Origin of the sequence: Variovorax sp. H27-G14 (assembly GCF_046156345.1) — a bacterium.
Classification (GTDB): Bacteria; Pseudomonadota; Gammaproteobacteria; order Burkholderiales; family Burkholderiaceae_C; genus Variovorax.
In genome coordinates, this window is the sequence record NZ_JAYLVN010000007.1 from 1 (window position 1) to 113182 (window position 113182).

Here is a 113182-nt window from a genome sequence, read left to right on the forward strand (position 1 = left end):
TCATGGCCATAGTGATCACTCCTGATACCCCACCGCTTAAAAAAGCAGCAGGGTAGGCTGAACACCCGGGTCAAATTTGAAGCGGCACAACCCTCACAGGTGGGTCAAATTTCGGCCGGCGCCAACACCGCTCCCCGCGGATGGTCAGCACTTTCTTGGCGTGAATCAAGAATTCTTTCTGGGACGTCATTTCAATGTCGCCGTCGGAGGGGAGGTGCGGATCTATTAGCGCAGTCATGCAAAAATAATACGCATTGCGTACCAATGCTGCAAGGAAAAAAATGGATGGTACGCACTGAGGACCAATTACTCAGTCCTACCGAGTTCATCGTAGCGTTTTGCGGATGCATGCGGTTTTATTTTGATACCTAATCTGGATTTCAGTATTCGCTGGATGCCAATGTGAGGGGGTTACCCCTATGCGAGAAATGAGTCGAACGGGGTTTTAGGCGCTCGCCTGCTCGCGGAGGCCGTATCGAACAAGGCGCGCCGCCCCGCTGACGCACGTTGACATGACCGCGCCGAAGAGGCAGATCATTGGCAGCAGATATTGACCTCGCGTGGCCAAGTCCTGCCAGTGGCCGTCGTGGCCAACTACCCGATCTGCTTGGCGAACTGCGCCGCGGACAGGGGCGGGTAGCATTGGCATGCAGTACCCAGTAGCTGGCGAGCGCCGCTGAGGGCGTTAGGATAAGGACGGGCAAGTACCCTAACGTGGGTCGTGGGCTATCAGACGAAGACTGGGGAGCAAAGCGGGGAATAAACCAAAGAGCGAGGGACAGATTCCCAATAAGAATAGGCGTTACAAGACATCATTCAGTCGACCCCAGCTAAAAGGCCAGTGATGCAAGTGCCGCTCGCGCGTGATCGCGCGTGAGGTGGCCATAATGCTTCTCGATCATCGCGACGCTAGTGCCAGACAATTGGGCAACGGTAAGGCTGTCGACGCCTGCGTGGATGAGATCGGTGATGACACTATGTCGGACGCTGTAGGTTGATGCCTTGGCAGGCATTTCGGACCCGACTGATGCGCGACTGAACTGATACCCCCAGGTATCTCGGTTCCATAGGCGACCTGCGGAATTCGCAAAAATTTGTGCTGTTGGCAGCTTGTCTTTGCAGTGCGACGCGAAAAATCCAGCGGTGCTGTCGGGCAAGTGGATCTTCCGATCACCGCCGGCCTTGTCCTTGCCTACTGTCAGTACTCCAAGCCTCTCATCGAATTGGGCAACTGTGAGCGACGCCATCGCACCAGGGCGAAGCGGCACCAGTGATAGAGCTCGAAGGAAATCCGCCATGTCTGGCGTGGCCGAAGCGACCAACCTCTTTCGTTGTTCGAGATCTAAGTAAATGTCGCGTCGACGGTCTGCATTTTTTGCGGGTGCCAACTTGGCACGCCAAGCGAAATTCGATGTGACGAGGCCATCATTGAACGCAAGATTAAGGGCGGCGCGGAAAGAGTTTACGTCGCGATTCACCGCGCTTTCCGACCTCTTCATTCCCTTGTTCACTCCCGAAGGGTTTGGCTTCGCGCGCAAGGCCCTGCGCCACGCCTCGATGTGTACTGGAGCAAGCTTAGTCAACTCGATTGCAGAGAACTTGCGGTCACTGAGTACGTGGCGATTGAATCTCGCCTCAGCATCGTCCGCGGGTTTGTCGCCTTTCGTGTCTCGAAGATGCGCGACATAGATCCTGCATACGTCAGCGATTGTGGTTACGTCGGTGCTGCCGCCCTTGCCAAGGTGATCGAACCGCACCTGAGCGGCTTTCACTGCAGCGTCGTAGCGTTGATGGTCGGCGAGAGCAGAGAAATCGCCAAGTGCATGGTAGACCTGCTTGCGTGTACCTTCGTCAAAAGCGCGAGCGATCCAGGTGCCGCCGTCGGAGGCGCCAGTCTTGCGAAATCCGAGATAGTTGCCCTTGCTGACGCGATGCCAGTAGGGTTCACGCCGCGGTTGCAAGCGGCCTCGCGCCGAGACGGTGTCGATCTTTGTAGCCATGGTTAGTACGGAAAAAATACGGAAAACCTCCTCGTATTTTATCGGACAACATCGGAAAGATCGCCGTCCTTCACAGAGGAAAACGCGATCCTATGGCATCCCATGTCGTCCATAAACGCTGCCCAAGAGCGGCAGCGGCAAGGTGATGTGGCGGCTGCTGCAGGAAGACGAGAGCAGCGCGGCCCCGCAAGCCACCTCGTAAGCAGCGCCTACTTGCGCGCCAGCGACTTCAGCAGCGACCCGGCTTCCTTGCGCCCGTCCGCGCTGATGCGCGGCGAAGCCGCAGCCTTGCTCAGGTAGTCGACCACCTTGCGGTGGTTCTGGTTGGGGCCTTCCCACAAAAACAGGCGCCCCAACTCCAGCGCCGCGTCGTCGTCGCCCTGCGCATAGGCCCGCTCGAACCAGAAGCGGGCCCAGCGAAAGTTGCCTTCGTCGCGGTAGCAGATGGCCAGGTTCGCGCAGCCCGCGATGTCGCCAGCCCTGGCGGCCTTGCGGTACCACGCGCGCGCGGCCTCGGCGTTTTGCTTCACGCCGATGCCGTGGTCCAGAAAGTAGCCCACGCTGTTGAGCGCATGGGTTTCGCCCGCGGCGGCCGCTTTCAGGAACAGCGAAAGCGCCTTCTTGTGCGCACCGGCATCCCATGCGTCATTGGCCGCGAGAAACCAGTCGTCGTTGGTCGGTTCTTGCATGGTGCGGTGTCTCCTTCGAAGCGCTGGCGGAAGAAAGAGGGGGAGCAAAGGAAAAGGAAAAGGAAAAAGTCTGTGTACTGCAGCGCCGCGGCACACGGATGACTTAGCCTTGATCCGGCGGCCATTCTCCGGCACCTGCCTATCTCCTGCTCTTTCATGCACTTTCGCGCACTGCTCTCCGTCTTTTCCATTTTTTGCCTCCTGGGCGTTCCGCTTCTCTCCCACGCCGCTCCCCGCACCTGCCTTGTCGTCGGCATCAGCGACGGCGACACGCTTACCGCACGTTGCGGGCGCAGCGGCGCCTATGAGCGTGTGAAGGTGCGCATTGCCGCCATCGATGCGCCCGAAAAATCACAGCCTTACGGCCAGCGCAGCAAGCAGGCGCTGAGCAGCCTCTGCTTCCAGGAAAAGGCGCGCATCACCGAGATTGACACCGACCGCTACGGCCGCACCGTGGCCGACGTGGACTGCAACGGCGAGGACGTCGGCACCCGCATGGTGTCCGACGGCTGGGCCTGGGTGTACGACTACAACCGCATCGCCACCAAGCGCGGCGGCGGGCTGTTCAGGCTGCAGAACAGCGCGCGGGCGCGCCACCTGGGCCTGTGGACCGACGCCAAACCCACGCCACCCTGGGACTGGCGCAAGCGCCAGCGCGCCGAGCAGCCGCATTGGGGCGGCGCGGGTTCGGGCCGGGGCTGGGGCAGCTTCTTCTGAGGCTTTTTCTTTCGGGCGTTGGCGCTCAGGACTCGCTCTTGCCCTGCACGTCCGCCACCACGCGCGCGTGGCGCCTGAAGCTCCAGTACGCGCCGGCCCAGTCCATCATCACGACGATGCGGTTGCGAAAGCCGATCAGGAAGTACGCGTGCGCGAACAGCCAGAACAGCCACGCGAGCCGTCCGCTGAACCGCAGCGGCCCGAACGGCGTGCCCAGGTCGACCACGGCCGAGTTGCGCCCGATGGTGGCCAGGTTGCCGTAGTCCGCATAGCGGAACGGCACCGTCGGCTCGCCCGCGATGCGGCGCAGCACATTGGCCGCGGCCGCGCGCCCCATCTGCTTGGCGCCGGGCGACACGCCGGGCACCGGCTTGGGCGGCTTGCCGGGCGCATGGCTCATGGCGGCCGCCAGGTCGCCGACCACGCTGATTTCGGGGTGGCCCGCCAGGCTCAGGTCGGGCTCGACCTTGATGCGCCCGGCGCGGTCGCATTCCACGCCGGTGGCCGTGCCCAGCATGCGCCCCAGCGGCGAGGCCGCCACGCCGGCCGCCCACACCACGCAGCTGCTACTGATTCGGTAGCTCGTGACAGGTGCGCCGTCTGCACCACCGCCGGTCTGCACCTCGAGCCCGGTGGCGTCGATGGCCGTAACGCGCGCGTTCAGCCGCACCTCGACACCCAGTTTCTCCAGTTGTTCCAGCGCCTTCTGGCTCAGCGATTCAGGCATGGCCTGCAGCACGCGCGGGCCGCCTTCCACCAGCAGCACCTGCGAGCGGCTCGGGTCGATGTGGCGGAACTCGCCGGCCAGCGTGTGCTTGGCAATCTCGGCCAGCGTGCCGGCCATTTCCACGCCCGTGGGGCCGGCGCCGATCACCACGAAGGTGAGCAGGGCGCTGCGGCGCTCGGGGTTGGTGGTGATCTCGGCGTTTTCGAAAGACAGCAGCACGCGGCGGCGGATTTCGAAGGCATCGGCCAGCGTCTTCAGGCCCGGTGCCACGGGCGCCCATTCGTCGTGCCCGAAGTAGCTGTGCGTGGCACCCGCCGCAACGATCAGGTGGTCGTAAGGCACATGGTCGCCGTGGGCCAGGTGCACCGTGCGGGTGGCGGGGTCGATGCCGCTTACCTCGCCCAGCAGTGTGGTGATGTTCGGCTGCTTGCGAAACAGCGAGCGCACCGGCGCCGCGATGGAGGGCGCCGCCAGCCCGGCGGTCGCCACCTGGTAGAGCAGGGGCTGGAACAGGTGGTGGTTGGTCTTGTCGATCACCGTCACATCGACATTGGCGCCTTGCAGCTTGCGCGCGGCTTCCAGTCCGCCGAATCCGCAGCCGACGATGACGACTTGGGGCCTGCCCGAGGGGTTGGTCGTTTGCATCCGACGGATGATACGCAGCCCCCCTGCACGCCCCGGCGTCTTGTGCCACAGTGGCTGCCCGCCGATTTTTCGGCTGCGGGGCTGCGGGCTTTTGTCCTACGCACCGCCGTCACCCGGATGGGCTACAACTTGCGGCTGACCCGACTGGAGACCCCATGACGCTTTCCCGGCCGATCACACCGGCGGCAAGCGCACTGCGCGACAAGTTTCGCGAGGTGCGCGCCATGAGCCTGGCGCTGGCCGCCCCGCTTTCCGCCGAAGACCAGTGCATCCAGTCCATGCCCGATGCAAGCCCCACCAAGTGGCATCTGGCGCACACGACCTGGTTCTTCGAAACCGTGCTGCTGCAACCGCACGCCACGGGCTACACGCCCTTCGACCTGCGTTTTCACTACCTCTTCAACTCGTATTACGAGGCGTTGGGGCCGCGCCATCCGCGCCCGCAACGCGGCCTGCTCACGCGGCCTTCAGTGGACGAGGTGCATGCGTACCGCCGCCATGTCGACGACGCGGTGGTGGCGCTGATGGAAGAGGGCGCGTTCGACTGGGCAACCGTGGAGCCCATCGTCACGCTCGGTCTCAACCATGAGCAGCAGCACCAGGAGCTGCTGCTTACCGACATCCTGCATGCCCTGTCGTGCAACCCGCTGCTGCCGGCCTACAAGCCCGCGAGCGGGCCCGCGCTGCGGCTGGCCACGGTGGCGCCTGCGATGCGCTGGATCGAACAGGCCGGCGGCGTGGTCGAGGTGGGGTTCGCGGAGCACCCGGGGCAGCCGGCGTTCTGCTTCGACAGCGAGACGCCGCGCCACCGCGCGCTGGTACAGCCGCACGCCATGGCCGACCGGCTGGTCAACTGCGGCGACTACGCCCAGTTCATTGCCGACGGCGGCTACCAGCGCCCCGAGCTCTGGCTGTCCGACGGCTGGGCCGCGGTGCAAGCGAACGGCTGGCGTCATCCCGCTTACTGGCTCGCGCCCGACGATCCTCGACTGGGCTTCGGTTTGCAGACGCAGGGCGCCGCCAGCTGGCATGTGTTCGGCCTGCACGGCGTACGGCCGATGGAGGCCGACGCGCCGGTGTCGCAACTGAGTTTTTACGAAGCCGCCGCGTACGCCGAATGGGCCGGTGCGCGCCTGCCAACGGAGTTCGAATGGGAGGCGGCCTGCAACGCGCCCGGCATCATGCAGATGACGGGCCATGTGTGGCAGTGGACGCGTTCGTCGTACGACCCGTACCCGGGCTTTCGCCCCATGCCTGGGATTGCCGCCGAATACAACGGCAAGTTCATGGTGGGGCAGTTGGTGTTGCGAGGTGGCAGCGTGGCCACGCCAGAGGGCCACACGCGGCCCAGCTACCGCAACTTTTTTCCGCCGGCCGCGCGCTGGCAGTTCTCGGGGCTGCGGCTCGCGAAAGACCTTTGATCATGCGCAATCCAACCAACTCGTCTTCGCTGTCTTTCGTGCCTGCCAAGGGCGGTGCATCGTCAAATAAATCGCCTGTTGCCGAGGCTGCCGACGCGGCACCGGTGTCGGAATTCGGGCGCGAAATGCAGGCCGGGCTGGCACGCTCGCCGCGCAGCATTTCGCCCAAGTTCTTCTATGACGTGGCGGGCTCGCAGCTGTTCGACCGCATCTGCGACCTGCCCGAGTACTACCCCACGCGCACCGAGCTGCGCATTCTGGGCGAGTGCGCGGGCGAGATCGCCGAGCAGATCGGGCCGAACGCGGAAATCGTCGAGTTCGGCGCCGGGTCGTTGACGAAGGTGCGGCTTTTGCTCGATGCACTGGAGACGCCGAAGCGCTACCTGCCCATCGACATCTCCGGCGAGCACCTGGAGGCAGCTGCGCAGCGACTGAAGGCCGACTATCCGGCGCTGGTGGTGCAGCCCATTGCGGCCGACTACACCATGCCGCTGGTGCTGCCCGCGCCCATGCCGGGGGCAGGGCGCCGGGTCGGGTTTTTTCCGGGCTCGACGATCGGCAATTTCGAGCCCGAAGAAGCGCTCGCTTTCCTGCAGTTGGCCGCGCGCATGCTGCGCGGCGGGGGCTTGCTGATTGGCGTCGACCTGGTGAAAGACCCGGCGCGGCTGCATGCGGCCTACAACGACGCGCAGGGCGTGACGGGGGAGTTCAACCTCAACCTGCTGCGGCGCGCCAACCTGGAGCTGGACGCCGACTTCGATGTCGACGGCTTCGCGCATGCGGCGTTCTACAACGCGCCCCGGCAACGCATCGAAATGCACCTGGTGAGCCGCCGGGCCCAGAGCGTTTCCTTGAACGGAGAACGCTTCGGCTTCGAGGAGGGCGAGACCATTCACACGGAGTACTCGCACAAGTTCACGGTGGACGGCTTGCGTGCGCTCGCGGTGCGCGCGGGCTTCAAGCCGGGCGCTGTGTGGACCGACCCTGAACGGCTCTTCAGCGTGCACTGGCTGGCAGCCTAGGCCTGCGCGCCTGGCAAATAAACCAGCCGGAACAGGGTCGATAGGGCAACGACGCGGGCGAGCCTTGCGGCAGCGGCACAATAGCGCTGCCCCGTGCGGCATGCGCAACGGCAAGCGCCCGCAACCCCTCCCCCTGGAGACCGAGACCATGAAAGCAACCTGGAACGGCGTCACCATCGCCGAAAGCGACGACACCGTGCTCGTTGAAGGCAACCACTATTTCCCGATGAGTTCGCTCAATCGCGATCACGTGACCTTCAGCAACCACAAGACCACCTGCCCCTGGAAGGGGTCCGCGAGCTATTTCTCGCTGCTGGTCAACGGCGAGCTCAACACCGACGCCGCCTGGTACTACCCCGACCCCAAGCCCGAAGCCGAAGAAATCCGCGACCGCGTGGCGTTCTGGAAGGACGTGAAGGTCAGCGCGCAGTGACCACGGCCGCTTTCGCGCCGCCTTTCATTTCCCCCGCCGAGCTGCCCGCCGCCTTGCGCGAGCAGGGCTACGCGGTGCTGAGCCCGCAGGGTGTCAGCGAATGGCTGGGCACGCCGCTGGCGCAGCTCGACGCGCTGCATGCCGACTGGAACGACCTGCCGCCCGACGAATACCTGAAGGACGGCGGGCGCTACCGCACACGGCGCCATGCCTGCTTCACGGTAGAGGCCGCTGAGTCCGATGGTCACGGCACGCTGGCCCAGGTGCCGCACCGCGCGCACTGGCAGCCGGTGGAATACAACGCGCTGCACGGCGGCATGCAGCGCTGGTTTGCGCCCATGCGTGAAGCCACCGTGGCGCAGCCGGTGTGGCAGCGTCTGCTGCAGCAGCTCGGCCAGGCCAGCAGCAACATGCGCGGCGCGCCGCAGCGCTGGTACGTGGAAGCGCACCAATTCCGCATCGACACGGCCGGCGGCATCGGCCGCCCGACGCCCGAAGGCGCGCACCGCGACGGCGTCGACCTGGTGGCCGTTGCGCTGGTGGGGCGCCACGGCATCAAGGGCGGCGAAACGCGCGTGTTCGAGGCCAACGGCCGGCGCGGCGAACGCTTCACCATGACCGAGCCGTGGAGCCTGCTGGTGCTCGACGACGCGCGCGTGATTCATGAGTCCACGCCCATCCAGCCGCTCGAAGACGGCGCTGAAGGCTGGCGCGACACGCTCGTGATCACCTGCCGGGCCAAGGGTTTCCAAGGGGACTGAGCCCGTGCGACGGCCCCGCGCAGCGTCGAACGCGCGAGCGCAGTGCGTCCTCGCTGGCACGAGTCCTACAGCCCCGCTGCACAACAGCGGTTAAATTCGAGACCCGGTTTCTTGTCACTCCTCAGGAGCCGTGTCTGTCTGTGAACTAAAGCGAGGTCCCGCCATGTTCAATCACATCCTGGTTCCGATCGACGGCTCCGAAACTTCCATGCTCGCCGTCAGCAAGGCCAGTGGCCTGGCGCTGGCTTTCGGCAGCCGCATCACGTTGATTCACGTGATCGACAACTACCCCTTCATCGGCGTGGGCGCGGACTATGCGCTCGGCCAGAACGAATACCTGGCCGCCGCCACGGCCAGCGCCAATGCGGCACTCGCTCGCGGCGTGGCCGCGCTCGCGGCCGAAGGGCTGCACAGCGACCAGCGCGTGATCGACGGCCATGTGGTGCACGAAGGCATCGTCGACACGGCCATCGCCATCGCGGCCGATCTGATCGTGATGGGCTCGCATGGGCGCAGCGGCATCGAGAAGCTGCTGCTGGGCAGCGTCACTCAGCGCGTGCTGCAGGACGCGAACATGCCCGTGCTGGTGGTCAAGGGCGACTTCAACTAAGCGTCAATTCGAGCGGCGGGTGCGAAGTCAGGTGCGTGCCTGAATTCAAGGCGCTCTTGCGTCACCGGGTGCAGCAAGCCCAGCTCGCTCGCATGCAGCAGCAGGCGCGGCGCCCGGGCCTGCACCGCGGCATCGCCATAGAGCGCATCACCCAGAATCGGATGGCCCACCGACAGCAGGTGCACGCGCAGCTGGTGCGACCGGCCGGTCAGCGGCTCCAGCAGCACATGGGTGGACACCGCCCCGCCGTGGGTCGATGAAGACAGCGCCTTCCACCGCGTGACACTCGGCTTGCCGGCGGGGTCGGTTTTCTGCAGCGGGCGGCGCGGCCAGTCGGCCATCAGCGGCGCATCGATCGACGACCAGTCTTCTCGCAGCGGCATCGCGCCATCGACGATGGCCTCGTAGCGCTTGCTCACGCGCCGCTCGGCAAAGGCCGCGCTCAGCGCGCGCTGCATTGCAATGCCGCGCGCCATCACTACCAAACCGCTGGTGCCCATGTCGAGCCGGTGCACGATGAGCGCGTCTGGCCACTGGCGCATGGCGCGCGCACTCAGGCAGTCTTGCTTGTCGTCACCGCGGCCGGGCACGCAGAGCAGGCCGGCGGGCTTGTCGAGCACCAGCAGGTACGGGTCTTCGTGAACGGGGGACAGCAGGGGGGCGCAGGTCATGGGTGCCGCCGAGTGTAGAGAGCGCCTGGTGGGCGCGGCGGGGCCATCGCAGCATGCTCACGACCCGCTCACGAAGCCTCGGCTATCCTCGAACGAATGTCCGGCCCCGCACCTGCCCCCTCTTCTTCTCCTGCTCCCCCTTCTTCTCCTGCCACCGCCGCTCCGGCCGCCGGCTCCGCTTCTCCCCCCAGCTTTTCCGACCTGACGCGCGAACGCCCCTTCATGCAGATGTGGACGGCGCGCCTGTTCGGCACCGCCGCCTCGCAGATGCTGCTGGTGGCCATTGGCTGGCACATGTACGACCTCACCGGCAGCGCCTGGGACCTGGGCCTTGTCGGCCTCTACCAGTTCGTGCCGGCGCTGCTGCTGGCCCTGCTGGCGGGCCATATCGTCGACCGCCACCACCGCGGGCGCATCGTGGCGGCCTGCTTTGCGGTGCAGGGGCTGGTGGCGCTGGTGCTGCTGCTGGCGGTGATGGAGAAGCACGACACGCGCGGCCTGCTGCTGGGCCTGTCGCTGGTGCTGGGCGCCGTGCGGGCGTTCCAGATGCCCGCGCAGCAGGCGCTCACGCCGCTGCTGGTGCCGCCCACCATGCTGGCGCGCGCCATGGCTTTCAGCTCGGCCGGCATGCAGGGCGCGATCATCGGCGGCCCGGCCCTGGGCGGCCTGCTGTTCGTGGCGGGCATGGCGGTGGTCTATGGCGCCAGCGTGGCGTGCTTCGTGATTGCGTGCGCGCTGGTGCTGCGCCTGCGGTACGCCTACACGCCGGCCGCGCGCGAGCCGGTCACGCTGGCCACCGTGTTCGCGGGGGTCGACTTCATCTGGAAGCGCAAGCCCGTGCTCGGCGCGGTCTCGCTCGACCTGTTCGCGGTGCTCCTGGGCGGCGCGGTGGCGCTGCTGCCCATCTACGCCAAGGACATCCTGCACACCGGGCCCTGGGGGCTCGGCCTGCTGCGCGGCGCGCCGGCGGTGGGCGCGCTGGTGATGTCCATCGCGCTCACGCGCCGGCCGGTGGAGCGCAACGTGGGCCGCACGCTGCTGCTGGCCATTGCGCTGTTCGGCGTGTGCATGGTGGTGTTCGGCATATCGAAGAGCTTTGTGGTGTCGCTGATTGCGCTGGCCGTGTCAGGCGGCGCCGACATGGTCAACGTGGTGATTCGCCAGACGCTGGTGCAACTGGAAACGCCGGATGCCATGCGCGGTCGGGTGAGCGCGGTCAATTCGATCTTCATCGGCGCCAGCAACCAGCTGGGCGAGTTCGAGTCGGGCGCCACGGCGGCGCTGCTGGGGCCGGTCGGCTCCGTGGTGGTGGGCGGTGTGGGCACGGTGCTGGTCGCGCTCACCTGGTTCAAGCTGTTCCCCTCGCTGGCGCAGCGCGACCGGCTGGTGGTGGCGGCACCGTCGGTGCGCCCGCAGCCCTGATTCGCGCGGTTCTAGTCGGAAAAAAGCGAACGCGCAGCCGGCGCTTCGAGTGACAGGTCGCCAAGTGCCTGCGCCACGCAGGGCAGGATCCAGCCCTCGGCCTTTTCGTCGGCGCTCAGGCCGGGCCAGTCGATGGTGTGGCGGGTTTCGCCGGACAGCCGCAGGCAGATGCAGGTGCGGCAGGTGCCATTGCGGCACGAACTCGGCAGCTCGATGCCGGCGGCCTCGGCCGCTTTGAGCAGTGTGGTCTGCGCGTCGGTCTCGAAGTCGAGGCCCGAGGGCTCGAGTCGGACCTTCATGGCTGGGCAGGCGGGTCTTGCGGCAGGTCTTGCTGCACGTCTTGCTGCAGGTCGTGCAGCGGCGCTGGCTGCGGTTGTTGTTGCTGCTCGCGGCGCTGCTCGCGCAGCATGAACAGGTACAGGCTCTCGACCTTCTCGCGCGCCCACGGCGTCTTGCGCAAGAACTTCAGGCTGGAGCCCACGCTCGGGTCGATGGCAAAACAACGGATGGGAACCAGCTCGCTCAGGTGCTCCCATCCGTAGTAGTCGGCCAGCGTGGTGACGATGGCCTCCAGCGTCAGCCCGTGCAGCGGGTTGCGCGGCTGGGCCTTCTTGGCCGCGGGGACCGTCGGGGCCGGCGCTGGTGCGTCGTCGGTCACTTGTTCTTGAGCTTGCCGCGGGGAATCACGGCGGTCGTGAGCGTGCGCACGGGCTCGATGCCGCCGGTGCCCACGGGCTTGGGCGGCGAAGTGTCCTTCTTCGGTTTCTTCGTTTCCTTGTTGGCGCGTTGCTGACCTTTGGCCATGTCGATTTCTCCTGTTGTTACGACGGATACAGCAGGCAGTTTAGCGGTGCGGCGACAATAGCCGGTTCCATCCGATTTCCTGCATTCATGTCCGATTACGAAGTTCGCCCCGCCACCCTGCGCGACGCCAAGGCTGTCGCTGAAGTTCATGCCCTGTCCGTCAAGGCCGCCTACCAAGGCATCCTCCCCGAAGAAGAGCTGCCCGTGCTGGCCCCTGCCTCGCGCGAAGCCAAGTGGCGCGAAGCCATCGAGTACAGCGAGCCCCAGGTCCGGGTGGCCGTGCTGGGCAACGAGGTCGTCGGTTTCGTCGGCTACGACCGCTCGCGCGACCCCAAGACCCCACCCACCACGGGTGAAATCTGGGCCATCTACGTCAAGCCCGAGCACTGGAGCAAGGGCGTGGGCGTGGCCCTGTGGGACGCCGCCCGCGACGGCCTCGAAGAAGAGGGCTGCACCAACGTCACCGTGTGGGTGCCCATTCGCAACGACCGCGCCGTGCGTTTTCACGAACTCGCTGGCTTCAAGCGCGAGATGAAGACCGCCAAGACGACCGCCATGGGTTCCGTGCGCGTGGAAGAAATTCGCCTGAAGCGCACTGTGGCCTGACGCATGAGCGCCGACAGCAGCACCCTGAACCACGCCACGCGCGTGCGTGCCCACCAGCGCCGCACCGTCGTCGTGCACTGGATCCGCCGCACCCACGGCTGGTTCGGCTTGTGGGGCGCGGTGCTGGGGCTGTTGTTCGGTTTCAGCGGCATCTGGCTCAACCACCGCAACGTGCTGAAGCTGCCGCAGGCCCAGGAGCGCACCCGTGCGCAACTGGCGCTGCCCGAGCCCGTGCCGGAAACGCCCGAGGCCATGAGCCAATGGCTGCAGGGCGCGCTGCGCATGAGCGGGCCGCCCGACAGCACGCGCATCGAAGCGGCCAAGCCCGTGGCCTGGGCCGACAAGAACGACAAGAGCGCGCCGGTGCTCACGCAGCCGGCGCACTGGGTCTTCAATTTCGGCGGGCCGAACGAGATCGTGCAGGCCGAGTACTGGCAGGGCAACCGGTCAGTGGGCGTGGCCACCACGCACAACGGCTTTTTCGCCACGCTCACCAACATGCACAAGGGCGGCGGCATGCCGCTGGCGTGGATTCTGGTGGTCGACACGCTCGCGGGCAGTCTGATCTTTCTGTCGCTGTCGGGCGTGGCGCTGTGGATGCTCACGCACCGCCGCCGCCGCGTGGGGCTCGTGCTGTTCGGCGCCTCGCTGGTCACGGTGCTCACCCTGGCGCTGAGCGCGCTCTGATTCGCCACGCGAATTGGCTTTCGCGCCACGTGCGTCGTGAATTCCCATCTTCGCCACGTTCGTGGTGAGTTCTCATCTTCGCCACGTTCGTGGTGAGTTCTCATCTTCGCCACGTTCGTGGTGAATTCCCATCTGCGCCACGTTCGTGGCGCGTGCGTACGGTTATTGCAAGGCCCGGTGGCGGCTGCGGATAAGCTCGCCGCTTCTTTTCAGCCCACCCTTTTTGCCCATGGCCACCAGCCTTCTCCTGCTGCTAGACGACATTGCGACCGTGCTCGACGACGTGTCGGTCCTCACCAAGGTGGCCGCCAAGAAAACCGCCGGCGTGCTGGGTGACGACCTTGCGCTGAATGCGCAGCAGGTGTCCGGCGTGAGGGCCGAGCGCGAAATTCCGGTGGTGTGGGCGGTGTGCAAGGGCTCGCTGGTCAACAAGGCCATTCTGGTGCCGGCCGCGCTCGCCATCGGCACCTGGCTGCCGTGGCTGGTTACGCCGCTGCTGATGGTGGGCGGCGCCTTTCTCTGCTTCGAAGGCTTCGAGAAGCTCGCGCACAAGTTCCTGCACAAGAACGAACTCGCGGCCGACACCGAGCGCCACGAGAAGGCCGTGGCCGACACCGCCGTCGACCTGGTCGCCATCGAGAAGGACAAGATCAAGGGCGCCGTGCGCACCGACTTCATTCTTTCTGCCGAAATCATCGCCATCACGCTGGGCACCGTGCAGGGCCAGCCCTTTCTCACGCAGCTGAGCGTGCTGGTCGGCATTGCGCTGATCATGACCATTGGCGTGTACGGCCTGGTGGCCGGCATCGTGAAGCTCGACGACGCGGGCCTCTACCTGAGTCAGCGCGCGAGCGCCGCCTCGCAAGCCTTTGGCCGCGCCATCCTGTGGGCGGCACCGTGGCTCATGAAGGGGCTGTCGGTGGCTGGCACCGCCGCCATGTTCCTGGTGGGTGGCGGCATCCTGGTGCACGGCGTGCCGGCCTTCGGCCATGCCGTGGAAGACTGGTCCAAGGCCACGGGCGGCGTGTTCGGCACGCTGGGCTCGATGGGCGTGAATGCCGCCGTGGGCCTGGTGGCCGGCGCCATCGTGCTGGCCGTGGTGGAGCTGGTCGGCAAGCTGCGCAAGAAGAAGGCTTGAGCAAGGCTCGAGCGGCTGCGGGCAACCGCTTCCCTTGTTGAAAACCCGCCTGCTGGCGGGTTTTTTCTTTACTGACGCGGCCCTTTGCCTTGTTTGCCGCGCTTGATCAGCTCGCCGACCACCAGCACCGCCCCCAGCACCAGCGCGAACCAGCCGACCAGGTACGCGCCCGCGACCATCTCGAACCAGCGTGTGCCTTGCAGAAAGCGGGGCCCCAGCAGAACGGCGGCGCCGATCACGAGGCAGAGAATGCCGCGTTCGAGCGTGCGGAGTTGTCGTTTGGGTTGCGCCATGGCTTCTTTGTTCGGGGACGGAGTGGAATCAGTGCGTCATTGTCCCGCGCATGGCAGCGGGATGCCCCTGCAGCGGAAACGATTTGCCCGTGGGCACCAGCGTGTCGCCATCGAGCCTCAATATCGTGATGTCCTGGTCGATGAAGTTGCCCACGTACAGGTACTTGCCGTCGGCGCTCCACACCGCGCCTTCGGGCAGGCCGCGCACCACCACCTCGTTGGCGCGCGTGACCTTCTTGCCGTCGATCTTCAGCAGCACCACCGAGCCGTTGCGGTTGTAGAAGTAGGCGTTCTTGGCCGAGTTGCTGCCCCGCAGAATCACCGCCACCGCATGCCGCCCGGTCGGGCTCACGGCCAGGCCTTCGGGGCCGTCGCCGACCACCACCTTGTCGACCACGCGCGGCGGCGTGGCCTCCATGTCGATCACGCTCACCGTGTCGACCTGGCCGTCGGACGCACCCGAGTTGCCGTTGTCCGCCGTCAGCGCCAGCTTGCCATCGGGCGTCACGTCGACGTTGTAGGGCCACAGGCCTGCCGCCAGGTCGACCTTGTTGTAGCTGACCTTCTCGCCGTCAACCTCGAGCAGCGCGATCTTGTGGGTGGTGAACTTGGCGGCCAGCGCGCGCTTGCCGTCCGGCGTGAAGCGCACATGCGCCACCGAATCGCCCATGGCCACCGTGTCGATCAGCGTGACCTTCTTGCCCGCGATGCGCAGCACGCTCACCGAGTTGTCGGCGCGGTTGGCCACCAGCGCCAGCGTGCCCGCGCGGTTGATCGACAGGCCCGAGGGCTGCTTGCCGAGTTGCAGCGTGTCCAGCAGCTTGGGCGGCGTGGTGGTCAGGTCGATCACGAAGAGGCGGTTGTCGGGCACCTGCTTGCGCACGCCGTTCTCCTCGACCACGTTGAGCGAATTGGCGACCAGCGCCAGCGTTTCGCCAGGCGTGATCGCCAGGTTGGTCGGTGGACCGGCGATGGTGTTGTCCAGCTGCAGCGTGCCTAGCAGCTTGGGTGCGAGCGGGTCGGTGCCGATGTCGAGCACCTGCACGGTGTCGCGACCCATGGGGCCGAGGATGACGGCGCCGGCGTCGTTCCACGACTGCTTCTCGTCGTTGGCGACCAGCATCAGCTGGCGTTGCGCAACGGTGGGCGTGAGGGGCGCGCAAGCCGAGAGCGTGGCAAGGGCGGCCAATGCAAGCGCCGCGAGCGCGGCGGGGCGGAAAGTCATGGTGTCTGTCTCCGGTGTTGTTGTGTGTGGGGATGGTAGCGGTGCCCGGCACAATCCTTCGACCGACCGACCCCCGGAAATCCCTGGAGACAAGCACCCATGACCATCGAGATTTCGAAGGAAGCGCGCCAGCTGGCCATCGCCTCGATCCAGCGCTACTTTCAGGAGAACATGGAAGAGCCGATCGGCAACATCGGCGCGGGCGCGCTGCTCGGCTTCTTCCTGGAGGAGGTCGGTCCGCTCGTCTACAACCGCGCCGTGGCAGAGGTGCAGGAGCGCCTGCAGCAGCGCATTGCCGAGGTCGACCTCGAGGTGCACGAGGACGAGTTCCAGTACTGGCGCAAGTTCGACAAGCAGAAGAAGGGCAGGTAGGCGTCGCGCCCACGCATCGCCACGCATTCAAAGATGCTTCAAAACGTTGCAAAATCCGTCGCCATGCATCTTCACCGCTCGCCCCTTCGCCCCCCGCTCCCTCCCGTTCTGCGCGCTCTGGCCGCCTTGCCTTTCGTGCTGGCCGCTTCCCTGGCCTGCGCGCAGCAGAACCCGGCCGACTTTCCGCTCGATTCGGTCGGCTACCTCAACGAGGAACTGCCCCGCATGGAGGCCGCCATTGCCGCGAAGGACCGCAGCTTCTTTCAGGGCGCCATGGCGCGCACGGTGCAGTTCTCGGAGCGCTGGGGCTTCAAGGTGACGGCCAACCCCGACCTTGCGGCCTACCCGATGTGCACCGCCGCCGTCATGGACTACGCTGTGGTCGGCATGTGCCGGCTGGTGCCGTCTGATGAGTGCGAACCCGGCCTGGCCTCACGCCTGGACGCCAACGTGAAACGCTGCCGCGAGGTAGCGGTCAAGAAATAAACACCGAGACACCGGAACCCCCATGGACTACACCCGTTACAAGACCCTTGCCATCACGCGCCGCGGCGCCAACGGCGCGGTGCTCGACATCCAGATGCGCGCCGCCAACGGCAAGCTGCCCACGGCGGGCCATGACGGCCACCGCGAGCTCGCGGAAATCTGGCGCGACGTGTCGGCCGACGACACGGTGCGTTGCGCGGTGCTTCGGGGCGAGGGCCTGGGTTTTTCGGGTGGCGGCGACCTGGCCATGGTGCAGGACATGACCACCGACGACGCGGTGCGCCAGCGCGTGTGGCGCGAGGCACGCGACCTGGTCTACAACATCATCAACTGCGACAAACCCATCGTGAGCGCCATGCACGGCCCGGCCGTGGGCGCGGGGCTGGTGGCAGGCTTGCTGGCCGACATTTCCATTGCCGCGAAGAACGCCAAGATCGTCGACGGCCACACCCGCCTGGGCGTGGCGGCGGGCGACCATGCGGCCATCGTCTGGCCGCTGCTGTGCGGCATGGCCAAGGCCAAGTACCACCTGCTGCTGTGCGAGCCGGTGAGCGGCGAGGAGGCCGAGCGCATCGGCCTGGTGTCGCTCGCGGTGGAAGAGGCCGACCTGCTGCCGCGCGCCTACGAAGTGGCCGACCGGCTCGCGGCCGGCAGCCAGAGCGCCATTCGCCTGACCAAGTACGCGCTGAACAACTGGCTGCGCCAGGCCGGCCCGACCTTCGACGCCTCGCTGGCGCTCGAATTCATGGGCTTCGCGGGCGCCGACGTGCGGGAAGGCGTGGCCTCGCTGCGCGAACGGCGCGCGCCGAACTTCGGCTGAAGTCCGGCTCAATTCCGACGCGGTTGGATCAGGCCTTCTTCAGGCCCTGCAGCGTCTGCAGCAGCACCACGCGCGTCTGCCCCAGCACCATGCCCTTCCACTCCTCGTTGTCGCAGTAGAAAGCGTCGCGCAGCTGCGCACGAATTTCGCGTTTCTGCGACTCAGGTGCCTCCGGGTGGCGGCGCAACCAGGTGTCGGCCCGCAGGCGCACCAGCACTTCGAGGTCGGGCAGCGTGCCGAACTCCAGCCCCATCGGCGCCACGCGCGCGTTCGGGCATTCGTCGTACGCGGTGGAAATGACCGGGCCCGACACGTCGGCCGAGGCCGAGTCACCCGCGAACGGCGCGAACACGTCGGCGCCCCACCAGGCATGGGCCAGCGCCAGGTCTTCGGGCGTGTTGCGGCCGGGGTAGATCTTCTCGCCGTGGCCGTAAGGGCCCAGGCCGGTGTGCACGTCGATCCAGCCCAGGTGCGTGGCCGCGGCCGCGTACTTGCGCAGGATGGCGCGGATGGTCTTGTTGCTCCACGACGGCGCGGTGCCGCCGTAGAAGAGGCCGTCGGGCGAGGTGTACTGGCCCTTGGTCACGGCCGCGCGAAAGGCGGTCATGCCGTGCTGGCCGATGTAGGCGGCCACGGCCGCGTCGTCGGCGGGTGTCGGCGGCCAGGTGGCGGGCAGCACCAGCGGCTCGACTTCGGCATACGCCGCGTTCACCGGCAGCGGCGCGTTGAAGTCGATGTGGTTGCGGTTCAGGTCGATGTTGTCTTCGTTCGTGCGGTGCAGGTGCGAAAACCCATGCGGGTTGACCGCATGCACCAGCAGCAGCGCCACGCCGGCCTGCTGCAGCCGTGCGAGCAGGTCGGCGTCGTTCAGCGTGGCCACCTGCGTGCCCGAGCCGCAGAAGCCTTCGGGCCCGTGCGTGCCCGATGTCACCAGCAGCACCTTCTTCGCGTCGATGGCGCCAATGAGCGCAACGTCGGTGGCCAGCTCTTCGCCGAGCGCACCGCGGTGCTCGGGGTGCACGAAAGACTCGACGGCCGCGCCGCGCTGGGCGGCAGCCTCCAGAAACTTGGCGCGGGCTTCGACGTAGGTGCCCGAGAAATACCGTGTGGCGGCGCTGCGTTGGGTTGGCATGAAGTGGGTTCCTGTGCGTTGCTTGTCGTGAGATCAGTGAAAGTGGTCAGCCGTTGACGTGCGCGCCCGCGGCATCGATGTCGCGGCCCGTATGGTCGCGCAACCAGAGCAGGCCCAGCAGCGACACCAGCGTCATCGCCACCAGGTACCAGGCCGGCGCCAGCTTGCTGCCGGTGGCGTTCAGCAGCCAGGTGCTGATGAAGGGCGCGAAGCCGCCGAACAGGGCCACGCCCACGCTGTACACCAGCGACATGCCGCTGGCGCGCACCGCCTTGGGAAACATCTCCGGCAGCATCGTGATGCCGGGCACCGTCTGCACCACCAGGCCAAAGCTGAACACGCCCAGCACGGTGAACAGCACCGCCGGCGTGGGCGAGGCGTTGAGCCACAAGAAGCCCGGGTAGATCAGCACAGCCAGCGCAACGCGGGCCCACAGAATCAGCGGCTTGCGGCCCACCTTGTCCGACAGCTTGCCCACGAAGGGCGCGAAGCCGAACGAGATGAGCCCCGTGAGCGCCGCGCCGAACAGCGCCACCGACGGCGTGAAGCCCAGCTCGCGCACCGCGTAGGTCGGCATGTAGAAGGTGACCACATAGGCGGCCGTGGTGCCGCCCACCAGCGACAGGATGGCCGCCAGCACCGTCTTGCTGTGCTGCGTGCAGACGATCTTCAGGCTGCTCTCGCGCGGCGCGGCGGCTTCTTCGGGCGAGATGTGCAAAGACTCTTCGAGGTGGCGGCGGATGTACATGCCCACCGGCGCAATCAGCATGCCCAGGAAGAACGGCACGCGCCAGCCCCAGCTCAGCATGGCCTCGGGCGAGAGCGTGGACGTCAGCACGCCCACCACCACTGCGCCCAGCAGCACGCCCAGGCCCTGGCTGGCGAACTGCCAGCTGGCCATGTAGCCGCGGTTGGCGGGCGTGGCGTGTTCGACCAGCAGCGTGGTCGATGCACCCACCTCGCCGCCGGCCGAAAAGCCCTGAATGAGCCGCGCCAGCACGATGACGATGGGCGCCGCCACCCCAATGGCCGCGTAGGTGGGCGTGAAGGCGATCAGCGCGCAGCCCAGCGCCATCAGGAAGATGGTCAGCGTCATGGCCTTCTTGCGGCCCGCGCGGTCGGCATACGCGCCAATCACGATGCCGCCCAGCGGCCGCATGATGAAACCCACGCCAAAGCTGGCCACCGTCAGCAGCAGCTGGCCGTACGAGTTGAAGGTCGGAAAGAACAGCTTGCCGATCACCAGCGCCAGAAAGCCGTAGACGGTGAAGTCGAAAAACTCCAGCCCGTTGCCGATCGTGGTGGCCACGATGGTCTGGCGCCTGTGCGCGGGGGATGACGACGCTGACGGCCGGTTGCTTGCGATGCTCATGTCTGTCCAGTGGGTGCTTTGCGGGGAGAGTGTCGGCAGAGGGCATGCATGCGGCATGCAAGCCCTCTGCCGCGCCGGATGCTAGTGACTCGCCGCTGTCATGAAAAGACAATAATCGGGCCGCGACGATAACTTTTGGTTGTCTTGTGGTCTACCCTGAGTACCTGCCTTACCCGACGTACCCCCGTGAAGCGCATCCCATGAAACCCAACCAGCTGCACGCCTTCGTGGCGGTGGTCGAGCAGATGAGCATTCGCGCCGCCGCCCGCGTGCTGGGCATTTCCCAGCCGGCGGTGACCAAGATCGTGCGCGAGCTGGAGCGTGAGGTGGGCGCGCCGCTGGTGGAGCGCAGCGTGAAGGGCGTGCGCCTGACCGAGTTTGGCCAGGTCTTTGCGCCGCGCGCGCGGCTGCTGCTGGCCGACATGCAGCGCGCCCGCGACGAGATTGCGCAGATTCGCGATGGCGCCACCGGCTCGGTTTCGATGGCCGTGAGCGCCTCGTTCGCGCTCACCGTGCTGCCCGCGGCCTTCAAGGACTTTCACACGCGCCTGCCCGCGGTCGACGTGCAGTTCAGCGAGGCGGTGCTGCCGTGGATGCTCGCGCGGCTGCGCGACGGCTACCTCGACTTTGCGGTGGCGCACGTGGTGCCCGGCACGCTCGACGCGCAGTTCGAGGCGCTGGAGCTGTTTCCGGTGCAACTGGTGGTGGGCATGCGCACGCGCCATCCGCTGCGCGGGGCGCGCTCGCTGCTCGACTTGTACGCGGCCGAGTGGATCCTGCCGGGCGACGACCACCGCGGGCGCGAGTCGGTGGCGCCGCTGTTCACGCCGCTGGGGCTGCCGCCGCCGTCGCGCATCATCCAGGGCCAGTCGGTCACGGTGGCGCTGGGGCTGGTGGGGCACATGGACCTGATTGGCCTGTTCGTCGAGCCGCTGGTCAAGCTCACCTTCAAGCGCCACGGCATCCGCCGCGTGGACATCGAGGAGCAACTGCCGATGCTCAACGTGTGCGTGGTGCGCCGGCGCGGGCAACTGACGACACCGGCGGCGCAGCACTTCATCGAGTGCATTCAGCGGGCGTCTGCAGTGGCGATGAAGGCTGAGGGCTGACCCGCTCAGGCCGACATTCAGGCCGGCGGAAAGTCGACGCCGGCTTCGCCGCTCTGCCACGGCGCGTACTTGTGCATGGCGCGCTCGAACAGCGCGCACGCGGTCCAGCCCGCGAGCCATGCGTGCAGCCGCGGCCAGGGCTGGGCGTCGAACCACGCGGCATCGACCATCGCGAACTGGCGCACGAAGGGCATGAGCGCGGCATCGGCAAGCGTGGCGTGGTCTCCCGCCAGATGGGGCGCCGTCGAGAGCCTGGCTTCGAGCCCGTGCAGAAACTGCGCGCCGCGCGCGCGGGCCGGCTCGCCGCCATCGGCATGGCGGGCGGGGTACTTGTAGCGGTCTAGTTGGGGCTTGAATTGCTCGTCGCATGCGGCCACCAGTGCGAGCAGGTCATCGAGCGTGCCGATGTCTGGCTGCAGCCAGCGCTGCGGGTCATTGCGACGCAGGGCCCACAGCATCACGTCGAGGCTTTGTTCGAGCACCGTGCCTTCTTCGGTCAGCAGCACCGGCACCGTGCCCTTGGGCGAGGCCGCGAGCAGCTCGGGCGGCTTGTGCCTCAGCGCCACCTCGCGCAATTCACAAGACTGGCCGCTGGCGACCAGCGCCAGGCGGGCGCGCATGGCGTAGGGGCAGCGGCGGAAGGAGTAGAGAACGGGGGGCATGCGGGCGTGCATTCGTCGGAGCAACGAGGGGAGGGTGCCGATTTTCTGCCATGCCGGCGGGGTGGCGCGCCAATGGCGCCTGCCATGCATCCGGGTCAGCGCGTCCGCAGTCGCTTCAGTCCGTCAGGCCGAGTCGCCGCAAAACCAGCGCCACGCAGGTCTGCGCATCCATCTCCACCGTCGACAGCCGCAGCTCGGGTGCTTCCGGCGCCTGGTACTCGCTGTCGATGCCGGTGAAGTTTTTCAGCTCGCCCCGGCGCGCCTTGGCGTAAAGGCCTTTGGTGTCGCGCCGCTCGCATTCGAGGAGCGGCGCATCGACAAACACTTCCACGAATTCGCCCTCGGCAAACAGCCCGCGGGCGAGGCGGCGTTGTTCCCGGTAGGGCGAAATCACCGCTACCAGCACGATCAGCCCCGCTTCGGCCATCAATTTGGCGACTTCACCCACGCGGCGCACGTTCTCTATGCGGTCAGCCTCGGAAAACCCCAGGTCCGCGTTGAGCCCGGTGCGCAGCCGGTCGCCATCGAGCACACAGCTGGCCAGCCCTTGCGCGCTCAAGCGCTGGTGCAGCTGGCCCGCGATGGTCGACTTGCCTGCGCCTGAAAGACCCGTCAACCAAATGCATCGCACAGAGGACAAATCGCCCGACAAATTGTTGAAAAACATGGACGAATGGTAATACTCTGAAGTAGCCTATAACCTTTACTTACAATCCCTGACGAAACGGCGCTTTGAGGCCCAGGGGAGCAAAACAACAGGTCAAGGCAAGCAGTGTCTGCAGGCTGCAGCACTGCGCAGCGAACGCTGCAGTCAACATGAACAACAAGATCCACTTCATCTCGGGCATGCCGCGCTCGGGCTCCACGTTGCTGTCCGCCATCCTGCGGCAGAATCCCCGGTTCCATGCCGGCATGACGAGCCCGGTCGGCGCGTTCGTGAGCAGCCTGCTCGATCAAGTTGGCGCCGGCTCCGAGTTTGGCCCGGTCGTCACCACCGAGCAACGCCAGCGCCTGCTGCGCGGCCTTTTCTCCAGCTACTACGCGGACAAGCCCGAAGGCGGCGTCGTCTTCGACACCAACCGCCTCTGGTCGGCCAAGCTGCCCGCCGTGCGCGACCTGTTCCCCGACGCCAAGGTGATCGCCTGCGTGCGCAACGTGGCATGGGTCATGGACAGCATCGAGCGGCTGTACCGCGCCAACCCGTACGAGAACACCCGGCTGTTCAACGACGCCACCGAGCGCAACACCGTCTACAGCCGCGTGGAAACGCTGTCGCAGCGCAACCGGCTGGTCGGCTTTGCCTGGACGGCGATCAAGGAAGCCTTCTACAGCGAGCAGGCCGGCTCGCTGCTGGTGGTCGACTACGACCTGCTGGCCAACGCGCCCGACAAGGTGCTGCCGCTGGTCTACCAGTTCATCGGCGAGCCCTGGTTCGAGGGCCACGACTTTCGCAACCTGGCGTTCGACGCGCCCGAGTTCGACACCGCGCTGGGCGTGGCCGGCCTGCACAAGGTGCGCCCCGAGGTCTCGCTGAAGCCGCGCCGCACCGTGCTGCCGCCCGATCTTTTCGCGCAGTACACGAACATGAATTTCTGGCAGGACGGCGCCAACAGCCGCGCCAGCGTGATCACCGCCCGACCCGCCGACGCATCCACCGACGCACCCACCCATGCGCCCACGGGTGCCCAGGCGCCCTCACAGGCCAAGCAGGACAACAACGCATGAACCGCATTTTCAGCACCCTCTGGAACGAGATCACGCAGTCCTTCGTGGCCGTGGGCGAGCACACCGCGCGCAAGGGCAAGCGATCGGGCGGCAGCGCCGACGCCGGCCCCACCACCCATCCCGGCGCCAATCCCAGCGCCATGCCGCGCGCCGGCAAGGTCCACATGATGGCGCTGGAGCCGCGCATCATGTTCGACGGCGCCGCCGTGGCCACCGCGGTGGCCAACGACCCGACGGCCTCGCACGCCGCCGACACGGCACTGGCACCCGCGGCCCACCCTGCCGTGGCCCCGGTCGATGCACCGTCCGCCGTGGCGCCGCGCGAAACGCAACCCTCCGCGCCCGCCCCGGTGGCTCCCACCGTCGCGCCCGTTGTCGCGCCTGTGAAAAGCGCTGCGACCGACACCGCGCCAGCAGCAGCCGCAACCACCGACGCCAGCCGCACCGTGGCGGCCAGCGCCGCCCTGTCGACCCTTGTGGCCACCCCCGCGCACGACGTCGTCTTCATCGACAGCCGCGTGGAAGACAGCGCCGAATTGCTCAAGGGCATTTCGCCCGACGCCGAAGTGGTCTACCTCTCCGCCAACGCCGACGGCGTGAAGCAGATGGCCGACTATCTGAGCGCCCACCCCGGCGCCAGCGCGGTGCACGTGCTGGCGCACGGCTACGAGGGCAACCTCTGGCTGGGCACCACCTTCATCGACAACAGCACGGTGCAGGCGCACAGCGCGGACTTCGCCCGCATCGGCCAAGGCATCGTGGCGGGCGGCGACATCCTGCTGTACAGCTGCAACACCGGCGCCGGCGAAGACGGCGCGCAACTGATGGGCCAACTGGCCGGCCTGACCGGCGCCGACATTGCGGCGTCGAGCAACCGCACCGGCGCGGGCGGCGACTGGGTGCTGGAGGTGACCACCGGCCACATCGAGGCGGCATCGCCGTTTGCACAGGCCTCGCTGCAGGCCTATGACCACAGCCTGGCGCAGCTCACCGTGACGACGGGTCTGGACACGGGTGCCGATGCCACCTTCGGTGTCAACTTTGCCGCCGACAACGCCGACGGCGGAGGCTTGTCGCTGCGCGAGGCGATTCACTGGGCGGCGGCCAACGACACCATCGTGTTCAACGGCGCCACCACCAACGTGACGCTGGCGGCGGGCGAACTGGTGATCGACAAGAGCCTGACCATCGATGGCGCCCCGGGCGGCACCACGCCCCATGTCACGATCGACGCCAACAACCAGTCGCGCGTGTTCAACATCACGACCGGCAATGTCACGCTCAACGCGCTGACGATCACCAACGGTTTCCTGAGCGGCAAGGGCGGGGACCTGGGGAGCGGAGTGGTTGGCGGAGCGGGTGGCGATGCACTCGGTGCCGGCATCTACAACGCCGGCACCTTGTTGATCACCAACAGCAGCATCGCGGGCAACAAGGCGGCCGGCGGCGGCGGTGCCGGCAGCCAGATCGGCGGCGGCGGTGGCGGCGGCGGCGGTGGCGGTGGTTTCGGCACGACCCCGGGCGGCGCCGGTGGAGACAACCCGGGGTTCTATCCCGGCGGCAGCGCGTCGGCAGGCGTGGGGGGCAACGGCGGCGGCTATGTGAAATCTCCCAGCCAGTTCCTGGGCGGAAAAGGTGGCTCGGCTACCGGCGGGAGTGGCGGTACCTACGCGGGCTACACCTCTGGCGGCACCGGCGCCACGGCGAACAACGGGTCAATCAGCATTGGCGGCGGCGGCGGTGGCGCGGGCTATGACTATGGCGGCGGCAAGGGCGGCGTTGCCGTGGCCGGTATCTACAACGCCGGCACCCTGACCATGCTCAACAGCGCGGTCACGGGCAATGTGGCGGCGGGTGGCGGGGGCGGGGGCGGTGCATATACAGGCGCGCAGTCGCACACCGGCAACGGAGGCGATGGCGGTGCAGCCGTCGCCGCCATCTGGAACGTCGGTGGCACCGTGAAGCTCGACGCCTCGACCGCCGGACGCCTGACCACCGGCAACGCCGCCACTGGCGGCACGGGAGGCAAGTCGACCGTGTCCAGCAACGGGGGTGCCGGCGGGGCCACCGTCCAGCTTGTCACCACCGGAGGCGGCGCCACGCAGAACACGACTTACGTCGCCCCCGTGATTGGTAGCGCCACGTACGACGCCACCACGGGCGTCCTGGCAGTGACCGGCACCATGCACGCCGGCGACACCATCGACGTGAGCAAGCTGTCGTTGACGGGCGAGGGCGGCAGCTACACGCTGACCACGGGCAACGTGACCGGCAGTGCCAATGCCTTCTCGGTCACGCTGAACGCCGCCGACAAACTTGCCATCGGCGGCATCCTCAACAAGGCCGGCACCAGTTCGGCTGGCGGCACGCCATTCAACCTGGCGGCGGCCATCAACTGGGACACGACGACCCCGGCCGACTCGGACACCACCGGCAATGCCGTGACCGTCTCCAACGTCGTCGCACCCACGATCACCTCGGCCACCTACGACGCCACCACGCATGTGTTGACCGTCACCGGCACCGGGCTGGTTCAGACGCTGGGCGCGGCCAACGACATCACCGTCGGCAAGCTCACCTTCACCGGTGAGAACGGCAACACCTACACGCTGTCGACCACGTCCAACGTGGAAATCACCAGCGGCACCAGCTTCGCCGTGACGCTGACGGGCGCCGACATCGCTGGCGTGGCCGCGCTGTTCACGAAGAGCGGCACGTCGTCCGGCAGCGGCACGACCTACAACATTGCCGCGGCCGACGACTGGAACAGCACCGTCACCGGTGGCGACATTGCCGACCTCACGCTCAACGCCGTGACGGTGTCCAACGTGCCGCCCAACATCGCCAGCGCCAGCTACGACGCCAGCACCGGCGTGCTGACTGTCGGCGCGCTCAACATGACCACCGGGGACACCATCGATGTGTCCAAGCTCTCGCTGAGCGGCCAGGGCGGCGCCTACACGTTGACCAGCGCCAACGTGACGGCAATCAGCGCCACCGCGTTCTCCGTCACGCTGAACGCGGCCGACCGGCTCGCCATCAACGGCATCCTGAACAGGAATGGCGCATTGGCCGTCGATACCACCACGTTCAACCTGAGCGCGGCCGCCAGCTGGGACGCCAGCCGAACGACGGCTGCCGACCTGACAGGCAATGCAGTGACCGTGTCGAACGTCACCGCGCCCACCATCACCTCGGCCACCTACGACGCCAACACGCATGTGCTGACCGTCAGCGGCACGGGCCTCGTCAGAACCGTGGGTGCCACCAACGACATCACCCTTGGCAAGCTCACCTTCACCGGTGAAGGCGGTGCCAGCTACACGCTGTCGACCACGTCGAACGTGGAAATCACCAGCGGCACCAGCTTCAGCGTGACGCTCAGCGGCGCCGACGTGGCGGGCGTGGCCGCGCTGTTCAACCGCAACGGCGTGGCCTCGACCGGCGGCGCAAGCTACGGCCTGAGCGCCGCCGACGACTGGAACAGCACGGTCACGGGCGGCGACATTGCCGATGCGGGCAACGTGGTCACGGTCAGCAACGTGCCCGTGCCCACCATCACCAGCGCCACCTACGACGCAGGCACCGGCACCGTGGTCGTTACCGGCAGCGGCTTCGCGCACCTGAGCGGCGCGGCCAACGACATCGTGGCCAACAAGTTCACCTTCACCGGCGAAGGCGGCGCTACCTACACGCTGAGCGACACCGCCAATGTGGAGATCACCTCGGCCACGTCGTTCACGCTGGTGCTGAGCGCCACTGACCGCGCGATGCTGAACCAGATCGTCAACAAGGCCGGCACCGCGTCGACCGGCACCACCCCCTACAACCTGGCGGCCGCCGAAGACTGGGCCGCGGGTGCGGACGCGGCCGTGGCGGTGGCCGACCTGACGGGCAACGGCATTGCCGTGGGCAACGTCGCGCTGCCCACCATCACCAGTGCCACCTACGACGCGGGCGCTGGCGTGCTGGTGGTCACGGGCACGGGCTTCACGCATGCGGCGGGCGCCGCCAACGACATCGTGGCCAACAAGCTGACGCTCACCGGTCAGGGCGGCGCCACCTACACGCTGACCGACACCGCCAACGTAGAGATCACCTCGGGCACCAGCTTCACGCTGCAGCTCAGCCTCGCGGACGCCGCGGGCCTGGCCGCGCTGATGAACAAGGCCGGCGCCAGCTCGACCGGCGGCACCGTCTACAACCTGTCGGCCGGGGAAGACTGGGCGCAAGGCGCCGACGTGGCCCTCACCGTCGCCGACACCACCAACGGCGTCACCGTGTCCAACGTGGACACCACGCCGCCGACCGTGAGCTCGGTCACCGCCAGCGCGGCCAACGGCGCGCACAAGGCCGGCGATGTCATCGACATTCAGGTCAACTTCAGCGAGAACGTCTACGTGACGGGCACGCCGCAGATCACGCTGGAAACAGGCAGCACCGATCGGCCCGCCAGCTACCTGAGCGGCAGCGGCACCGGCACGCTGACGTTCCGCTACACGGTGCAAGCCGGCGACACCAGCGCCGACCTCGACTACCTCGCCACCAGCGCACTGGCGCTCAATGGCGGCAGCATCCGCGACCTGACCGGCAACAACGCCACGTTGACCCTGGCGTCGCCCGGCGCGGCCGGCTCGCTTGGCGCCAACCAGGCGATCGTGATCGACACGCAGGCGCCCACGCTGACCATCAGCAGCGACGTCCCGGCGCTGAAGGCCGGCCAGTCCGCCACCATTACCTTCACCTTCAGCGAAGACCCGGGCGCGAGCTTCATCGGCACGGACATCGCGGTGAGCGGCGGCACCCTCGGCACCCTCAGCGGCACGGGCCTGACGCGCACCGCCACGTTCACGCCGACCGCCGGCCTTGCGAGCGGCTCGGTCAGCATCACCGTGGCAGGCGGCAACTACACGGACGCCGCGGGCAACAACGGCGGCGCAGGCGCCACGCCGTCGATCAGCATCGACACCCTCGCCCCCACGCTGGGCATCAGCAGCAACGTGGGTGCGGTGAAGATCGGCGAGACCGCGACCATCACCTTCACCTTCAGCGAAGACCCGGGTGCGAGCTTCATCGGCGCGGACATCGTGGTGAGCGGCGGCACGCTGGGCACCCTCAGCGGCACGGGCCTCACGCGCACGGCCACGTTCACGCCAACGGCTGGCCTGGCAACGGGCACGGCCAGCATCACCGTGGCAGCCGGCAACTACACGGACGCCGCGGGCAACGACGGCGGCGCTGGCACCACGCCCGTGATCAGCATCGACACGCTGGCGCCCACGTTGGCCATCACCAGCAACGTGGGTGCGGTGAAGATCGGCGAGACCGCAACGATCACCTTCACCTTCAGCGAAGACCCGGGCGCGAGCTTCATCGGCACGGACATCGTGGTGAGCGGAGGCACGCTCGGCACCCTCAGCGGCACGGGCCTGACGCGCACGGCCACGTTCACGCCCACGGCAGGCCTGGCGACCGGCGCGGCCAGCATCACGGTGGCGACCGGCAACTACACGGATGCCGCAGGCAACGGCGGCGGCGCAGGCACCACGCCCGCGATCAGCATCGACACGCTGGCGCCCACGTTGGCCATCTCCAGCAACGTGGGTGCCGTGAAGGCGGGCGAGACCGCGACCATCACCTTCACCTTCAGCGAAGACCCGGGTGCGAGCTTCATCGGCACGGACATCGTGGTGAGCGGCGGCACGCTCGGTGCGATCACTGGTACAGGCCTGACGCGCACGGCCACGTTCACGCCGACAGCAGGCCTGGCGACGGGCTCGGCGAGCATCACGGTGGCAGCCGGCAACTACACGGACACCGCGGGCAACAACGGCGGCGCGGGCACCACACCGTCGATCAGCATCGACACTTTGCCCCCAACGCTGGGCATCACCAGCAACGTGGGTGCGGTGAAGATCGGCGAGACCGCAACGATCACCTTCACCTTCAGCGAAGACCCGGGCGCGAGCTTCATCGGCACGGACATCGTGGTGAGCGGCGGCACGCTGGGCACCCTCAGCGGCACTGGCCTCACGCGCACGGCCACGTTCACGCCAACGGCTGGCCTGGCAACGGGCGCGGCCAGCATCACCGTGGCGAGCGGCGTCTACGCCGACGCGGCGGGCAACACCGGCGCGGCCGGCACCACGCCGTCGATCAGCATCGACACGGTGGCGCCCACCTTGACCGTCTCCAGCAACGTGAGCGCCGTCAAGGCGGGCGAGACCGCGACGATCACCTTCACGTTCAGCGAAGACCCGGGCGCCAGCTTCATCGACAGCGACATCGCGGTGAGCGGCGGCACGCTGAGCGCCATCAGCGGCAGCGGCCTGACGCGCACAGCCACCTTCACGCCGACAGCAGGCCTGGCGACGGGCACGGCGAGCATCACCGTGGCGGTTGCCAGCTACACGGACGCGGCGGGCAACACCGGCGCGGCAGGCGCCACGTCGGTCAGCATCGACACGCTGCCGCCCACGCTGGCCATCAGCAGCAACGTGGGTGCCGTGAAGGCGGGCGAGACCGCGACGATCACCTTCACCTTCAGCGAAGACCCGGGCGCGAGCTTTGTCGACACCGACATCGCGGTGAGCGGCGGCACGCTCGGCACCATCAGCGGCACGGGCCTCACACGCACGGCCACGTTCACGCCAACGGCGGGCCTGGCGACGGGCGCGGCCAGCATCACGGTGGCCGCCGGCAGCTACACGGACACCGCGGGCAACAACGGCGGCGCAGGCACCACGCCTGCAATCAGCATCGACACCTTGCCACCGACGCTGGCCATCAGCAGCAACGTGGGCGCAGTGAAGATCGGCGAGAGCGCGACCATCACGTTCACCTTCAGCGAAGACCCGGGCGTGAGCTTCACCGACAGCGACATCGTGGTGAGCGGTGGTGCGCTCGGCACGATCAGCGGCACAGGCCTCACGCGCACGGCCACGTTCACGCCAACAGCAGGCTTGGCGGCGGGCGCGGCCAGCATCACGGTGGCGGTGGGAACCTACACCGACGCCGCAGGCAACGACGGCGGCGCAGGCACCACACCCGCGATCAGCATCGACACGCTGGCCCCGGCGCTGGTCATCACCAGCAACCTGAGCGCCGTCAAGGCGGGCGAGACCGCGACGATCACCTTCACCTTCAGCGAAGACCCGGGCGCCAGCTTCGACGCGGGTGACATCGCGTTCAGCGGCGGCACGCTCGGCGCCCTCAGCGGCACGGGCCTGACGCGCACGGCCACCTTCACTCCCACGGCGGGCCTGGCCTCCGGCACGGCCAGCATCACGGTGGCGAGCGGCGCGTACGCCGATGCGGCGGGCAACGCCGGCGGCGCAGGCGCCACGTCGATCAGCATCGACACGCTGCCGCCGACCCTGGCCATCAGCAGCAACGTTGCCGCCGTGAAGGCGGGAGAAACCGCCACCATCACCTTCACCTTCAGCGAAGACCCGGGCGCGAGCTTCACCGGCGGCGACGTCGTGGTGCGCGGCGGCACGCTGGGCGCGATCAGCGGCACGGGCCTGACCCGCACCGCCACCTTCACGCCAGGCGCCAACCTGAACGCCGGCGCGGCCAGCATCACGGTGGCGGCCGGCAGCTACACGGACGCGGCGGGCAACGACGGCGGCCTGGGCACCACCCCGTCGATCGCCATCGACACGCAGCGCCCCACGGCCACCATCGTGCTGGCCGACCCGGCGCTGGCCGCGGGCGAAACCACGACGGTAACCATCACCTTCTCGGAGGCCGTGAGCGGCTTCGGCAACGCAGACCTCACGGTGGCCAACGGCACGCTGTCGGCGGTGAGCAGCACCGACGGCGGCATCACCTGGACCGCCACCTTCACGCCCACGGCCGGCCTGAACGCCGGCACCAACGCCATCAGCCTGAACCTGGCCGGCGTGAGCGATGCGGCGGGCAATGCCGGCGCGGGCACCTCGCAGTCTGCCAACTACGTGCTCGACGTGACCGCGCCGACGGCCACGGGCCTGGGCTTCGAAGAGGGCAACGACAGCGGCGCGAGCTACCTCGTGCACTTCTCGGAGCCGGTGAGCGGCCTGAGCAGCGCCGACTTTGCGTTGCGCACCACCGGCCAGACGCGCGGCAGCATCACCGGCGTGACCCGTGTCGACGCGCTCACCTGGCGCGTGACCGTCAGCGACATCACCGGCGAAGGCACGCTGCAGCTCGACCTGCGCCCAGGCCGTACCGTGACCGATGCGGCAGGCAACGCGATGACGCAAGGCTTCGACGGCGAAGCGCGCAAGCTCAACGTGTCCACGCTCACACCGGTCATCGACACCGCGCTGGGCGGCTCGCTGTTCGGCGAACGCAAGGCGCACGAGCCAGTGGCGGCGGTGCCGTTCGAGGTGGGCACGCTCACCGTGGGCGGTGCGCTCGACGGTTGGCGCCATGACGAGCGCAGCACCTCGCTGCTGGTGCCGGTGTCGGCCGCGGCGCCGCTCAGCATCGACCACATCCTGCGGCTGGACGCGCTGGGCACGGTCGACTACGACGCTTCGCGGCTGGTGCGCAGCGTGTCGGGCTTCGTGCGCTTCCCCGACAGCGACGCGCAAGGCCTCACGGCCGTGCCCGACTCGGGCTCGCATGTGCTGCGCGTGGGCCGCGGCTTTTCGTTCACCCTGCCGGACGGCACCTTCGTGTCGGGCGACCCGGGCGCCGTCGTGAGCGTCGAGGCGCGCCAGTTCAGCGGTTCGCCGCTGCCGGCGTGGATGCGCTTCGACCCCGTCAGCGGGGTGCTCTCCGGCGAGCCGCCGGCGGGCGCCAAGGGCGTGGTGAAGATCGTGGTGATTGCCACCGACAACCTCGGCCACCGGGTCAGCACCGTGGTCGAATTCAACTTCGATTCAGCGGCCGCCCCGGCACCCGCACCCGCACCCGCACCCGCACCCGCACCCACGCCGGCAGCCGCCGGGCGCCATGCCGCCGGCCGTGCCAGCCTGGACGACCAGTTCGCGCGCTTCGGCAAGCCCGCGCAAGACCTTCACGGCGCAGCGCTGCTGGGCCACCTGAGCCCGGCAGGCACCGAGCGCGACGGCGCGCGGGCACCGGCTGAAATTTCGTGAACCGCGACCACCCCATTCAACAAAAGACTTCCTTCACCATGACCAAACTCGAAGCACCCCGGGCACTCAGCGTGCTGGCCGCCGCGGCGGTTCTGTTGCTCAGCGGCTGCGCAATGCAGACGCGCCCCATCGAGATGGGCGAGCGCCGTGCCGCCATCGTTACCGAGCGCACCGCCATCACCGCCAACCAGGAAGCCCTGAGCGGCCCGGTGACGCTGGACGAGGCCATGGCCCGCGCGCTGAAATACAACCTCGACTACCGCCTGAAGCGCATGGAAGAGGTGCTGGCCCAGCGCCAGCTCGACCTGAGCCAGAACGACCTGCTGCCCCAGCTCACCGTGGCCGCCGGCTACGCCGGGCGCAACAACGAGAACGGGTCGTCGTCGCGCAGCCTGTCCACCGGCGCGCAGTCTTTGGTGCCCTCCACCTCGACCGACCGCGACCGCGTGACCGGCGACCTCGGCCTGACCTGGAACGTGCTCGACTTCGGCGTGAGCTACTTCCAGTCGCAGCAGCAGGCCGACCGCGTGCTGGTGGCCCAGGAGCGCCGCCGCAAGACAGTGCACCAGGTCATGCAGCAGGTGCGCCAGGCCTACTGGCAGGCCGCGGGCGCCGAGAAGCTGGGCAGCAAGATCGACGTGGTGGTGAGCGACGCGCGCCGCGCGCTGGACGACTCCCGCAAGATCGAGCAAGAAAAGCTCATGGCCCCGCTGGAAGTGCTGAACTACCAGCGCCAACTGCTCGACGTGATCCGCCAGCTCGAGGCCATCAACGACGAGCTGTCGCAGGCCAAGCCGCAACTCGCGTCGCTGATGAACCTGGAGCCCGGCACGCGCTTCACCATTGCGCTGCCCACCACGCTGGCCGCGCCTTCTTTCAAGATGCCCGTGGGCAAGATGGAAGAAACCGCGCTGCTGCTGCGCCCCGAGCTGATGGAGGCGCGCTACAACGAGCGCATCAGCGTGCTGGAGACCAAGAAGGCCATCACGCGGCTGCTGCCGGGCCTGGAGTTCGGCATTGGCCAGCACTACGACAGCAACAGCTTTCTGGTGAACAGCAACTGGCGCGACGCCGGCCTGCGCGTGAGCTTCAACCTGTTCAACCTGATCAACGCACAGTCGATCCGCGCCAACGCGCAGGCCCAGGAAGAGCTGGCCAGGCAGCAGCACCTGGCGGTGTCGATGGCCGTGCTCACGCAGACCCATGTCGCGCTGCGCGACTACACCGGCCGCTTGCGCCAGTACGAGCTGAGCAAGGACATGGACGACGTCGACCAGAAGTTCCTGGGCCATGTGCGCAACGCCACGCGCGCCAGCGCCACCGGCAAGCTGCAGGAAGTACGCGCCGCCGCCAGCGCGCTCACCTCCGAGCTGCGCCTGTACCAGAGCTACGGCGCGATGCAGAACGCCTACGGCCAGATGCTCAGCACGCTGGGCCTCGACCCGCTGCCCGCAAGCATCGACAGCCATGACCTGTCGGCGCTGCGCAGTGCTGTCGGCAGCATGGAAGCGCGCTGGGCCGACGAAGTGAGCAAGACGCAATGAGGCTGGCCCGTCACCTTCTGCGCATGGCCGTGCGGGCCACCTGCGGCGGCATGGTGCTGGCCGCCTGCGCCGGCATGGCGCAGGCCGCACCGCCTGCCATGGCCGGTACGCCCGGCATGCCAGCGCCCGCCACAGCGAAGGCCCCGGCCGACGCGCCCGGCGCGTCCGACAACCGCATCCGCACCCAGTTCGCACCGCGCAACGAGGTGGTCATTTCAAGCGAACTGGCCGCGAAGATCTCCAGCCTGCCGCTGCGCGAAGGCGACGCCTTCCGCGCCGGCCAGACGCTTGTGGCCTTCGACTGCTCGCTGTTCCAGGCGCAGCTGGGCAAGGCCCGCGCCACGCTGGACACCGCGAAGCAGACGCTGGTGGTGCAAACGCGCTTGGCCGAGCTCAACTCGACCGGCGCACTGGAGCTGCAACAGGCCCAGGGCCGCGTGAACGAGGGCACGGCCGAGGTCGCGTACTCGCAGGCCACGGTCAGCCGCTGCACGATTCGCGCGCCCTTCAATGGCCGCGTTGCCAAGCGGCAGGCCGCAACCTACCAATACGTCACGCCGGGCACGCCGCTGATGGGCCTGATCGACACCAGCGAGCTGGAGCTGCAGCTGATCGTGCCGTCGCAGTGGCTCTCGCGGCTGAAGGTCGGCAGCAAGTTCCAGGTGCAGGTCGACGAACTGGGCACCCAGGTGAGCGCGCGCATTGCACGGCTGGGCGCGCGCATCGATCCGGTCAGCCAGACCATCGGCGTGACCGGCGTGGTCGAAGGCAACCCCGCGGGCCTGCTGCCCGGCATGGGCGGTTGGGCCACGTTCGCGCCTGCATCGCCATCCGCGCCTGCACGTTGAGCACCTCGCCCGAACCACCCGGCGGCACGGTCAGCGAGCCGGTCGCCCAACTGCTCGGGCTGGTGCAGCTGGCGCGTCGCGCGCGCGACGCGGCCACCCCCCAGGCGCTGGCCTTCGTCATGGTCAACGAAAGCCTGCAGGTGCTGCGCTACCGGCAAGCGGCGTTCTGGCGTGTCGACACCGCGGTGGCCGGCATCAGCCGCGTGGCGGCGGTGTCGGGCTTGCCCGAGCCGAACCCGAACGCGCCCTACATCCACTGGCTGGCGCGGCTCTTTCGTGCGGCCATCGGCAGGCCGGCAAGCGACGCCATCGCGGTGCTGTCACCGGCCGACGTGCCCGAGCTGGCCGCCGAATGGGGCGAGTGGCTGCCCGCCCACGTGCTGTGGCTGCCGCTGAAACGCGGCGACGCCGCGCCCACCGGCTACCTGCTGTTCGCGGCTGACACGCCCTGGACCCCGCACGACTTGGCGCTGGCCGCCGAAATCGGCGGCAGCTATGCCCACGCGCTGGCCGCCTTCGCGCCGCGCCCCACGGCGCTGCACCGGTTGCGCGACGCCCTGCGGCGCAACCGCCGCCGCCGCTGGCTGTGGCTGCTGCCGGTGCTGGTGGCCTGCTTCCCGGTGCAAAAGAGCGTGCTGGCCCCGGCCGAAGTCGTGCCCAAAGACCCGTTCCTGGTGCGCGCGCCGCAGGACGGCGTGGTCGACCGCGTGCTGGTGCAGCCCAACCAGGCGGTGAACGCCGGCACGCCGCTGTTCAACCTCGACCAGGCGGCGCTGCAGGCGCGCCAGGCCGTGGCCAGCAAGGCCTACGACACCGCGCAGGAAGAGTTCCGCCAGTCGGCGCAGATGGCCGTGACCGACGACAAGGGCAAGCTCGACATGTCGCTGCGCCGCGGCGCGCTGCAGGAGAAGAAGGTCGAGCTCGGCTACCTCAACGAGCTGATGGGCCGCGTGCAGGTGCGCGCCGACCGCGACGGCATTGCCGTGATTTCCGACGTCAACGAGTGGCAGGGCAAGACCGTGCAGCTGGGCGAGCGCGTGCTCACGCTGGCCGACCCCGGCAAGGTGGAGCTGTCGATCTGGCTGCCCGTGGGCGAGCGCTTCGACGCCGAGCCCGGCGCGGCCGTGAGCCTGTACCCCAACGCCAGCCCGCTGTCCAGCTACGACGCCGTGGTGACCCAGGTGGCCTACAGCGCCGAGCCCACGCGCGACGGGCAGATCGCCTACCGCTTGAAGGCCGACTTCAAGCCCGGCGAGACGCTCCCGCGCATCGGCCTCATGGGCACCGCCAAGCTGCACGGCAGCCGCGTGCCCTTGCTTTACTACGCGCTGCGCCGCCCGCTGACCACGCTGCGGCAGTGGCTCGGCATCTAGGCCGAGGACGCGCACCGTGCACACCATGGAGATGATGGCAGGCAACGCCATGGCGCCGCCGCCCCTGAGCACGCTGCCCCCGCTGCGCCAGGAGCTGGCCATTCACCCCGGCCCGACGGACGCCGACGGTGTGCCGAGCTGGACGCTGCACGACCCGATCGACAACCGCTTCTTCCAGATCGGCTGGCCGGCGTTCGAGATCTTGTCGCGCTGGTCGCTGCGCGAGGCCGCCAAGGTGCTGGCCGCCATTCGGCAGGACACCACGCTGGCGGTGTCGCAGGCCGACATCGAGGCGGTGTTCGCCTTCCTGCGCCACCACCACCTGCTGGTGGCGCGCAGCGCTGAGGACAACACGCGCTTGGCGCACTACGCCAACGCCACCCGCATGAGCCATGCGATGTGGCTGCTCAAGCACTACCTGTTCTTCCGCATTCCGCTGGTGCGCCCGATGCCCTTTTTGCGCGCCATGCTGCCGCGCATCGGCTGGGTGTTCACGCCGCGGTTCTGGTGGGCCATGCTGGGCGTGGGCGCGCTGGGGCTGTACCTGGTGGCGCAGCAGTGGGACAGCTTCATGCACCAGTTTGCCGGCTACAGCAGCTGGCAGGGGGTGCTGGCCATCGGCCTGGCGCTGAGCGTGGCCAAGGTGGCGCATGAACTCGGCCATGCCTTCACCGCCTACCGCTACGGCTGCCGCGTGCCCAACATGGGCGTGGCCTTCATGGTGATGGTGCCCATGCTCTACACCGACACCAACGAGGCGTGGAAGCTGCCCTCGCGCCGCGCGCGGCTGTTCATCAGCTCGGCGGGCATGGCCGCCGAACTGGCGCTGGCGGCCGTGGCCACGCTGCTGTGGAACTTCCTGCCCGACGGGCCGGTGCGCGCCGGCGTGTTCCTGCTGGCCACCAGCACCTGGCTGGTCACGCTGGCGATCAACCTCAGCCCGTTCATGCGCTTCGACGGCTACTTTCTGATGTGCGACTGGCTGGAAGTGCCCAACCTGCACGAACGCGCATTCGCGCTGGGCCGCTGGCGGCTGCGCGAATGGCTGTTCGGCTGGGGCGAGCCGCCGCCGGAAACCTTTGCGCCGCGGCGTCAGCGCGGGCTGGTGGTGTTCGCGTATGCGGTGTGGGTCTACCGGCTGGTGCTGTTCCTGGGCATCGCCTTCCTGGTCTACAGCCTGTTCTTCAAGGCCCTGGGCGTGTTGCTGCTGGCGGTGGAGCTGGGCTGGTTCATAGCCCGGCCGGTGCAGAAAGAAGTGGCCGTGTGGTGGCAGCAGCGCACGCGCATGCGCCTGAACCGCCAGACGCTGCGCAGTGCTGCGCTGGCGCTGGTCGCGCTGCTGGTTGTGCTGGTGCCATGGCCACGCGGCGTCGAGGCGCCGGCCGTGCTGGGCGCGCAACAGGCCCAGTGGCTCTATGCGCCGGCACCCGCGCAGGTGCAGGGCATGCAGGTGGCGGTGCACCAGAGCGTGAAGGCCGAGCAGGTGCTGCTGACGCTCGACTCTTCCGACCTGCGGCGCCAACTGGGCCTGGCGCAGGCGCGCGAGCAGCAACTGCGCTGGCAGCTGGAACAGCAACCGTTTTCAGAGCGGCTGCAGCAGAACGGCGCGGGTCTTCTGCAACGCCTGGAAGGTGCCAAGGAAGAGGTGGCGGGCCTGGTGGCGCTCAACCAGCAGCTGCAGCTGCGCGCGAGCTTCGACGGCGTGGTGGTCAGCCTCAACAGCGCCTTGCAGCCCGGCGTATGGGTGGCGCGCGGCGAGCGGCTGGTGCAGGTGGCTGCGCCCGAGGGCGTGAAGGTCGATGCCTATGTCGAAGAGGCTTTTCTCCCACGCATCGAGGCCGGCGCGAGCGCGCGCTTCATCGCCGACGAACCCGGCGTGCCGCGCGTGGACTGCCGCGTGCAGAGCGTCGACCGCATCGCCTTGCCCAGCGTGGAACACCTGGCGCTGACCAGCCCGTACGGCGGGCCCATTCCCGCGAAGCTGGACGGCAACGGCGTGGCGCAACCGCACGACGCGCGCTTTCGGGTGCGGCTGCATGAATGCACCGGGCTGCCGGGCACGGGGCGGGAGCGCACCGGCAGTGCGGTGATCGGCAATTCGCATCAGAGCTTTGCGGGGCAGTGGTTGCGGCAGCTGGCGGCGGTGCTGCACCGTGAGGGTGGGTTGTAGCTGCGAGGCGTTGCTGATGCTTCGGGCCACGTTGTCGAAGGTTCGTGCACCGTAGCGAGCGATCCACCTACCGCGGATGCCCCCGGCGACCGGCGGCCGTCTTCGTGGCCGAGCCATGGCCGCGCTGCTGTGCGATCTGCTGCGCAGCGTCGGCAAAATATGCCCGCACGATGTCGAACGCCCGCTCGGCGGCGGGTAGCAGCGTTCGGCCGGCGCGTCTGACGATGCCCAGCGTCATGTCCAGATCGAGCCGCGGCTCGACGTCGAGGGCCACCATCGTTCCGGCGCTCAAGGCCGAGATCACGGCGATGTCGGTGGACGGCGCAATGGCGTCGCTCGACGTGACCAGCGTGTGGATCGTGCCCACGTCGTCGGTGTTCATGGCGAAGTGGTCTTCCAGCGGCATCGAAAGACCATAGGTTTCCGCAATGCGGCGCATGACCGATTGATCCGCGTACCCCGCCATCACCATCGGATAGGCGGAGAGTTCGGGCATGCCGATGCGTTTGCGCCCGGCCAGCGGGTGACCGGCGCGCGCAAACCAGCCGAAGGTGCTCACATACGCGGCCTCTGCCACCAGGTCCGGCTCGCGCGCTGCCATGCGCACATCGCCAACGAAGAAATCGAGCCGCTCCTTGACCAGCGCATCGAACAGCACGTCCGAGCTTTGCACCATCGCGCTGAGCCTGAGGCCGGGCGACTCCGCCACCAGCTGCAGCATCATGGGCCCCAACAGGGAACGGGCGATGGATGAACCCATGCCGAAAGACAACGCTCCCAACTCGCCGGCGCGCATGAGCGACAGCGACCGGGCGCCTTCCTTCTCGTCGAAGACGATGCGGCGAGCACGTTCGACATAGGCATCGGCATAAGCGGTGGGCCGCAGGCGCCGCCCTTGCCGATCGAAGAGGGGAACCCCCAGCGCGTTTTCCAGCGCGCTCAGGCTGCGCGAAATTGCAGGAAGGCTGAGGTGAACGTGCTCCGCCGCCGCACTGAGCGTTCCCAGGTCCATTACCGCCAAAAAATGTTTGAGTTGCCGCGTGTTCATGGCCTCACTTGCGCAATTTGCAAGTTATTACTGAATAAATTGCAATTTACTAAACTTTAATCGATTTCTAGACTGCGACCTGAACTCAACAGATCGCGTCGATGAAACCCAATTCCTCCCGTTCCCCCGCCCTTCGGCCGGTGGTGGTCGTGGCGTCCGATCTCATCGAGTGGCATGGCCATGCAACGCATGCGGCGCTGGACGGCTACGTGCGCGCTGTCGGCAAGGTGTCCAAGGCGCTTGCGCTGGTGCTGCCGGCCGCCGGCGACGCGATCGATGCCGACAGCCTGATCGAAGCGATCGATGGCATCGTGCTCACGGGCAGCCCCTCCAACGTGCATCCCTCGCGCTATGGCGCCGGCGAGCCGCACCCCGACATGCAGATCGACCTCGCGCGCGACGCAACGATCCTGTCGTTGCTGCCCCGGCTGATAGACGCCGGCATTCCGGTGCTTGCCGTGTGCCGCGGTTTCCAGGAACTCAACGTCCTCTACGGCGGCACCCTGGAGCCTGCCGTGCACGCGCAGCCGGGCCGCCTCGACCACCGCGAGGGCGACCATGACCGCCCGGTCCAGCGTTGGTACGACGACAGGCACGAACTGCACATCGTCGAAGGCGGCCTGCTCGCGCAGCTGGCCGGAGGCACACGCGCCGTCGTGAATTCGTTGCATCACCAAGGCATCGAGCGACTTGGCGAGGGCCTGCGCGTGGAAGCGACCGCGCCCGACGGGTTGATCGAATCGTTCTCGATCATGTCGGCACCGCAGTTCGCACTGGCCGTCCAATGGCATCCCGAAATGCGCATCGACGACAGCCCCCTTGCGCGCGCTCTTTTCACTGCCTTCGGGGACGCCTGCCGCCTGCGCCGCCAAGAGCGCCTGGGCATCCCTGAAGCAACTTGAACAACACACGGAGACATTCCCTTTGGACAAGAAACAAATCATCGCGCTCTTCAGCGCCAGCTATTCAGAGGCACGCGGCAAGTTCCTCCAGGCCGCGGCGCGGCGCGGACTTGCCGTCGACTCGCATGAGCTTTCGCTGGCCGGCGCGCAGGGCGAGGTGCTGGCCACCGATGTCGTGCTCGACGGCCCCGCCGATGCATCGAAGGTCCTGGTGGTCATCAGCGGCGTGCACGGGGTGGAGGGCTTCTGCGGATCGGCGATCCAGACCGGCATGCTCGAGCTCGGGGCTTCGGTACAAGAGCAGGCACGGCACGACCTCGCCGTGCTTTACGTTCATGCGGTCAATCCCTACGGCTTCTCGCACCTGCGCCGCGCCACGCAGGAGAACATCGACCTCAACCGCAACTTCGTCGACTTTTCCAAGCCGCTGCCGGTCAATGCCGGCTACGCCGAGATCCATGACCTGCTGCTGCCGCCCGAATGGCCGCCACAGCCGGCAACGGAAGACCTGCTCGATGCCTATCGCGAGCGCCATGGCGCGCGCGGGCTGCAGCGCGCCATCTCGCTCGGCCAGCACGTGCACGCAGACGGCCTTCACTACGGAGGCAGCGAGCCGGCTTGGAGCAACCGGACTTTTCGCCAGATCCTGAAGACCTACACGCCGCGGGCTCGCGAACTCGCTTCGATCGACATCCATACCGGCCTCGGCCCGTACGGCGTGGGAGAGCGAATTTTCGCCAGCTTCGACGAGGCCGTGCTCGAGCGCGCAACGCGCTGGTGGGGCGCGCTCACCTCCGTCACCACCGGCACCTCGACCAGCATTCCGTTGACCGGTCCGATCCAGACCGCGTTGGCCGAGGAATGCCCGCAGGCACGGCATGTGGGCATCTGCCTCGAGTACGGCACCTGGCCCATGTCGCGGGTCTCTGCGGCCATGCGCGCCGAGCACTGGCTGCATCGCCACGGCTGCGCGGACGCAGTGAAGGCCGCTTCGATCCGACAGGAAATGAGGGACGCCTTCTTCCCGGATGCCGACGACTGGAAGCTGGCTGTCTGGGACCAGGGCGCACAAGCCTGCCAGCAAGCCCTGCGCGGGCTCAAGGAAGACGCCGCGGCAACGCTCGCGGCCTGATCTGCTTTTCAAATCACAAAATACCGAGAGACGCTCGATGAACAGCACCACAGTCGATGTCCGCCCGGGCGGCGAGACACGTTCCGGCACCACGGCCGGCGCTTCAGCTGCAGCCGGCACCGGCGCCAGCGCCAGCGACGCCAGCGCCAGCGGCGCGATCAGCCGCAAAGCCGTTGCCGCCGCCGTCGCCGGTAACGCCCTCGAGTTCTACGACTTCGTCATCTACGCTTATTTCGCCGTCTACATCGGCCGCACCTTCTTTCCGGTCGGCGGGGAGTTCGGCAGCCTGATGATCGCGCTGGCAACCTTTGGTGTCGGCTTCTTCACGCGTCCCCTGGGTGGCGTGCTGATCGGCGCGTTCGCGGACAAGGTGGGCCGCAAGCCCGCAATGATCCTCACGGTGGTGCTCATCACCTTCGGCACCTTGGGCCTGGCGGCGACGCCGAGCTACGCGAGCATCGGCATCGCGGCGCCGATCATCGTGGTCTTCTGCCGGCTGCTGCAGGGCCTGGCGCTCGGCGGCGAGGTCGGACCCGCGACCTCGCTGCTCATAGAGGCGGCCCCGCCCGGAAAGCGCGGCTTCTATTCCAGCTGGCAGATCGCGAGCCAGGGCATTGCGGTCGCGGTGGGCGGCGTATTCGGCGTGACACTCTCGCTCATGTTGTCACCCGACCAGCTCGCATCGTGGGGCTGGCGAGTGCCTTTCCTGTTCAGCCTTGTCCTCATCCCGATTGCGATCTACATGCGTCGCAGCCTTCCCGAGACGCACGAGGGCGCGCACGGGCGAACCGGAGCACAGATCGTGGGCTCGGTCTTCAAGGAGCACCGCCGCATTCTTGTGCTTGGCGTCCTGATCACGGCCTCCGTCGCGGTGGCCTCGCAAGTCGGCAACTACATGGTCACGTACGCGGTTCAGGTGCTCAAGCTGGGGCCGGCGGTGGCACAGGGCTCGATCCTGATGGGCGGTGCCATGACCTTCATCTTCGCTTTGCTGGGCGGTTGGTTATGCGACCGCTATGGTCGCAAGGCGGTCAACATGCTGCCGCGCATCGCGCTGACGGTTTTGATCGTGCCGCTGTTTCTGTGGTTGTCCGGTGCACCGAGCGCGGTCACGCTGCTGTGCGTCACGGCAATGCTTGCTGGGCTCACGGCCATCTTCGGCGCCGCTGGCCTCGTGGCCGTACCGGAGCTGTTGCCCATCGCGGTACGCAGCACGGGCCTGTCGCTGGTCTATGCGATCAGCACGTCGATCTTTGGTGGCACGACGCAATTCCTCGTCACCTGGCTGCTCGCTGTGACTCACAACCCGCTGGCTCCGGCCTACTACGTGGTGATCATGAGCGCGATCAGCATCTGGGCGACGTGGATGCTGCCGGAATCGCGAGACGTCGACGTGACGAAGTGAAGCGCGGGTCACGTTGGGCGCCTGAGCTGCAGGCTGGGTTGATGCGGCCTGCTGAGCAGGGGGCCGGCGTAGGACAAATTCGCCCCGCGCAGGCGAATTACACGGACTGCTGTGGTGCGTGAACGGCGATCAACATCGCAGCAACGTACTCGCCCTCCAGGAGGTGCCCTGCCATGCCGTCCCCCACCGAATTCACCGGCCTTGCGTCCGCCAGCCAGCTCGCCAGGTCCAACCCCGTTCGCTTCCCCGGCGAAAGCACCGCCTACCGCAAGGCGCGCACGGAGTTGCTGGCCGAAGAAATCGACCTGCGCCGGCGCATCGAGCGCGTCGCTGAAATGCGCCGCGCGCTGCCTCCGGGCGGCGCCGTGCCGGAGGACTATCTGTTCCAGGGCGTCGAAGGCCCGGTGAAGTTCTCCGAGCTCTTCGGCACGCACGCCACCCTCATCACCTACAACTGGATGTTCGGCCCTCAACGCGAGCGACCCTGCCCCATGTGCACGTCGCTGCTGAGCGCGTACGACGGCCACATGCCCGACATCCTGCAGCGTGTGGCGTTCGCGGTGATCGCCACCTCGCCCGTCGAGCGCATGGTGGCTTTTGCCAAGGAGCGTGGCTGGCGCCATCTGCCGCTTTATTCATCGGCCGGCAACGACTTCAACCACGACTACGCCGGCGAGAAGCCCGGCGGTGGCGACAACCCGGCCTTCAACGTGTTCAAGCGCGACGGCGACGTGATCCGCCATTTCTGGGCCGCCGAAATGAGCCCCGGCACCGCCGACCCGGGGCAGGACCCGCGCGGCGCGCCCGACCCGATGCCGCTGTGGAACCTGCTCGACATGACGCCCGAAGGCCGCGGCAAGGACTGGTATCCGAAGCTGAGCTACTAGCCCTGCGCGGGGCAGCGGGCAGCCGCGAAAGGAGACTGCGATAAAATGCAACCTTGTTGCATATGCTTCCTATAATGCAATTCTGTTGCATATATGGAGCCTGCCCACATGGCCGACCGCCTCCCCGTCACCGTGCTCTCCGGCTTTCTAGGCGCCGGCAAGACCACGCTGCTGAACCACATCCTCCACAACCGCGAGGGCCGCCGCGTGGCGGTCATCGTCAACGACATGAGCGAGGTCAACATCGACGCAGCGCTGGTGCGCGACGGCGGCGCCAAGCTGTCGCGCACCGAAGAAAAGCTGGTCGAAATGAGCAACGGCTGCATCTGCTGCACGCTGCGCGAAGACCTGCTGCTGGAGGTGGGGCGGCTCGCCAAGGAGGGGCGCTTCGACCAGCTGGTGATCGAGTCGACCGGCATCTCCGAACCGCTGCCCGTGGCCGAGACGTTCACCTTTGCCGGCGAAGACGGCAAGAGCCTGGCCGACGTGGCCCGGCTCGACACCATGGTGACGGTGGTCGACGCCTTCAACTTCCTGCGCGACTACGGCTCGGCCGACAGCCTGGGCCAGCGCGGTCAGTCGCTGGGCGACGACGACACGCGCACGGTGGTCGACCTGCTGATCGAGCAGATCGAGTTCTGCGACGTGCTGGTGGTGAACAAGACCGACCTGGTGACGGCCGACGAGCGCAAGCGGCTGATGGCCATCCTGCGCAGCCTGAACCCGCGCGCGCGCATCGAGCTGTCGAGCTTCGGCCGCGTGCCGCTAGACCGCGTGCTGAACACCGGCCTGTTCGACTTCGATCAGGCCGAGCAGGCGCCGGGCTGGCTGGCTGAGCTGCGCGGCGAGCATGTGCCCGAGAGCGAGGCCTACGGCATTCGCAGCTTCGTGTACCGCTCGCGCCTGCCGTTCCACCCGATGCGCTTCTGGAAGCTGGTGCAAAGCGAATGGGAAGGCGTGGTGCGCTCCAAGGGCTTCTTCTGGCTCGCGAGCCGCGCCACGCGCGCCGGCACGTGGTCGCAGGCCGGCGGTGCGTGCCGCTACGGTGCGGCGGGCTTCTGGTGGGCGGCGGTGCCGCGTGAGCATTGGCCCACCGACGCCGACGCGCTGGCGCTCATCGAAAAGAACTGGGACCCGGCCACGGGCGACGCACGCCAGGAGCTGGTGCTGATCGGCATCGGCATGGACGAATCGGCGCTGCGCGCGCGGCTCGATGCCTGCCTGCTCACGGAGAACGAGATGCGCTTCGGCGCCTCGTGGTGGCGGAACTTTCAGGACCCGTTCCCTTCTTGGAACGGGTGAGCAAAGAACGTGTGAGTGAAAACTATCGGGCGCATTCCCCGCACGTGCCGTGCAGGGTGAGGGCGGTGTGGCGCGTGTCGATGCCCTGCTTGCGCAGGGCCCGTCCGAGCCGGCCCATGACCTTGGGCAGTTCCGGGTCGGACGGCAGCGCCAGCACCTTGTGGCAGTGGTCGCATTCGAAGATGTTGCCCGACGCGGCCTCCACATGGCGCGAGAAGCGGTTGACCCGGTCCGCGCCCACGCGGCGGTCGCACAGGCCGGCCTCGACCAGCCGGTCGAGCACGCGGTACACCGTGACGCGGTCGGGCGCCTCGCCGGCAGCGGTGGTGTAGGCCGCGGCCACGTCTTCGTGCGTAAGGGGCTGGGAGGCGTGTTCGAGCAGTTCGAGCACCGTCTGCGCGGCGCGGGTCACGCGCAGGCCGCTGTCGCGCAGCAGCGTTTCGCTGTTGAAAGGGGCGGCGACGAGAGGGGCCTGGGGCTTCGGGTGCGGGGTGGTGGTCTTCATGCGAAACGCCATTGTGTTGCATACAGGGTCTCCGTGTCGCGCCCGGGGCCGGTTGCCGGCACCGCATATGCCCGAATGGACCTAAGCATCTGACAAATGGGTCGTTCGCTTGCGGGCCACGGCACGACAGAATCGCGCGCCCTGTGTCTTGCAATCGAAAGTTCTCCATGCGCGTGCGTTCCCCTTTGAAGCTGGCTCTTGCACTGTGGGCCGGTGTTTCACTCGCCACCGCCGCGCAGGCCCAGGCACCGACCGCTCCCGCTTACCCGTCGAAGGCGGTGCACATCACCGTCGCCAACACACCCGGCAGCTCGCCCGACGTGCTTGCGCGCCTGCTGGGCCAGCGCCTGTCGGAGCAGTGGAAGCAGCCGGTGGTCATCGACAACCGCGCCGGCGCGGCCGGCATTCTGGCCGCCGACGGCCTGGCCAAGGCGCAGCCCGATGGCTACTCGCTGCTGGTGGGCGCGGACGGCCCCATCACCATCCTGCCGAACATCCAGCCCGGGCTCCCCTACGACGCGCGGCGCGACCTGGTGCCGGTGGTGTCGCTCGGGCAAATCGACTTTGTGCTGGTCGCCAACCCGAAGACGGGCTTTCGCACGGTGGCCGACTTCGTGCGCGCGGCCAAGGCCCATCCGGGCCGCATCAACTATGCGTCGGCCGGCAACGGCAGCCCGCAGCAGCTCAGCATGGAGCTGCTCAAGCAGAAGGCGGGCATCTACGTCACCCACATTCCCTACCGTGGCGGCCCGCTGGGCATGCAGGACGTGATTGGCGGGCAGGTGGACGTGATGTTCATCGCCGTGGGCCCCGCGCTGCCGCACATCCGCAGCGGCCGGCTGGTGGCGCTGGGCACCAGCGGCGAAAAGCGCCATGCGCTGCTGCCAGAGGTGCCCACCGTGGGCGACACCTATGCGGGCTACCGCTCGGGCACGTGGTTCGGGCTGTTCGCGCCGGCGCGCACGCCGCAGCCGGTGCTGGACGCCATTGCGGCGGACGCAGGGCGCATCGTGCAATCCACTGCCTTGCGAACCGAACTCGCGGCGCAGGGCATCGAGGCCACGGGCTACCCGCAGCGCCAGTTCCAGGCACGGGTGTCGGCCGAGTACGAGCGCTATGCGCAGATCGTGAAGGCGGTCGGCATCAAGCCTGAATAGGGCGCCGCCGCCTCACTTCGCCGACCGGACCACCGCCTTGGCAAAGGCTTCCACGTCGTCTTCGCGGCACACCTCGGCGGCCAGCGGCGCGTGGCCCTGCGTCATGGCGACCAGCGCCATCGCCTTCTTGGGGCACAGGCCCAGGCAGCTGCACTCCACCACACGCAGGCGCACCGGCATGTGGGCCAGGCCATGCTTCAGTTCCTTGCGTACCTGCCGGGCGGTGAGCCGGGTGGGGCCGTCCTTGCGTTCTTCGCATTCGCCGCAGACCAGCACGGCGCCTGCCAGCTTGGTATCGACCAGGGGAGGGGAATGGCTCACGCGGGGTTCCTTGATGTTGTTTGAACCATGGTGGGCGCGGCGCGGCGATGTGCAAGTCAGCCAACCGGCCGTTTCGGTGTTTCCGTGCCTCTCTGCCTTTGGCCCGGCCTGAATGCGCTAAGGTCTCGCCCATCTGTTTTTGAACACTCTCGAGCGACCATGTCCCGTTCTCCCATCGAAATCGAAACCGCCCCCAACCCCACCGCCACGGTGATCGTCATGCACGGCCTGGGCGCCGACGGCAACGACTTCGTGTCCCTGGCCAACGAGCTCGACCTGTCCGCCGTGGGCCCGGTGCGCTTCGTGTTCCCCAATGCGCCGGTCATTCCCGTCACCATCAACGGCGGCTACCAGATGCCCGCCTGGTACGACATTGCCGTGGCCGACCTGGCCGCGCATGAAGACGAGGCCGGCCTGCGCCGCTCGCAAGCCACCATCGACGCGCTCATCGCCGCCGAGAAGGCGCGCGGCATTGCCGCGCAGCGCATCGTGGTGGCCGGCTTCTCGCAGGGCTGCGCCATGGCGCTCATGACCGGGATGCGCCACGGCGAGCGGCTGGCCGGCATCGTGGGGCTGTCGGGCTACCTGCCGATTGCCGCCACCACGGCGGCCGAACGACATGCGGCCAACCACCAGACCCCCGTGTTCCTCGCCCATGGCCGGCAAGACCCGGTGGTGCCCCTGGCCGCGGCCCTGCGCTCGCGCGACGCGCTCCTGGCGCTGGGCCACACCGTGGAGTGGCATGAATACACGATGGCGCACTCGGTGTGCATGGAAGAAATTGCCGACCTGAACCGCTTTTTGCTGCGCGTGCTCGGCTGATGGCGCGGGGGGCGCAAGGCGCTCCTTCATCGGGCCGCCGCAAGGCCTGAATTCAGCGCGCCGTTCAACCGCAGAGCGGGCGCATTGCCTGGGGCCCGCTATGAAAAACGTAGCGAGCTGAAGGGTGCCGATGCCCGGGATTCCCTGCGCAAGCAGTGCCTGCGCGCCCGTGCTACCTTCCAGCCCCTCAGAAGATAGATGGGTCATAACAATATGAGCAGCAGATTGCAGGAGAGGTTGGGCGCACTTTCAGCCGCACGACTGAAGGGCATGCGACGTGGCATCGAAAAGGAAAGCCTGCGCGCGCTGCCGGACGGCAAACTCGCGCTCACGCCGCACCCCCTGGCGCTGGGCGCCGCGCTCACGCATCCGCACATCACGACCGACTTCAGCGAATCGCAGCTCGAGCTCATCACCGGCGTGCACGCCAGCGTGGAAGCGGCGCTCGAAGAGCTCACCCAGGTGCACCAGTTCACCTACCGCGTGCTCGACACGCTGGGCGACGAGCGCCTGTGGGTGTCCAGCATGCCCTGCGGCCTGCCCACTGACGAGACCATTCCCATCGGCCGCTACGGCGCTTCGAACGTGGGCCGTGCCAAGAGCGTGTACCGCATGGGCCTGAGCCATCGCTACGGCCGCCGCATGCAGACCATCTCCGGCATTCACTACAACTGGTCGCTGCCCGAGGTGTCGAGCGAGCAGTACTTTGCGCTGATCCGCAACTTTCGCCGCCACGCCTTCTTGCTGCTGTACCTGTTCGGCGCCTCGCCGGCGCTGTGTTCGAGCTTTGTGGCGGGCCGCCCGCACGAGCTGCAGCCGCTGGGCGACGGCAGCATGTTCATGCCGCACGGCACCTCGCTGCGCATGGGCCGCCTGGGCTACCAGAGCGACGCGCAGGCCTCGCTGGCGGTGAGCTACAACAGCCTGGACGGCTACGGCGCCTCTCTTCAAGACGCGCTCACGCGCCCCTGGCCGGCCTACGAGGCCATCGGCATCCAGAACCTGGGCGGCGACTACAACCAGCTGGCCACCAGCCTGCTGCAGATCGAGAACGAGTTCTACGGCACCATCCGCCCCAAGCGCGTGATCAACCCCGGCGAGCGCCCGCTGCATGCGCTGCGCGAACGCGGCGTCGAATACGTCGAGGTGCGTCTGATGGACCTCGACCCCTTCGAGACGGTGGGCATCAACGCGCAGACCATGCGCTTCATCGATGTGTTTCTGCTGCACTGCCTGCTCAGCGACAGCCCCGACGACACGCCGCAAGAAATTGCCGACCTCGCCCACAACCAGCACCTGACGGCCGCGCGCGGCCGCGAGCCGGGCCTGACCCTGCGGCGCGACGGGCGCGAGGTGCCCCTGGCCGACTGGGGCACCGAGCTGGTCGAGCAGTGCCTGCCAATGGCCGCCGCGCTGGACGCGGCACAAGGCAGCGGCACCCAGCATGCCGACGCGGTGCACGCCGCGCTGGCCGCGCTGCGCAACCCCGACAGCCTGCCCTCGGCACGCATGCTCGCCGCCATTGAAAACGAGCACGGCAACTCGTTCACCGGCTTTGTGCGCGCCCAGTCAGAGCAGACCCGCGAAGCGTTGCTGGGTCTGGCGTTCTCGCCGGCGCAGCAGAGTGCCTTCGAGCAGATGACGGCCGAGTCCATCGAGGCGCAGAAGCGCATCGAAGCGGCAGACACCATGCCCTTCGAGATCTACCGCGAGCAGTACGTTTCGCCCACGCGCCTTGGCATGGCGCGCGGCCGCATGGCGGTAGCGGCTTAGCACTTTCTTCTGTCTTTGTCTGCCGGGCGCCTTGCCATGACCACACAGGCGCTGGCGGATGGCCTACAGGCATTGGCCCGCATGGACCACCGTGGGCGCCAGATGCAGGGCCACGATGGCGCCATGACATTCAAGGCCTACCTCGTTGAAGACAGCCCGGTCATCCGGGAAAACCTGGTTGGTTTCCTGGAGGACGTGGCGGACGCACACGTGGTGGCCTCGGCCAGCACCGAGGAAGAAGCCGTAACCTGGCTGCTGCTGCATGCGGACGGCTGGGACCTGACCATCGTCGACCTGTTCCTCAAGCGCGGCAACGGCCTTGGGGTGATCCATGCCTGCCGCAACCGCTCGCCCAACCAGAAGGTGGTGGTGCTCAGCAACTACGCCACGGCCGACATGCGCGAGCGTTCGCAGCAGTTGGGCGCCGATGCGTTCTTCGACAAGTCTGCGGAGCTCGACCAGTTGGTCGCTTACTGCGAGCAGGTGCGCGGCTCTCCCCACGGTTGATTCTTTATGCGCCCTGACGCGCCGGTGACTTGTCCCCCTCGCGGAGGACTGCGCGCGCCCGCCTTTCTGGGTTAAAACGCCACGCTGCCGCCTTGGCGGCGACGAAACAACGGCAACTCCCTAGGAAAGCGACAGAGAGACATGAGCAGCAACAGCATCGACTTCAAGGGCCGCGTGGCCATCGTGACCGGCGCGGGCGGCGGCCTGGGCCGCCAGCATGCGCTGGCCCTGGCGGCACGGGGTGCCAAGGTGGTGGTCAACGACCTGGGCGGCGCACGCGATGGCTCCGGCGGCACGGCGGGCTCGGTGAGTGCCGCGCAGGCGGTGGTCGACGAAATCAAGGCGGCCGGTGGCGAGGCCATGGCCAACGGCGCCTCGGTGACCGACTTCGTGGCCGTGCAGGCCATGGTCAAGCAGGCGGTCGATGCTTGGGGCCGCGTGGACATCCTCATCAACAACGCCGGCATCCTGCGCGACAAGAGCTTTGCCAAGATGGAGCTGGACGACTTCAAGCTGGTGGTCGACGTGCACCTGATGGGCGCGGTGAACTGCACCAAGGCCGTCTGGGCGCTCATGAACGAGCAGAAGTACGGCCGCATCGTGATGACCACGTCGTCGTCGGGCCTGTACGGCAACTTCGGCCAGAGCAACTACGGCGCGGCCAAGCTCGCGCTGGTGGGCCTCATGCAGACCCTGAGCCTGGAAGGCGCCAAGAACGACATTCGCGTGAACTGCCTGGCACCCACCGCCGCCACACGCATGACCGAAGGCCTGATGCCGCAGGAAGTGCTGGACGCGCTCAAGCCCGAAGCCGTGGTGCCCGCGATGCTGGTGCTGGCCGCGCAAGACGCGCCCAACCGCACCATTCTTTGTGCCGGTGCCGGCACCTTCGAGGCCGCGCACATCACGATGACGCAGGGTGTTTGGGTAGGCGTGGGTGCCGACGCGCCGGAGCAGCTGGCCGCTCGGCTGGCCGAAGTGACCTCGCGCGATGGCGACTCTGTGCCGCAAAGCGGTGCCGCGCAGGGCACCAATGAGGTGGGCAAGGCGATGGCGAACGCCAAGCGAGCCTGACGCTGCCTTGCACGCAGCAGCACCCCATGCTGCTGCGTGGTTCGAACGAACTACTCGGCGGTAAAGCTCGCGTCCTTGCGGATGGAGTCGCGGTCGCGGTGGTTGTTCAGGCGCCCCAGCGTGCTGTCCAGCACGCGCTTGAGCTTGTCGGCCGCGCCGCGGAACGCGTCGTCCAGGCTGGCCGCATGGTGCGTGACCGCCAGCGGCTGGTGGTGCGCCAGGCGCGCCTCCATCACGCAGCACTTGTCGGCGCCGCCGGTCTTGTCGTGGTTTTCGTCGCTCAGATGCACCTCGACGCGCGTCACGTCTTCCGCGAAGCGGCTCAGGTGCTGCTTGATCTCCGTGTCGGCCCAGCGTTCCAGCGTGTCCTTGTTCTCGATGCCGTTGCTCGTATTGACCTGAATCTGCATGCAATGTCCCTGCTGGATGAATGAACGAAGCCCCACTGTGCGCCCTGAAGCAGGGCACCGCGCGTAGGTCTATTCCCTACCCACGCGCCGGGCAGGGTCCGAAATGCAAGGCGGGGCTCAGCTCTGGATGTACGTGGTGAGCTGCTCGATGGTGGTTTCCTGGTCCGAGATGATGTCGTCCATCAAGTCCTGGATGGAGATCATGCCGACCACCTTGTCGCCGTCGACCACCGGCAGGTGGCGAAACTTGCGCTGGCTCATCAGCGTCATGCAGGCGCGCGTGCGGGTTTGCGGGGTGACGGTCATCACGTCGGGCGTCATGATGTCGCGCACCTTCACCTCCTTGGAGTTCTTGCCCTGCAGCGCCACCTTGCGTGTGTAGTCGCGCTCCGACAGAAAGCCCACCAGCCGCTCGCCTTCCATCACCATCAGCGCGCCCACCTCGAAGTGCGCCAGGGTGGACAGCGCGTCGAACACGCTGGTGTCGGGGGTGGTGCGCCAGGCTGCGGAATCGTGGCGCTTGAGCAGTTCGGAGACGGGTTTCATCGCGGGTCACTCCATCAAAGGGTTGTCGATTCGACCGACGCTCGGGCGCCGCACTCGTTCAAATGATAGGGGTGATACCGGCACCCGCAATGCAAAACTCTCTAGGGGATTGCGTGTGTGTGCAACACGGTTGCAATGCGCGACAACCTCAGGCTGGGCTTGCATGCCCCCCACGGCACCGAGCGCCGGCGGTGCAAAGGCACAATGCCCGCTTGCAGCTATCGAAAACATAGCAACCAGCTTGCGTTCAGGTTCCGGGTCCACAATGCGCACCCGGCCCTGCAAGGCCCCCCATTCCAGACTCCCGACAGCGACAGCGCGAAAAGAAAGAACCCCCACCGATGGCGATCCAGTGGTTCCCCGGTCACATGTATTCGACCCAGAAGGCCATCACCGAGCGGGTGAAGGACATCGACGTGGTCATCGAGCTGCTCGACGCGCGCCTGCCCGGCTCCAGTGCCAACCCGATGCTGGCCGAGCTCACCGCCGGCCGCCCGAGCGTGAAGGTGCTCAACAAGCAGGACTTGGCCGACTCCGAGCGCACCGTGCGCTGGCTCGCCCACTACAACGCGCTGCCCGCCACCCGCGCCATTGGCCTGGACGCCAGCCAGACCATGCCCGCGCAGCAGCTTGTGAAGGCCTGCCATGCGCTGTCGCCCAACCGCGGCGGCATGGCCAAGCCGATGCGCGTGCTGATCTGCGGCATTCCGAACGTGGGCAAGTCCACGCTCATCAACACGCTCATTGGCGGGCGCAAGGCCAAGACGGGTGACGAGGCCGGCATCACCAAGATGGAACAGCGCATCACGCTGGCCGACGACTTCTACCTGTGGGACACGCCCGGCATGCTGTGGCCGCGCATCATCGTGCCCAAGAGCGGCTACAACCTGGCCGCAAGCGGCGCGGTGGGGCGCAACGCCTTCGACGAGGAAGAGGTGGCGCTGGAGCTGCTGAGCTACCTCAAGGTGCACTACGCGGCCGGCGTGGCCACGCGCTTCAAGCTGGTGGAGCTCGACGCCGAGACCATGGCCACCATGAAGGACGAAGACCTGCTCGACACCATCGGGCGCAAGCGCGGCGCGCTGCTGGGCAAGGGCAAGGTCAACCTGCAGAAGTCGGCCGAAATCGTCATGCACGAATTTCGCGCGGGCAATCTCGGGCGCGTGACGCTGGAAACGCCCGAAGAGTTTGCCGAATGGCTGGCCGACGGGCAGCGCGCCGACGCCGAGCGCGCCGCGAAGAAGGCCGCGCGCAGCAAGAAGCGCAAGGGCGGCGGCGAACCCGCACCGGACGCGGACGCCGACACCGCAGCGCAGGCCTGAGGGCACGCAGGCCCCCGCGGTTCAGTCCAGCGCGAACAGTCCTCCCGCAGCCTCGTCCAGCGCCGCCGTGCGGCGTGAATCAGGCCGCGGCCCGGCGGCTGCCAGCGCGCGCTGGTACAGCGCGATGCGCGTGGCCGACACCGGCCGGCACAGCGGCCTGGCCAGCGTCTGCGACAGGCCGCGCTCCGGCACCACGTAGCGCCCCGGGCTGAGCCGCGCGAAGCGAATGTAGGCCTGCAGCGCAAAGAGCATGTCCGTGTGCAGCGCGTCCATGCGTTTTTCGGCGTCCTTGCCGATCTGCGCATGGCCCTTGGCGTCCTTGCTCACCGGCAGGCCGAGGATGTCGGCCATGTCCACCTCATAGTGGGTGAAGTCGCCGTACGGGCGCTTGCAGTCGATCATGAAGGTGCGCCAGTTGGCGTGCTGCAGCAGCCGGATGTGCTCGGCCGTCACGTCGAACGCCGCGCGTTGCGCAAAGGGCGGCAGAAAGCCGTAATGCCCGGGCGCAAAGCTCGCGTGCAAAAAGAAAGCCGAGGTCACGTGCACGAAGCGCTCGAACTCCGGCGACACGGGCGCGCCGCCGTCCAGCGCCTCGCCGAGCTGCTCCAGCGACAGGTCGGGCGGCACGATGGCCGGCGCGCCAGATTCGCAGTCGATCCATTCGGCCCGGCTGCGGCGGAACCAGTCGATGTCTTCCTGCGTAATGGCGATGCTGCCGAGGGCGATGCCGCCGGGAGCGGTGGGCACTGCGGCGGCGGGCGGCTGTGCTTTGGTGGCAGCGTCGGCCGGGCTTTTCTGCCCGCAGCCCGAAGCGGCAAGCAGGGCGCAGGCGGCCGAGAAGGTCAGCGCACCTCGCCGATGGATCCATCTCACTTTTTGTTCTCCCTTGGAATTGCGCACACGGCGTTCGGGCGCCCAACAATGCCATGCGGGCCTGACGCCCAACTGAGGACGCTGCAGGGCGTCTTCACCACAGCAACGCGCGCTCGGGGTTCTTCCACAGCAGCCAGCGCTGTTGCTCCAAGTGCCCGCCGTTGCCGATCTGCCCCGGTGCCTGGCGACCGGTGTCCAGCGCAATCACGCAGACAAAGCCCGCGCAGGTGGTCGCCACCAGCGTCTTGCCGTCGTCCGACACGTCCATCGCGCCCACGGTCGAGCCGATGAAGTGCTGCCAACGTGCCTGCCCGTCTTCACCGAAGGCGCGCAGGTAGCCGCGCGCGTCGCCGACGATGAACTCGTCGCCGCGGTGCACGCCCGCATACACGCGCGCGCCGTCTTCGAGCGTGGGCGTGCGCGGGTCGTCGGCGTAGTACTCGGTGTTGAGGCCGGGCACGTCCTTCAGCTGCACGCCCAGCGTGGCGCCGTCGTAGAAGTGGCAGGCGTTGAGCACCAGGCGATCGCTGCGCCGGTTGAACAGCGCAAAGTGCGGGTACTCGCCGACCGGGCCGATCTGCGCCTGCAGATTCAGCGCCGCGTCGAACACCAGGTGCCGGCCGTCCTGCCCGCCCACGGCAATCCACTGGCCGTCGGGCGACACCGCGCCGTGTTCCATCGACAGGTCGAGCCCGAAGTACTCGGGGTCGAAGTCGTCTTCGGCCAGTTGCTCCGCGAGGTCTTCGCTGCACGGCATCAGCCGGCGCGCGCCCTGCGCCGACAGCACGAAGATGCCCGAGGTGCTGACCAGCAGCACGCGCTGCCCGTCCGGGAACGGAATGAGCTGCGTGGGCCGGGGCGGCGCAGCGAAGCGGGGCGCGGGCACGTTGTCGGGCAAGGTGGGCAGGTCTTCCAGGCCCGTGGGCCAGGGGCACAGCGCCGTGGTCGGGCCTTGCCAGCCGTCGGTCACGCGAATGCCATCGGCCTGCGCCACCGCGAAGAAGCGGCGCGCGGGGCAGCGGCCGAAGAACTCGACGCCTTCGACACGCTCGACGCTGTCGCCGGTGATGTGCACCACATGGCCGTCTTCGTGGCTTGCGCCGATGCGTGCGAGCACCGAGCCGTCGTCCAGCAGGGCCACCGTCGGAATGTTCTGGCCGTGCTGTTCGAGCCGGGGAATCAGCGGCTCGTGCGCCGGTGGCCAGTCTTCGCGGAACGCGGCGCGCGCGGCTTCGTCGGGCTGGGCTGCGTTGTGCGCCTTCAGTGCGGCGAGCAGCGGGTCGAGCAAGTGCGCGGTCTTCAACATCTGCGGCTCTTTGCCGGCGGCGTCCCAGCCGTCGCGCAGGCCCGCGTCAACGTAGCGGTTGACGGCCTGGGCGTAGCTTGTGGTCTTGAGTTTCCATTCCTGTTGCGGCGTCAGATCGGTCATCGGGCCCTTCGTCCAAGTTGCATGGTGGGCGCAAAGTTTCGCATGCACGCGGCTGTCGCCAAGGCAACCGCCGGCGCGGTTTCCGTCGCACGCGCGACGATGAATGCAGGTGCCGCTTCCTAGAGTGGGCGCATTGCTTCAAACCCGGGACACACCATGCTCGACACACTGCAGGCCATCAACCAGACCGCCGGCTTCAACCGCTGGGCCGGCTTCGAAGTCACCAGCGCAACCAAAGGCGAGGCCGAGTTGCGCATGGATTTCCGCAAGGAAGACATGGGCCAGTACGCCGGCTTCCTGCATGCGGGCTTGATCGGCGCGCTGCTGGACACGGTGAGCGGCTTTGCGGCCGCCACGGTGGCCGGCCGCGTGCTGGCGTCGCACTTTTCGGTGAACTGCATTTCGCCCGCCGTGGGCCGGACCTTTGTGGCGCGCGGGCGGGTTGTGAAGGCGGGGCGCAAGCAGGTGTTTGCGACGGCCGAGCTCTATGCGCAGGGGGAGGGTGATGCGCTCAAGCTCGTGGCGACCGGGAATGCCATCCTTGTTCCGGTGGAAGAGCCTGCGGCTAACCCGGCTGCCGAGCCTTCAGCCCGAACTGGCTGATACGGTGCGTCAAAGCGCGTGATGAGCCCTTGTTTGGGTCATTACGCACCATCAAAGCTCTTTCAGGCACCATTTTTGCTTTCTTTGGCCGCCGCTCCGACTGATTCGGGTGCGTTGCACCAATTCAAACCAAAAAACTGCAAGAAGCTCCCATGGACGCACTCAAACAGGGCGCAGATGCGCTGTTCATTCTTCTCGGCGCCATCATGGTGTTTGCCATGCACGCCGGGTTTGCTTTTCTGGAACTGGGCACGGTGCGCAAGAAGAACCAGGTCAATGCGCTGGTGAAGATACTGGTCGACTTCTCGGTGTCGACCATCGTGTACTTTCTGGTGGGCTACGGCGTGGCCTACGGCACGCATTTCTTCGTGAGCGCGACCGAACTGGCGGCAAGAAGCGGCTACGAGCTGGTGAAGTTCTTCTTTCTGCTCACCTTCGCGGCGGCCATTCCGGCCATCATTTCAGGCGGCATTGCCGAGCGCGCCAAGTTCTGGCCGCAGCTCATTGCCACCGCGGTGATCGTCGGGTTCGTCTATCCGCTGTACGAGGGCATTGCGTGGAACAAGCACTTCGGCATTCAGGGCTGGATCGCCTCGCTCACGGGCCACGAGTTTCATGACTTCGCAGGGTCGGTGGTGGTGCACGCCGTGGGCGGCTGGCTGGCGCTGCCGGCCGTGCTGCTGCTGGGCGCGCGCCGCAACCGGTACCGCGGCGACGGCTCGCTCAGCGCGCACCCGCCATCCAACATTCCGTTCCTGGCGCTGGGCGCCTGGGTGCTGTGCGTGGGCTGGTTCGGCTTCAACGTGATGAGTGCGCAGAGCATCGACAAGATATCGGGCCTGGTGGCCGTCAACTCGCTCATGGCGATGGTCGGCGGCACGCTGGTGGCGCTGGCCATGGGCAAGAACGACCCGGGATTTGTGTACAACGGCCCGCTCGCCGGCCTGGTGGCCGTGTGCGCCGGCTCCGACCTGATGCACCCGCTGGGCGCGCTGGTGGTGGGCGGCGTGGCGGGTGCCATCTTCGTCAAGATGTTCACGCTCACGCAGAACAAATGGAAGATCGACGACGTGCTGGGCGTGTGGCCGCTGCACGGCCTGTGCGGCACCTGGGGCGGCATTGCGGCAGGCATCTTCGGCACGCAGGCGTTGGGGGGCATTGGCGGGGTGAACCTGTGGGCGCAGCTGATTGGCACCGTCATGGGCGTGGCATGGGCCGGGCTGGCGGGCTGGGCGGTGTACGGCGCGCTGAAGAAGGCGGTGGGGCTGCGGCTGACGCAGGAGGAGGAATACGACGGAGCCGACCTGTCGATTCATCACATTTCGGCGACGCCGGAGCGGGAGGTGAATTGGTGAATTGGACCTTGCGTGAAGCGTATCGGGGCTGAATACGCTTCATTTTTGAAGCGTATTTGCCTGGATCCGGTTGAACAGATCGTGCAAGGCATGGGCGCCCAGCGGTTATCAGCACAAACGCGCGCCCTGTAGCAAACTCGCCCGACCGTTCCGTTCAACTTCAACCGCCCCATGACCCAATCCCCCCCCGCCCTCGAAGTCCTCCCCCGCGACCTGTCTGCCTACCGCGAGGGCAACGTCGGCATCGACTACGTGCACCGCTTCGAGTCCGGCAAGCCCGGCCCGCACGTGCTGATCAACGCGCTCACGCACGGCAACGAAATCTGCGGCATGACGGCCGCCACGCACCTGCTCGACAACAACGTGCGCCCGCAGATCGGCACGCTCACCGTGGCCTTTGCCAACATCGACGCCTACGAGTCGTTCAAGGAAGAGTCGCCGTACGACAGCCGCCAGATCGTGCACAACCTCAACCGCATCTGGTCGCCCGAGTGGCTGGACGGCACCGAAGACAGCCCCGAGCTGCGCCGCGCGCGCATCCTGCGCCCGGTGGTGGACGCGGCCGATCACATCCTGGACATCCATTCGACCAGCCAGCCCGTGGTGCCCTTCTGGGTGTACCCGGCCTTCGAGCGCAACGCCAAGGTGGCGCTGGCCATTGGGCGCCCGTCGGTGCACCTGGTGATGCCCGATGGCCTGGGCTCGGGCACGCCGCTGATCCAGTACGGCAGCCACGGCGGACCCGACGGCAAGGGCGTGGCCATGGTCGTCGAGTGCGGCCAGCACTTCTTGCGCTCCGCGTCGGAGCTGGCGACCGCCGTCACGTATGACTTTCTGGCGTACTTCGGCCTCGTCGAAAAAGACCCGGCCACGCCGGCGCCCGAACCGCAACGCAGCTTTCAGCTGCTGCAGACATATGTCATCAAGTCGGAAGACTTTGCATTCGTGCGCCCGCTGATCGGCTTCGAGACCTTTGCCAAGGGCGAGCTGATTGCGACCAACGGCGACGAGGAAATTCGCGCGCTGTGCGACGACTGCACCATCTTCATGCCCGCGCAACGCACGATCGTCGGGCGCGAGGCGGTGTACCTCACCAAGCCTTTGTGAGGCCGGTGCTTTGAACAGGGCACCCGCCATGAGCCGCTGGCGCGTGGCGGGGCTGGTGTTCGTGTTTCTGTGGTTCGCCATTGGCGGCGTGGCGCATTTCGCGCTGACCGAGACCGAGATGCGCATCGTGCCGCCGTACATCCCCTGGCCGCGCGCCGCCGTGCTGGTGAGCGGTGTGTTCGAACTGCTGGGCGCAGCGGGCTTGCTGTGGCGGCCGACGCGGCGGGCTGCGGGCGTCGGGCTGTTCCTGCTGACGCTGGCGGTGACGCCGGCGCATTTCTACATGCTGCAAAGGCCGGAGCTGTTCGCGAACGTGCCGTACTGGGCGTTGGTGGTGCGGCTGCCTGTGCAGGTGGGGTTGCTGGCGTTGATTGCTTGGTGCACAGCGCGGCCGAAGGTGCTCAACGGATGAGCAGGTGCTGCGGCGTGTCCGCGGTGCCGCAGCAGGCTTTGGCTTCGCGGCCATCTTGGGTGAACGTCGGTCGATTGCTCATGGCCCGCCTTGCGATCAGGCCGCCTCAGCAGATGCCTTGGACTTTGGAATCGTCCTGCCTCGGCACTTCGGATAGTTGGCGCAGCCCCAGAAGCTGCTTTCATTTTTGGTCGAAGTTCTTTCGACCATCTTGCTGCCGCAGCTTGCGCACGTGGGCCGCCAGTAGTCGCCTTCGTAGGCCACTGCGAGCAAGTCCGCCTGTTGCTCGGGTGTGCGCTGACCGATCACCTTGAGCAGCGCGGCGCCGTCTTGTGCGTGAATGCCGTTCGTCTTGGCAAACGCTGCGGCTTCTGCGGAAAAGGTCGAGCTCGTCACATAGGTGCCGCTCTTCAACTGATGCGAAGCCATGACGCCGAAGAACTCGCGCATTTCCTTCACGCCCACGGGCTTGCTTTGCCAGTGCTTGCATTGGACGATGCGAGGCACGTCGCTGTGCCTGGAGCGCAGCCAGATGTCGACGCCGCCATCGGCGCCGTGCGACTGGCTGCTGGTGGTGAAACCGGCCTGCGCGTAGAGCGCTTCGCACAGTGCTTCGAAGCGGCGCCATTCGATGGCGGCGAGTACAGCGGAGCTCCATTTCTGCTCGCCCGGCTGGGCGGATTCCGGCGGTGGTGGCGCGGATCGAGCAGACGCAGGTGCAAAGGCAGGCTCCGACCGCGCGGCGGCTGGCGCCGATGACGCAGGCCGGGCAGCTTTGGCGGCAGGCCGTTCTTGTGGAACGCGTTCCACAGTGTGGAGCGCAGCTTTGCGGGCGACGAGGTAATGCAGCCCGAGCAACACCGCGCCGCACGCCAGCGCCGCCCAGCCTGCGGGACGAAGCGCCGGGCCGAGTGTGCCGACGATGGAGCCCTGAATGAAGCGTGGCCCCGCCAGCAGCAGGATGCCGACGACGACCACCGTCCACCCCTTGTCTGCCAGTTTTATGCGTGCGCGCTCACGGCGCCGCCCGGCTTTTGTTTGTATTGCCATTCCTCGCCCGCCCTTGTTTGAGTAGCGCGAGTTTAGAAGCGGGGGTGACACATAGAACTCAGGGTGACTACTCAATTCGCATTGCGCAGCGGATCGTTGCGGCTCACACAGGTACAGCCTCGCGAAGCGCGTGTGGCAGAAGCGCGATGAAGCGGCTTGCCTGCTCTCAACCCGCAACAAACAACGCCGGATCCACCATCGCCCGGTTCAGCATCACCCCCCAATGCAGATGCGGCCCCGTTACCCGCCCGGTCGCCCCTACTGCGGCCAACGCTTCCCCGGTCTTCAGCACGTCGCCCACCTTCACGTCGACGCGGCTCAGGTGGCAATACATCGTCAGCAGACCGCCGCCATGGTCGAGCCACACCGTGCCGCCGTTGAAGAAATAGTCGCCCGTGTCGATCACCTTGCCCGGCAGCGGCGCCAGCACCGGCGTGCCCGTGCCCGCCGCAATGTCCATCCCGCTGTGCGGATTGCGCGACTGCCCGTTGAACACGCGGCGCAGGCCGAACGAGCTGGAGCGGCGGCCCGGCACCGGCACGCGCATCTGCAGCGCGGCGTCGGCGCGCAGGTCGGTGAGCGTGGCCATCACGACGGTGAGGTGGTCGCGCTCTTTCACGTAGCGCGCCTCGTCCTCGGGCGACAGGTCGACCGTGCGCGGCGCCACGGTGAGGCGCTGTTCGCGGTACTGCTTGGGCGAGACGGCGTAGGCGACCTGGCGCTCGGGCTTGCCTTCGGCACGCACCGTGATGCGGGCTTCGCCGGGTTCGGCCGCGAGCGGAATGCCGACCAGCGCGGTCCATTCGATCGGGTCGCCGAGCACCAGCACGGGCACGTCGCCGGCGAAGGCCTTGGGGCGCGTGGCGGCCGGGCCGAGCGACAGGCGCGCGACGCCGCCCGGCACCTGCGACGCATGCGGCCACACGTCGGGCACCGCTGCTTTCTTTGTCTTGGCCGAGGTGGCGGCGCTGGCGTGCATGGCCGGCAGCGCAAGCAAGCCGAGGGCGCCGAGCAAGGTGCTGCGGCGGTTCAGCTTGACGAAGGGCAGGTCTGAGAAAGGATGGTTCATGTGGATGAAAAGGATTCGGATGAGGGTTGTGGCGCGGCGGCTCAGCTCGCGCGCTGTTCCAGCCAGGTGCCGGGCGCGAGGCCGTCGAGCGTGTAGGGCCCGATGGCGGCGCGCACCAGGCGCAGCGTGGGCAGCCCCACGGCAGCGGTCATGCGCCGCACCTGGCGGTTGCGGCCTTCGCGGATCGCCAGCTCCAGCCACGCGGTGGGAATGCTCTTGCGCTCGCGGATGGGGGGCTCGCGGCTCCACACCTCGGGCGGCGGGTCGAGCAGGCGGGCGCGGGCCGGGCGCGTGAGGCCGTCGTTGAGCTGCACGCCGCTGCGCAAGGACGCCAGCGCCGCCTCGCTCGGCACGCCCTCCACCTGCACCCAGTACGTTTTTTCCATCTTGAAACGCGGGTCGGAGATGTGCGCCTGCAGCTTGCCGTCGTCGGTGAGCAGCAGCAGGCCTTCGCTGTCGGCGTCGAGCCGGCCGGCGACGTACACGCCGGGCAGGTCGATGAAGTCCTTCAGCCCGCGCCAGCGGCCCTCGGGCGTGAACTGGCTGAGGACGCCGTAGGGTTTGTTGAAGCGGATGAGGCGGGAGGAGGTCGGCAAATTCATGGGCTGGGGGCAGCGCGTGGCGCTTCGGCCAACTGCGGCTGAGAGTCTCTCACCAGTTGCCGCGCGTTTTCCGCTGGCTTCGTAGCAAAGAGAAAAAGCAGCTCGGTTTTCCGTATGAAGGCTGCAAATCCGCTTTCATACGGAAAAACTTTTGAAGTCAACGGTCTTGCAAAACACGCGCGCCGCCGCTGGCGGTTTGGGTTCATAGGTCGGCGGCGGGCCACGAGCGAGAGAGTGGCTGTCCTGCACCGCATATGCGTTTGGCGCGCCTAAATTCTCAGCAGCACAGCAAACAACAGGAAACCCCAAATGACGATGCGAAGGCTCATCCAACTCGCGAGCGTGGCAAGCGCCGGCCTCCTGCTGGCCGCTTGCAGCAGCACCTCCCTTCGCGTCGGCGGCGCGCCTGATGCCAGCGTGAAGAACTGCGTGGCAGTCGCGGCGCGCGAACTGCGGGTACCGCCGGGCAGCATCATCGTGGACAGCGGCTCGACGCCGCGCGATGGCGTCTACACGATCAACTTGAAGGTCGGTCCGCAGGGCCGCTCGGCCGTGTGCACCACCGACGAAAACAGCGCGGTGCTGGGCGTGGTCTACAAGCGGCCCGAATAAACGCACCGCACACAAACGCGCCGCAAAAAGAAAAAGCCGGCGCCATCACGGCGCCGGCTCTTGCCGATGATTGCGCGCCGGGCCTTACTTGCCCCAGCTGTCCCGCATCCCCGCCGCGCGGTTGAACACCAGCTTGCCATCCTTCGCATCGCGCACGAAGTACCCGTGCCGCTCGAACTGAATGCCCACCCCAGGCTCAGCATTCGCCAGCGAAGGCTCCACAAACGCCGAGCACACTTCCAGGCTCGTCTTGTTCAGCTCTTCCAGCAGCTCGCCGCTGCCCGGGTTGGCTTCCGAGAACAGCCGCTCGTACAGCCGCACCTCGGCCAGCACCGCATCCGCCACCGCCACCCAGGTGATGTTGCCCTTCACCTTGATGCCGTCCGCGCCGGGCGTCCCGCTCTTGGTGTCGGGCACCAGCGTGGCCTGCACTTCGACGAGCTTGCCTTGCGCGTCCCGCGTGGCGCCGGTGCATTCGATGACGTGGCCGTACTTCAGGCGCACCTTGTTGCCCGGGAACAGGCGGAAGAAGCCCTTGGGCTGCACGTCCTCGTAGTCGGTGCTTTCGATCCACACCTCGCGGCCCAGCTTGAACTCGCGCTTGCCCATTTCGGGGTGGTGCGGGTGCACGGGGGCGGAGCAGTCGTCGAGCACGCTTTCATTCTTGTCGGGGCCGCCCATCAGTTCGCCCCAGTTGGTGATGACCAGCTTGACCGGGTTCAGCACGGCCATGGCGCGTGGGGCGACCGGTTCCAGGCTGTCGCGCAGCGCGGCTTCCAGGCTGGCGTAGTCGATCCAGCCGCCCGACTTGGTGGTGCCGCTGCGTTCGCAGAACAGGCGCAGCGCCTCGGGCGTGTAGCCGCGGCGGCGCAGGCCGGCAATGGTGGGCATGCGGGGGTCGTCCCAGCCGTCGACATGGCCTTCTTCGACCAGCTGGCGCAGCTTGCGCTTGCTTGTCATGACGTGGGTGACGTTCAGGCGCGCGAATTCGTATTGGCGCGGGTGCGGGCTGGCGATGAGGCCGCCTTCGGCTAGGCGGTCGAGCAGCCAGTCGTAGAAGGGGCGCTGGTCTTCGAATTCCAGCGTGCAGATGCTGTGGGTGATCTGCTCCAGCGCGTCTTCGATCGGGTGCGCGTAGGTGTACATCGGGTAGATGCACCACTTGTCGCCGGTGTTGTGGTGGTGGGCGCGGCGCACGCGGTACAGCGCGGGGTCGCGCATGTTGATGTTGCTGCTGGCCATGTCGATCTTGGCGCGCAGGATGGCGGCGCCGTCGGCCACCTGGCCGTCGCGCATGGCGCGAAAGCGCGCCAGGTTTTCTTCGGCGCTGCGGGTGCGAAACGGGCTGTTGGTGCCGGGGGTGTTGAAGTCGCCGCGGTTCGCGCGCACTTCGTCGGCGGTTTGTTCGTCCACGTAGGCCAGGCCGGCGCCAATGAGGTATTCGGCCGCTTCGTACATGAAGTCGAAGTAGTTGCTGGCGAAGTACTCGTGCGGCTGCATGGTGCCGGGGGCGCTGGGGCGGTCGGCCAGGTAGGTCTCGTAGCCGAGCCACTTGACGGCGTCGCGGATGGAATCGACGTACTCCTGGTCTTCTTTTTCGGGATTGGTGTCGTCGAAGCGCAGATGGCACACGCCACCGTATTCCCTGGCCAGCTCGAAGTTCAGCCAGATGCTCTTGGCGTGGCCGATGTGCAGGTAGCCGTTGGGCTCGGGCGGAAAGCGCATGCGCACCTTGGCCGGGTCGGTCATGCCCTGGGCGTGATGGGCGGCGCTGCCGGGCGACCCGCCCCACTTGCGGCCCGCGTAGGCGTTTTGTTCGAGGTCGTTCTCGATCACGTGGCGCAGAAAATTACTCGGTGCAGCGGTCGTTTTGGCGCCGTTTTTGTCGGTCGGGGAGGTCATTGGGTCATTCTAGAGGGCGGTTCTCAGGGTTTACCTTTGGCAACATTCTTCACATTGCCTCGTGCACCCGGTTTGCAATTGCAGCGTTCAATACACACATGGGCGGTTCACACCCGAACCCGGCCCACCGATTCAAGGAGTCCAACATCATGAGCCTCACCCGTTCTACTTTCTTCAAATGGGCCGCCGCAAGCGTCGTGGCAGCCGGTGCATTGTTCGCAGCCACCTCGGCCAGCGCCCGCGGTGACGTGAGCTGGTCCATTGGTGTCGGCGTGCCAGGCGTGGCGGTGGGCGTGGGCGCACCTGCCTACTACCCGCCGGCTCCGGCTTACTACCCGCCAGCCCCCGTGTACTACGCACCGCCGCCCCCGGTCTACTACCGCCCGCCGCCGCCTGTGTATTACCGTCCGGCCCCGGTGTACTACGGACCGCCGGCGTATTACGGCCCGCGCTACTACAACCGCGGCTACTACCGCGGCCATGGTCACTGGCGTTGAATTGCGGCCAAATTGCCACGAAATTCGTGACTGAATGAAAAAGCCGGCTCTGAAAAGGCCGGCTTTTTCTTTGGGCGCGCGCTTGCTAATTCACATTGCGCGAAACAGATGGGCGTAGAGCCGGCTGACCGGAATTTTCTCGGCGCGCCCGCGCAGCATCAGGTGCATCTTGCCGGCCTCGTCGCGGTGCACCGACTCGATGGCCGCGCTGCGCACCACCACCGCGCGGTGCACTTGCCAGAAGGTGTCGGTGTCGAGCTGGGGCAGCAGTTGCTTGAGCGGCGTGCGGATCAGGTACTCGTGCGTGGCGGTCAGCACGCGCAGGTATTTGTCGGCGGCCTCGAAGTACAGCACCTCGTCGATGGGCACCATGCGCACGGTGCTGCCGCCGGCGTCGCTGGCGGCAATGATGCGCAGCGGGGCAGGTACTGCTGTGCCGGTCGCAGCACCCACAGCGCCCGCAGCGCCAAGTACCTGGCGCCATTGCGCGAGCGTTCGTTCGAGCGCCTCGTCGGCCACGGCTGGCGTCGGCGCCGACGGCCTTGCACCCAGCGCCTGCTGCAGCCGGCCGACGGTCTTGCGAAGCCGCTCGGGCTGCACCGGCTTCAGCACATAGTCGATCGCCTGGGCTTCGAAGGCGCGCGCAGCGTATTCGTCGTAAGCCGTCACAAACACCAACTGCGGCATCGGCGCCTCGTCGGTGGGCCAGCAGTCGGCCAGTTCGGCGGCGGCGCCCAGGCCGTCCATGCCGGGCATGCGGATGTCGAAGAACAGCACCTGCGGCAGCAGGCGCAAGGCCTCTCGCACGGCGCTGCGGCCATCGCCTGCGGTGGCGACCACCTGAAGCTCGGGCCAGGCGGCGGCCAGTTCGGCCTTGAGGGCCAGGGCGAGCAGGGGCTCGTCTTCGGCGATGAGGGCGGTGGGGTGCATCGTTGTCTTTGTTGTTTGTCAGGCGTTTCAGGCGTTTCAGGCCGGCAGCGGAAAGCTCAGCGTGGCGCAGGTGCCGCCGCCGGGCGCGGGCGCCAGGCTCATGCGGCCGCGCTCGCCGTACACCGTGGCCAGCCGCTCGCGCACCTGCGCTACGCCAAAGCCGCTGCTGTCTTGCGTGGAGGAAGGCGTGGACGACGGTACGGCCGTGGCCGCATCGAGCCCGACCCCGGTGTCGCTCACTTCGATCACCAGCCGGCTGGCGTCGCGGTGTGCGCGCACCACGATGCGGCCGCCTTCCACCTGCGGCTCCAGCCCGTGGCGGATGCTGTTTTCCACCAGTGGCTGCAGCAGCAGCGGCGGCACGGGCGTGTCGCGCAGGTCCTCAGGCAGTTCCAGCGTGTAGTGCAGCCGGTCGCCCATGCGCACCGACATCAGCGCCAGGTAGTCGCCCAGCCGGTCGAACTCGGTGGAGAGCGGATGCGACAGCGCGCGCGAGCCGCTGAGCGTGGCGCGCAAATAGCTGTTGAGCCGGTCGAGCATGGCCACGGCGCGGGGCGGGTCGATGGTGATCAGCACGCGCAGGTTGGCCAGCGTGTTGAACAGCATGTGCGGCTCCAGCTGCGTTTCGAGCAGCTTCAGCCGCGCCTCGGTGGCGTCGCGCTGGGCCAGGTCGATCTGGCTTTGCAGGTGCTTGCTCTTGCCAAGGCTGTAGAAGAAAAAGCACATGCCGATGGTGGTGGCGACGGTAATGACGACGCCGGTGGCCAGCTTGTGCCCGCTCAGGTCCATGAAGTCGAAGGCGGGTGCGCCGGTCCAGGCGTCGCCGATGAGGTTGCCACCCAGAAAGCCGATGGTCACTCCGATGGCCACCAGCACGTATCCCCAGCCGCCGTGCGGCCAGCGAATGTCGCGGTGTCCGGTGAGCAGGAGCCGGCTGGTGTCGATGAACAGCCAGCTGATGATGCCGATCGACAGCGAATAGACCAGGTGCGCCGCCCAGCCGCCGCCGTCGGTGATGGTGAGCGCGATGGCAATCAGGCAGCAGAACACGGCGGTGATCAGGCCATGGCGCAGCATGTCCCGCACGTTCTCGGACCCGAAGCGCGGTTGGCTTGCTGCCTGGCCCACGCTCATCCTCGGTTCCCGCTGTTCCCTGCCCCCAGCGCGCGGCGCTCGCGCTCCACCAGGCGGTTGTAGAACCCGCCGCCCGGTGCCACGACCCAGACCGCCGCGCCGTGCGCCAGCAGGCCCAGGCCCCAGCCCATGAGCGGGTAGATCGCCCAGGTGTGGCCGCTCGCGGCCGAGAGCCCGACCAGCCCGAGGTTGACCAGCACATAGAAGAAGGCGTGGGTGTACCAGCCCATCTTGGCCCCGGCGCGGCGGCGGGCGAGGCGTTCGACTTCGGAGGGTGAGCGGCCCGAGGTGGGCGCGGGGTTGGCGGTAGCGGTGGGGGTGGGGGTGTTCATGACAACTCCTTGTTGTACTGCACGGGAATGAAATCGGGCGCGAGTGTTTGCGGCGTGGCGGACAGCGCCGCGCGCTGGCGCAGTTCCTCGGTGGTGTCGCCGGGCCCATCGGGCTTCCAGCCCGGCGGCTTGACGAGGTAGCCCACAAAAGCGCGCACCGAGCGGGCCGAGGCCAGGTCGCGCAACAGCGCGCGCCAATGCGTGAACTCGATCTCCAGCAGGTTGTACGAGGTGATGGGGTTCACCAGGCCGTAGCGGCAGGGCAGGTCGGCGCGCTCGGGAATGTAGGTGCCGAAGAGGCGGTCGAACACGGTGAGCACGCCGCCGTAGTTGCCGTCCAGGTACGCCAGGTTGGAGGCATGGTGCACGCGGTGGGCCGACGGGGTGTTCAGCACCCATTCGAGCGGGCCGAGGCGCGGAATCCAGGCGGCGTGAATCCAGAACTGGTACAGCAGGTTGAGCGTGAACATCAGCAGCACCACCCGCGGCGGCAAGCCCAGCAGCGGCGCCAGCATGAAGAAGGCCAGCGTGCCGGTAAGGCGCCCGGTCCAGCCGAAGCGGTAGGCGGCCGACAGGTTCAGCTGGTTCGGCGAATGGTGGATGGCATGCGTGCACCAGAACCACCGCACCCGGTGGGCCGCGCGGTGGTACCAGTAGTAGCAGAACTCCTGGCCGATGAAGCAGGCGACCCAGCCGCTCCAGTGGTTCATGGGCACGGTGAACAGGCGGTGGGCGTAGAACCAGTCCATGGCGCCGGTCCAGAACGCCAGCGGCAGCAGCCAGCGCAACGGGTACTCGCGCACCAGAAAGTCGACCACCGAGATGCCGGACGCCTTCCAGTCGTAGCTGCGCCAGCCGTTGCGCCACGACAGCACCAGGGCCTCCGCGATGGAAGCGACCAGCACCACCGTCACGGCGATCTTGAGGACCAGAAAGAGCACGTTCATGGCGGTGGTTCCTGAAAGGAGGGCAGGAAGGCGGTGGCCCGGAATCTTAGGCTGCGCTGGCGCGGGCCGTCACATGTTCAGGCTGCGCTGGCGCCGGCCGTCATGGCGTCCGTGCGGATGGCCAGCTTCCACAGTCGCACCGCGCGGGCCGCGAACACACCGCTGAACGCGCCGTACAGCACCGGCACCACGAGGCCGAAAGCGGCCTGCTGGCGCAGCTCGGGGTGCATCGCCAGGCCGGCGCCCACCACGTACTTGGTCAGAAAGATGCCCATCATCAGCATCAGGGGCACCGGGCTGCCGGCCACGTGGAACTGGCGTTGCGCGGCGTCGTAGCGCGTGGTGGCGGGCAGGGGGCGCTGCAGCACCAGCGCCAGCATCACCACCGCGGCGGCGGCCCAGCCGAGCAGGGCACCGAAGGAATCGCCAAAGACCGAGACCACGCCATAGACCGACAGCGCACCCATGGCAACCGGCATGAGCGTGACGCGGCCCAGGCTCACCTTGTTGGTGAGCAGCTGCTTGGAGCCGAGCCACAGCAGCAGGAAGAACACGGCGAACACCCACTTGGGCGTGTGAAGGATGATTTGCATCAGCATGATGGCGCTCCGTTGAAGGAAGGGGAAACTTGAAAAAGGGCGGGACGGGAATCGATGGAGCGGACTGTGCCGATGCCTGCTCGCACCCGCCACCGCCGTGCGACGGAATGCGAGCCGGCGGCGCGAGTTGCCTCCAGGCGGCGCGAATTGCGGGTGAACATAGAAGGCGCAGACGCCCGTTTGACGCCACATGTGACAGCTTTACCGTCGCTTTACGGCACAGCAAACAGCGCGACTACCATTCCGCGCTGTACTACCCTCGCTCGCATCTCCGTACCCTACGCAGCCTCTCTGCATCTTTCGCACGCACCGCCCATGGAACAAGAAAAACAACCCGAACCCCTGCCCGCCAACGTGTCCGCCACACACCCACCGGTGCGCAGGCGTCGTTGGGTGGGGGCGCTGCTGACCCTGTTGCTGCTCGCGGCGCTGGGCGGCGGGGCCTGGTACCTGATCCAGAGGTCGAAGACGCCCGCGGCCGGGCCGGGCGCCGGGCCCGGGGGCGGACCCCGCCAGGGTGGGCCTGGCGGACCCGGTGGCCCAGGCGGCCCCGGTGGGCGCGGCGGCGGCGCGGCGTCCAGCACGGTCGGCATCGCCACGGCCAAACAGGCCGACATTCCGGTGCAGCTGGAGGCGCTGGGCACGGTCACCCCGGTGGCCAACGTGATCGTTCAGCCGCAGGTGTCGGGCGTGCTGACCGGTGTACTGTTTCAGGAAGGGCAGATGGTCAAGAAGGGCGACGTGCTCGCCACCATCGACCCCCAGCCGTTCCAGAACGTGCTGGCGCAGGCCACCGGCGCACGCCAACGCGACGAGGCCCAACTGGCCGCCGCGCGCGTCACGCTGCAGCGCTACCAGACCCTGCTTGGGCAGGACTCCATTGCCCGGCAGGACGTGGACACCCAGGCCGCGCTGGTCAAGCAGCTCGAAGGCACCGTGGCCATCGACCGCGCCACTGAAAACACCGCCAAGCTCAACCTGACCTGGAGCCGCATCACGGCCCCGGTGAGCGGGCGCATCGGCCTGCGCCCGGTGGACGCGGGCAACTACATCTCCACCGGCACCACCAACGGCGTGGCCACCATCACGCAGATTGCGCCCATCGACGTGGAGTTCGCCATTCCGCAAGACCGCGTGCCCGAGGTGCAGGAGCGTTTGGGCCAGGGCGCCAAGCTCGACGCCACCGCCTTCGACCGCACGCGCACCCGCCGGCTGGCCAACGGCACCTTTGCCACGCTGGACAACCTGGTCGACACCGCCACCGGCACCGTGAAGGCCAAGGCCCGGTTCACCAACGCCGACAACGCGCTGTTCCCCAACCAGTTCGTCAACCTGCGGCTGTTGCTGCGCACGGTGAGCAGCGCGGTGGTGATTCCGGTGACGGCGCTGCGCCACGGCCCCAACGGCGACTACGTGTATGTGCTGAACGACGACAGCACGGTGTCGCAGCGCACGGTAACGCGCGGTGAGTCGAGCGTGGACAACGTGGCCGTCATGTCGGGCCTGAAGGCCGGCGAGCAGGTGGTCACCGAAGGCGGCGACCGGCTGAAGGACGGCGCGCGCGTGCAGACCGCGGTCGACCGGCCGGCGGTGCCGGCATCCGGCGCGGCATCGGGTGCACGGCGCGGCAACCGGGGCGAGCGCAGCGGGGAGCGCGGCAGCGGGCGACGCGAAGGTGGCGCCGGTGGTGCCGGTGCCGGCGGTGGCGGCGGCGGTGCCCGCAGCGCACCGCCCGCCGATTCGCCCACGTCGCCGCCGGCCACGTCCACGCCGCCGGCCGCGCCCAACGTGACGCCGGGCAGCCCGCCCGCCGCCCCGGGCGGCGCGATCCGCTGACACCGTTCCAACACCGCCCCGACATCGCCCCACATCGCCCCCGATGAGTCCCTCACGCCCGTTCATTCTTCGACCGGTAGCGACCTCGCTGCTGATGGTCGCCATCGTGCTGGCCGGCCTGGTGGCGTTTCGCTTCCTGCCGCTGTCGGCCCTGCCGCAGGTCGACTACCCGACCATCCAGGTGCAAACGCTCTACCCCGGGGGCAGCCCCGAGGTCATGAGCAACACCGTCACCGCGCCGCTGGAACGACAGTTCGGCCAGATGTCGGGGCTCGACCGCATGAGCTCGACCAGCGCCGCGGGCGTGTCGATCATCACGCTGCAGTTCTCGCTGGGCCAGACGCTGGACGTGGCCGAACAAGAGGTGCAGGCCGCCATCAACGCCGGCGGCTCGCTGCTGCCGGCCGACCTGCCGGCGCCGCCCGTGTACGCCAAGGTCAACCCAGCCGACGCGCCGGTGCTCACGCTGGCCATCACGTCGGACACGCTGCCGCTCACCGAGGTGCAGAACCTGGTGAACACCCGGCTCGCGCAGAAGATCAGCCAGGTGTCGGGCGTGGGGCTGGTGTCGCTCAGCGGCGGGCAGCGCCCGGCCGTGCGCATCCAGGCCAACACGCAGGCGCTGGCGGCCAACGGCATCGGGCTGGACACGCTGCGCACTGCCATCAGCGCGGCCAACTCCAACGGCGCCAAGGGCAGCTTCGACGGCCCCAAGCGCGCCTACACCATCAACTCGAACGACCAGCTGCTCACGGTGGAGGACTACAAGAACCTCATCGTCACCTACAAGAACGGCGCGCCGATCCGCATGGTCAACGTGGCGCAGGTGGTCAACAGCGCCGAGAACACGCAGCTGGGCGCCTGGGCCGGCAACAAGGCCGACGGCAACACCAAGCTGTCGCCCGCCATCATCATGAACGTGCAGCGCCAGCCCGGCGCCAACGTGATCGCCACGGTCGACGCCATCAAGAAGCAGCTGCCCGAGCTGCAGACCGGCCTGCCCGCCGGGCTGAAGATCGAGGTGCTCAGCGACCGCACGGCGGGTATCCGCTCGTCGGTGGAGCATGTCGAAATGGAGCTGGTGCTGGCCGTGCTGCTGGTGGTGCTGGTGATCTTCGCGTTTCTGGGCAGCCTGCGCGCCACGGTCATCGCCAGCATTGCGGTGCCCATTTCGCTCATCGGCACCTTCGGGCTCATGTACCTGCTGGGCTACAGCCTGAACAACCTGAGCCTGATGGCGCTCACCATTGCCACCGGCTTCGTGGTGGACGACGCCATCGTGATGATCGAGAACATCGCGCGCTACATCGAGGAGGGCGAAAAGCCGCTGCAGGCCGCCTTCAAGGGCGCCACGCAAATCGGCTTCACCATCATCTCGCTGACCGTGTCGCTCATTGCGGTGCTGATTCCGCTGCTGTTCATGGGCGACGTGGTGGGGCGGCTGTTTCGGGAGTTCGCGGTCACGCTGGCCATCACCATCCTGATCTCGGCCGTGGTGTCGCTCACGCTGGTGCCGATGATGTCGGCACGCTGGCTCAGGCACGAGCCCAAGAAAGATCCCGCCGGCAACGGCCTGGGCGCGCGCGCGCAGCGCTTCTTCGACGGCGTGATGGTGCGCTACGACCGCTCGCTGCACTGGGTCATTGCGCACCAGCCGCTCACGCTGCTGGTGGCGCTGCTCACCATGGTGCTGACGGTGGTGCTGTACCTCACCATTCCCAAGGGGCTGTTCCCCACGCAGGACACCGGCCAGCTGCAAGGCCGCGTGCAGGCCGCGCAGGACGTGTCTTTCGAGCGCATGGCGCAACTGCAGCTGCAGGCCGCGCAGGCGGTGCTGGAAGACCCCGATGTGGAGAACCTCAGCTCCTTCGTGGGCGTGGACGCGGCCAACAACACCATGCTGCACACCGGCAGCATGCTCATCAACCTGAAGAAGGGCCACGACAACCAGCAGACCGTGATGGACCGCCTGCGCGAGCGCGTGCACCAGGTGGCGGGCGTCACGCTGTACCTGCAGCCCACGCAAGACCTGACCATCGACGCCGAGACCGGCCCCACCGAATACCGCGTGTCGCTGGAAGGCGTGGACAGCGCGGCCATCACCGAGTGGATGAAGAAGCTGGTGGCCAAGCTGCAGGATTCGGCCAAGGTGCGCAACGTGAGCAGCGACGCCGGCGCGCAAGGGCTGGCGGCCTTCGTGAACGTGAACCGCGACACGGCCGCGCGCCTGTCGATCACCGCGAGCACGGTGGACGACGCGCTGTACAGCGCTTTCGGCCAGCGCATCGTGTCGACCATCTTCACCGAGACCAACCAGTACCGCGTGATTCTCGAAGCGCAGCCCGGCATGGTGAACACGCCGCAGACGCTGGGGCAGCTGAACCTCATCGCGGGTTCCGGCACGGCCACGCCGCTGTCGGCCATTGCCGAAATTTCGGAGCAGCAGGCGCCGCTGCAGATCACGCACGTGGCGCAGTACCCGGCCAGCACGCTGAATTTCGACACGGCGCCCGGCGTGTCGCTGGGGTCGTCGGTGGATGCCATTCGCGCGGCCGCCAAGGAAATCGGCCTGCCCAGCAATGTGACGATGACCTTCCTGGGTGCTTCAGGCGCTTATGAAAAGTCGCTGTCCAACCAGCTGTGGCTGATTCTGGCGGCGGTGGTGTGCGTGTACATCGTGCTGGGCGTGCTGTACGAAAGCTACGTGCATCCGCTGACCATTCTGTCGACGCTGCCGTCGGCCGGTGTCGGCGCCTTGCTGGCGCTGATGATCACGGGCAACGACCTGGGGGTGATCGGCATCATCGGCATCATCTTGCTGATCGGCATCGTGAAGAAGAACGCGATCATGATGATCGACTTTGCGATCGACGCGGAGCGCAACCAGGGCAAGTCGGCGCGCGAAGCCATTCACCAGGCCGCGTTGCTGCGGTTCCGGCCCATCCTGATGACCACGCTGGCGGCCCTGTTCGCCGCCGTGCCGCTGATGCTGAGCTTTGGTGACGGCGCGGAGCTGCGCCGTCCGCTGGGCCTGGCGATCTTCGGCGGGCTGATCGTCAGCCAGATGCTCACGCTGTTCACCACGCCCGTGATCTACCTGGCGTTCGACCGGCTGGGCGGCGGCAGCGCGCGGCGCGTGGTCGAGGAGGAAGCGGTTTGACGCGGCACGACCCCCGGCGTTCGAGCGGCCGGCCCACGGTGCACGTAGCGGCCCCGGCGCATGGAGCGCGGCCATGAACTTGTCGCTTCCCTTCGTCAAGCGCCCCATCGGCACGGTGCTGCTGACCGTCGGCATTGCGCTGGCCGGCATTGCCGCCTTCTTCGTGCTGCCGGTGTCGCCGCTGCCTCAGGTCGACTACCCGGTGATTTCGGTGCGCGCGTCCATTCCCGGCGCCAGCCCCGAGACGATGGCCACCAGCGTGGCCACGCCGCTGGAGCGGCACCTGGGCACCATTGCCGGCGTGAACGAAATGACGTCCACCAGCTCGGTGGGGTCGGCGCGTGTCACGCTGCAGTTCGACCTGAGCCGCAACATCGACGGCGCCGCGCGCGAGGTGCAGGCCGCCATCAACGCCAGCCGCGTCGACCTGCCCGCCACGCTGCGCAGCAACCCGACCTACCGCAAGGCCAACCCGGCGGCGTCGCCGGTGATCATTCTGGCGCTCACGTCCAAGACCAAGACGCCGGGGCAGATCTACGACGCGGTGTCCAACATCGTGAGCCAGCGGCTGTCGCAGGTCGACGGCGTAGGCGACGTGGAAATTGGCGGCGGCTCCTTGCCGGCGGTGCGCATCGAGCTGCTGCCTTTTGCGCTCAACCGCTACGGCATCAGTACCGACGACGTGCGCGCTGCCATTCAGGCGTCCAACGCCAACCGGCCCAAGGGCACGGTGCAGGGCGACGGGCGCAAGCTGCAGATCTACACGCAAACGCCCGCGCTGCGCGCCAGCGACTACGCCTCGATGGTCATCGCGTGGCGCAACGGCGCGGCGGTGCGGCTGCAGGACGTGGCCGAGGTGCTCGACGGCGTGGAAGACACGCGCACGCTGGGCCTGTTCAACGGCGAGCCGGCCATCATCGTGCTCATCACGCGGCAGCCCTCGGCCAACATCATCGAAACGGTGGACAGCGTGCGCGCGCTGCTGCCCGAGCTGCAGGCGCAGCTGCCGCCCGACGTCACGCTGCAGGTGGCCTCGGACAGCACCAACTCCATTCGCGGCTCGCTGCGCGAGGTGGAGTTCACGCTGGTCATCTCGGTGATTCTGGTGGTGCTGGTGGTCAGCCTGTTCTTGCGCAGCGTGCGCGCGACCATCGTGCCGGCCGTGGCCACGGTGGTGGCGCTGCTGGGCACCTTCGGGGTGATGTACCTGCTGGGCTTCAGCCTGAACAACCTGAGCCTGATGGCGCTCACGGTGGCCACCGGCTTTGTGGTGGACGACGCCATCGTGGTGCTGGAGAACACCAGCCGGCACATCGAGTCGGGCATGACGCGCATGAAGGCGGCGCTGCTCGGCGCCAAGGAGGTGGGCTTCACCGTGCTGTCGATCAGCGTGTCGCTGGTGGCGGTGTTCATTCCGCTGCTGTTCATGGGCGGCCAGGTGGGCCGGCTGTTCCGCGAGTTCGCGATCACGCTGTCGGCGGCGGTGCTGATCTCGCTCGTCATCTCGCTGACCACCACGCCCATGATGTGCGCCTGGCTGCTCAAGCCGGGCGGCGAGCACGACAAGAGCAAGCCGCAGGGGCGGCTGGCCCGCATGGCCGCGCGCAGCTACGACTGGGTGCTCAAGCGCTACGAGACCAGCCTGGACTGGGCGCTCGACAGCAAGGGGCTGGTCATGCTGATCCTGGTGGCGGTGGTGGGGCTGAACGTGTATCTGTTCACCGCAGTGCCCAAGGGCTTCTTTCCGCAGCAGGACAGCGGGCAGCTCAACGGCGGCCTGCGCGCCGACCAGAGCATCTCTTCGCAGGCGCTGGCCGAAAAGCTGCGCCAGGTGGTCGACATCATCCGCAAGGACCCGGCCGTGGACACGGTGGTGGGCTTCACCGGCGCGGGCCGGGCCGGCGGCGGCTTCATGTTCGTCAACCTGAAGCCGGCCAACCAGCGCACCGAAAGCGGCCTGGCCGTCATTGCGCGGCTGCGCCCGCAACTGGCCGAGGTGACCGGGCTGCGCGTGTTTCTGGGCACCGTGCAGGACGTGCGCTCCGGCGGGCGCGCGAGCAACTCGACCTACCAGTACACCCTGAAGAGCGACAGCCTGGCCGACCTGCGCACCTGGGCGCTGAAGCTGTCCGACGAGCTCAAGCAGCAGCCGGTGCTGACCGACGTGGACACCGACCAGGACGAGAACGGCGTGGAAACCGTGGCCAAGGTCGACCCCGACAGCGCACGGCGGCTGGGCCTCACGTCCACCTCCATCGACAACGCGCTGTACAACGCCTTCGGCCAGCGCCAGGTGGCCACCATCTACACCGAGCTCAACCAGTACCACGTGGTGATGGAGTGGGCGCCGCGCTACACGCGCAGCCCCAACGCGCTGAAAGACATCTACGTGCCGGCCACCAAGACATCGGTGGTGGCGGGGCAGACGGTGACCACGCAAGTGGCGGCGGCCACGGCCAACACCGGCACGGGCAGCGCGTCTGGCACGGCCGCCAGCGCGGCGGTGCCCGTGTCGGCCAACCCGGCGCTGCGCAATGCATCGTCTGGCAACGTGCTGAGCAACACGGCCACCAGCCTGGTGCCGCTGTCGGCGGTGGCCAAGTTCGAGGAGCAGTCGGTGGCCACCTCGGTGAGCCATGAAGACGGCGAGCTGGCCACCACCATCTCGTTCAACCTCGCCGAAGGCGCCAACCTGGGCGATGCGCGCGAGGCCATTGCCAAGGCCGAGGCCAACATCGCCATGCCCACCAACGTGCGCGGCGCCTTCGCGGGCACGGCGGCCAGCGCGCAGCAGTCGCAGGGCCAGCAGGCCATGTTGATTCTGGCGGCGCTGGTGGTGATCTACATCGTGCTGGGCATCCTGTACGAAAGCCTGGTGCACCCGATCACCGTGCTGTCGACGCTGCCGTCAGCCGGTGTGGGCGCGGTGCTGGCGCTGCTGATGTTCCGCATGGAGTTTTCGATCATTGCGCTCATCGGCGTGTTTCTGCTGATCGGCATCGTGAAGAAGAACGCCATCCTGATCATCGACTTTGCGCTGGAGGCCGAGCGCTCGCGCGGCCTCACGCCGCTGGAGGCGGTGCGCGAGGCCTGCCTGCTGCGCTTTCGCCCGATCCTGATGACCACGCTGGCCGCGGCGCTGGGTGCGCTGCCGCTGGCCATCGGCTTCGGTGAAGGCGCCGAGCTGCGCCGCCCGCTGGGCGTGGCCATCATCGGCGGGCTGATCGCGAGCCAGCTGCTCACGCTGCTGACCACGCCCGTCGTCTACCTGCTGATGGACAAGCTGCGCCGCCGCGGCAAGAACGAACACGAACTGAGCCGTGCCACGCCCGCCTGAGAACCACATTGCCATGAACGCACTGCTTTCCGCTTCACGTTTTTCGCTCAGCGCACTCGCGCTGGCCGCGGCCCTCACGGGTTGCGCGGTCGGCCCGCGCTACGAGCAACCCGCCACCGCCTTGCCCTCCAACTGGAAGGAGCTGCAAACCGCCGAAGGCTGGCTGCCCGCCGCGCCGGCCGACGCGCTGGACCGCGGGGAATGGTGGAAGCTGTTCGGCGACGCCACGCTCGACGACCTGGCCGGGCGCGTGCAGGTGTCGAACCAGAACATTGCCGCCGCGGTGGCCAACTACTCGCAGGCCCAGGCGCTGGTGCGCGGCGAGCGCGCGGCGCTGTTCCCCTCGGTGTCGTTGGACGGCAGCGGCAAGCGCACCGGCACGGTGGGCGGCAACGCCGCGGCCAGCCCGTCGAATGCCTTCGGCGCCTCGCTCGGCGCCAGCTGGACGCCCGACGTGTGGGGCCGCCTGCGCGAAGCTGTGAGCAGCGCGCAGGCCAATGCGCAGGCCAGCGAGGCCGACCTGGCCGCCGCGCGCCTGTCGGCCATAGGCGACCTGGCCATCAACTATTTCTCGCTGCGCGAGGCCGACGCCGAAATGGTGCTGCTGGACGAAACCATCGAGGGCTACCAGCGCGCCTTCGAAATCACGAGCAACCGATACGCCGCCGGCATTGCCGCGCAGACCGACGTGCTGCAGGCGCAAACCCAGCTGGTCAACGCCAAGGCCGACCGCGTCGGCCTGCAGCGCAGCCGCGCCACCTACGAGCACGCCATTGCCACGCTGCTGGGCGTGGCGCCGGCCGACTTCAGCCTGCCGGTGGCCAAGTGGACGCCCAGCGTGCCGGGCGTGCCGACCGGCGTGCCTTCGACCCTGCTGCAGCGCCGGCCCGACATTGCCGCGGCGGAGCGCACGGTGGCCGCGGCCAATGCGCAGATCGGCATTGCGCGCGCGGCGTACTTTCCCAACATCAACCTCACCGCCTCGGTGGGCAGCAACGCGAGCCGCGTGAAGGACCTGTTCAGCTCGGGCACCTCGCTGTGGTCGCTGGGCTTCTCGGTGGCGCAGGTGGTGTTCGACGCGGGGGCCATTGCGGCCAACGTGGACTCGGCCAAGTCGGGCTACGAATCGAGCGTGGCGCGCTACCGCCAGACCGTGCTCACCGCCTTCCAGGCGGTGGAAGACCAGCTCACCGCCAGCGCCACGCTCGCGCAGCAGGAAGGCCTGCGCCGCGAGGCATCGGCGGCGGCGGACAAGACCGAGCAGCAACTGCTGAACCGCTATCGCGCGGGGCAGGTGGGCTACACCGACGTGGTCACGGCACAGGCTGCGGCGCTGAGCGCGCGGCGCACGCTGGTGCAGTTGCAGGTCAACCGCCAGACCACCGCCATCGCGCTGGTGCAGGCGATGGGCGGTGGCTGGCAGGCGGGGTGGATGGGCAGCAGTGCCGGCGCGCAGCCGGCGGACCAGGCCACCACGCCCCGCGCGCAGTGAACGGCTGATCTGGCGGAGGGCCCCACGGGGCCTCTCCTTTCGGTTCGCCAGCGGGCGCCGAGCGCCGCCTGCGCGAACCTTGTGCTGTCACGGCGCGCCGATGGTCAATGCGCCGGACGGTCGATGGTGTGGCCCAGGTAGTCCTTGTCGGTCACCAGCACCCACAGCGCGAGCACCAGAATGACCGCGGCCACCAGCACCGCGTTCACCAGCGCCGCCTCCATGCCGCGGAAGCCGACCACCCACGGCGACACCGCGAGCCAGGCCGCCAGCGCGACCTCGGTCCATTCTTCCCACTGTCGGGGCACGAAGGTCGCGCCCAGTGCCACGGCCCCCAGCAGGATGCCGGTCGCCACCATGGTCCACATGGCGCTCGTCATGTCCGAAAAGCCCAGTACCCAAGGCGAGACGATCAGCCAGGCGCCGGCGACGGCGTTGACGGGGTCTTGCCAGTGCTTCACTTGCTTCATGGTCATTGCTCCTGTCGCAACACGGCGCTGCGACCCACGTTCGACTGTCTCGGCCAAACAAGAGTTGCAGCGCGGAACAAGGGAATACCCGGGGTAAAAAAGCGGTCGAAAAGTTAACAAGAATTGACGCAAATTAATAATTTGTAGGTAATTCCAAAAAAAACCTGCGCGGCATCAAGTTTTACCGAAACCGGGGATAGGAATGATCGATACGGGGCCGTACCATCCGCCCGGCTCATTCCGGGCCCTCTCCAGTTTCCGACCCCGATGACCCCCTCAGACCCTTCCCGGACACGCGCGTTGTCCGTGGCCGAAACGCTGCGCAACAAGATCTTCGACGGCGTGTTCGCGCCCGGTGCCCATTTGATGGAGATCACGCTCGCCAACGAACTCGGCGTGTCGCGCACGCCCGTGCGCGGCGCCATGGCGCGCCTGGCCGACGAGGGGCTGCTGGTGTACGTGCCCAACAAGGGTTTTCAGGTGCGCCGCTTCAATGCAAAGGACGTGTTCGACGCCTTCAGCGTGCGCGCCAACCTGGAAGGCATGGGCTGCCGCCTGATCGTGGAGCGCGGGCTGGACAACGAGGTGCACAGCCAGCTGGCGACCATGCTGGGCGAGCAGGGCAAGCTGCTGCAGCACAAGGAGTGGACGGCGGCGCGGGCGCTGCGCTGGCACGACCTGAACCGCACGTTTCATCTGAAGCTGCTGTCGATGGCCGACAACCGGTGGTTGATGGAAGCGGTGCACCGGGCGTGCCAGTTGCCGATCATCTTCGACAGCCACCTGCGCCCGCACAACCGCGAAGAGTCGACCCTGCTGCACCGCCGCGAGCAGGCGATGCACGCGCTGGACGAACACAGCCGCATCGTCGATGCACTGGGCCAGCGCAACGCCACCGAGGCCGAGACCGCCATGCGCGAGCACATCGTCGGCAACCGCGACATGCTGGTGCACCACCTGCGCCGCCAGGCTCGCCAGGCGCGTGAAACGGCCTGAGCTTTCTTTCTCTTAGCCGCCGCGCGCCGGCGGCGACGCCAGGTAAGCGCCTGATTCGAACAGTTGCGCCTCCGCCTGGTCGATGCGCTTGACCACCGGCTTGCCCGCGCGGCTGGCCAGCAGCTCGACCAGCGCCTCCGACAGCGCCACGCCCGCCGCCACCGAGGGAAAGAACGACGGGCTGTGGATGGTGAACAGCAGCGTTTCGTCCGCCATCAACGACAGCGGCGAAGCCACGCTGTCGGTGATGGCGACGATGCGGCAACCGGCCGCCTTGGCCGCCTGCGTCACCTGCAGGGCTTCGCGCGAGTAGGGCGCAAAGCTGGCCACCACCAGCGCGTCGCCCTTGGCGAAGGCGCGTTGCTGCATCTCCAGCGAGCCGCCCTGGCCGTCGACCAGGTGCACGCTGCTGCGAAAGATGCGGTAGACGTACACGAAAGAAAACGCGATCGGAAAGCAGGCCCGGAACCCCGCCGCGTGCACCACCGGCGCTTTCTCGATGAGCGCGCAGGCCTTCTGCAGCGCCTGCTCGCTCTGTCGGTGCGTGGCCTCCAGATTGCGCCGCTGCACCTCGAACATTTCACTGGTCAGGCTCTGGTCCTTGGCACGGCCGACCAGCTGCTTGGCGCGCCCGCCGTAGGTTTCGCTGCCCGGGCCCAGACCCATGTCCGCGGCAAAGGCTTCCTTGAGCTGCGGCCAGCCGTCGAACCCCAGGTGCTGCGCAAAACGCACGAGCGTGGCGGGCGTGCTCTGGGAGCGCGTGCCCACGTTGCGCATGGAGCCGGTCACCACCTCGTTCGGGTGGTCGAGCACATGGCGCGCCACCTGCTGCAGGGCGGGGCTCAGCTCGTTGAAACGCTGTCGGATCTGGTCTCTGGCGCCCATGGCGGTGTCTCTCTTTGGCTGCTCTGTTGGAACAAATGTACCGGACGGGTTTGCGTGAAACAGTTGACGGAACAAATGTTCCAAACAATAATTCACTCGAAACGTTGGTTCCAAACAGCAGACACCCCATGACGCACGTCTTTCACCGCCACCTTCGCCAGACCCCGCCGGTTGCCGCCGGCTCGCACGGCATGTTCATCCGCGACGCCGAAGGCCGCGAGTACCTCGACGCCTCGGGTGGCGCCGCGGTGTCTTCGCTGGGCCATGCGCACCCCGAGGTGCTGGCCGCCATGCATGCGCAGCTCGACACGCTGGCCTACGCGCACACCAGCTTCTTCACCAGCGAGGTGGCCGAGCAGCTGGCCGACGAGCTGATCGGTGGCGCGCCCGAAGGCATGAGCCACGTCTACCTGGTGAGCGGCGGCTCCGAGGCGGTGGAGTCGGCGCTGAAGATGGCGCGCCAGTACTTCGTGGAAATCGGCCAGCCCCAGCGCACGCACTTCATTGCGCGCCGACAGAGCTACCACGGCAACACGCTGGGCGCGCTGGCGGTGGGCGGCAATGCGTGGCGTCGCGAGCCCTTCGCGCCAATTCTGGTGCCGGCCACGCATGTGTCGCCGTGCTACGCCTACCGTGAGCAGCGCGACGACGAAAGCGCCGAGCAGTACGGCGCGCGGCTGGCGGCCGAGCTGGAAGCGGCCATCCTCGCGCAGGGCGCCGACCGCGTGATCGCCTTCGTGGCCGAAACGGTGGGCGGTGCCACGGCCGGTGTGCTCACGCCGGTGCCGGGCTACTTCAAGGCGGTGCGCGCGGTGTGCGACAGGTACGGCGTGCTGCTGATCCTGGACGAGGTGATGTGCGGCATGGGCCGTACCGGCACGCTGCACGCCTGCGAGCAGGAGGGCGTGGTGCCCGACCTGATCACCATCGCCAAGGGCCTGGGCGGCGGCTACCAGCCGGTGGGCGCGGTGCTGGCACAGCGGCGCATCGTGGAGGCCATGTCGCAGGGCAGCGGCTTCTTCCAGCACGGCCACACCTACCTCGGCCACCCGATGGCCTGCGCCGCCGCGCTGGCGGTGCAGCAGGTGATTCGGCGCGACGGGCTGGTGGCCAAGGTGCGCGACGACGGCATTGCCTTTGGCGCGATGCTGCGCGACGCGCTGGGCGCGCATCCGCATGTGGGCGACATCCGTGGCCGTGGCTTTTTCTGGGGCGTGGAGCTGGTGGCCGAACGCGCCGGCAAGACGCCGTTCGACCCGGCCCTGAAGGTCAACGCCACCGTCAAGAAAGACGCCATGGCGCGCGGCCTGCTGTGCTACCCCTTCGGCGGCACGGTCGACGGCCGCCTGGGCGACCACGTGCTGCTGGCGCCGCCCTTCATCGCAACCCGCGCCCATCTGCAATTGATTGCAGAGCGGCTGGCCGAATCGATCGGCGCGGTCACGCGTGCCGCCGCGCGCTGAGCGCAGTTTTTCTCTCTCTCGTTTCTTCCCTTCCACCGTCCTTTGCAGGAGCGTTCCATGCCCAAGCCACGTCCGTCGTTTTCGTCTCTTGCCGCCGCGCTCGCGGTGGCCTTCGCGGTGCTGCTGCCGCACGCCGCGCTGGCGCAGGACAGCGACACGCTCGCCAAGATCAAGGCCAGCGGCGCCATCACCTTCGGCTACCGCGAGTCGTCGTTCGGCTTCTCTTACCTGGATGCAAACCTCAAGCCGATCGGCTACAGCATCGAGATCTGCAACCGCATCGTGGAGGCGGTGAAGAGCGAGCTGAAGCTGCCGGCCATCGACATCAAGTACCAGGCCGTGACCTCCGCCAACCGCATTCCGCTGGTGCAGAACGGCACGGTCGACATCGAGTGCGGCTCCACCACCAACCTGGTCGACCGGCAGAAGCAGGTGGCGTTTTCGCCGGACATCTTTCGCTACAACGTGCGCATGCTGGTGAAGGCCGATTCGGGCATCAAGACCATTGCCGACCTGCAGGGCAAGACGGTGGCCACCACCACCGGCACCACCTCGTTCCGCCTGCTGCGCGAGGCCGACCGCGGCCGCAGCCTGGACGTGACCAACCTTGCCGGCAAGGACCACAGCGACTCGTTCCTGCTGGTGGAAAGCGGCCGTGCCCAGGCCTTTGTGCTGGACGACATTCTGCTGGCCGGGCAGCTTGCGAACGCGCGCAACCCGAAGGACTTTGTCATTACCGGCGAGAGCCTGCGCACCGAGAACCAGTCGCTCATGTTCCGTAAGGACGACCCGGCCTTCAAGGCACTGGTCGACCGCGTGGTGTCGGGCATGATGAAGTCGGGCGAGATGGAAAAGCTCTATGCCAAATGGTTCATGTCGCCGATTCCGCCCAAGGGCATCAACATCAACTACCCGCTGAATGCCGAGACGAAGGACGCTTTTGCCAACCCTTCTTCCAAGGGCATCTGAAAACCGTTCGACACCCATGACCCGCATTGCCCTGATTCACGCGCTCTCGCATTCCGTGGCGCCCATCAACGACGCCTTTGCGCGCGACTGGCCCGAGGCGGTGCGCATGAACCTGCTCGACGACAGCCTCTCGGCCGACCTGGCGCGCGGCGGCAGGGGGCTCGACGACGCCATGCACGAGCGCTTTCAGCGGCTGGCGCAGTACGCGGTGGACACGGGCGCGCAGGGCATTCTGTTCACCTGCTCGGCCTTCGGGCCGTGCATCGAGGCGGTGGCGCGCCGGCATGCGGGCATGGCGGTGCTCAAGCCCAACGAGGCCATGGTCGAAGAGGTGGGGCAAGGGCAGGGCCGGCTCGGCCTCATCGCCACTTTTGCGCCCACGCTGGCGTCGATGCCGCCGGAATTCGCCGCGGGCACCGACCTGCACACCGCGTTGGCCGAAGGCGCGCTGGATGCGCTGAACGCCGGCGACACGCAGCGCCACGATGCGCTCATTGCCGCGCAGGCCGTGGCCCTGCGCGAGCGTGGCTGCACGCGCATTGCGCTGGCGCAGTTCAGCATGGCGCGGGCACGCGCCGCATGCGAGGCCGCCAGCGGCCTGCCGGTGCTGACCACGGTCGACAGCGCGGTGCGCGCATTGCGCCGCCGCACCGGCCCGGCCTCAGCGTGAGCGCGTGTTCTCGATCACGGCGAACAGCGCGGTGATCGCGATCTGCGCCGCGTCGCTGCGCCCCAGGTGGCGCGTGAGCCCGGTCTCGCGGTCGGTGGCCTGCAGCCCCTGCGAGAGGCGGCGGTAGATGTCGGCCGACGGCATGGTGGCCGAGCTGCCCAGCGCGTCGCAGTAGGTGTCGGCCAGCACGGCGGTGAGCTGTTCGTTCTGCGCGCTCGACAGCTTCATGCCGTCGCCCGGGAACATCGCGGCGATGCAGTGCATCAGGTAGGCCTGCGTTTCCAGCGAAAACGACTGCTGGCGCACATAGCACTCCACCGCCGCCCAGAACAGCGGCTCGGAGGTGCGGCGCCAGCTCTCCAGCACCTTGCGCGCCTTGGCGACCAGGTCGGCATGCGTGTCGCCCGGCTCGCTGGGCCGCAGTGCCAGGCCCTGCAGCGTGAGCGCCACGTCGGGGCCGCAGGCGCCGAGGATGAAACTCCAGAACTTCCAGCGCGCGTACCACTTCTTGTCGTGCGCCGGGTCCAGCGGCTCGAGCAGCCAGAAGTCGATGCTCTGCACCGCGTCGCTGCGCTGGTCGGCCGTGCGGCCATCACCAAGGCCACTCACGTCGCCCAGGTCGAGCCGCGGCATGCCCGACTGCATGCGGTCCGCCGCAATGTGGCCCTGCGCCACGATGCCCGCGCTGGTGCCCGAGCGGTCGATGTCCAGCAAGCGCTGCATCAGCTGGCACAGCTCGTTGGCCGACGCGCCGGTGGCAAGGGTGACGCGGCGCATCGATTCGCACTGCTCGCGCGCAATGTCGTGCACGTTCTTGCGCCGGTCTTCGCCGTGATCGACGGCGGTCGAGACATGCTCTTCGAGCCCGTTGCGGGGAATGAACGTCTGCATGAGGTGAGGCTCCTGCGGGCCTGGGCGCCCGTCCATTTGTGACTATGTGTCAACAGCCTGCATCCGAACATCACCTGAACTAGGTATCTTGAGCCTCACCTGAACCCGACCTGACCAGTGCCCTCGTGATAATTGCGGCTCTTTCAAGGAGTACGCGTGGACATCGTTTTGCTGGTCAAGGCCGCCATCATGGGCATCGTGGAGGGGCTGACCGAATTTCTCCCCATCTCGTCGACAGGGCATCTGATTCTGGCGGGCTCATTGCTCGGCGGTTTCGCGGACGACCGGGGCAAGGTCTTCGAAATTGCCATCCAGACCGGCGCGATCTTCGCGGTGATCCTGGTCTATTGGCAGAAGATCCGCTCCACCGTGGTGGCGCTGCCGCGCCAGCCCAAGGCACAGCGCCTGGCGCTGAACATCTTCATCGGCTTTCTGCCGGCGGTGGTGCTGGGCCTGCTGTTCGGCAAGGTCATCAAGGCGCACCTGTTCATTCCGACCGTGGTGGCCAGCACTTTCATCATCGGTGGCTTCATCATCCTGTGGGCCGAAAAACGCCCGCCCGGCTCGGTGCGCGTGGAGCACGTGGACGACATGACCCCCTGGGACGCCCTGAAGGTGGGCCTGGTGCAGTGCTTTGCCATGATTCCGGGCACCAGCCGCAGCGGCTCGACCATCATCGGCGGCATGCTGCTGGGCCTGTCGCGCCAGGCGGCGACCGACTTCTCGTTCTTCCTGGCCATTCCCACGCTGATTGGCGCGGGCGTGTACAGCGTCTACAAGGAGCGCGCGGCGCTGTCGATGGCCGACCTGCCGCTGTTCGGCGTGGGGCTGGTGTTTTCGTTCATCAGCGCCTGGCTGTGCGTGCGCTGGCTGCTGCGCTACATCAGCAGCCACAGCTTCGTGCCGTTCGCCTGGTACCGCATTGCCTTCGGCATCGTGGTGCTGGCCACCGCGTGGAGCGGCGTGGTGGTCTGGGCGGACTGATTCCGCCGCCGGGTTGAAAGACCCTCAGGCCGTGGCGCCCAACAGGGCGCTGGCGGCCCGGGCCTCCCGCCGCACGGCCACGGCGATGGGCCCGTCGACGGCGGGGTCGAAGCCTCCCGTGGCGCCCAGCGCGGTAATGACCGCGCTCACGCGGCCCGCGTAGTCGTACACCGGGGCCGCCACTGCGCTGATGCCACGCAGGTAGGTGTCCTTCACGCTGGCGCAGCCGGCTTGCCGCACCTCGCGGCGCAATGCACCGATCGGGTCTTTCGCGTCGAGCTGCGCGCGCAGCTCGGGCGGGGCCTCGCCCAGCTCCTGCTCGGCCAGCGCCAGCACGCGCGATTCGTCGAGCAGCCCCAGGAAGGCCCGGCCCGTGGCCGACCACAGCATCGACATCACCGAGCCCACGCGCACGTTCACCGTCACCGGCAGCCCCGGCTCCTCGAAACGCACGATGGTCGGGCCCTTGTTGCCCATCACCGCGACAAAAGACGTCACCTCCAGCGACTCGCGCAAGCGAATCAGGCAGGGCTCGGCCGCGCGGATCGGGTCGGCCTGGCGCATGGCGGCCAAGCCGATCTGAATGGCCTCGGTGCCCAGGTAGTAGTGCTGCGAGGCGGGGTCCTGCAGCACCAGGCCGCCCTCCATCAGGCTGGCGAGGTAGCGGTGCACCTTGGCCGGGCTCTCGCTGACGTGGGCCGACAGCGCGGTGAGGCTGCTGCGCCCGCCCAGGTGCGCTAGCCCCTTGAGCACGGCCATGCCGGTTTCGGCGGCCTGCACGCGCTGGCGGCGCTCACGCACGGGGATCAGGGTGGGGGTGGGGGCGGATTCCGGCGATGAGGTCATGTCGGCTTGATGTTAGGCGGTCGACCGCTCCGGGCTGGCTGTCTGAAGCAGCCGGGTAAACCCGTGTGTTTGTGTTTACGCAATGCGTATGATAATTACGCAATACACAATATCCAGCCCGGAGACATCCCATGAAAAAGCACATTGCCCGCGGTCTCGCGGTTCTTGCCCTCACAGCCGCGGCCAGCGCAGGCGTCGGCGCGCAGACCTTCCCCGCCAAGCCGATCCGCTGGATCGTTCCGTACGCGGCCGGCGGTGGCTCCGACTTCCTGGCGCGCACGGTCGGCCAGACCACTGGCGACGCAGGTGGCCCAGCCGGTGCTGGTAGACAACAAGCCCGGCGGCAATACCGCGCTGGCCGCCGCCGAAACCGCGCGCGCGCCGGCCGACGGTTACACCATCCTGTCGGCCGACAACGGCACGCTGGTGTTCAACCCCGCGCTTTACAAGTCGCTGAGCTACAGCCCCACCAAAGACCTGGCGCCCGTCACGCTGATGGGCAAGTTCCCCATGGTCCTGGTGGTGGGTGCCAACTCGGGCTTTGCCTCTGCCAAGGACTTCATCGCCCAGGCGCGCGCCAAGCCGGGCGGCATCAACTACGCCTCGGCTGGTGCGGGCAGCCCGCACCACCTGGCGATGGAGCTGCTGAAGGTGGAGGCCAAGCTCTTCATGGTCCATGTGCCGTACCGGGGCGCCGCGCCCGCGCTGGCCGACGTGGTTGGCGGGCAGTTGCCGGCCATGATGGTCGACCTGGCGGCGGGCTCCGGCTTCATCAAGGGCGGCAAGGTGCGCGCGCTGGCCGTGGCCAACCCCACGCGCCTGCCGCAACTGCCCGACGTGCCCACCTTCGCCGAGCTCGGCTACAAGAACGTGGAGGCCGCCGCGCTGGTCGGCGTGGTGGTGCCCGCGGCCACGCCGCCCGAGGTGGTGAAGACGCTGAACCGCCAGATCGTTGCGGCCATCAACGAGCCTTCGGTGCGCACGCGCATGGTCGACTTCGGCGTGGAGCCGGTGGGTAACACGCCCGCGCAATACGCCGAACTGCTGAAGAACGAAACGGTGCGCTGGCACAAGCTGATTCGCGACCTGAAGATCACCCTCGACTGAGCCCCCACGCCATGCCAGACACCGCCCACCCAGCGCAAGCACCGCGCACTTCCGGCTGCCCCGTCGCGCACGGCGCGCTGTCTTGCGAGCGCACGCCCACCGGCTGCCCCGTGAGTGCACGCGCCGCGGGCTTCGACCCCTTCGAGGACGGCTACCAGCAAGACCCGCCCGAGTACGTGCGCTGGGCGCGCGAGCAGGAGCCGATCTTCTACAGCCCCAAGCTGGGCTACTGGGTGATCACGCGCTATGCGGACATCAAGGCGGTGTTTCGCGACAACATCACCTTCAGCCCGTCGAACGCGCTGGAGAAGATCACGCCCACCGGCGACGAAGCCAACGCAGTGCTGGCCTCCTACGGCTTTGCGCTGAACCGCACGCTGGTCAATGAAGACCAGCCGGCCCACATGCCGCGCCGACGCGCGCTGATGGACCCGTTCACGCCCGAGGCGCTCAAGCACCACGAGCCGATGGTGCGCGAGCTGGCGCGCAGCTACGTCGACCGCTTCATCGACGACGGCCGCGCCGACCTGGTCGACCAGATGCTGTGGGAAATTCCACTGACCGTGGCGCTGCACTTTCTCGGCGTGCCCGAGGAAGACATGGACACGCTGCGCAAATACTCCATTGCGCACACTGTCAATACCTGGGGCCGCCCCAAGCCGGAGGAGCAGGTGGCCGTGGCGCATGCGGTCGGCAACTTCTGGCAGTACGCCGGCAAGGTGCTCGACAAGATGCGCCAGGACCCCGACGCGCCCGGCTGGATGCAGTACGGCATCCGCAAGCAGGCGCTGCTCCCTGAAGTGGTGACCGACTCGTACCTGCACTCGATGATGATGGCCGGCATCGTGGCCGCGCACGAGACCACGGCCAACGCCACCGCCAATGCCATGAAGCTGCTGCTGCAGCACCCGCAGGTGTGGCAAGAGCTGTGCGAAGACCCGGGCCTCATTCCCAACGCGGTGGAAGAGTGCCTGCGCCACAACGGCTCGGTGGCCGCATGGCGTCGCCTTGTCACGAGCGACACGCAAGTGGGCGGCGTCGACCTGCCCGCGGGCTCGCGCCTGCTCATCGTGACCTCGTCGGCCAACCACGACGAAGGGCACTTCGAAGATGCCGACCTGTTCGACATTCGCCGCGAGAACGCCAGCGACCACCTCACCTTCGGCTATGGCTCGCACCAATGCATGGGCAAGAACCTGGCGCGCATGGAGATGCAGATCTTTCTGGAGGAGTTCACGCGCCGCATGCCGCACGTGCGGCTGTGCGCGCAGCGCTTCACCTATGTGCCCAACACCTCGTTCCGCGGACCGGAGCACCTGCTGGTCGAATGGGACCCGGCCGCCAACCCCGAGCGCACGAACAAGGGCCTGCGCGACGTGCAGGTGCCCGTGCGCATCGGCGAGCCGTCGGCCCAGGCCATTGCGCGGCCGGTGGTGGTCGAGCGCGTGACGCCGGTGGCCGAGGGCATCGTCCGGCTGCGCCTGGCCTCGCTGGACGGCAAGCCGCTGCCACGCTGGACCGCCGGCGCGCACATCGACGTGGAATGCGGCACGCCCGCGTTGTCGCGCCAGTACTCGTTGTGTGGCGACCCCGACGAAGCGGGCGTGTTCGAGATTGCCGTGCTGCACGAGCCCGAAGGGCGCGGCGGCTCGGCGTGGGTGCACGCCCATGCAAAGGCCGGCGACCGGCTGCGCATTCGCGGGCCGCGCAACCACTTCCGCCTGGACGAGACGCTGAAGAAGGCGATCTTCATCGCTGGTGGCATCGGCATCACGCCGGTGAGCGCCATGGCGCGGCGTGCCAAGGCGCTGGGCATGGACTACGCGCTGCACTACAGCGGGCGCAGCCGCGCCACCATGGCGCTGGTCGAAGAACTGGCCGCGCTGCACGGCGAGCATCTGCATGTGCACGCCGCCGACGAAGGCCGCCGCAACGACATGCAGGCGCTGCTCGCGCAACCGGTGCCCGGCGCGCAGGTGTACGCCTGCGGCCCGCGGCGCATGCTCGAGGCGTTGGAAGACTGTTGCGCGGCGTGGCCCGAAGGCTCGCTGCGCGTGGAGCATTTCGAATCGACACTGGCCACGCTCGACGCTTCGAAGGAGCATGCCTTCGAGGTGGAGCTGAAGGACTCCGGCCTCGTGCTCACCGTGCCACCCGACCAGACCCTGCTGAGCGTGCTGCGCGCCGCCAACGTCGACGTGCAGAGCGACTGCGAAGAAGGCCTGTGCGGCTCGTGCGAAGTGCGCGTGCTGTCGGGCAAGGTCGATCACCGCGACGTGGTGCTCACCCGCATGGAGCGCGAAGCCGACACCAGGATGATGACCTGCTGCTCGCGCGCCTGCGAAGGCGCCCGGCTGGTGCTGGAGCTGTAGGCGCCGCCCCTGCGCTCAGCGCGCCAGCGGCATCCGAAGCGCCACCTGCGTGTCACCGGGGCGTGACTGCAGCTGCAGCTCGGCGCCGAGCCGGCGCGCCCGCATGCGCAGGTTGCGCAGACCGGCGCCGCTGTTGCTGCCCATGCTGTCGACCTGAAAGCCGCACCCGTCGTCGCGCACGCTCAGCCGCAGCTCGGCGCCCGCGCGCGCCACGCTCACGTCCACGCGACCGCTGCCGCTGTGCTTGAGCACATTGGTCAGCGCCTCCTGCAGAAAGCGCATCAGGTCCAGGCTTTGCGAGGGCGGCAGTTCGAGCGTGTCGATGTTCGACACCTTCCAGCGGCAGTCGATGCCGTTGGCGTCCAGCAACTGCGCGCTGCGGTGGCGCAGCGGCGCCAGCAGCTCGCCCAGCGCGCGTGCGTCGTCGTCGCGGCCGGTGGCGTCGATGATCAGGCGCAGGTCGTCGCGCAGGCGCTTGAGCATGGCCAGCAGCTTGCTCGCGCTGAGGTTGTCGGGCGTGCGCTCCAGCGTGGCGATGCTGCCCACCAGCATGCCGCCCAGGCCGTCGTGCAGGTCGCTCACCAGGTTCACGCGCTCGCCGATGCGCGCATGCGCCAGCGCCAGGGCATGCTGCTGCGCCAGCGTGGTGGCCAGCTCGGCCTTGGCGGCGTTCACCTCCTCGATGAGCTCGGTGTTGAAGTTCTCGATGCGCCGCAGGCTCTGCGCAAAGCGTGCCGCCTGCGTGAGCGCCATGCCCAGCAGCAGCACGTAAGACGACATGTTGGTGTAGTAGATGTTGCTGTCGATCACCTGCGTGAACACCAGCAGGTCGTGCGCGCCGGTGGCCGCCGACAGCGCCATGAACGGGGCGAGCGAGCGTATCGGGCTGCCGCGGTGGCGCCAGGCGTGAACGATGGCGGCGCTGTTCACCACGATGATGGTGAGGCCGCCCACCAGCGTCCACACCGCGCGGTGCGTGACCAGGCCGGGCTGCAGCAGCAGGGGCACCAGCCACAGGTCGAGCACGCCGGCCAGCGCCACCAGCGCGGCCACCGCTTCCAGCCGCGGCATGCGCCGTTCGCAGTAGCGCAGCACGAACAGCAGGTACGACAGGCTGAACGCCAGCAGCAGCGACGTATTGAGCGCCTGCCAGCCGTCGGTGGTCTTGAACGGCCACGGGCTGGTGGCGATCTGGTTGCACGCGAACAGCAGCCACAGCACCGACATGGCCGCGAACCAGCCGTAGGCCGTCTCGCGCCGGCGCCGCCACCACCACGCGATGAAAAAGGCCGAGACGGCCGCGCTGACCGCGAGGCCCAGCACCTGCAGGTCATGGCGCACCAGGCGCTCACGCTCGAAGAGCGTCTGCATGGCCGCCGGCGTACCGAGCTCGACCGGCCCCAGCCCCGCCTGGTAGGCGAACAGGCCCGACACCCGCACCAGCAGCGTGTTGGTGGCGCCTGGGCGCAGCAGCGGCGGTGCCAGCAGCCAGTGGCGCGGCGTGTTCCAGGCGCGGGTGAGCGGCTCCACCAGGCTGTCGTCGCGAGCGATGGGCGTGCCGTTGAGCGACACCTCGCCGGCCATGTTCAGGTAGTGCAGCAGCAGGCCGGCCTCGCGCACCTGCGCGGGTTGCTGCCAGGTCAGCCGGTACCAGACCACGCCGTCGAAGCCGGGCCAGCGGGTGGCCCAGCTGTCGGGCAGGGTGACGGGCGTCCAGCCCTCGGCGGGGGGCGCCGTGTCATGCCAGTCGGCGGCGCGAACGGCCTCGACGCGAAACACGGGCGGTGCAGCGTCTGCACCGGCCTGCGCGGAGGCCGGGCCGGCCGCCAGCAGCAGCCAGAGCGCGCAGATCAGCGTGCCGATCAGCGCAGCAAGCCATGCCGCCGTGCCTGGAACACGGCCTCGGTGCGCGAGGTGACGGCCAGCTTGCGGTAGATGTTCTTGGTGTGGCATTCCACGGTCAGTCTGGAGATTGACAGCGACTCGGCCATGTCGCGGTTGCTCAGCCCTTGCGAGACGAGTTCGAGGATCTTGCGTTCACGCGGCGTCAGCGCCTGGGGCAGAGCGGGCGGCGTGTTCGCCGCGTGGGCCGGGGATGCGGGAGGTGCGGTAGAGGCAGCCGATGCACCCGGCGCCTGCAGCGCGGCCATCCACGTCAGGATGCGCCGCGCGATGGTCGGGTCGATGGGTGCGCCGCCCTGCTCGATGCTGCGCAGCGCCACGCCCAGCTCCAGGTCGTCGCGCTCTTTCAGCAGGTAGCCGATGGCCCCCGCGCGCAGGGCCGCAAAGATGACGTCTTCGGTGCGCCAGGCCGAGATGACCACGGCCGCCGTGCCCGGGTGGTGCGCCTGCATCCAGCCGATGAGCTCCACGCCGCTGCCGTCGGGCAGGCCGATGTCGACCAGCGCCACGCTGTAGCCGTGCGCGCCCATCAGGTGCTGCGCGCCGGCCACGCTGCTTGTCACCGCAATGTGCGCATCGTTGCAGCCGAGCGTGGCCAGCACGTGGCGCAGGCGTGCCTGCATGGCGGGGTCGTCCTCCACGATCAGTGCGGGGGTCAGGGCGACGGGCTGGGCGTCGGTGATCGGGAGGGCGGACATGGAACAGGTGGTCGACCGGGCCGGCAAGGCGGTCAGGAAAGGGCCGCCCATTCTCCGGGATTGTTGCCAAGTATTGCCATTTGTATCTCCTCGACCCTTCTCCGGCGGGGAAATCAGGGCCGCCTGTTGCGGCATTGCCTATCGCGCTGTGTGGAATTCGGGCTTTGGCACCCGGTTGGCACGCCAAGGCAGGGCGGCGCGCGCTCAGCCCTTGGCGGGCGGCCTGCACATGACGAGGTACTCGGTGTCGGTCACCGGCTCCCGGTGCGCGGCCTCGCGGCGAAAACCCAGCCGCTCGTAGAAGGGCACGCTGGGCGGCGTGAAGGTTTCCAGAAAGCAGGGCACGCCAGCCGCATCCGCCTCGGCCAGCGTGGGCGCCAGCAGCCGCGCGCCCAGCCCGCGCCGTTGCGCGGCGGGCGCGATGCCCAGAATCGACAGGTACCACGCGCCCGCCGGCACCACCGCCGGTGCGCGCGCCGACATGAAGTCGACGATGCGGTGGTAGTTGCCATGGCCCAGCGGCCCCAGCGCATCGGCCAGAAACGCGCGCTTTGCGGCGGATTCCGTGGCATCGGCCGCATCGTCGCGTGGCAGCAGCCAGGCCGCTGCGCCCAGCGCGGGGTCGTCCAGCGTCAGGCAACGCCCGGTGCGCTCGGCTTCGCCCATCGAATAAGCGAAGTACGACGCGAGCACCGCCTTGCGCTGTGCCATGTCGTGCGCAAAGTCGGCGGAGATGGCCAGGTAGAACGGATCGACGATCAGCGCGTCGGCCAGGGCGGGCGTGGACAGGGAGGCGAGTGGCATGCGGGCAATAGCTGCAAGGAGCGGGTTGGGACGGGCCGCGCGATTCTAGAAAGCGCCCGCAACCAACGGGCACCGCGCTTCACGCCTTGGCCTTGCTGCGCAGCCCTCGCGCCTCCTGCGCCAGAAAGCGATACAGCCGCGGGTCGTCCGCGTAGCCCACGTTGAAGCGCAGCCACGGCGTGGCCCGCAGGTCGGTGCGAAACAGGTCGCCCGGCGCCAGCAGAAAGCTCTCGGCAATGGCGCGCTGGGCCAGCGCGCGCATGTCGACGTCGTCGCGCTCGAAGCGCGCCCACAGAAAAGGCCCGCCGGCCGGCCGCGTGAACAGCTGCATGCCCGCGGCCTCCAGCCGGTCGCACACCGTGGCCTGCGCCGCCTGCAGCCGCTCGGCCAGCTTGGTCACGTGCGCGCGGTAACGGCCCTCGACCAGCACGCCGTGCAGCAGCCGCTCGGTGAGCTCCGACGTGGTGAGGCTGTTCACCATCTTCTGCAGGATGAGCTTTTCAGCAAACTCCTCGTTGCACGCGACAAAGCCCACGCGCAGCGCGGGCGACACCGTCTTGGAGAAGCTGCCGATGTGAATCACCCGTTGCAGCCCGTCCAGGCTGGCCAGCGTGGTGGCCGCGCCGGGCGGCTCCAGCCCGGCCATCACGTCGTTGTCGACGATGCGAAAGTCCAGCTGCTCGGCCAGCCGCAGCATCTGGTAGGCCACGGCCGGCGTGCACTGGCTGCCTGTGGGGTTGTGCAGGTTGGTGCTCGTGAAGAAGGCCTTGGCGCCGTGGCGTTGCGCCAGCGACTGCAGCGCGGCCAGGTCGGGGCCGTTCACGGTGCGTTCCACGCCCACCAGCTTCAGGTCGAGCGAGCGCAGCATCGCGTACAGGTTGGTCGAGCCCGGCTCGTCGACCAGCACCACGTCGCGCGGCTGCAGCAGGCAGCGCGCCACCAGGTTCAGCGCCTGCGATGCGCCGTGCGTCAGCACGATCTGGTGCGGCGCGGTCTCGATGCCCTGCTGCGCCAGCAAGGTCTGTATCTGCTGGCGCAGCGGCAGGTAGCCGTAGGGCGTGCCGTAGTTGGCCAGCCCGGCGGCGGACTTGCGCGACAGCGCGGCCAGCGCGCGCCGCACGCCGTCTATATGCAGCATCTCGGGCGGGATCCAGCCGCAGCCCGCGTTGAGCAGCGTGCGGTCGTCTTCGTACACATGCTTGAGCAGCCACAGCGAGTCGACCGAGGTGCGGCCCAGGAAGGGCTTGCGCCGCGTGGCGGAGCGCTCCGTTTCGGCCACGTAGTAGCCGCTGGCGCGCCGCGCCTCCACATGGCCTTCTGCCACCAGGCGCTGGTAGGCGTTGGTGATGGTCATGGTGCTCACGCCGCAGTCGCCGGCCAGCACGCGCACCGAGGGCAGCCGGTCGCCGGGCTTCATGGCGCTGGAGGCCATCTGCGCCAGCAAGGCGTCGTAGACCTGGCGAACCAGGGGCATGGGCAGCGAAGGGTTGACAGTGATCACGGCATGGCGCGCACGTTTCGTGTGCACGAAAAAGCCCCAACACGGGGACGAATACAGCGCGGGCAGGCGACTGTTCTATTACAGAAGAATATAACTGTACATATGCATTCGAGCTGACAGATGTCTCAATGGAGACCTTGCCGCCGCGAGCCCCTCAGCGGGTGCCGGCACGGCGTTCCCCGTTTCATCCTTTCAGGAAATCACATGCAACCGCAGCCTTTCTCGCCATCGACAGCCCGTTCGGGTCGCGCCTTGTCGCGCCGCCTTGCCCGATGGGGCGCCGCCGCGCTGCTGGCCGGTGCCGTCATGGCGCCCGCCATGGCGCAGACCACCACGCTGAAGATCATTCCAAGCAGCAACATCACCGTGCTCGACCCGATCTGGACCACGGCCTACGTGACGCGCAACTTCGGCTACATGGTGTACGACACGCTGTTTGCCACCGACCTGGAAGGCCACATCAAGCCGCAGATGGTCGACAAATGGAAGGTGTCGCCCGACAACAAGACCTGGACTTTCACGCTGCGCGACGGGCTGGAGTTTCATGACGGCAAGCCCGTCACCAGCGAGGACGTGGTGGCCTCCATCAAGCGCTGGGCCAGCCGCGACACCTTCGGCGCGCAGCTTGCCAAGGTGACCGAGCGCTACGAAACGCCCGACGCCAAGACCTTCACCCTGGTGCTGAAGGAGCCCTTCGGCCTGGTGCTGGAGGCGCTGGGCAAGCCGTCTTCCAACGTGCCGTTCATCATGCCCAAGCGCATGGCCGACACGTCGGGCGACACGCAGATCAAGGAGTCGATAGGCTCGGGCCCCTACGTGTTCAAGGCCGACGAGTTCCGCCCCGGCGAGCGCGTGGTGTTCACCAAGAACATGCGCTACAAGCCGCGCGCCGAGGCGCCATCAGGCACGGCCGGCGGCAAGAACGTGTACGTGGACCGCGTGGAGTGGCTCATCATTCGCGACGCGCAAACGCAGATGAATGCGCTGCTCAACGGCGAGGCCGACATCCTGGAGCAGCCCGCCTTCGAGCAGTACGCCACGCTGCGCACCAACCCCGACATCAAGCTGGTCGACGCGCAGCCCGCGGGCAACCAGTTCATCCTGCGCTTCAACTTTCTGCAGCCGCCGTTCAACAACGAGAAGGTGCGCCGCGCGGCCATGCTGGCGCTGGGACAGGAGGCCTTTTTGCGCACCCAGGTGGGCACGCCGGGCCTCACGCGCTACTGCAAAAGCATGTTCCCGTGCGGCACGCTGTTCGAGTCGGAGCAGACCGGCGACTACACCGGCGTGGCCAACCCGCAGAAGGCCAAGGCGCTGCTCGAAGAGGCCGGCTACAAGGGCGAGCCCGTGGTGCTGATGCGCCCGACCGACAACCCGACCATCGGCAAGCTGCCGCTGGTGGCCAAGCAGCAACTGGAGCAGGCCGGCTTCAAGGTCGACATGCAGTCGATGGACTGGTCCACGCTGGTGGCGCGCCGCGCCAAGAAGGACGCCCCCTCGGCCGGCGGCTGGAGCGCGTTCATGACCTCGTGGACCGCGTCGGACATCCTGAACCCCATCACCATGGCCATGATGAACGCCACCGGCGACAAGGGCTGGTTCGGCTGGCAGACCGACGCGAAGCTGGAAGAAATCAAGGTGCAGTTCACGCAGGCCAAGACCGAAGCCGAGAAGAAGAAGCTGGCGCAGGCCGCCCAGCTGCGCGCCTTCGAGACCGCCACGCACGTGCCCGTGGGCCAGTACAACCAGCCCGCCGCGGTGCGCAAGAACGTGAGCGGCCTGGTGCCGGCCGGCGCGCAGGTGTACTGGAACATCAAGAAGCAATAAGGGCGGGCGTTCCATGCTGACCTTTCTGGCCAAGCGCCTGCTTGCCACGCTGCCCGTGCTGCTGGTGGTGGCGGTGGCGATCTTCATGATCGTGCGCCTCACCCCCGGCGACCCGGCGGCCGTCATCGGCGGCAACAGCGCCACCAACGAAGACCTCGACCGCATCCGCGTGCAGCTGGGCCTGACCAAGCCGCTGTGGGAGCAGTTCGCCATCTGGGGCAACGGCGTGCTGCACGGCGACCTGGGCTTTTCGTTCTTTCTGAACAAGCCGGTGCTGGACCTCATCGGCCAGCGCATGGAGCCCACGCTCTCGCTGGCCGGCGGCACGCTGCTGCTGGCGGTGGCCATCGCGCTGCCGCTGGGCACGCTGGCCGCGTGGCGCATGGGCGGCTGGCTCGACAAGGCCGTGATGGCCTTCTCGGTGGCCGGCTTCTCGGTGCCGGTGTTCGTGGTCGGCTATGTGCTGATCTACGTGCTGGCGATGAAGCTGCAGTGGTTTCCGGTGCAGGGCTACCGGCGCATCGGCGAAGGCGTGGGACCGTGGCTGCACCAGCTGGTGCTGCCGTGCCTCACGCTGGCCATCACCTACGTGGCGCTGCTGTCCCGCGTGACGCGCGCGGCCGTGAGCGAGGCGCTGACCGAAGACTTCATTCGCACCGCCCGCGCCAAGGGCATCACCGAGCTGCAGGTGCTCAAGCACCATGCGCTGCGCAACGCCGCGGTGCCGGTGGTCACGGTGATTGGCGTGAGCGCTGCGCTGCTGCTGGGCGGCGTGGTGGTCACCGAAACGGTGTTCGCCATTCCGGGCCTGGGCCAGCTCACGGTGGACGCGGTGCTGAACCGCGACTTTCCGGTGCTGCAGGGCGTGGTGCTGTTCTTTGCGGTGGTGTATGTCGCCGTCAACCTGCTGGTCGACGTGAGCTACCTGTTCATCGACCCGCGCATCCGTTACTGACATGAGCACCCTGAAAAAACTCTGGCGCAACACCGCCGTGCGCGGCGGCATCGTGGTGCTGGCCGGGCTGGCGCTGCTGGGCGTGTTCGCGCCCTGGCTGGGCACCTTCGACCCCTCGGTGATGGACCCGGGCTTCATCTCGGTGGGCGCGGGCACCGCGGGCCAGGTGACGATGCCCGACGGCGCGCAGTTCGCCCACACCTTCTGGATGGGCAGCGACAGCGTGGGGCGCGACGTGTGGAGCCGCGTGCTCTACGGCACCCGCATCTCGATGACGGTCGGGCTGTTCACCGCCTTCGTCGCCATCTTCTTCGGCTGCCTGATGGGCATGCTGGCCGGCTACTTTCGCGCGGTGGACGCGGTGCTGATGCGCGTGATGGACGGCGTGATGGCCATCCCCGCCGTGCTGCTGGCCATCACGCTGGTGGCCGTGCTGGGCGCGAGCCTGCCCACGGTGATTCTGGCGATTGCGGTGCCCGAAGTGCCCCGCGTCACGCGGCTGGTGCGCGCGCTGGTGATGAGCCTGCGCGACGAGCCCTTCGTGGAAGCGGCCCGCGCGCTGGCCACCGCCGACGCCACCATTCTGTGGCGCGACATCTTGCCCAACGCGCTGGCGCCGCTGATCGTGCAGGGCACCTTCATTGCGGCCTCGGCCGTGCTGACCGAGGCCATCCTGAGCTTTCTGGGCCTGGGCCTGCCGTCGGACGTGCCGACCTGGGGAAACATCATGGCCGAAGGGCGCGTGCAGTTCTCGCAGAGCCCGGGCAACGTGCTGTTTCCGGCGCTGTTTCTGGTGCCCACCGTGCTCGCCATCAACATGCTGGGCGACGGCCTGCGCGACGTGCTCGACCCCAAGTTCTCCAAACGTGTGTGAGGCGCAGATTTCCAATGACTGATTCCAACCCAGGCGCCGCCATCCTCGAAGTGCGCGGCCTGCAGGTGGCGCTGCCTTCCGACGCCGACCGCGCGCATGCCATCGAACACCTCGACCTGCGCATCGAGGCCGGGCGCACGCTGTGCATCGTGGGCGAGTCGGGCTCCGGCAAATCGGTGCTGGCCACCACTGTGATGGGCTTGCTGGCCAAGGGCCTCACGCTGAAGGCCGGCGACGTGATGCTGTCCGGCGAGAAGCTGGTCGACAACGGCCGCTTCACCTCCGACAAGCGGCTGCGCCAGTTGCGTGGCACTGGCATGGGCATGGTGTTCCAGGAGCCCATGACCGCGCTGAACCCGGTGCTGAGCTGCGGCGAGCAGGTCGACGAGCTGCTGCGTACGCACACCGCATGGGGCGCGGCCGAGCGCAAGGCGCACACCATCGCCATCTTCGAGCGCGTGCGCCTGCCCGACCCGGCACGCATCCACGCGAGCTACCCGCACCAGCTCTCGGGCGGGCAGCGCCAGCGCATCGTGATTGCGATGGCCATCATCCTGAAGCCGCGCCTGCTGATCTGCGACGAGCCGACCACCGCGCTGGACGTGACCACGCAGGCCGAAATTCTCAAGCTCATTGCCGAGCTGCAGGCCGAGCAGGGCAGCGCGGTGCTCTTCATTACGCACGACATGGGCGTGGTCGCGGAGATTGCCGACGACGTGATGGTGATGCACCGCGGCGCCCTGGTGGAGCATGGCCCCTGCGCCCAGGTGCTGCGCCAGCCGCGCGAGGCCTACACGCGCATGCTGCTGGACGCCGTGCCCGGCATGACACCGCCCCCCGCGCGCACGCTGCCCGGCGGCAAGCCGCTGCTCACGGGCACGGGCGTGGGCAAGATCTACACACGGCGCGACTGGCTCGGCCGTGCCAGGCACAACACCGCCCTGCAAGACGCCAGCGTGGCCGTGCACCGCGGCGAAACCGTGGGCGTGGTGGGCGAATCGGGCTCGGGCAAGTCGACCTTTGCGCGCTGCATGATCCGGCTCATCGCGCCCAGCGCGGGCAGCATTTTGTGGGGCGACGCCGAGGTGCGTGACCTGCCGGAGGGCCGGCTTCGGCCGCTGCGCTCGCGGGTGCAGGTGGTGTTTCAGGACCCGAACCGCTCGCTCAACCCGCGCCGCACCGTGGGCTCGTCGATGGTCGAGGGCGCCATGAACTTCGGCCTGAGCAAGCTGCATGCGCGCCAGACCGCCGAAGAGCTGATGGACCGCATCCAGCTGCCGCGCACCGCGCTGGAGCGCTACCCGCACCAGTTCTCGGGTGGCCAGCGCCAGCGCCTGGCCATTGCGCGCGCCATTGCCTGTCAGCCGCAGGTGCTGGTGGCCGACGAGGCGGTGTCCGCGCTCGACGTGTCGGTGCAGGCGCAAATTCTCGACCTGTTGCGCGAGATCCAGCGCGACCTGGGGCTGGGCATTCTGTTCATCACGCACGACCTGCGCGTGGCCGCGCAGTTGTGCGACCGCGTCATCGTGATGAGCCAGGGCCGCATCGTGGAGCAGGGCCCCACGGGCCAGGTGTTCAACGCGCCGGCCAACGACTACACGCGGCGGCTGCTGGCGGCCGCGCCGCGCGCCGAACTCGCGAGCCTGTAGTGCCTGTAATGCGAGTGGTGAGCTTGTGGAGCGCCTGGCGCACATCGACCAACGACCCGGCCTGGCGCCGCGCGTTCGCCCAGGGGCGGCGCGACATTGCGGGCGCGGCGCTGGGCACCATGGCCATGGGCCTGGTGGCCGGCGTGGCCATGGCCAAGAGCGGCGTGGGGCTGGGCGTGATCCTGGCGATGTCGTTGCTGGTGTTTGCCAGTGCCTCGCAGCTGGCCTGCCTGCCGCTCATTGCGGCCGGCGCGCCGCTGTGGGTGGTGGTGGCGACCGCGTGCGTGCTGAACCTTCGCTTTGTGGTGTTCAGCGTGAACTGGCGGCGTTACTTCGGCGGGCACCGCCGGTGGTCGCGCGTGCTGTTGTCGTACCTGGCGGGCGACCCGGTGTATGCGCAGTTCGTCTACCGGCACCCGCAGCCGTCACCCACGGCGCGCGCGACCGTGCAGCAGCACGGCTACTTTCTGGGGCTGGCGCTGACCAACTGGGCGGCATGGCACGTCGCGTCGCTTGCGGGCATTTTTCTGGCCGACGCCATTCCGGCGGCCTGGGGTTTGCGCTTCATCGGCGTGCTGGCCTTGCTGGCGCTCGCGCTGCCCATGCTGACCGACCGCGCGGTGCGTTGCTCGGCATTGGCCGCGGGCGCGGTGGCTTTGGCAACGGCCTGGTTGCCGATGGGGCTGAACGTGGTCGCGGCCATTGCCACGGCGTTTGTCGCCGGCACTTGGGCGGACCGTCGTTGGGGTGTGCGCTGATGCATCTGGGGCACGACGTGTATGTATGGTTGGCGGTGGGTGCGTTGGTGGTGGTGACGGTGCTGACGCGCAGTTTTTTTCTGTTGCCCGACAGCGAGCCGAAGTTGCCCGCGTGGCTGTGGCGTGGGTTGCGTCATGCGCCGGTGGCGGCGTTGCTGGCGATGGTGGTGCCGGAGGTCTTTTTGAGCCATGGGCATTTGCTGGGCGATTGGCGTGACTCACGACTTTTTGCTGTCGGTGCGGCATTGGCCTACTACGCGGTACGCCGAACCGACCCCACCGGAACAATTCTTGTAGGCACGGGTACGCTGATGGTTCTTCGGCTTGGCTTCGGGTGGGCATGATGGGTGCTGTCGGTTTTGGTGCTGTCGTTCAGGGCGCCGTAGTTCAGGGCGACGCTCACGCCGACGGGGGACATTCGCGGAGGGGAGCACCCGGCGGCCTGTGCACGCGCCCTGAACAGTGCAGCCCTGAACAAGAGCCAACAAAACACATGAACCCCGCGGCGCCAAAAAAGCGCCGCTACTTTTGAACTGAAATGGAGAGCATCAGATGACGCTGGCAATGAGCTGGGACGAATGGGCCGCACACGACGGCATAGCGTTGGCTGAACGGGTCCGCAAGGGCGACGTGTCGGCCGCCGAACTGGCCGCGCAAGCCGCCGCCAGCATCGCGAAAGTCAACCCGCAACTCGACGCCGTGGTCGAAGTGTTCGACGACGTCGTCGCCGACCCGCTGAAAGACGGCATGAACCCCGAAGGCGTGTTCGCCGGGCTGCCGTACCTCATGAAAGACCTCGGCCCCACTCTCAAAGGACGGTTGCAGGAATTCGGCTCGATGATGATGCAAGGCCACCGCCCCGCAGCCGACAGCTTTCTTACCGAAAAACTGCGCCAGGCCGGCCTCAACATCATGGGCCGCAGCACCACGCCCGAGTTCGGCGTGTGCAGCTCTGTAGAGAACGCGCTCTTCGTCACCCGCAATCCGTGGGACGTCGAATACACCACCTGCGGCTCGTCCGCCGGCACCGCGGCCGCCGTGGCCGCCGGCGTGCTGCCGCTGTCGCACGCCACCGACGGCGGCGGCTCCATCCGCATTCCGGCCGGCGTGAACGGCAACATCGGGCTCAAGGTGTCGCGCGGCGTGTTCTCGCTGGCGCCGGGCCTGTCGGACCTGTCGGGCCTGGTGTCGATCCAGGGCTGCCACAGCCGCACCGTGCGCGACACGGCAGCGTTTGTCGACCACTGCCGTGGCGGCGCGCCGGGCGAGTTCATGCCTTTCTGGTCACCGGCCGAGCCGTACAGCGAGCTCATCAAGAAAGACCCGAAACCGCTGCGCATTGCGCTGTCGCACGAGTGGGGCGACTTTCGCGCCACGCCGCATTTCGTGGCCGAGTTGGAGCGCACCGGCAAGTTCCTCGAAGGGCTGGGGCACCACGTGGAGTGGGTGCTGCCCAACGTCGATTTTCAAACCGCCTTTGCCGCACAGACCACCTGCTACATCAGCAACTTCGCGCAGGTCATCGACGGCCACCTGCACCGCCTGGGGCTGGAGCGCCCGCCGGCCGAGCTGCTGGAGCCGATCAACATCAAGATCTGGGAAGCGGGCCTGAACACCTCTTACACCGAGCGCTCGAAGATGCAGGCCGTGTTCAACACCACTTCGCGCGCCTTCGGCGAGTTCTTTCAGCGCTGGGACATCATCCTCACGCCGATCACCGCGCTGCCCACGCCCAAGGTGGGCACCAGCGAGTACCTGACGACCAGCCAGAACCCGTCTGTGTACGACTGGTTCGCCAACCTCTGGAAAAACTTCGCGTACACGCCGCTGTCCAACCTGTGCGGGCTGCCGGGCATCTCGCTGCCGATGGCCGCGCAGGCGAACGGGCTGCCGCTGGGCATTCAGGCTCAGGCCGCGCAGGCGAACGACGGGCTGCTGCTGCAACTGGCCGCGCAGATCGAGCGGGCGCTGGATGGCAAGTGGAATGCGGGGCAGCGGCCCGGGGTGCACGTCACGGCGGTGTGACGCAGGGGATGTGACGCAAGGGATGTGATGTGAAGGATGGGCGCTCGGCCCATCCGCTTCACAGCAGGTTGCGCAGCGCCGCCTCGACAGCCGCGGCCGTTGCCAGCGGCTTTTCCATCGGGAACAGGTGGGTGCCGTCCATCATGGCGATGCGGCCCTTGGTGACCAGCTGCGTCATCGCCATGCCCACGCGCTTCATTTCGGCCGATTGGCGCCCGCCGATGAAGGCCGCCTTGCACTTGAGCGGGTGCGCGCGCAGCAGTGCGCCCAGGTTGTGGGGCAGGGTGTTGTAGATGGCGGTTTCCACGTCGCGGTCGAAGCTCAGCTCGCGGCCGTCTTCACCACCCTTGTCGCCGTCGAAGGTGCCGTGGTCGATGTAGTCGTGCAGCACCTGCTCGTCCCACTTCGCAAACGCCTTCTTGCTGCGGAAGTGTTCGAACACCGCCTCACGGTGCTCCCAGCTGTTGCGCCGCTTGCGGCTCACGGCGCCGGGCGAAATGCTCTTCATGAGCGGCGTGCGCTTCACCACGTTGAGCGTGTTGGCGCGCCAGCCACCGAGGATGGGCGAGTCGATCAGCACCACGCCGCGCGCCAGCTCCGGGTGCATGGCCGCGCACATCAGGCTCAGGAAGCCGCCAAGCGAATGACCGACCAGAAACACCGGGCCGCCCGCGCGGTCGGCCCGCGCCTTGGCGAAGTCGGCCAGCTGCTGCACCAGGTGCGGCCAGTTGTCGGTCACGGGGTACTTCGGGTCGTGCCCGAACTTCTCTACGGCGTCGACCTCGAAGCCGCGGTTGCGCAGGCTGTCCAGAACGACGCGGTAGGTGCTCGCGGGAAAGCTGTTGCCGTGCGAGAAAACGACCGGGGGCATCATGGCCGCCGCCGGGCCGCCCCAAGGCGGCCAAGCCTCCCCCTCGGGGGGTGGCGAAGCACACGAAGTGGCAAGCCGGGGGGCATCATTTTTCAGATCAGCTTTTCGTCGGGCGTGGAGATCTTGCGCAGCGCGCCGTGGCGGGTGGCGGGCATCTTCAGCGGATGCTCGGTATGGCTGTCGTCCCACACCGGGTCTTCGATGCTGTCGAACACTTCGCGCAGCTTCTGGCCCCAGCTGTTGTGCATCATGCGGTAGTAGGGGTTGTCGGCGTCGATGCAGATCACGCGGTCGGTCTCGAGCTTGTTGGCCTCGTACACCACCAGGTCGAGCGGCAGGCCGACCGACAGGTTCGACTTCATGGTCGAGTCCATCGACACCAGCGCGCACTTGGCGGCCTCGTCCAGCGGGGTCTCGGGGGTGAGCACGCGGTCGAGCACGGGCTTACCGTATTTCGATTCGCCGACCTGGAAGTACGGCGTTTCGGTGGTGGCTTCGATGAAGTTGCCCGCCGCGTACACCAGGAACAGGCGCATGCCTTCGCCCTTGACCTGCCCGCCGAAGATGAAGGACACGTTGAAGTCCAGCCCCGCATGCTTGAGCGCCTCGGCGTCGCGGTCGTACACATGGCGCACCGCCGAGCCCAGCACGCGGGCGGCGTCGAACATGCTCTTGGCGTTCCAGATGGTGATGGGGTCGCCGGGCGTGCCGTCTTCACGGGTTTCGCGCAGTTCCTCTATTTGCAGGATTTCGCGCACCGACTGCGAAATGCTCAGGTTGCCCGAAGACAGCAGCACCATGACGCGGTCGCCAGGCTGCTCGTAGACGATCATTTTGCGAAAGGTGCTGATGTGGTCCACGCCCGCATTGGTGCGCGAGTCGGACAGGAACACCAGGCCGGCGTTGAGTTTGATGCCTACGCAATAAGTCATGAGTTCATCTCGCATGAACAGTGCCCGGTCAGCCGGTGGCCTGTTCGCGTTTGTTCAGTTTTTGAAGGGCGTACAAGGCGTCGAGCGCCTCGCGCGGGCTCATGGCGTCGGGATCGAGTGCAGCCAGCGCGGATTCTACGGCGCTGGCCAGGGGCGTTTCGGCCACTGGAGGCGGTGCGAACAGGTCGACCTGCGCCCGGGTTTGCGCATGCTGCGATTCCAGTGCCTCCAGCGCCTGGCGGGCATGGTTGACCACCGCCGCGGGCATGCCCGCGAGCCGCGCCACCTGAATGCCGTAGCTCTTGCTGGCCGGGCCGGGCTGCATTTCGTGCAGAAACACGATGTCGCGGCCCGCCTCGGTGGCGCTCACGTGCATGTTCACCGCACCATGGTGCGTGGCCGGAAACTCGGTCAGCTCGAAGTAGTGCGTGGCAAACAGCGTGAAGGCCTTGCTGCGGTCGTGCAACTGGGCCGCGATGCCCGCGGCCAGCGCCAGCCCGTCGAAGGTGCTGGTGCCGCGGCCAATTTCGTCCATCAGCACCAGCGACTGGGCCGTGGCGCTGTGCAGAATCTGCGCGGCCTCGGTCATCTCCAGCATGAAGGTCGACTGCGCATTAGCCAGGTCGTCCGCCGCGCCAATGCGGGTGTGAATCGCGTCGATGGGCCCCAGCCGGCATGCCGCGGCGGGCACGTGCGACCCGATGGACGCCAGCAGCACCACGATGGCCACCTGCCGCATGTAGGTCGACTTGCCGCCCATGTTGGGACCGGTGATGACCTGCATGCGCTGCTGCGGCCCAAGCTGCGTGTCGTTGGCGATGAAGCCGCCCGACGACTTTTCGGCCAGCCGCGCCTCCACCACCGGGTGGCGGCCTTGAGAAATCTCGATGCACGGGTGCGACACGAAGCTGGGCGCGTGCCAGTGCAGCGTGTGCGAGCGCTCGGCCAGCGCGCACAGCGCGTCCAGCGTGGCAATGCCGGTGGCCAGCTGCGTGAGCGCGCTCACCGAGGGCTGCAGCGCGTCGAGCAGCTGCTCGTACAGCCACTTCTCGCGCGCCAGCGCGCGGTCTTGCGCGCTCAGGGCCTTGTCCTCGAAGGTTTTCAGCTCCGGGGTGATGAAGCGCTCGGCGTTCTTCAGCGTCTGGCGGCGGCGGTAGTTGTCGGGCACCTTGGAGAGCGCGCTTTGCGTCACCTCGATGTAGAAGCCGTGCACCCGGTTGAATTGCACCCGCAGGTTGCTGATGCCGGTGCGCTCGCGCTCGCTCACTTCGAGCTTGAGCAGGAAGTCGTCGCAGTTGTCGCTGATGGCGCGCAGCTCGTCGAGCTCGGCGTCATGGCCGGTGGCGATCACGCCGCCGTCGCGCACCAGCGCGGACGGGTCGGGCTTGATGGCGCTCACCAGCAGGTCGGCGCAACCGGGCGGCGGCGCCAGGCGTTCGGTGATGCGGCCCAGCAGGTCTGCGGACGCGGGCAGCAAGGGCGCGAGCTGCTCCGCCTTCGACAGCGCCAGGCGCAACGCCACCAGCTCGCGCGGGCGCACCTGGCGAAGCGCGATGCGCGCGGCAATGCGTTCCACGTCGCTGGTGTTCTTCAGTTGCTCGCGCAGCGTGCGCCAGGGTGCGGCCGTGCCGCCGAGCACCGTGGATTGCAGCGCGCCAATGGCTTCGAGCCGCGCCTGCGCCTCGGAGCGGTCGCGCCGCGGCGACAGCAGCCAGCGCTTCAGCAGGCGGCTGCCCATGCCGGTCATGCAGGTGTCGAGCAGCGAGAACATGGTGGGCGACTCTTCGCCGCGCAGCGTTTGCACCAGCTCCAGGTTGCGCCGCGTGGTGGGCGGCAGCTCGATCAGGTCGCCATCGCGCTCCACCGACAGGCGCTGCACGTGAGAGAGCGCGCGGCCCTGCGTGTGCTCGGCATAGCCCAGCAGCGCGGCGGCGGCGGCGTGGGCGTTGGTGAGCGATTCGGCGTTCCACGCGGCCAGGCTGTTGCTGCCCATCTGCTCGCTGAGCTTGCGCTCGCCCAGGCCGCCGTCGAACTGCCAAGCGGGGCGAATCGACAGCGTGAACGGCGTGGCGCTGCGCGCGGCCTTCAGGCGCTGCTCGAAGGCGGGCGTGACCTCGGCGCTGTACAGCAGCTCGCTGGGCGCGATGCGGGCGATCCAGGTTTCCAGCGCGTCGGCGGGGCACTCGGCCAGCCGCAGCTCGGCGCCGGTCACGCTGAGCCAGGCCAGGCCGCAGAAATTGCGCGTGCCCGCGTGCACCGCGAGCAGCAGAGATTCGGTCTTGTCGCTGAGCAGCTCGGAGTCGGTCAGCGTGCCGGGCGTCACCACGCGCATCACCTTGCGCTCGACCGGCCCCTTGCTGGCGCCGACCTCGCCCACCTGCTCGCAGATGGCGACCGATTCGCCCAGTTTGATGAGGCGCGCCAAGTAGGTATCGACCGCATGGAAGGGCACACCGCACATCACCACCGGCTGGCCGGCCGACTGGCCGCGCTGGGTGAGGGTGATGTCGAGCAGGCGCGCGGCTTTTTCGGCGTCAGCCCAGAACAGCTCGTAGAAATCGCCCATCCGGTAGAACAGCAGGGTGTCTGGATGGTCGGCCTTGAGGCCTAGGTACTGCGCCATCATGGGCGTGTGCCCGGAGAAGTCGCTGGTCGAGGGGGTGGGTGGGGCAGTCGTCGTTTTCACTCGGGGGATTATCGGGGACGGGTGGAGGGTCAGCCGACGTTCGGCTTGGTCGGCTTGCCGATGCGGCCGGGCATTTCGACCCGTGCGTCGTCGATCTGCTGTTGCGACGCGGCCTGCAGGCGCTCTGCCTCGGCTGGCGCAAAACCCAATTCGAGAAAGATGTTGGCGCCAGGCTGGGTGACGTGGTGGACTGTGGTGTCGGTGTTCATGGTCGTTTCCTGCGGTCGATTGTCGGCAGGGCTTGGTTGCCTTCGCACCGCGCGCCCCCTTCTCGACCCCGCTTGTCGTGAAGTTTGTGGCATACCCATGCCGCCATACCGATCCATGAGGCAAGCCACCCAAACCCCGCCGGCTTCCCCAACATCCCGCTCCATTCCACAGTTCTAAAATCCGCAAGCGCAAACCCCGCGTGAAGAACAAGGCGCCCATGGCCCCGCTGGATGAAATCAAAGGCCCTGAAGCGCACGCGCTGCCGGACACCGCCACACTGCCCGCCGAACTCGCGGCGCTGTACCTCTGCATGTCGCCGGCCCAACTGGCCGACCTGCGCAAGTCGAAACGGCCCGAAGGGCGCGCGGGCAACGGCCCGTCGGTCATTCGGCCCGTGGAAGGCGGCGCGGCCGGCTCCAAGGACCCGGTGCTCTATGCGCTCGGCACCCTGCGCGAATTTGCCAAGGCGCACCCCGCGCCTTCCGACTTCGACACCGCACTGACCACCGGTCTGCCGGGCTGGCTCTCCGCAAAGCTGCCCTTCTTCGCCGAGCGCGAACCGCGCATCAAGCGCGGCAAGCGCGTGCTCATCGGTGGCGCCTGGGACCGGGCCGACCCGCTGCGCGAGCAGCGCTTCGTCGACCTGGCCAAGGGCCGCATCCGCTTCGCGTCGCTCACCTGCTCCGAAGCCGCGGCCAGCCTGTGGGCCGACGTGGCGGGCCACACCGCCTTCGCCGAAAGAGGGCTCGCCCTGCTCAAGAGCGAAACGCAGGCCATCGAGGCCTCCCTGCTCGCCACCGCCCGGCTGGCCGAGACCGACCCGCAAGACTGACCCAGGACGCGCACCGATGCTGATCAACTGCGTAGCCTACGAAAACGGCGCCAAGCTGGCCGACATTGAGGTCGACGACATCAGCGAGTACATCACCCGGCCAGGGTGCTTCGTGTGGGTGGCGCTGAGCGACCCCTCCAACGAAGAGCTCGACCACATGCAGATGGAGTTCGGCCTGCACCCGCTGGCGGTGGAAGACGCCCACCACGGCCACCAGCGCCCGAAGGTGGAGGAGTACGGCGACTCGCTCTTCGTGGTGATGCACCTGGTCGAGCCCTCGGCCGAGGGCGAGCACTGCACCAACGTGGGCGAGGTCGACGTGTTCGTGGGCAGCAACTATGTGCTGTCGGTGCGCAACCGCAGCAAGCAGGGTTTTCTGGGCGTGCGCGAGCGTTGCGAGCGCGAGCCCGAGCTGCTGCGCAACGGCGCGGGCTTTGTGCTGTATGCGCTGATGGACGCGGTGGTTGACCGCTACTTTCCGGTGATCGATGCGCTGGAGGTGGAGCTGGAGTCCATCGAGCAGCAGATCTTTGGCCAGGGCGGCGCGGCGCGCGACAAGATCAAGCAGCTCTACGACCTGAAGCGCCGCAGCATGATTCTGAAGCGCGCGGTGGCGCCGCTGCTGGAGGCTGCCGGCAAGATGCACGGCGGGCGGGTGCCGCAGATCTGCATGAGCTCGCAGGAGTACTTTCGCGACGTGGGCGACCACCTGGGGCGCATCAACGGCTCGATCGACGCGATGCGCGACACCATCGGCACGGCCATTCAGGTGAACCTCTCGATGGTGACCATCGAAGAGAGCGAGGTCACCAAGCGGCTCGCGGCCTGGGCCAGCATCTTCGCGGTGTGCACCGCGTTTGCCGGCATCTGGGGCATGAACTTCGAGCACATGCCGGAGCTGAAATTCCGCTATGGGTATCCGGTGGCGCTGGTGCTGATCGTGAGCACCTGCGGCTACCTGTATTACCGGTTCCGCAAGGCCGGCTGGCTCTGACTATGCAAACACGTCCCTTCATCATCGATATCGATCCTGCGCGCGTCGACGACCTGCGTCAGCGAATCCGCGCCACGCGGTGGCCTTCGGCGATGCATGCGTCGGACTGGGATGAGGGGACGAGCCTCGCGTTCATGCAGCGCGTGGCGCACTACTGGATCGAGGACTTCGATTGGAGCGCGCAACAGGCGCGACTCAATGCGTTGCCTCATTTCCTCGCGGAGATCGACGGGCTGAAGATCCATTTCGTTCACCAGCGCGGCCATGGCCCCGACCCGATGCCCTTGGTCATGACACACGGATGGCCGGGCTCGTTTGCCGAGATGGAGCGCATCATTGCGTTGCTCGTCGACCCGGGTGCACACGGCGGCGATCCCGCCGATGCCTTTGATGTCGTTGTGCCATCACTTCCAGGCTACGGTTTTTCGCAAGCACCCGATCGGCCCGGCTTCGGGCCGCATCGAATTGCTGCACTTTGGGCGGAGCTGATGGCGGGACTGGGCTACGCGCGCTATGGGGCGCAGGGCGGTGATTGGGGCGCAAGTGTGTCGACGTGGCTGGCGCAACGCTATCCAGAGCGGGTAGCGGGTCTGCATCTCAACTTCATTCCCGGCAGCTATCGCCCTCCATCGGGCGACGGGCTGCCGTCAATCAGCCCGGAAGAACAAGGTTTTCTTTCTGGTATGGAGGCATGGGCCAAGGCGGAAGGGGCTTACAGCCATGTGCAGGCTACCAAGCCTTTGTCGCTGGCATATGGGCTGATGGATTCACCGGTCGCGCTTGCGGCATGGATGCTCGAAAAGTTCCAGGCCTGGAGCGACTGCGATGGCGATGTCGAGAAACTGTTTGGCTTTGATGCGCTGCTGACCAATGTCTGTCTTTACTGGTTCAGCGGAACGGCCGATTCAACGCTGCGCCTGTACCGGGAGAACAGCTTGCGTCCGGTGCATCTGCAACGCGGTGAAACCGTGGCGCCGCCGCTCGGCGTGGCACAGTTTCCGCACGAACTGCCGATGCCGCCGCGTTCCTGGGTGGAGCGCGGCTACAACGTCGCACGTTGGACGGTGATGCCCAAGGGCGGGCATTTCGCGGCCATGGAGCAACCCGAACTGCTGGCTCAAGAACTGCGAGCGTTCTTCCGGCCGCTCAGGACAGCGCCTGCGCGCTAATTCCAAACTAATAAACATGTAGATAATCTAGTCCCTTATGAAAAGGGACTTCACGCAGCGCTTCGGCTTCCTCGTCAAGAACGTGGCGAAGCTCTATGGCGAAGAGTTCGACCGCCTCGCGCGCGAACGCATCGGACTCTCCAGCGCCCAATGCCGCCTGCTCGGCGTGCTGGCCATGCACGACGAAGACGAGCCGCTCTCGCAGGCCGAACTCGCGCAGCGGCTCGGCCTCACCCCCATGGCCGTGGCGGGCCTGTGCGACCGCATGGCCGCGGCGGGCTGGATTCGCCGCGAACCCAGCGCCACCGACCGCCGCGTCAACAAAATCCATCTGGAGCCCAGCGCCGAGAAAGCGCTGGACGCCGCGCTCAGCATCAGCGACGGGCTCAACGCCCGCGTGATGGCGGTGCTCTCGCAAGCCGAGCGCGTGCAGCTTTTGAGCCTGCTCACCAAGGTGCGCGGCAGCCTCACGGGCATCACCTCGGGCGAGGCGCAAAAGCCATGAGCGTCGCCCCCGGAACCACCGTGCCGCACAAGGGCATGATCACCGTGTCGATCATGCTGGCGACCATCATGCAGGCGCTGGACACGACAATTGCCAACGTCGCGCTGCCCCACATGCAGGGCAGCCTGCAGGCCTCGCAGGACCAGATCACCTGGGTGCTCACCTCTTACATCGTGGCCTCGGCCATCGCGCTGCCGCTCACGGGCTGGCTGTGCGGCCACTGGGGCAGGCGGCGCGTGTTCATCATCTCCGTGATCGGCTTCACAGCGGCTTCGGCGCTGTGCGGGCTGGCGACCTCGCTGGTCGGCATCGTGGCGGCGCGGCTGCTGCAAGGCGTTTTTGGCGCGGCGCTGGTGCCGCTGTCGCAGGCGGTGCTGCTGGACATCAACCCGCGCGAGAAGGTCGGCCAGGCCATGGCCATCTGGGGCGCGGGCATCATGGTCGGGCCCATCCTGGGGCCGCTGCTGGGCGGCTGGCTCACCGAAAATTTCGACTGGCGCTGGGTGTTCTTCATCAACCTGCCGGTGGGCATCTTCGCGTTCTGGGGCATTGCGCGGTACTTGCCGGAGAGCCGGCCGCAGGGCGAGAAGCTCGACATCTTCGGCTTTGTCACGCTGAGCCTGGCCATCGGCATGCTGCAGCTGTTTCTGGACCGGGGCGAGCAGCTCGACTGGTTCGACTCGTGGGAAATCAAGCTCGAAGCCGCCGCCGCGCTGGTGGCCTTCGGCTTCTTCGTGGTTCACACCTGGACGGTGCAGGGCGTGTCGTTCTTCGACCGCGACTTGCTCAAAGACCGCAACTTCGTTACCGGCCTGCTGTTCGCGTTCATCGTCGGCATGATCTTGTTCGCGACCATGGCGCTGCTGCCCAATTTTCTGCAAGGGCTCATGGGCTATCCGGTGATCTACACCGGGGAGGTGACCGCGCCGCGCGGCGTGGGCACGATGATTGCCATGATCATCGTGGGCCGGCTGGTGCAGCGCATCGACGTGCGCGCGATCATGGCGGTGGGCTTCGGCCTGACGGCCTTTTCGCTCTACCAGATGACGCGGCTCACGCTGCAGATGGACAGCAGCCTGATCATCATGTCGGGCTTCATTCAGGGGCTGGGCATCGGCTTCACCTTCGTGCCGTTGTCCACGGCCACCTTCGCCACGCTGGCACCAAGGCTGCGCAACCAGGGCACGCCCATCTTCAGCCTGCTGCGCAACATCGGCAGCAGCGTGGGCATCTCGATCGTGCAGGCGCTGCTGACCGAAGGCTCGAGCAAGGCGCATGCGCAGATTGCCGCCACCGTGGCGCCGGGCAACCCGGCACTGGCCACGCTGCCGCAGATGATGTCGCCCGACACCATGACGGGACTTGCGTTGCTG

At 67.6% G+C, this 113182-nt stretch carries 100 protein-coding genes and 1 pseudogene (1 of these 101 cut by a window edge); 60 read left to right on the forward strand and 41 right to left on the reverse strand.

Annotated elements, in window-relative coordinates; genetic code table 11:
• Positions 1-830 precede the first annotated feature (830 nt).
• Complete coding sequence (locus VLK31_RS17985) at positions 831-2000, reverse strand: tyrosine-type recombinase/integrase (RefSeq protein ID WP_409169791.1); 1170 nt, start codon at positions 1998-2000, stop codon at positions 831-833.
• Between the two features lie 209 nt (positions 2001-2209).
• Positions 2210-2689, reverse strand: a complete 480-nt coding sequence (locus tag VLK31_RS17990) for a tetratricopeptide repeat protein (protein ID WP_409169792.1) — start codon at positions 2687-2689, stop codon at positions 2210-2212.
• Between the two features lie 156 nt (positions 2690-2845).
• Here VLK31_RS17990 and VLK31_RS17995 point away from each other — a divergent pair, with 156 nt between their 5' ends.
• Positions 2846-3406: a thermonuclease family protein gene (locus VLK31_RS17995; RefSeq protein WP_409169793.1), complete on the forward strand. Its 561-nt coding sequence runs from the start codon at positions 2846-2848 to the stop codon at positions 3404-3406.
• A gap of 25 nt (positions 3407-3431) precedes the next feature.
• On the opposite strand, the gene VLK31_RS18000 is transcribed toward VLK31_RS17995, so the two are convergent.
• Complete coding sequence (locus VLK31_RS18000; protein WP_409169794.1) at positions 3432-4778, reverse strand: NAD(P)/FAD-dependent oxidoreductase; 1347 nt, start codon at positions 4776-4778, stop codon at positions 3432-3434.
• Between the two features lie 155 nt (positions 4779-4933).
• Between VLK31_RS18000 and egtB the strand changes: the two genes are divergently transcribed.
• From egtB to VLK31_RS18025, 5 genes are all read left to right on the forward strand, one after another.
• Positions 4934-6199: an ergothioneine biosynthesis protein EgtB gene (gene egtB / locus VLK31_RS18005; RefSeq protein ID WP_409169795.1), complete on the forward strand. Its 1266-nt coding sequence runs from the start codon at positions 4934-4936 to the stop codon at positions 6197-6199.
• A 2-nt stretch (positions 6200-6201) separates the two neighbouring features.
• The gene (egtD, locus tag VLK31_RS18010) at positions 6202-7221 is read left to right on the forward strand and encodes an L-histidine N(alpha)-methyltransferase (protein WP_409169796.1); all 1020 of its coding nucleotides are present in this window, start codon (positions 6202-6204) and stop codon (positions 7219-7221) included.
• A 148-nt stretch (positions 7222-7369) separates the two neighbouring features.
• The gene (locus VLK31_RS18015) at positions 7370-7654 is read left to right on the forward strand and encodes a DUF427 domain-containing protein (protein ID WP_409169797.1); all 285 of its coding nucleotides are present in this window, start codon (positions 7370-7372) and stop codon (positions 7652-7654) included.
• Complete coding sequence (locus VLK31_RS18020; RefSeq protein WP_409169798.1) at positions 7651-8415, forward strand: 2OG-Fe dioxygenase family protein; 765 nt, start codon at positions 7651-7653, stop codon at positions 8413-8415. Before VLK31_RS18015 ends, VLK31_RS18020 begins: the two co-directional genes overlap by 4 nt.
• Positions 8416-8578: 163 nt before the next feature.
• A complete protein-coding gene (locus tag VLK31_RS18025) occupies positions 8579-9025 on the forward strand; it encodes a universal stress protein (protein WP_409169799.1) in 447 nt (148 codons plus the stop codon).
• On the opposite strand, the gene VLK31_RS18030 is transcribed toward VLK31_RS18025, so the two are convergent.
• Positions 9022-9696: an RluA family pseudouridine synthase gene (locus tag VLK31_RS18030; protein ID WP_409169800.1), complete on the reverse strand. Its 675-nt coding sequence runs from the start codon at positions 9694-9696 to the stop codon at positions 9022-9024. The genes VLK31_RS18025 and VLK31_RS18030 overlap by 4 nt on opposite strands.
• Positions 9697-9918: 222 nt before the next feature.
• Between VLK31_RS18030 and VLK31_RS18035 the strand changes: the two genes are divergently transcribed.
• On the forward strand, positions 9919-11118 hold the full coding sequence (locus VLK31_RS18035; RefSeq protein WP_409169801.1) for an MFS transporter: 1200 nt from the start codon (positions 9919-9921) through the stop codon (positions 11116-11118).
• Between the two features lie 11 nt (positions 11119-11129).
• Here the strand turns inward: VLK31_RS18035 and VLK31_RS18040 are convergent, their stop codons facing one another.
• From VLK31_RS18040 to VLK31_RS18050, 3 genes are read right to left on the reverse strand one after another with little or no spacing between them, the layout of a single operon-like run.
• On the reverse strand, positions 11130-11417 hold the full coding sequence (locus VLK31_RS18040) for a 2Fe-2S iron-sulfur cluster-binding protein (protein ID WP_409169802.1): 288 nt from the start codon (positions 11415-11417) through the stop codon (positions 11130-11132).
• Positions 11414-11776, reverse strand: coding sequence for a VF530 family DNA-binding protein (locus VLK31_RS18045; RefSeq protein WP_409169803.1), 363 nt, complete (start codon positions 11774-11776; stop codon positions 11414-11416). The genes VLK31_RS18040 and VLK31_RS18045 overlap by 4 nt, the downstream gene beginning before the upstream one ends.
• Positions 11773-11922: a hypothetical protein gene (locus VLK31_RS18050; protein ID WP_409169804.1), complete on the reverse strand. Its 150-nt coding sequence runs from the start codon at positions 11920-11922 to the stop codon at positions 11773-11775. The genes VLK31_RS18045 and VLK31_RS18050 overlap by 4 nt, the downstream gene beginning before the upstream one ends.
• Positions 11923-12009: 87 nt before the next feature.
• Here VLK31_RS18050 and VLK31_RS18055 point away from each other — a divergent pair, with 87 nt between their 5' ends.
• The 3 genes from VLK31_RS18055 (at position 12010) to VLK31_RS18065 (ending at position 14353) form a co-directional block, all read left to right on the forward strand.
• Positions 12010-12528, forward strand: coding sequence for a GNAT family N-acetyltransferase (locus tag VLK31_RS18055; RefSeq protein ID WP_409169805.1), 519 nt, complete (start codon positions 12010-12012; stop codon positions 12526-12528).
• Between the two features lie 3 nt (positions 12529-12531).
• Positions 12532-13215 carry a PepSY-associated TM helix domain-containing protein gene (locus VLK31_RS18060; protein ID WP_409169806.1) on the forward strand — a complete coding sequence of 228 codons (684 nt, stop codon included), beginning with the start codon at positions 12532-12534 and terminating at the stop codon, positions 13213-13215.
• Between the two features lie 229 nt (positions 13216-13444).
• Complete coding sequence (locus VLK31_RS18065; protein ID WP_409169807.1) at positions 13445-14353, forward strand: DUF808 domain-containing protein; 909 nt, start codon at positions 13445-13447, stop codon at positions 14351-14353.
• Positions 14354-14421: 68 nt separating this feature from the next.
• Here VLK31_RS18065 and VLK31_RS18070 read toward each other — a convergent pair whose 3' ends face one another.
• Together VLK31_RS18070 and VLK31_RS18075 are read right to left on the reverse strand one after the other, a co-directional pair.
• Positions 14422-14646, reverse strand: coding sequence for a hypothetical protein (locus VLK31_RS18070; RefSeq protein ID WP_409169808.1), 225 nt, complete (start codon positions 14644-14646; stop codon positions 14422-14424).
• A gap of 28 nt (positions 14647-14674) precedes the next feature.
• Positions 14675-15871: a lactonase family protein gene (locus VLK31_RS18075; RefSeq protein WP_409169809.1), complete on the reverse strand. Its 1197-nt coding sequence runs from the start codon at positions 15869-15871 to the stop codon at positions 14675-14677.
• 99 nt (positions 15872-15970) lie between these two features.
• Here VLK31_RS18075 and VLK31_RS18080 point away from each other — a divergent pair, with 99 nt between their 5' ends.
• From VLK31_RS18080 to VLK31_RS18090, 3 genes are all read left to right on the forward strand, one after another.
• On the forward strand, positions 15971-16243 hold the full coding sequence (locus tag VLK31_RS18080; protein WP_409169810.1) for a DUF2164 domain-containing protein: 273 nt from the start codon (positions 15971-15973) through the stop codon (positions 16241-16243).
• A gap of 135 nt (positions 16244-16378) precedes the next feature.
• Positions 16379-16729: a hypothetical protein gene (locus tag VLK31_RS18085; RefSeq protein ID WP_409169811.1), complete on the forward strand. Its 351-nt coding sequence runs from the start codon at positions 16379-16381 to the stop codon at positions 16727-16729.
• Between the two features lie 22 nt (positions 16730-16751).
• A complete protein-coding gene (locus VLK31_RS18090; protein ID WP_409169812.1) occupies positions 16752-17549 on the forward strand; it encodes an enoyl-CoA hydratase/isomerase family protein in 798 nt (265 codons plus the stop codon).
• 28 nt (positions 17550-17577) lie between these two features.
• Here the strand turns inward: VLK31_RS18090 and VLK31_RS18095 are convergent, their stop codons facing one another.
• Together VLK31_RS18095 and VLK31_RS18100 are read right to left on the reverse strand one after the other, a co-directional pair.
• Positions 17578-18681, reverse strand: coding sequence for a M14 family metallopeptidase (locus tag VLK31_RS18095; RefSeq protein ID WP_409169813.1), 1104 nt, complete (start codon positions 18679-18681; stop codon positions 17578-17580).
• A 46-nt stretch (positions 18682-18727) separates the two neighbouring features.
• On the reverse strand, positions 18728-20053 hold the full coding sequence (locus VLK31_RS18100) for an MFS transporter (protein WP_409169814.1): 1326 nt from the start codon (positions 20051-20053) through the stop codon (positions 18728-18730).
• 200 nt (positions 20054-20253) lie between these two features.
• Here VLK31_RS18100 and VLK31_RS18105 point away from each other — a divergent pair, with 200 nt between their 5' ends.
• Positions 20254-21162, forward strand: coding sequence for a LysR substrate-binding domain-containing protein (locus VLK31_RS18105; RefSeq protein WP_409169815.1), 909 nt, complete (start codon positions 20254-20256; stop codon positions 21160-21162).
• Between the two features lie 17 nt (positions 21163-21179).
• Here VLK31_RS18105 and VLK31_RS18110 read toward each other — a convergent pair whose 3' ends face one another.
• Positions 21180-21824: a glutathione S-transferase gene (locus VLK31_RS18110; RefSeq protein WP_409169816.1), complete on the reverse strand. Its 645-nt coding sequence runs from the start codon at positions 21822-21824 to the stop codon at positions 21180-21182.
• 115 nt (positions 21825-21939) lie between these two features.
• Complete coding sequence (gene cysC / locus VLK31_RS18115) at positions 21940-22491, reverse strand: adenylyl-sulfate kinase (protein WP_409169817.1); 552 nt, start codon at positions 22489-22491, stop codon at positions 21940-21942.
• A 149-nt stretch (positions 22492-22640) separates the two neighbouring features.
• On the opposite strand from cysC, the gene VLK31_RS18120 reads away from it, so the two are divergent.
• From VLK31_RS18120 to VLK31_RS18145, 6 genes are read left to right on the forward strand one after another with little or no spacing between them, the layout of a single operon-like run.
• Entirely contained in the window at positions 22641-23549 is a 909-nt protein-coding gene (locus VLK31_RS18120; protein ID WP_409169818.1) for a sulfotransferase family protein, read from the forward strand.
• Positions 23546-32638, forward strand: a complete 9093-nt coding sequence (locus VLK31_RS18125) for an Ig-like domain-containing protein (protein WP_409169819.1) — start codon at positions 23546-23548, stop codon at positions 32636-32638. Before VLK31_RS18120 ends, VLK31_RS18125 begins: the two co-directional genes overlap by 4 nt.
• A 38-nt stretch (positions 32639-32676) precedes the next feature.
• Positions 32677-34182 (forward strand): TolC family protein, encoded by a 1506-nt coding sequence (locus VLK31_RS18130; RefSeq protein ID WP_409169820.1) that lies wholly within the window; start codon positions 32677-32679, stop codon positions 34180-34182.
• Positions 34179-35030: an efflux RND transporter periplasmic adaptor subunit gene (locus VLK31_RS18135; protein WP_409169821.1), complete on the forward strand. Its 852-nt coding sequence runs from the start codon at positions 34179-34181 to the stop codon at positions 35028-35030. The genes VLK31_RS18130 and VLK31_RS18135 overlap by 4 nt, the downstream gene beginning before the upstream one ends.
• Positions 35027-36403: an efflux RND transporter periplasmic adaptor subunit gene (locus VLK31_RS18140; protein ID WP_409169822.1), complete on the forward strand. Its 1377-nt coding sequence runs from the start codon at positions 35027-35029 to the stop codon at positions 36401-36403. Before VLK31_RS18135 ends, VLK31_RS18140 begins: the two co-directional genes overlap by 4 nt.
• A 25-nt stretch (positions 36404-36428) precedes the next feature.
• Complete coding sequence (locus tag VLK31_RS18145; RefSeq protein ID WP_409170033.1) at positions 36429-38573, forward strand: HlyD family efflux transporter periplasmic adaptor subunit; 2145 nt, start codon at positions 36429-36431, stop codon at positions 38571-38573.
• 67 nt (positions 38574-38640) lie between these two features.
• Here the strand turns inward: VLK31_RS18145 and VLK31_RS18150 are convergent, their stop codons facing one another.
• On the reverse strand, positions 38641-39621 hold the full coding sequence (locus VLK31_RS18150) for a LysR family transcriptional regulator (protein ID WP_409169823.1): 981 nt from the start codon (positions 39619-39621) through the stop codon (positions 38641-38643).
• A gap of 101 nt (positions 39622-39722) precedes the next feature.
• Here VLK31_RS18150 and VLK31_RS18155 point away from each other — a divergent pair, with 101 nt between their 5' ends.
• From VLK31_RS18155 to zigA, 5 genes are all read left to right on the forward strand, one after another.
• On the forward strand, positions 39723-40523 hold the full coding sequence (locus tag VLK31_RS18155) for a gamma-glutamyl-gamma-aminobutyrate hydrolase family protein (protein WP_409169824.1): 801 nt from the start codon (positions 39723-39725) through the stop codon (positions 40521-40523).
• Positions 40524-40545: 22 nt separating this feature from the next.
• Entirely contained in the window at positions 40546-41655 is a 1110-nt protein-coding gene (locus VLK31_RS18160) for a M14 family metallopeptidase (protein WP_409169825.1), read from the forward strand.
• 37 nt (positions 41656-41692) lie between these two features.
• Positions 41693-43060 carry an MFS transporter gene (locus VLK31_RS18165; protein ID WP_409169826.1) on the forward strand — a complete coding sequence of 456 codons (1368 nt, stop codon included), beginning with the start codon at positions 41693-41695 and terminating at the stop codon, positions 43058-43060.
• Positions 43061-43233: 173 nt separating this feature from the next.
• Positions 43234-43947, forward strand: coding sequence for a DUF899 family protein (locus tag VLK31_RS18170; protein ID WP_409169827.1), 714 nt, complete (start codon positions 43234-43236; stop codon positions 43945-43947).
• 108 nt (positions 43948-44055) lie between these two features.
• On the forward strand, positions 44056-45249 hold the full coding sequence (gene zigA, locus VLK31_RS18175) for a zinc metallochaperone GTPase ZigA (protein WP_409169828.1): 1194 nt from the start codon (positions 44056-44058) through the stop codon (positions 45247-45249).
• 22 nt (positions 45250-45271) lie between these two features.
• Here zigA and VLK31_RS18180 read toward each other — a convergent pair whose 3' ends face one another.
• The gene (locus VLK31_RS18180) at positions 45272-45754 is read right to left on the reverse strand and encodes a Fur family transcriptional regulator (protein WP_409169829.1); all 483 of its coding nucleotides are present in this window, start codon (positions 45752-45754) and stop codon (positions 45272-45274) included.
• A gap of 167 nt (positions 45755-45921) precedes the next feature.
• Between VLK31_RS18180 and VLK31_RS18185 the strand changes: the two genes are divergently transcribed.
• Positions 45922-46911 (forward strand): Bug family tripartite tricarboxylate transporter substrate binding protein, encoded by a 990-nt coding sequence (locus VLK31_RS18185; RefSeq protein ID WP_409169830.1) that lies wholly within the window; start codon positions 45922-45924, stop codon positions 46909-46911.
• 12 nt (positions 46912-46923) lie between these two features.
• On the opposite strand, the gene VLK31_RS18190 is transcribed toward VLK31_RS18185, so the two are convergent.
• A complete protein-coding gene (locus VLK31_RS18190; protein WP_409169831.1) occupies positions 46924-47232 on the reverse strand; it encodes a hypothetical protein in 309 nt (102 codons plus the stop codon).
• A gap of 159 nt (positions 47233-47391) precedes the next feature.
• Between VLK31_RS18190 and VLK31_RS18195 the strand changes: the two genes are divergently transcribed.
• The 4 genes from VLK31_RS18195 to VLK31_RS18210 all read left to right on the forward strand — a co-directional run bounded on the left by VLK31_RS18195 (position 47392) and on the right by VLK31_RS18210 (position 51408).
• Positions 47392-48054 carry an alpha/beta hydrolase gene (locus tag VLK31_RS18195; protein ID WP_409169832.1) on the forward strand — a complete coding sequence of 221 codons (663 nt, stop codon included), beginning with the start codon at positions 47392-47394 and terminating at the stop codon, positions 48052-48054.
• Positions 48055-48267: 213 nt separating this feature from the next.
• On the forward strand, positions 48268-49827 hold the full coding sequence (gshA, locus tag VLK31_RS18200) for a glutamate--cysteine ligase (RefSeq protein WP_409169833.1): 1560 nt from the start codon (positions 48268-48270) through the stop codon (positions 49825-49827).
• Positions 49828-49950: 123 nt separating this feature from the next.
• The gene (locus VLK31_RS18205) at positions 49951-50334 is read left to right on the forward strand and encodes a response regulator transcription factor (protein ID WP_409170034.1); all 384 of its coding nucleotides are present in this window, start codon (positions 49951-49953) and stop codon (positions 50332-50334) included.
• A 141-nt stretch (positions 50335-50475) separates the two neighbouring features.
• A complete protein-coding gene (locus tag VLK31_RS18210) occupies positions 50476-51408 on the forward strand; it encodes an SDR family NAD(P)-dependent oxidoreductase (protein ID WP_409169834.1) in 933 nt (310 codons plus the stop codon).
• Positions 51409-51458: 50 nt separating this feature from the next.
• Here VLK31_RS18210 and VLK31_RS18215 read toward each other — a convergent pair whose 3' ends face one another.
• Both VLK31_RS18215 and VLK31_RS18220 read right to left on the reverse strand, forming a co-directional pair.
• Entirely contained in the window at positions 51459-51818 is a 360-nt protein-coding gene (locus VLK31_RS18215) for an HPF/RaiA family ribosome-associated protein (protein ID WP_409169835.1), read from the reverse strand.
• A 117-nt stretch (positions 51819-51935) separates the two neighbouring features.
• On the reverse strand, positions 51936-52364 hold the full coding sequence (locus VLK31_RS18220; protein WP_409169836.1) for a CBS domain-containing protein: 429 nt from the start codon (positions 52362-52364) through the stop codon (positions 51936-51938).
• Between the two features lie 341 nt (positions 52365-52705).
• On the opposite strand from VLK31_RS18220, the gene ylqF reads away from it, so the two are divergent.
• Positions 52706-53686, forward strand: a complete 981-nt coding sequence (gene ylqF, locus VLK31_RS18225; RefSeq protein WP_409169837.1) for a ribosome biogenesis GTPase YlqF — start codon at positions 52706-52708, stop codon at positions 53684-53686.
• 21 nt (positions 53687-53707) lie between these two features.
• Here ylqF and VLK31_RS18230 read toward each other — a convergent pair whose 3' ends face one another.
• Together VLK31_RS18230 and VLK31_RS18235 are read right to left on the reverse strand one after the other, a co-directional pair.
• Positions 53708-54559 carry a hypothetical protein gene (locus VLK31_RS18230; protein WP_409169838.1) on the reverse strand — a complete coding sequence of 284 codons (852 nt, stop codon included), beginning with the start codon at positions 54557-54559 and terminating at the stop codon, positions 53708-53710.
• Positions 54560-54653: 94 nt separating this feature from the next.
• Complete coding sequence (locus VLK31_RS18235) at positions 54654-55988, reverse strand: hypothetical protein (protein WP_409169839.1); 1335 nt, start codon at positions 55986-55988, stop codon at positions 54654-54656.
• A 156-nt stretch (positions 55989-56144) separates the two neighbouring features.
• Between VLK31_RS18235 and VLK31_RS18240 the strand changes: the two genes are divergently transcribed.
• From VLK31_RS18240 to VLK31_RS18255, 4 genes are all read left to right on the forward strand, one after another.
• Entirely contained in the window at positions 56145-56591 is a 447-nt protein-coding gene (locus VLK31_RS18240) for a PaaI family thioesterase (RefSeq protein ID WP_409169840.1), read from the forward strand.
• A gap of 152 nt (positions 56592-56743) precedes the next feature.
• Positions 56744-57946 (forward strand): ammonium transporter, encoded by a 1203-nt coding sequence (locus VLK31_RS18245; protein ID WP_409169841.1) that lies wholly within the window; start codon positions 56744-56746, stop codon positions 57944-57946.
• Positions 57947-58117: 171 nt separating this feature from the next.
• Positions 58118-59053 (forward strand): succinylglutamate desuccinylase/aspartoacylase family protein, encoded by a 936-nt coding sequence (locus tag VLK31_RS18250; protein WP_409169842.1) that lies wholly within the window; start codon positions 58118-58120, stop codon positions 59051-59053.
• 28 nt (positions 59054-59081) lie between these two features.
• Entirely contained in the window at positions 59082-59465 is a 384-nt protein-coding gene (locus VLK31_RS18255) for a hypothetical protein (protein WP_409169843.1), read from the forward strand.
• A 96-nt stretch (positions 59466-59561) separates the two neighbouring features.
• Here the strand turns inward: VLK31_RS18255 and VLK31_RS18260 are convergent, their stop codons facing one another.
• The 3 genes from VLK31_RS18260 to VLK31_RS18270 all read right to left on the reverse strand — a co-directional run bounded on the left by VLK31_RS18260 (position 59562) and on the right by VLK31_RS18270 (position 62186).
• Positions 59562-60515, reverse strand: a complete 954-nt coding sequence (locus VLK31_RS18260; RefSeq protein WP_409169844.1) for a restriction endonuclease — start codon at positions 60513-60515, stop codon at positions 59562-59564.
• A gap of 166 nt (positions 60516-60681) precedes the next feature.
• A complete protein-coding gene (locus VLK31_RS18265; RefSeq protein ID WP_409169845.1) occupies positions 60682-61584 on the reverse strand; it encodes a peptidoglycan DD-metalloendopeptidase family protein in 903 nt (300 codons plus the stop codon).
• A 41-nt stretch (positions 61585-61625) separates the two neighbouring features.
• Complete coding sequence (locus VLK31_RS18270) at positions 61626-62186, reverse strand: pseudouridine synthase (protein ID WP_409169846.1); 561 nt, start codon at positions 62184-62186, stop codon at positions 61626-61628.
• Positions 62187-62495: 309 nt separating this feature from the next.
• Between VLK31_RS18270 and VLK31_RS18275 the strand changes: the two genes are divergently transcribed.
• Entirely contained in the window at positions 62496-62798 is a 303-nt protein-coding gene (locus VLK31_RS18275) for a hypothetical protein (protein WP_409169847.1), read from the forward strand.
• 84 nt (positions 62799-62882) lie between these two features.
• Here VLK31_RS18275 and VLK31_RS18280 read toward each other — a convergent pair whose 3' ends face one another.
• Positions 62883-64700: a glutamine--tRNA ligase/YqeY domain fusion protein gene (locus VLK31_RS18280; protein WP_409169848.1), complete on the reverse strand. Its 1818-nt coding sequence runs from the start codon at positions 64698-64700 to the stop codon at positions 62883-62885.
• A gap of 149 nt (positions 64701-64849) precedes the next feature.
• Between VLK31_RS18280 and VLK31_RS18285 the strand changes: the two genes are divergently transcribed.
• On the forward strand, positions 64850-65197 hold the full coding sequence (locus VLK31_RS18285) for a hypothetical protein (RefSeq protein WP_409169849.1): 348 nt from the start codon (positions 64850-64852) through the stop codon (positions 65195-65197).
• 90 nt (positions 65198-65287) lie between these two features.
• On the opposite strand, the gene VLK31_RS18290 is transcribed toward VLK31_RS18285, so the two are convergent.
• From VLK31_RS18290 to VLK31_RS18310, 5 genes are all read right to left on the reverse strand, one after another.
• A complete protein-coding gene (locus tag VLK31_RS18290) occupies positions 65288-66127 on the reverse strand; it encodes a LytR/AlgR family response regulator transcription factor (protein WP_409169850.1) in 840 nt (279 codons plus the stop codon).
• 36 nt (positions 66128-66163) lie between these two features.
• Complete coding sequence (locus VLK31_RS18295) at positions 66164-67261, reverse strand: sensor histidine kinase (RefSeq protein ID WP_409169851.1); 1098 nt, start codon at positions 67259-67261, stop codon at positions 66164-66166.
• A complete protein-coding gene (locus VLK31_RS18300) occupies positions 67258-67593 on the reverse strand; it encodes a 2TM domain-containing protein (RefSeq protein ID WP_409169852.1) in 336 nt (111 codons plus the stop codon). Before VLK31_RS18300 ends, VLK31_RS18295 begins: the two co-directional genes overlap by 4 nt.
• The gene (locus VLK31_RS18305) at positions 67590-68540 is read right to left on the reverse strand and encodes a sterol desaturase family protein (protein ID WP_409169853.1); all 951 of its coding nucleotides are present in this window, start codon (positions 68538-68540) and stop codon (positions 67590-67592) included. The genes VLK31_RS18300 and VLK31_RS18305 overlap by 4 nt, the downstream gene beginning before the upstream one ends.
• A 77-nt stretch (positions 68541-68617) precedes the next feature.
• The gene (locus tag VLK31_RS18310) at positions 68618-69139 is read right to left on the reverse strand and encodes a DUF6622 family protein (protein ID WP_409169854.1); all 522 of its coding nucleotides are present in this window, start codon (positions 69137-69139) and stop codon (positions 68618-68620) included.
• 315 nt (positions 69140-69454) lie between these two features.
• On the opposite strand from VLK31_RS18310, the gene VLK31_RS18315 reads away from it, so the two are divergent.
• From VLK31_RS18315 to VLK31_RS18330, 4 genes are all read left to right on the forward strand, one after another.
• A complete protein-coding gene (locus VLK31_RS18315; RefSeq protein WP_409169855.1) occupies positions 69455-70975 on the forward strand; it encodes an efflux RND transporter periplasmic adaptor subunit in 1521 nt (506 codons plus the stop codon).
• 43 nt (positions 70976-71018) lie between these two features.
• Positions 71019-74135, forward strand: a complete 3117-nt coding sequence (locus tag VLK31_RS18320) for an efflux RND transporter permease subunit (RefSeq protein ID WP_409169856.1) — start codon at positions 71019-71021, stop codon at positions 74133-74135.
• 73 nt (positions 74136-74208) lie between these two features.
• Complete coding sequence (locus tag VLK31_RS18325; protein WP_409169857.1) at positions 74209-77472, forward strand: efflux RND transporter permease subunit; 3264 nt, start codon at positions 74209-74211, stop codon at positions 77470-77472.
• Between the two features lie 13 nt (positions 77473-77485).
• Entirely contained in the window at positions 77486-78964 is a 1479-nt protein-coding gene (locus VLK31_RS18330; protein WP_409169858.1) for an efflux transporter outer membrane subunit, read from the forward strand.
• Between the two features lie 104 nt (positions 78965-79068).
• On the opposite strand, the gene VLK31_RS18335 is transcribed toward VLK31_RS18330, so the two are convergent.
• Positions 79069-79434, reverse strand: coding sequence for an SPW repeat protein (locus tag VLK31_RS18335; RefSeq protein WP_409169859.1), 366 nt, complete (start codon positions 79432-79434; stop codon positions 79069-79071).
• Positions 79435-79701: 267 nt separating this feature from the next.
• Here VLK31_RS18335 and VLK31_RS18340 point away from each other — a divergent pair, with 267 nt between their 5' ends.
• Positions 79702-80430 carry a GntR family transcriptional regulator gene (locus tag VLK31_RS18340; RefSeq protein WP_409169860.1) on the forward strand — a complete coding sequence of 243 codons (729 nt, stop codon included), beginning with the start codon at positions 79702-79704 and terminating at the stop codon, positions 80428-80430.
• Between the two features lie 12 nt (positions 80431-80442).
• On the opposite strand, the gene VLK31_RS18345 is transcribed toward VLK31_RS18340, so the two are convergent.
• Positions 80443-81315: a MurR/RpiR family transcriptional regulator gene (locus VLK31_RS18345; protein WP_409169861.1), complete on the reverse strand. Its 873-nt coding sequence runs from the start codon at positions 81313-81315 to the stop codon at positions 80443-80445.
• A 128-nt stretch (positions 81316-81443) separates the two neighbouring features.
• Between VLK31_RS18345 and VLK31_RS18350 the strand changes: the two genes are divergently transcribed.
• Genes VLK31_RS18350 through VLK31_RS18360 form a run of 3 tightly spaced genes read left to right on the forward strand, consistent with a single transcriptional unit; the run spans position 81444 to position 84417 of the window.
• On the forward strand, positions 81444-82778 hold the full coding sequence (locus VLK31_RS18350; RefSeq protein ID WP_409169862.1) for an aspartate aminotransferase family protein: 1335 nt from the start codon (positions 81444-81446) through the stop codon (positions 82776-82778).
• Positions 82779-82835: 57 nt separating this feature from the next.
• Entirely contained in the window at positions 82836-83747 is a 912-nt protein-coding gene (locus VLK31_RS18355) for an amino acid ABC transporter substrate-binding protein (protein ID WP_409169863.1), read from the forward strand.
• 16 nt (positions 83748-83763) lie between these two features.
• Positions 83764-84417, forward strand: a complete 654-nt coding sequence (locus tag VLK31_RS18360) for an aspartate/glutamate racemase family protein (protein WP_409169864.1) — start codon at positions 83764-83766, stop codon at positions 84415-84417.
• Here VLK31_RS18360 and VLK31_RS18365 read toward each other — a convergent pair.
• On the reverse strand, positions 84409-85308 hold the full coding sequence (locus tag VLK31_RS18365) for a hypothetical protein (RefSeq protein WP_409169865.1): 900 nt from the start codon (positions 85306-85308) through the stop codon (positions 84409-84411). The two genes, VLK31_RS18360 and VLK31_RS18365, sit on opposite strands and share 9 nt — an antisense overlap.
• 156 nt (positions 85309-85464) lie before the next feature.
• Here VLK31_RS18365 and VLK31_RS18370 point away from each other — a divergent pair, with 156 nt between their 5' ends.
• Entirely contained in the window at positions 85465-86292 is an 828-nt protein-coding gene (locus VLK31_RS18370) for an undecaprenyl-diphosphate phosphatase (protein WP_409169866.1), read from the forward strand.
• Between the two features lie 24 nt (positions 86293-86316).
• On the opposite strand, the gene VLK31_RS18375 is transcribed toward VLK31_RS18370, so the two are convergent.
• Positions 86317-87138 carry an IclR family transcriptional regulator gene (locus VLK31_RS18375; RefSeq protein WP_409169867.1) on the reverse strand — a complete coding sequence of 274 codons (822 nt, stop codon included), beginning with the start codon at positions 87136-87138 and terminating at the stop codon, positions 86317-86319.
• A 131-nt stretch (positions 87139-87269) separates the two neighbouring features.
• Here VLK31_RS18375 and VLK31_RS18380 point away from each other — a divergent pair.
• Positions 87270-88245: pseudogene (locus VLK31_RS18380) on the forward strand (Bug family tripartite tricarboxylate transporter substrate binding protein).
• Positions 88246-88256: 11 nt separating this feature from the next.
• Positions 88257-90617, forward strand: a complete 2361-nt coding sequence (locus VLK31_RS18385) for a cytochrome P450/oxidoreductase (protein WP_409169868.1) — start codon at positions 88257-88259, stop codon at positions 90615-90617.
• A 15-nt stretch (positions 90618-90632) separates the two neighbouring features.
• On the opposite strand, the gene VLK31_RS18390 is transcribed toward VLK31_RS18385, so the two are convergent.
• The 4 genes from VLK31_RS18390 to VLK31_RS18405 form a co-directional block, all read right to left on the reverse strand.
• On the reverse strand, positions 90633-92570 hold the full coding sequence (locus VLK31_RS18390) for an ATP-binding protein (RefSeq protein ID WP_409169869.1): 1938 nt from the start codon (positions 92568-92570) through the stop codon (positions 90633-90635).
• Complete coding sequence (locus tag VLK31_RS18395; protein WP_409169870.1) at positions 92480-93217, reverse strand: LuxR C-terminal-related transcriptional regulator; 738 nt, start codon at positions 93215-93217, stop codon at positions 92480-92482. The genes VLK31_RS18390 and VLK31_RS18395 overlap by 91 nt, the downstream gene beginning before the upstream one ends.
• Before the next feature lie 204 nt (positions 93218-93421).
• Positions 93422-94021 carry a GNAT family N-acetyltransferase gene (locus VLK31_RS18400; protein ID WP_409169871.1) on the reverse strand — a complete coding sequence of 200 codons (600 nt, stop codon included), beginning with the start codon at positions 94019-94021 and terminating at the stop codon, positions 93422-93424.
• Between the two features lie 79 nt (positions 94022-94100).
• Positions 94101-95495, reverse strand: coding sequence for a PLP-dependent aminotransferase family protein (locus VLK31_RS18405; protein ID WP_409169872.1), 1395 nt, complete (start codon positions 95493-95495; stop codon positions 94101-94103).
• Positions 95496-95726: 231 nt separating this feature from the next.
• On the opposite strand from VLK31_RS18405, the gene VLK31_RS18410 reads away from it, so the two are divergent.
• The 7 genes from VLK31_RS18410 to VLK31_RS18440 all read left to right on the forward strand — a co-directional run bounded on the left by VLK31_RS18410 (position 95727) and on the right by VLK31_RS18440 (position 103610).
• Positions 95727-97349, forward strand: a complete 1623-nt coding sequence (locus VLK31_RS18410; RefSeq protein ID WP_409169873.1) for an ABC transporter substrate-binding protein — start codon at positions 95727-95729, stop codon at positions 97347-97349.
• Positions 97350-97362: 13 nt separating this feature from the next.
• Entirely contained in the window at positions 97363-98304 is a 942-nt protein-coding gene (locus tag VLK31_RS18415) for an ABC transporter permease (RefSeq protein ID WP_409169874.1), read from the forward strand.
• Between the two features lies 1 nt (position 98305).
• A complete protein-coding gene (locus tag VLK31_RS18420; RefSeq protein WP_409169875.1) occupies positions 98306-99178 on the forward strand; it encodes an ABC transporter permease in 873 nt (290 codons plus the stop codon).
• 14 nt (positions 99179-99192) lie between these two features.
• The gene (locus VLK31_RS18425) at positions 99193-100827 is read left to right on the forward strand and encodes a dipeptide ABC transporter ATP-binding protein (protein ID WP_409169876.1); all 1635 of its coding nucleotides are present in this window, start codon (positions 99193-99195) and stop codon (positions 100825-100827) included.
• Between the two features lie 8 nt (positions 100828-100835).
• Positions 100836-101585: an AzlC family ABC transporter permease gene (locus VLK31_RS18430; RefSeq protein ID WP_409170035.1), complete on the forward strand. Its 750-nt coding sequence runs from the start codon at positions 100836-100838 to the stop codon at positions 101583-101585.
• Complete coding sequence (locus VLK31_RS18435) at positions 101585-101929, forward strand: AzlD domain-containing protein (protein ID WP_409169877.1); 345 nt, start codon at positions 101585-101587, stop codon at positions 101927-101929. The genes VLK31_RS18430 and VLK31_RS18435 overlap by 1 nt, the downstream gene beginning before the upstream one ends.
• Before the next feature lie 208 nt (positions 101930-102137).
• Entirely contained in the window at positions 102138-103610 is a 1473-nt protein-coding gene (locus tag VLK31_RS18440) for an amidase (protein ID WP_409169878.1), read from the forward strand.
• 58 nt (positions 103611-103668) lie between these two features.
• Here VLK31_RS18440 and VLK31_RS18445 read toward each other — a convergent pair whose 3' ends face one another.
• The 4 genes from VLK31_RS18445 to VLK31_RS18460 form a co-directional block, all read right to left on the reverse strand.
• Complete coding sequence (locus VLK31_RS18445) at positions 103669-104481, reverse strand: alpha/beta fold hydrolase (protein ID WP_409170036.1); 813 nt, start codon at positions 104479-104481, stop codon at positions 103669-103671.
• 92 nt (positions 104482-104573) lie between these two features.
• On the reverse strand, positions 104574-105413 hold the full coding sequence (locus tag VLK31_RS18450; RefSeq protein ID WP_409170037.1) for a peptidase: 840 nt from the start codon (positions 105411-105413) through the stop codon (positions 104574-104576).
• 28 nt (positions 105414-105441) lie between these two features.
• Positions 105442-108039 carry a DNA mismatch repair protein MutS gene (gene mutS, locus VLK31_RS18455; RefSeq protein WP_409170038.1) on the reverse strand — a complete coding sequence of 866 codons (2598 nt, stop codon included), beginning with the start codon at positions 108037-108039 and terminating at the stop codon, positions 105442-105444.
• 89 nt (positions 108040-108128) lie between these two features.
• Complete coding sequence (locus VLK31_RS18460) at positions 108129-108308, reverse strand: hypothetical protein (RefSeq protein WP_409169879.1); 180 nt, start codon at positions 108306-108308, stop codon at positions 108129-108131.
• Positions 108309-108526: 218 nt separating this feature from the next.
• On the opposite strand from VLK31_RS18460, the gene VLK31_RS18465 reads away from it, so the two are divergent.
• The 5 genes in view from VLK31_RS18465 to VLK31_RS18485 are tightly spaced (at most 37 nt apart) and all read left to right on the forward strand, a layout consistent with a single transcriptional unit that may run on beyond the window.
• Positions 108527-109141: a hypothetical protein gene (locus tag VLK31_RS18465; protein ID WP_409169880.1), complete on the forward strand. Its 615-nt coding sequence runs from the start codon at positions 108527-108529 to the stop codon at positions 109139-109141.
• Positions 109142-109157: 16 nt separating this feature from the next.
• Positions 109158-110135 (forward strand): magnesium and cobalt transport protein CorA, encoded by a 978-nt coding sequence (locus VLK31_RS18470; protein WP_409169881.1) that lies wholly within the window; start codon positions 109158-109160, stop codon positions 110133-110135.
• 2 nt (positions 110136-110137) lie between these two features.
• Positions 110138-111304 carry an epoxide hydrolase family protein gene (locus tag VLK31_RS18475; protein ID WP_409169882.1) on the forward strand — a complete coding sequence of 389 codons (1167 nt, stop codon included), beginning with the start codon at positions 110138-110140 and terminating at the stop codon, positions 111302-111304.
• Between the two features lie 37 nt (positions 111305-111341).
• Complete coding sequence (locus VLK31_RS18480) at positions 111342-111809, forward strand: MarR family winged helix-turn-helix transcriptional regulator (protein ID WP_409169883.1); 468 nt, start codon at positions 111342-111344, stop codon at positions 111807-111809.
• Positions 111806-113182, forward strand: the 5' portion of a protein-coding gene (locus tag VLK31_RS18485; protein ID WP_409169884.1) for a DHA2 family efflux MFS transporter permease subunit. It continues 156 nt past the right edge of the window; only the first 1377 of its 1533 coding nucleotides appear in the window; the start codon lies at positions 111806-111808; its stop codon lies off the right edge, out of view. The genes VLK31_RS18480 and VLK31_RS18485 overlap by 4 nt, the downstream gene beginning before the upstream one ends.

Bases quoted from the DNA above. Each gene is read 5' to 3' on its own strand.
- VLK31_RS17985 (WP_409169791.1), bottom strand. From the start codon at position 2,000: ATGGCTACAAAGATCGACACCGTCTCGGCGCGAGGCCGCTTGCAACCG.
- VLK31_RS17990 (WP_409169792.1), bottom strand. From the start codon at position 2,689: ATGCAAGAACCGACCAACGACGACTGGTTTCTCGCGGCCAATGACGCA.
- VLK31_RS17995 (WP_409169793.1), top strand. From the start codon at position 2,846: ATGCACTTTCGCGCACTGCTCTCCGTCTTTTCCATTTTTTGCCTCCTG.
- VLK31_RS18000 (WP_409169794.1), bottom strand. From the start codon at position 4,778: ATGCAAACGACCAACCCCTCGGGCAGGCCCCAAGTCGTCATCGTCGGC.
- egtB (WP_409169795.1), top strand. From the start codon at position 4,934: ATGACGCTTTCCCGGCCGATCACACCGGCGGCAAGCGCACTGCGCGAC.
- egtD (WP_409169796.1), top strand. From the start codon at position 6,202: ATGCGCAATCCAACCAACTCGTCTTCGCTGTCTTTCGTGCCTGCCAAG.
- VLK31_RS18015 (WP_409169797.1), top strand. From the start codon at position 7,370: ATGAAAGCAACCTGGAACGGCGTCACCATCGCCGAAAGCGACGACACC.
- VLK31_RS18025 (WP_409169799.1), top strand. From the start codon at position 8,579: ATGTTCAATCACATCCTGGTTCCGATCGACGGCTCCGAAACTTCCATG.
- VLK31_RS18030 (WP_409169800.1), bottom strand. From the start codon at position 9,696: ATGACCTGCGCCCCCCTGCTGTCCCCCGTTCACGAAGACCCGTACCTG.
- VLK31_RS18035 (WP_409169801.1), top strand. From the start codon at position 9,919: ATGCAGATGTGGACGGCGCGCCTGTTCGGCACCGCCGCCTCGCAGATG.
- VLK31_RS18040 (WP_409169802.1), bottom strand. From the start codon at position 11,417: ATGAAGGTCCGACTCGAGCCCTCGGGCCTCGACTTCGAGACCGACGCG.
- VLK31_RS18050 (WP_409169804.1), bottom strand. From the start codon at position 11,922: ATGGCCAAAGGTCAGCAACGCGCCAACAAGGAAACGAAGAAACCGAAG.
- VLK31_RS18055 (WP_409169805.1), top strand. From the start codon at position 12,010: ATGTCCGATTACGAAGTTCGCCCCGCCACCCTGCGCGACGCCAAGGCT.
- VLK31_RS18060 (WP_409169806.1), top strand. From the start codon at position 12,532: ATGAGCGCCGACAGCAGCACCCTGAACCACGCCACGCGCGTGCGTGCC.
- VLK31_RS18065 (WP_409169807.1), top strand. From the start codon at position 13,445: ATGGCCACCAGCCTTCTCCTGCTGCTAGACGACATTGCGACCGTGCTC.
- VLK31_RS18070 (WP_409169808.1), bottom strand. From the start codon at position 14,646: ATGGCGCAACCCAAACGACAACTCCGCACGCTCGAACGCGGCATTCTC.
- VLK31_RS18075 (WP_409169809.1), bottom strand. From the start codon at position 15,871: ATGACTTTCCGCCCCGCCGCGCTCGCGGCGCTTGCATTGGCCGCCCTT.
- VLK31_RS18080 (WP_409169810.1), top strand. From the start codon at position 15,971: ATGACCATCGAGATTTCGAAGGAAGCGCGCCAGCTGGCCATCGCCTCG.
- VLK31_RS18090 (WP_409169812.1), top strand. From the start codon at position 16,752: ATGGACTACACCCGTTACAAGACCCTTGCCATCACGCGCCGCGGCGCC.
- VLK31_RS18095 (WP_409169813.1), bottom strand. From the start codon at position 18,681: ATGCCAACCCAACGCAGCGCCGCCACACGGTATTTCTCGGGCACCTAC.
- VLK31_RS18100 (WP_409169814.1), bottom strand. From the start codon at position 20,053: ATGAGCATCGCAAGCAACCGGCCGTCAGCGTCGTCATCCCCCGCGCAC.
- VLK31_RS18105 (WP_409169815.1), top strand. From the start codon at position 20,254: ATGAAACCCAACCAGCTGCACGCCTTCGTGGCGGTGGTCGAGCAGATG.
- VLK31_RS18110 (WP_409169816.1), bottom strand. From the start codon at position 21,824: ATGCCCCCCGTTCTCTACTCCTTCCGCCGCTGCCCCTACGCCATGCGC.
- cysC (WP_409169817.1), bottom strand. From the start codon at position 22,491: ATGTTTTTCAACAATTTGTCGGGCGATTTGTCCTCTGTGCGATGCATT.
- VLK31_RS18120 (WP_409169818.1), top strand. From the start codon at position 22,641: ATGAACAACAAGATCCACTTCATCTCGGGCATGCCGCGCTCGGGCTCC.
- VLK31_RS18125 (WP_409169819.1), top strand. From the start codon at position 23,546: ATGAACCGCATTTTCAGCACCCTCTGGAACGAGATCACGCAGTCCTTC.
- VLK31_RS18130 (WP_409169820.1), top strand. From the start codon at position 32,677: ATGACCAAACTCGAAGCACCCCGGGCACTCAGCGTGCTGGCCGCCGCG.
- VLK31_RS18135 (WP_409169821.1), top strand. From the start codon at position 34,179: ATGAGGCTGGCCCGTCACCTTCTGCGCATGGCCGTGCGGGCCACCTGC.
- VLK31_RS18145 (WP_409170033.1), top strand. From the start codon at position 36,429: ATGGAGATGATGGCAGGCAACGCCATGGCGCCGCCGCCCCTGAGCACG.
- VLK31_RS18150 (WP_409169823.1), bottom strand. From the start codon at position 39,621: ATGAACACGCGGCAACTCAAACATTTTTTGGCGGTAATGGACCTGGGA.
- VLK31_RS18155 (WP_409169824.1), top strand. From the start codon at position 39,723: ATGAAACCCAATTCCTCCCGTTCCCCCGCCCTTCGGCCGGTGGTGGTC.
- VLK31_RS18165 (WP_409169826.1), top strand. From the start codon at position 41,693: ATGAACAGCACCACAGTCGATGTCCGCCCGGGCGGCGAGACACGTTCC.
- VLK31_RS18170 (WP_409169827.1), top strand. From the start codon at position 43,234: ATGCCGTCCCCCACCGAATTCACCGGCCTTGCGTCCGCCAGCCAGCTC.
- zigA (WP_409169828.1), top strand. From the start codon at position 44,056: ATGGCCGACCGCCTCCCCGTCACCGTGCTCTCCGGCTTTCTAGGCGCC.
- VLK31_RS18180 (WP_409169829.1), bottom strand. From the start codon at position 45,754: ATGAAGACCACCACCCCGCACCCGAAGCCCCAGGCCCCTCTCGTCGCC.
- VLK31_RS18185 (WP_409169830.1), top strand. From the start codon at position 45,922: ATGCGCGTGCGTTCCCCTTTGAAGCTGGCTCTTGCACTGTGGGCCGGT.
- VLK31_RS18195 (WP_409169832.1), top strand. From the start codon at position 47,392: ATGTCCCGTTCTCCCATCGAAATCGAAACCGCCCCCAACCCCACCGCC.
- gshA (WP_409169833.1), top strand. From the start codon at position 48,268: ATGAGCAGCAGATTGCAGGAGAGGTTGGGCGCACTTTCAGCCGCACGA.
- VLK31_RS18205 (WP_409170034.1), top strand. From the start codon at position 49,951: ATGACATTCAAGGCCTACCTCGTTGAAGACAGCCCGGTCATCCGGGAA.
- VLK31_RS18210 (WP_409169834.1), top strand. From the start codon at position 50,476: ATGAGCAGCAACAGCATCGACTTCAAGGGCCGCGTGGCCATCGTGACC.
- VLK31_RS18215 (WP_409169835.1), bottom strand. From the start codon at position 51,818: ATGCAGATTCAGGTCAATACGAGCAACGGCATCGAGAACAAGGACACG.
- VLK31_RS18220 (WP_409169836.1), bottom strand. From the start codon at position 52,364: ATGAAACCCGTCTCCGAACTGCTCAAGCGCCACGATTCCGCAGCCTGG.
- ylqF (WP_409169837.1), top strand. From the start codon at position 52,706: ATGGCGATCCAGTGGTTCCCCGGTCACATGTATTCGACCCAGAAGGCC.
- VLK31_RS18235 (WP_409169839.1), bottom strand. From the start codon at position 55,988: ATGACCGATCTGACGCCGCAACAGGAATGGAAACTCAAGACCACAAGC.
- VLK31_RS18240 (WP_409169840.1), top strand. From the start codon at position 56,145: ATGCTCGACACACTGCAGGCCATCAACCAGACCGCCGGCTTCAACCGC.
- VLK31_RS18245 (WP_409169841.1), top strand. From the start codon at position 56,744: ATGGACGCACTCAAACAGGGCGCAGATGCGCTGTTCATTCTTCTCGGC.
- VLK31_RS18250 (WP_409169842.1), top strand. From the start codon at position 58,118: ATGACCCAATCCCCCCCCGCCCTCGAAGTCCTCCCCCGCGACCTGTCT.
- VLK31_RS18255 (WP_409169843.1), top strand. From the start codon at position 59,082: ATGAGCCGCTGGCGCGTGGCGGGGCTGGTGTTCGTGTTTCTGTGGTTC.
- VLK31_RS18260 (WP_409169844.1), bottom strand. From the start codon at position 60,515: ATGGCAATACAAACAAAAGCCGGGCGGCGCCGTGAGCGCGCACGCATA.
- VLK31_RS18265 (WP_409169845.1), bottom strand. From the start codon at position 61,584: ATGAACCATCCTTTCTCAGACCTGCCCTTCGTCAAGCTGAACCGCCGC.
- VLK31_RS18270 (WP_409169846.1), bottom strand. From the start codon at position 62,186: ATGAATTTGCCGACCTCCTCCCGCCTCATCCGCTTCAACAAACCCTAC.
- VLK31_RS18275 (WP_409169847.1), top strand. From the start codon at position 62,496: ATGACGATGCGAAGGCTCATCCAACTCGCGAGCGTGGCAAGCGCCGGC.
- VLK31_RS18280 (WP_409169848.1), bottom strand. From the start codon at position 64,700: ATGACCTCCCCGACCGACAAAAACGGCGCCAAAACGACCGCTGCACCG.
- VLK31_RS18285 (WP_409169849.1), top strand. From the start codon at position 64,850: ATGAGCCTCACCCGTTCTACTTTCTTCAAATGGGCCGCCGCAAGCGTC.
- VLK31_RS18290 (WP_409169850.1), bottom strand. From the start codon at position 66,127: ATGCACCCCACCGCCCTCATCGCCGAAGACGAGCCCCTGCTCGCCCTG.
- VLK31_RS18295 (WP_409169851.1), bottom strand. From the start codon at position 67,261: ATGAGCGTGGGCCAGGCAGCAAGCCAACCGCGCTTCGGGTCCGAGAAC.
- VLK31_RS18300 (WP_409169852.1), bottom strand. From the start codon at position 67,593: ATGAACACCCCCACCCCCACCGCTACCGCCAACCCCGCGCCCACCTCG.
- VLK31_RS18305 (WP_409169853.1), bottom strand. From the start codon at position 68,540: ATGAACGTGCTCTTTCTGGTCCTCAAGATCGCCGTGACGGTGGTGCTG.
- VLK31_RS18310 (WP_409169854.1), bottom strand. From the start codon at position 69,139: ATGCTGATGCAAATCATCCTTCACACGCCCAAGTGGGTGTTCGCCGTG.
- VLK31_RS18315 (WP_409169855.1), top strand. From the start codon at position 69,455: ATGGAACAAGAAAAACAACCCGAACCCCTGCCCGCCAACGTGTCCGCC.
- VLK31_RS18320 (WP_409169856.1), top strand. From the start codon at position 71,019: ATGAGTCCCTCACGCCCGTTCATTCTTCGACCGGTAGCGACCTCGCTG.
- VLK31_RS18325 (WP_409169857.1), top strand. From the start codon at position 74,209: ATGAACTTGTCGCTTCCCTTCGTCAAGCGCCCCATCGGCACGGTGCTG.
- VLK31_RS18330 (WP_409169858.1), top strand. From the start codon at position 77,486: ATGAACGCACTGCTTTCCGCTTCACGTTTTTCGCTCAGCGCACTCGCG.
- VLK31_RS18335 (WP_409169859.1), bottom strand. From the start codon at position 79,434: ATGAAGCAAGTGAAGCACTGGCAAGACCCCGTCAACGCCGTCGCCGGC.
- VLK31_RS18340 (WP_409169860.1), top strand. From the start codon at position 79,702: ATGACCCCCTCAGACCCTTCCCGGACACGCGCGTTGTCCGTGGCCGAA.
- VLK31_RS18345 (WP_409169861.1), bottom strand. From the start codon at position 81,315: ATGGGCGCCAGAGACCAGATCCGACAGCGTTTCAACGAGCTGAGCCCC.
- VLK31_RS18350 (WP_409169862.1), top strand. From the start codon at position 81,444: ATGACGCACGTCTTTCACCGCCACCTTCGCCAGACCCCGCCGGTTGCC.
- VLK31_RS18355 (WP_409169863.1), top strand. From the start codon at position 82,836: ATGCCCAAGCCACGTCCGTCGTTTTCGTCTCTTGCCGCCGCGCTCGCG.
- VLK31_RS18360 (WP_409169864.1), top strand. From the start codon at position 83,764: ATGACCCGCATTGCCCTGATTCACGCGCTCTCGCATTCCGTGGCGCCC.
- VLK31_RS18365 (WP_409169865.1), bottom strand. From the start codon at position 85,308: ATGCAGACGTTCATTCCCCGCAACGGGCTCGAAGAGCATGTCTCGACC.
- VLK31_RS18375 (WP_409169867.1), bottom strand. From the start codon at position 87,138: ATGACCTCATCGCCGGAATCCGCCCCCACCCCCACCCTGATCCCCGTG.
- VLK31_RS18385 (WP_409169868.1), top strand. From the start codon at position 88,257: ATGCCAGACACCGCCCACCCAGCGCAAGCACCGCGCACTTCCGGCTGC.
- VLK31_RS18390 (WP_409169869.1), bottom strand. From the start codon at position 92,570: ATGCCACACCAAGAACATCTACCGCAAGCTGGCCGTCACCTCGCGCAC.
- VLK31_RS18395 (WP_409169870.1), bottom strand. From the start codon at position 93,217: ATGTCCGCCCTCCCGATCACCGACGCCCAGCCCGTCGCCCTGACCCCC.
- VLK31_RS18400 (WP_409169871.1), bottom strand. From the start codon at position 94,021: ATGCCACTCGCCTCCCTGTCCACGCCCGCCCTGGCCGACGCGCTGATC.
- VLK31_RS18405 (WP_409169872.1), bottom strand. From the start codon at position 95,495: ATGCCCCTGGTTCGCCAGGTCTACGACGCCTTGCTGGCGCAGATGGCC.
- VLK31_RS18410 (WP_409169873.1), top strand. From the start codon at position 95,727: ATGCAACCGCAGCCTTTCTCGCCATCGACAGCCCGTTCGGGTCGCGCC.
- VLK31_RS18415 (WP_409169874.1), top strand. From the start codon at position 97,363: ATGCTGACCTTTCTGGCCAAGCGCCTGCTTGCCACGCTGCCCGTGCTG.
- VLK31_RS18420 (WP_409169875.1), top strand. From the start codon at position 98,306: ATGAGCACCCTGAAAAAACTCTGGCGCAACACCGCCGTGCGCGGCGGC.
- VLK31_RS18425 (WP_409169876.1), top strand. From the start codon at position 99,193: ATGACTGATTCCAACCCAGGCGCCGCCATCCTCGAAGTGCGCGGCCTG.
- VLK31_RS18430 (WP_409170035.1), top strand. From the start codon at position 100,836: ATGCGAGTGGTGAGCTTGTGGAGCGCCTGGCGCACATCGACCAACGAC.
- VLK31_RS18435 (WP_409169877.1), top strand. From the start codon at position 101,585: ATGCATCTGGGGCACGACGTGTATGTATGGTTGGCGGTGGGTGCGTTG.
- VLK31_RS18440 (WP_409169878.1), top strand. From the start codon at position 102,138: ATGACGCTGGCAATGAGCTGGGACGAATGGGCCGCACACGACGGCATA.
- VLK31_RS18445 (WP_409170036.1), bottom strand. From the start codon at position 104,481: ATGCCCCCGGTCGTTTTCTCGCACGGCAACAGCTTTCCCGCGAGCACC.
- VLK31_RS18450 (WP_409170037.1), bottom strand. From the start codon at position 105,413: ATGACTTATTGCGTAGGCATCAAACTCAACGCCGGCCTGGTGTTCCTG.
- mutS (WP_409170038.1), bottom strand. From the start codon at position 108,039: ATGATGGCGCAGTACCTAGGCCTCAAGGCCGACCATCCAGACACCCTG.
- VLK31_RS18460 (WP_409169879.1), bottom strand. From the start codon at position 108,308: ATGAACACCGACACCACAGTCCACCACGTCACCCAGCCTGGCGCCAAC.
- VLK31_RS18465 (WP_409169880.1), top strand. From the start codon at position 108,527: ATGGCCCCGCTGGATGAAATCAAAGGCCCTGAAGCGCACGCGCTGCCG.
- VLK31_RS18470 (WP_409169881.1), top strand. From the start codon at position 109,158: ATGCTGATCAACTGCGTAGCCTACGAAAACGGCGCCAAGCTGGCCGAC.
- VLK31_RS18475 (WP_409169882.1), top strand. From the start codon at position 110,138: ATGCAAACACGTCCCTTCATCATCGATATCGATCCTGCGCGCGTCGAC.
- VLK31_RS18480 (WP_409169883.1), top strand. From the start codon at position 111,342: ATGAAAAGGGACTTCACGCAGCGCTTCGGCTTCCTCGTCAAGAACGTG.